The sequence below is a fragment of the Microbispora sitophila genome, assembly GCF_014892245.1.
Lineage (GTDB): Bacteria > Actinomycetota > Actinomycetes > Streptosporangiales > Streptosporangiaceae > Microbispora > Microbispora siamensis.
Genome location: NZ_JADBGC010000006.1, coordinates 178,999 through 293,137 on the forward strand (window position 1 = coordinate 178,999; position 114,139 = coordinate 293,137).

The 114,139-nt window shown below is 71.5% G+C and carries 103 protein-coding genes (1 of these 103 cut by a window edge); 44 read left to right on the top strand and 59 right to left on the bottom strand.

Annotation, left to right across the window (positions count from 1 at the left end):
• Positions 1-110: 110 nt before the first annotated feature.
• From IL992_RS12960 to IL992_RS13000, 9 genes are all read right to left on the bottom strand, one after another.
• Positions 111-1,073, bottom strand: coding sequence for an ABC transporter substrate-binding protein (locus tag IL992_RS12960; protein ID WP_193203588.1), 963 nt, complete (start codon positions 1,071-1,073; stop codon positions 111-113).
• Positions 1,070-3,007, bottom strand: a complete 1,938-nt coding sequence (locus IL992_RS12965) for an ABC transporter permease (RefSeq protein WP_193203589.1) — start codon at positions 3,005-3,007, stop codon at positions 1,070-1,072. Before IL992_RS12965 ends, IL992_RS12960 begins: the two co-directional genes overlap by 4 nt.
• Positions 3,008-4,066 carry a quaternary amine ABC transporter ATP-binding protein gene (locus IL992_RS12970; RefSeq protein WP_319018522.1) on the bottom strand — a complete coding sequence of 353 codons (1,059 nt, stop codon included), beginning with the start codon at positions 4,064-4,066 and terminating at the stop codon, positions 3,008-3,010.
• A 349-nt stretch (positions 4,067-4,415) separates the two neighbouring features.
• Positions 4,416-5,177: an SDR family NAD(P)-dependent oxidoreductase gene (locus IL992_RS12975; RefSeq protein ID WP_319018523.1), complete on the bottom strand. Its 762-nt coding sequence runs from the start codon at positions 5,175-5,177 to the stop codon at positions 4,416-4,418.
• A 69-nt stretch (positions 5,178-5,246) separates the two neighbouring features.
• Positions 5,247-7,529, bottom strand: a complete 2,283-nt coding sequence (locus IL992_RS12980) for a tetratricopeptide repeat protein (protein ID WP_193203590.1) — start codon at positions 7,527-7,529, stop codon at positions 5,247-5,249.
• Positions 7,530-7,595: 66 nt separating this feature from the next.
• Positions 7,596-8,363: an SCO6745 family protein gene (locus tag IL992_RS12985; RefSeq protein WP_193203591.1), complete on the bottom strand. Its 768-nt coding sequence runs from the start codon at positions 8,361-8,363 to the stop codon at positions 7,596-7,598.
• A gap of 72 nt (positions 8,364-8,435) precedes the next feature.
• Complete coding sequence (dapF, locus tag IL992_RS12990) at positions 8,436-9,248, bottom strand: diaminopimelate epimerase (protein WP_193203592.1); 813 nt, start codon at positions 9,246-9,248, stop codon at positions 8,436-8,438.
• Positions 9,249-9,257: 9 nt separating this feature from the next.
• Complete coding sequence (gene miaA, locus IL992_RS12995; RefSeq protein WP_193203593.1) at positions 9,258-10,169, bottom strand: tRNA (adenosine(37)-N6)-dimethylallyltransferase MiaA; 912 nt, start codon at positions 10,167-10,169, stop codon at positions 9,258-9,260.
• 28 nt (positions 10,170-10,197) lie between these two features.
• Positions 10,198-10,731: a methylated-DNA--[protein]-cysteine S-methyltransferase gene (locus IL992_RS13000; RefSeq protein WP_193203594.1), complete on the bottom strand. Its 534-nt coding sequence runs from the start codon at positions 10,729-10,731 to the stop codon at positions 10,198-10,200.
• A 41-nt stretch (positions 10,732-10,772) separates the two neighbouring features.
• Between IL992_RS13000 and IL992_RS13005 the strand changes: the two genes are divergently transcribed.
• Entirely contained in the window at positions 10,773-11,477 is a 705-nt protein-coding gene (locus IL992_RS13005) for a class III extradiol dioxygenase subunit B-like domain-containing protein (protein ID WP_193203595.1), read from the top strand.
• Here IL992_RS13005 and IL992_RS13010 read toward each other — a convergent pair.
• Positions 11,450-12,400, bottom strand: coding sequence for a ribonuclease Z (locus IL992_RS13010; RefSeq protein WP_193203596.1), 951 nt, complete (start codon positions 12,398-12,400; stop codon positions 11,450-11,452). The two genes, IL992_RS13005 and IL992_RS13010, sit on opposite strands and share 28 nt — an antisense overlap.
• A 51-nt stretch (positions 12,401-12,451) precedes the next feature.
• On the bottom strand, positions 12,452-12,784 hold the full coding sequence (locus IL992_RS13015; RefSeq protein ID WP_193203791.1) for a MarR family winged helix-turn-helix transcriptional regulator: 333 nt from the start codon (positions 12,782-12,784) through the stop codon (positions 12,452-12,454).
• On the opposite strand from IL992_RS13015, the gene IL992_RS13020 reads away from it, so the two are divergent.
• Together IL992_RS13020 and IL992_RS13025 are read left to right on the top strand one after the other, a co-directional pair.
• Positions 12,699-13,445 carry a Rossmann-fold NAD(P)-binding domain-containing protein gene (locus tag IL992_RS13020; protein WP_226872854.1) on the top strand — a complete coding sequence of 249 codons (747 nt, stop codon included), beginning with the start codon at positions 12,699-12,701 and terminating at the stop codon, positions 13,443-13,445. The genes IL992_RS13015 and IL992_RS13020 overlap by 86 nt on opposite strands.
• A gap of 41 nt (positions 13,446-13,486) precedes the next feature.
• Positions 13,487-14,374, top strand: coding sequence for a hypothetical protein (locus IL992_RS13025; protein WP_193203597.1), 888 nt, complete (start codon positions 13,487-13,489; stop codon positions 14,372-14,374).
• Between the two features lie 25 nt (positions 14,375-14,399).
• Here the strand turns inward: IL992_RS13025 and miaB are convergent, their stop codons facing one another.
• Positions 14,400-15,923, bottom strand: coding sequence for a tRNA (N6-isopentenyl adenosine(37)-C2)-methylthiotransferase MiaB (gene miaB / locus IL992_RS13030; protein ID WP_193203598.1), 1,524 nt, complete (start codon positions 15,921-15,923; stop codon positions 14,400-14,402).
• A gap of 281 nt (positions 15,924-16,204) precedes the next feature.
• Between miaB and IL992_RS13035 the strand changes: the two genes are divergently transcribed.
• The 3 genes from IL992_RS13035 (at position 16,205) to IL992_RS13045 (ending at position 20,541) form a co-directional block, all read left to right on the top strand.
• On the top strand, positions 16,205-17,620 hold the full coding sequence (locus IL992_RS13035; RefSeq protein ID WP_193203599.1) for a sensor histidine kinase: 1,416 nt from the start codon (positions 16,205-16,207) through the stop codon (positions 17,618-17,620).
• 124 nt (positions 17,621-17,744) lie between these two features.
• The gene (locus IL992_RS48320; protein ID WP_193203600.1) at positions 17,745-19,931 is read left to right on the top strand and encodes a sensor histidine kinase; all 2,187 of its coding nucleotides are present in this window, start codon (positions 17,745-17,747) and stop codon (positions 19,929-19,931) included.
• Positions 19,903-20,541 carry a response regulator transcription factor gene (locus tag IL992_RS13045; protein ID WP_193203601.1) on the top strand — a complete coding sequence of 213 codons (639 nt, stop codon included), beginning with the start codon at positions 19,903-19,905 and terminating at the stop codon, positions 20,539-20,541. Before IL992_RS48320 ends, IL992_RS13045 begins: the two co-directional genes overlap by 29 nt.
• 24 nt (positions 20,542-20,565) lie before the next feature.
• Here the strand turns inward: IL992_RS13045 and IL992_RS13050 are convergent, their stop codons facing one another.
• Positions 20,566-21,162 carry a hypothetical protein gene (locus tag IL992_RS13050; protein WP_193203602.1) on the bottom strand — a complete coding sequence of 199 codons (597 nt, stop codon included), beginning with the start codon at positions 21,160-21,162 and terminating at the stop codon, positions 20,566-20,568.
• A gap of 221 nt (positions 21,163-21,383) precedes the next feature.
• Here IL992_RS13050 and IL992_RS13055 point away from each other — a divergent pair, with 221 nt between their 5' ends.
• From IL992_RS13055 to IL992_RS13080, 6 genes are all read left to right on the top strand, one after another.
• Positions 21,384-22,139, top strand: a complete 756-nt coding sequence (locus IL992_RS13055) for an amino acid ABC transporter ATP-binding protein (protein ID WP_193203603.1) — start codon at positions 21,384-21,386, stop codon at positions 22,137-22,139.
• A 44-nt stretch (positions 22,140-22,183) separates the two neighbouring features.
• The gene (locus IL992_RS13060; RefSeq protein ID WP_193203604.1) at positions 22,184-23,017 is read left to right on the top strand and encodes a glutamate ABC transporter substrate-binding protein; all 834 of its coding nucleotides are present in this window, start codon (positions 22,184-22,186) and stop codon (positions 23,015-23,017) included.
• Positions 23,018-23,050: 33 nt separating this feature from the next.
• Positions 23,051-23,722, top strand: coding sequence for an amino acid ABC transporter permease (locus IL992_RS13065; RefSeq protein WP_079312030.1), 672 nt, complete (start codon positions 23,051-23,053; stop codon positions 23,720-23,722).
• The gene (locus IL992_RS13070) at positions 23,719-24,597 is read left to right on the top strand and encodes an amino acid ABC transporter permease (RefSeq protein WP_193203605.1); all 879 of its coding nucleotides are present in this window, start codon (positions 23,719-23,721) and stop codon (positions 24,595-24,597) included. Before IL992_RS13065 ends, IL992_RS13070 begins: the two co-directional genes overlap by 4 nt.
• 79 nt (positions 24,598-24,676) lie before the next feature.
• Positions 24,677-25,414, top strand: coding sequence for a transporter substrate-binding domain-containing protein (locus tag IL992_RS13075; RefSeq protein WP_193203606.1), 738 nt, complete (start codon positions 24,677-24,679; stop codon positions 25,412-25,414).
• 53 nt (positions 25,415-25,467) lie between these two features.
• Positions 25,468-27,456 (top strand): S9 family peptidase, encoded by a 1,989-nt coding sequence (locus tag IL992_RS13080; protein WP_193203607.1) that lies wholly within the window; start codon positions 25,468-25,470, stop codon positions 27,454-27,456.
• Positions 27,457-27,466: 10 nt separating this feature from the next.
• On the opposite strand, the gene IL992_RS13085 is transcribed toward IL992_RS13080, so the two are convergent.
• Positions 27,467-28,126, bottom strand: a complete 660-nt coding sequence (locus IL992_RS13085) for a DUF305 domain-containing protein (RefSeq protein ID WP_193203608.1) — start codon at positions 28,124-28,126, stop codon at positions 27,467-27,469.
• A 289-nt stretch (positions 28,127-28,415) separates the two neighbouring features.
• On the opposite strand from IL992_RS13085, the gene IL992_RS13090 reads away from it, so the two are divergent.
• Complete coding sequence (locus IL992_RS13090; protein ID WP_193203609.1) at positions 28,416-30,131, top strand: LVIVD repeat-containing protein; 1,716 nt, start codon at positions 28,416-28,418, stop codon at positions 30,129-30,131.
• 90 nt (positions 30,132-30,221) lie between these two features.
• On the opposite strand, the gene rny is transcribed toward IL992_RS13090, so the two are convergent.
• The 3 genes from rny to recA form a co-directional block, all read right to left on the bottom strand.
• Positions 30,222-31,844, bottom strand: a complete 1,623-nt coding sequence (gene rny, locus IL992_RS13095) for a ribonuclease Y (RefSeq protein WP_193203610.1) — start codon at positions 31,842-31,844, stop codon at positions 30,222-30,224.
• A gap of 280 nt (positions 31,845-32,124) precedes the next feature.
• Positions 32,125-33,120, bottom strand: coding sequence for a regulatory protein RecX (locus IL992_RS48915; protein WP_193203611.1), 996 nt, complete (start codon positions 33,118-33,120; stop codon positions 32,125-32,127).
• A gap of 8 nt (positions 33,121-33,128) precedes the next feature.
• Positions 33,129-34,229, bottom strand: a complete 1,101-nt coding sequence (gene recA / locus IL992_RS13105) for a recombinase RecA (RefSeq protein ID WP_193203612.1) — start codon at positions 34,227-34,229, stop codon at positions 33,129-33,131.
• Between the two features lie 330 nt (positions 34,230-34,559).
• On the opposite strand from recA, the gene IL992_RS13110 reads away from it, so the two are divergent.
• Positions 34,560-34,835 (top strand): hypothetical protein, encoded by a 276-nt coding sequence (locus IL992_RS13110; protein ID WP_193203613.1) that lies wholly within the window; start codon positions 34,560-34,562, stop codon positions 34,833-34,835.
• 23 nt (positions 34,836-34,858) lie between these two features.
• Here IL992_RS13110 and IL992_RS13115 read toward each other — a convergent pair whose 3' ends face one another.
• The 6 genes from IL992_RS13115 to IL992_RS13140 all read right to left on the bottom strand — a co-directional run bounded on the left by IL992_RS13115 (position 34,859) and on the right by IL992_RS13140 (position 38,516).
• Complete coding sequence (locus IL992_RS13115) at positions 34,859-35,944, bottom strand: ABC transporter permease (protein WP_193203614.1); 1,086 nt, start codon at positions 35,942-35,944, stop codon at positions 34,859-34,861.
• Positions 35,941-36,819 (bottom strand): ABC transporter ATP-binding protein, encoded by an 879-nt coding sequence (locus IL992_RS13120; RefSeq protein WP_193203615.1) that lies wholly within the window; start codon positions 36,817-36,819, stop codon positions 35,941-35,943. Before IL992_RS13120 ends, IL992_RS13115 begins: the two co-directional genes overlap by 4 nt.
• On the bottom strand, positions 36,812-37,120 hold the full coding sequence (locus tag IL992_RS13125) for a winged helix-turn-helix domain-containing protein (protein ID WP_193203616.1): 309 nt from the start codon (positions 37,118-37,120) through the stop codon (positions 36,812-36,814). Before IL992_RS13125 ends, IL992_RS13120 begins: the two co-directional genes overlap by 8 nt.
• Positions 37,117-37,548, bottom strand: coding sequence for a hypothetical protein (locus tag IL992_RS13130; protein ID WP_193203617.1), 432 nt, complete (start codon positions 37,546-37,548; stop codon positions 37,117-37,119). The genes IL992_RS13125 and IL992_RS13130 overlap by 4 nt, the downstream gene beginning before the upstream one ends.
• A 203-nt stretch (positions 37,549-37,751) precedes the next feature.
• Positions 37,752-37,946 (bottom strand): DUF3046 domain-containing protein, encoded by a 195-nt coding sequence (locus IL992_RS13135; RefSeq protein ID WP_193203618.1) that lies wholly within the window; start codon positions 37,944-37,946, stop codon positions 37,752-37,754.
• An 81-nt stretch (positions 37,947-38,027) separates the two neighbouring features.
• Positions 38,028-38,516 (bottom strand): VOC family protein, encoded by a 489-nt coding sequence (locus IL992_RS13140; protein WP_193203619.1) that lies wholly within the window; start codon positions 38,514-38,516, stop codon positions 38,028-38,030.
• A 184-nt stretch (positions 38,517-38,700) separates the two neighbouring features.
• Here IL992_RS13140 and IL992_RS13145 point away from each other — a divergent pair, with 184 nt between their 5' ends.
• The gene (locus IL992_RS13145) at positions 38,701-43,905 is read left to right on the top strand and encodes an Lhr family helicase (protein WP_404804750.1); all 5,205 of its coding nucleotides are present in this window, start codon (positions 38,701-38,703) and stop codon (positions 43,903-43,905) included.
• On the opposite strand, the gene IL992_RS13150 is transcribed toward IL992_RS13145, so the two are convergent.
• Positions 43,834-45,150, bottom strand: coding sequence for an MFS transporter (locus tag IL992_RS13150; RefSeq protein ID WP_193203621.1), 1,317 nt, complete (start codon positions 45,148-45,150; stop codon positions 43,834-43,836). The genes IL992_RS13145 and IL992_RS13150 overlap by 72 nt on opposite strands.
• 85 nt (positions 45,151-45,235) lie before the next feature.
• Here IL992_RS13150 and IL992_RS13155 point away from each other — a divergent pair, with 85 nt between their 5' ends.
• Complete coding sequence (locus IL992_RS13155) at positions 45,236-46,282, top strand: helix-turn-helix domain-containing protein (protein ID WP_193203622.1); 1,047 nt, start codon at positions 45,236-45,238, stop codon at positions 46,280-46,282.
• Positions 46,283-46,286: 4 nt separating this feature from the next.
• Here IL992_RS13155 and IL992_RS13160 read toward each other — a convergent pair whose 3' ends face one another.
• Together IL992_RS13160 and IL992_RS13165 are read right to left on the bottom strand one after the other, a co-directional pair.
• Positions 46,287-46,970 carry a M15 family metallopeptidase gene (locus IL992_RS13160; protein WP_193203623.1) on the bottom strand — a complete coding sequence of 228 codons (684 nt, stop codon included), beginning with the start codon at positions 46,968-46,970 and terminating at the stop codon, positions 46,287-46,289.
• A 16-nt stretch (positions 46,971-46,986) separates the two neighbouring features.
• A complete protein-coding gene (locus IL992_RS13165; protein ID WP_193203624.1) occupies positions 46,987-48,162 on the bottom strand; it encodes an ROK family transcriptional regulator in 1,176 nt (391 codons plus the stop codon).
• A 213-nt stretch (positions 48,163-48,375) separates the two neighbouring features.
• Between IL992_RS13165 and IL992_RS13170 the strand changes: the two genes are divergently transcribed.
• From IL992_RS13170 to IL992_RS13185, 4 genes are all read left to right on the top strand, one after another.
• Positions 48,376-49,713 (top strand): sugar ABC transporter substrate-binding protein, encoded by a 1,338-nt coding sequence (locus IL992_RS13170; RefSeq protein ID WP_193203625.1) that lies wholly within the window; start codon positions 48,376-48,378, stop codon positions 49,711-49,713.
• Positions 49,714-49,716: 3 nt separating this feature from the next.
• Positions 49,717-50,733 (top strand): carbohydrate ABC transporter permease, encoded by a 1,017-nt coding sequence (locus IL992_RS13175; RefSeq protein WP_193203626.1) that lies wholly within the window; start codon positions 49,717-49,719, stop codon positions 50,731-50,733.
• Positions 50,730-51,581 (top strand): carbohydrate ABC transporter permease, encoded by an 852-nt coding sequence (locus IL992_RS13180; protein ID WP_193203627.1) that lies wholly within the window; start codon positions 50,730-50,732, stop codon positions 51,579-51,581. The genes IL992_RS13175 and IL992_RS13180 overlap by 4 nt, the downstream gene beginning before the upstream one ends.
• 115 nt (positions 51,582-51,696) lie before the next feature.
• Positions 51,697-53,181 carry a glycoside hydrolase family 3 protein gene (locus IL992_RS13185; RefSeq protein WP_193203628.1) on the top strand — a complete coding sequence of 495 codons (1,485 nt, stop codon included), beginning with the start codon at positions 51,697-51,699 and terminating at the stop codon, positions 53,179-53,181.
• On the opposite strand, the gene IL992_RS13190 is transcribed toward IL992_RS13185, so the two are convergent.
• Positions 53,171-54,367 carry an MFS transporter gene (locus IL992_RS13190; RefSeq protein ID WP_193203629.1) on the bottom strand — a complete coding sequence of 399 codons (1,197 nt, stop codon included), beginning with the start codon at positions 54,365-54,367 and terminating at the stop codon, positions 53,171-53,173. The two genes, IL992_RS13185 and IL992_RS13190, sit on opposite strands and share 11 nt — an antisense overlap.
• A gap of 109 nt (positions 54,368-54,476) precedes the next feature.
• Here IL992_RS13190 and IL992_RS13195 point away from each other — a divergent pair, with 109 nt between their 5' ends.
• Positions 54,477-54,980, top strand: a complete 504-nt coding sequence (locus IL992_RS13195; RefSeq protein ID WP_404804751.1) for a CGNR zinc finger domain-containing protein — start codon at positions 54,477-54,479, stop codon at positions 54,978-54,980.
• Positions 54,981-54,993: 13 nt separating this feature from the next.
• Here IL992_RS13195 and IL992_RS13200 read toward each other — a convergent pair whose 3' ends face one another.
• Positions 54,994-56,172, bottom strand: coding sequence for an ROK family transcriptional regulator (locus IL992_RS13200; RefSeq protein ID WP_079311986.1), 1,179 nt, complete (start codon positions 56,170-56,172; stop codon positions 54,994-54,996).
• A gap of 232 nt (positions 56,173-56,404) precedes the next feature.
• Between IL992_RS13200 and IL992_RS13205 the strand changes: the two genes are divergently transcribed.
• From IL992_RS13205 to IL992_RS13215, 3 genes are all read left to right on the top strand, one after another.
• Complete coding sequence (locus tag IL992_RS13205; protein WP_193203630.1) at positions 56,405-58,279, top strand: endonuclease/exonuclease/phosphatase family protein; 1,875 nt, start codon at positions 56,405-56,407, stop codon at positions 58,277-58,279.
• Between the two features lie 66 nt (positions 58,280-58,345).
• Complete coding sequence (locus IL992_RS13210; RefSeq protein ID WP_079311982.1) at positions 58,346-58,810, top strand: RrF2 family transcriptional regulator; 465 nt, start codon at positions 58,346-58,348, stop codon at positions 58,808-58,810.
• A gap of 34 nt (positions 58,811-58,844) precedes the next feature.
• Entirely contained in the window at positions 58,845-59,630 is a 786-nt protein-coding gene (locus tag IL992_RS13215) for an Fpg/Nei family DNA glycosylase (protein ID WP_193203631.1), read from the top strand.
• Positions 59,631-59,981: 351 nt separating this feature from the next.
• Here IL992_RS13215 and IL992_RS13220 read toward each other — a convergent pair whose 3' ends face one another.
• The 6 genes from IL992_RS13220 to IL992_RS13245 form a co-directional block, all read right to left on the bottom strand.
• Complete coding sequence (locus tag IL992_RS13220; protein ID WP_079311978.1) at positions 59,982-60,338, bottom strand: helix-turn-helix domain-containing protein; 357 nt, start codon at positions 60,336-60,338, stop codon at positions 59,982-59,984.
• A 253-nt stretch (positions 60,339-60,591) separates the two neighbouring features.
• The gene (locus IL992_RS13225) at positions 60,592-61,086 is read right to left on the bottom strand and encodes a CinA family protein (RefSeq protein WP_193203632.1); all 495 of its coding nucleotides are present in this window, start codon (positions 61,084-61,086) and stop codon (positions 60,592-60,594) included.
• The gene (gene pgsA, locus IL992_RS48325) at positions 61,083-61,943 is read right to left on the bottom strand and encodes a CDP-diacylglycerol--glycerol-3-phosphate 3-phosphatidyltransferase (RefSeq protein ID WP_319018525.1); all 861 of its coding nucleotides are present in this window, start codon (positions 61,941-61,943) and stop codon (positions 61,083-61,085) included. Before pgsA ends, IL992_RS13225 begins: the two co-directional genes overlap by 4 nt.
• Positions 61,940-63,352, bottom strand: coding sequence for a 30S ribosomal protein S12 methylthiotransferase RimO (rimO, locus tag IL992_RS13235; protein WP_193203633.1), 1,413 nt, complete (start codon positions 63,350-63,352; stop codon positions 61,940-61,942). Before rimO ends, pgsA begins: the two co-directional genes overlap by 4 nt.
• 30 nt (positions 63,353-63,382) lie before the next feature.
• Positions 63,383-64,120, bottom strand: a complete 738-nt coding sequence (locus IL992_RS13240) for a helix-turn-helix domain-containing protein (protein ID WP_193203634.1) — start codon at positions 64,118-64,120, stop codon at positions 63,383-63,385.
• A 171-nt stretch (positions 64,121-64,291) separates the two neighbouring features.
• Positions 64,292-64,663 carry a nuclear transport factor 2 family protein gene (locus tag IL992_RS13245; RefSeq protein ID WP_193203635.1) on the bottom strand — a complete coding sequence of 124 codons (372 nt, stop codon included), beginning with the start codon at positions 64,661-64,663 and terminating at the stop codon, positions 64,292-64,294.
• Positions 64,664-64,877: 214 nt separating this feature from the next.
• Between IL992_RS13245 and IL992_RS13250 the strand changes: the two genes are divergently transcribed.
• Positions 64,878-65,429 carry a winged helix-turn-helix transcriptional regulator gene (locus tag IL992_RS13250; RefSeq protein WP_193203636.1) on the top strand — a complete coding sequence of 184 codons (552 nt, stop codon included), beginning with the start codon at positions 64,878-64,880 and terminating at the stop codon, positions 65,427-65,429.
• A 34-nt stretch (positions 65,430-65,463) separates the two neighbouring features.
• Here IL992_RS13250 and IL992_RS13255 read toward each other — a convergent pair whose 3' ends face one another.
• Positions 65,464-68,001: an FtsK/SpoIIIE family DNA translocase gene (locus IL992_RS13255; RefSeq protein WP_193203637.1), complete on the bottom strand. Its 2,538-nt coding sequence runs from the start codon at positions 67,999-68,001 to the stop codon at positions 65,464-65,466.
• Between the two features lie 73 nt (positions 68,002-68,074).
• On the bottom strand, positions 68,075-69,031 hold the full coding sequence (locus tag IL992_RS48330; RefSeq protein WP_193203638.1) for a helix-turn-helix transcriptional regulator: 957 nt from the start codon (positions 69,029-69,031) through the stop codon (positions 68,075-68,077).
• Positions 69,032-69,060: 29 nt separating this feature from the next.
• Here IL992_RS48330 and IL992_RS13265 point away from each other — a divergent pair, with 29 nt between their 5' ends.
• A complete protein-coding gene (locus IL992_RS13265; protein ID WP_193203639.1) occupies positions 69,061-69,936 on the top strand; it encodes an NmrA/HSCARG family protein in 876 nt (291 codons plus the stop codon).
• Between the two features lie 52 nt (positions 69,937-69,988).
• Here IL992_RS13265 and IL992_RS13270 read toward each other — a convergent pair whose 3' ends face one another.
• The 5 genes from IL992_RS13270 to IL992_RS13290 form a co-directional block, all read right to left on the bottom strand.
• On the bottom strand, positions 69,989-70,762 hold the full coding sequence (locus IL992_RS13270) for an IclR family transcriptional regulator (protein WP_193203640.1): 774 nt from the start codon (positions 70,760-70,762) through the stop codon (positions 69,989-69,991).
• A gap of 29 nt (positions 70,763-70,791) precedes the next feature.
• Positions 70,792-71,955, bottom strand: a complete 1,164-nt coding sequence (locus tag IL992_RS13275; RefSeq protein ID WP_193203641.1) for an enolase C-terminal domain-like protein — start codon at positions 71,953-71,955, stop codon at positions 70,792-70,794.
• Positions 71,956-72,047: 92 nt separating this feature from the next.
• A complete protein-coding gene (locus IL992_RS13280) occupies positions 72,048-73,337 on the bottom strand; it encodes an ABC transporter substrate-binding protein (RefSeq protein WP_193203642.1) in 1,290 nt (429 codons plus the stop codon).
• A 33-nt stretch (positions 73,338-73,370) separates the two neighbouring features.
• Positions 73,371-74,249, bottom strand: a complete 879-nt coding sequence (locus IL992_RS13285) for a carbohydrate ABC transporter permease (RefSeq protein ID WP_193203643.1) — start codon at positions 74,247-74,249, stop codon at positions 73,371-73,373.
• Between the two features lie 19 nt (positions 74,250-74,268).
• Positions 74,269-75,126 (bottom strand): carbohydrate ABC transporter permease, encoded by an 858-nt coding sequence (locus IL992_RS13290; protein ID WP_193203794.1) that lies wholly within the window; start codon positions 75,124-75,126, stop codon positions 74,269-74,271.
• 247 nt (positions 75,127-75,373) lie between these two features.
• Between IL992_RS13290 and IL992_RS13295 the strand changes: the two genes are divergently transcribed.
• Both IL992_RS13295 and IL992_RS13300 read left to right on the top strand, forming a co-directional pair.
• The gene (locus IL992_RS13295; RefSeq protein WP_193203644.1) at positions 75,374-76,291 is read left to right on the top strand and encodes a 5-dehydro-4-deoxyglucarate dehydratase; all 918 of its coding nucleotides are present in this window, start codon (positions 75,374-75,376) and stop codon (positions 76,289-76,291) included.
• 57 nt (positions 76,292-76,348) lie between these two features.
• Positions 76,349-77,650: a pectate lyase family protein gene (locus IL992_RS13300; protein WP_193203645.1), complete on the top strand. Its 1,302-nt coding sequence runs from the start codon at positions 76,349-76,351 to the stop codon at positions 77,648-77,650.
• A 60-nt stretch (positions 77,651-77,710) separates the two neighbouring features.
• Here IL992_RS13300 and IL992_RS13305 read toward each other — a convergent pair whose 3' ends face one another.
• The 3 genes from IL992_RS13305 to IL992_RS13315 form a co-directional block, all read right to left on the bottom strand.
• Entirely contained in the window at positions 77,711-78,148 is a 438-nt protein-coding gene (locus tag IL992_RS13305; protein ID WP_193203646.1) for a nuclear transport factor 2 family protein, read from the bottom strand.
• 87 nt (positions 78,149-78,235) lie between these two features.
• Positions 78,236-79,651, bottom strand: a complete 1,416-nt coding sequence (locus IL992_RS13310) for an aldehyde dehydrogenase (NADP(+)) (RefSeq protein ID WP_193203647.1) — start codon at positions 79,649-79,651, stop codon at positions 78,236-78,238.
• A gap of 2 nt (positions 79,652-79,653) precedes the next feature.
• On the bottom strand, positions 79,654-80,457 hold the full coding sequence (locus tag IL992_RS13315; protein WP_193203648.1) for an NAD-dependent epimerase/dehydratase family protein: 804 nt from the start codon (positions 80,455-80,457) through the stop codon (positions 79,654-79,656).
• A 419-nt stretch (positions 80,458-80,876) separates the two neighbouring features.
• On the opposite strand from IL992_RS13315, the gene IL992_RS13320 reads away from it, so the two are divergent.
• From IL992_RS13320 to IL992_RS13355, 8 genes are all read left to right on the top strand, one after another.
• Positions 80,877-81,779 carry a 5-dehydro-4-deoxyglucarate dehydratase gene (locus IL992_RS13320; protein WP_193203649.1) on the top strand — a complete coding sequence of 301 codons (903 nt, stop codon included), beginning with the start codon at positions 80,877-80,879 and terminating at the stop codon, positions 81,777-81,779.
• A gap of 8 nt (positions 81,780-81,787) precedes the next feature.
• Positions 81,788-83,062 (top strand): glucarate dehydratase family protein, encoded by a 1,275-nt coding sequence (locus tag IL992_RS13325; protein WP_193203650.1) that lies wholly within the window; start codon positions 81,788-81,790, stop codon positions 83,060-83,062.
• Positions 83,059-84,180: a hypothetical protein gene (locus IL992_RS13330; protein WP_193203651.1), complete on the top strand. Its 1,122-nt coding sequence runs from the start codon at positions 83,059-83,061 to the stop codon at positions 84,178-84,180. The genes IL992_RS13325 and IL992_RS13330 overlap by 4 nt, the downstream gene beginning before the upstream one ends.
• Positions 84,181-84,403: 223 nt before the next feature.
• A complete protein-coding gene (locus tag IL992_RS13335) occupies positions 84,404-86,401 on the top strand; it encodes a GMC family oxidoreductase (protein ID WP_193203652.1) in 1,998 nt (665 codons plus the stop codon).
• An 89-nt stretch (positions 86,402-86,490) separates the two neighbouring features.
• Positions 86,491-88,344: a peroxidase family protein gene (locus tag IL992_RS13340; protein ID WP_226872859.1), complete on the top strand. Its 1,854-nt coding sequence runs from the start codon at positions 86,491-86,493 to the stop codon at positions 88,342-88,344.
• Positions 88,345-88,382: 38 nt separating this feature from the next.
• Positions 88,383-91,142 carry a patatin-like protein gene (locus IL992_RS13345; RefSeq protein WP_193203654.1) on the top strand — a complete coding sequence of 920 codons (2,760 nt, stop codon included), beginning with the start codon at positions 88,383-88,385 and terminating at the stop codon, positions 91,140-91,142.
• An 83-nt stretch (positions 91,143-91,225) separates the two neighbouring features.
• A complete protein-coding gene (locus IL992_RS13350) occupies positions 91,226-94,456 on the top strand; it encodes a BTAD domain-containing putative transcriptional regulator (protein ID WP_193203655.1) in 3,231 nt (1,076 codons plus the stop codon).
• A 31-nt stretch (positions 94,457-94,487) separates the two neighbouring features.
• Entirely contained in the window at positions 94,488-96,020 is a 1,533-nt protein-coding gene (locus tag IL992_RS13355; protein WP_193203656.1) for a DHA2 family efflux MFS transporter permease subunit, read from the top strand.
• Positions 96,021-96,027: 7 nt separating this feature from the next.
• Here the strand turns inward: IL992_RS13355 and IL992_RS13360 are convergent, their stop codons facing one another.
• From IL992_RS13360 to IL992_RS13375, 4 genes are all read right to left on the bottom strand, one after another.
• The gene (locus IL992_RS13360; RefSeq protein WP_193203657.1) at positions 96,028-96,525 is read right to left on the bottom strand and encodes a DUF402 domain-containing protein; all 498 of its coding nucleotides are present in this window, start codon (positions 96,523-96,525) and stop codon (positions 96,028-96,030) included.
• Positions 96,526-96,574: 49 nt separating this feature from the next.
• Positions 96,575-98,260 carry a ribonuclease J gene (locus tag IL992_RS13365; RefSeq protein ID WP_193203658.1) on the bottom strand — a complete coding sequence of 562 codons (1,686 nt, stop codon included), beginning with the start codon at positions 98,258-98,260 and terminating at the stop codon, positions 96,575-96,577.
• Positions 98,261-98,373: 113 nt separating this feature from the next.
• On the bottom strand, positions 98,374-99,288 hold the full coding sequence (gene dapA / locus IL992_RS13370) for a 4-hydroxy-tetrahydrodipicolinate synthase (protein ID WP_193203659.1): 915 nt from the start codon (positions 99,286-99,288) through the stop codon (positions 98,374-98,376).
• A gap of 278 nt (positions 99,289-99,566) precedes the next feature.
• On the bottom strand, positions 99,567-99,779 hold the full coding sequence (locus tag IL992_RS13375) for a hypothetical protein (protein ID WP_226872860.1): 213 nt from the start codon (positions 99,777-99,779) through the stop codon (positions 99,567-99,569).
• Positions 99,780-100,000: 221 nt separating this feature from the next.
• On the opposite strand from IL992_RS13375, the gene IL992_RS13380 reads away from it, so the two are divergent.
• The 5 genes from IL992_RS13380 to IL992_RS13400 all read left to right on the top strand — a co-directional run bounded on the left by IL992_RS13380 (position 100,001) and on the right by IL992_RS13400 (position 103,506).
• Positions 100,001-100,738, top strand: a complete 738-nt coding sequence (locus IL992_RS13380) for a GntR family transcriptional regulator (protein WP_079315738.1) — start codon at positions 100,001-100,003, stop codon at positions 100,736-100,738.
• Between the two features lie 52 nt (positions 100,739-100,790).
• The gene (locus tag IL992_RS13385; RefSeq protein ID WP_193203660.1) at positions 100,791-101,468 is read left to right on the top strand and encodes a JAB domain-containing protein; all 678 of its coding nucleotides are present in this window, start codon (positions 100,791-100,793) and stop codon (positions 101,466-101,468) included.
• Between the two features lie 94 nt (positions 101,469-101,562).
• Complete coding sequence (locus IL992_RS13390; RefSeq protein ID WP_193203661.1) at positions 101,563-102,045, top strand: GntR family transcriptional regulator; 483 nt, start codon at positions 101,563-101,565, stop codon at positions 102,043-102,045.
• Positions 102,046-102,201: 156 nt separating this feature from the next.
• Positions 102,202-102,621, top strand: a complete 420-nt coding sequence (locus IL992_RS13395; protein ID WP_193203662.1) for a hypothetical protein — start codon at positions 102,202-102,204, stop codon at positions 102,619-102,621.
• A 240-nt stretch (positions 102,622-102,861) separates the two neighbouring features.
• Positions 102,862-103,506: a DUF2306 domain-containing protein gene (locus tag IL992_RS13400; RefSeq protein WP_193203663.1), complete on the top strand. Its 645-nt coding sequence runs from the start codon at positions 102,862-102,864 to the stop codon at positions 103,504-103,506.
• Between the two features lie 7 nt (positions 103,507-103,513).
• On the opposite strand, the gene IL992_RS13405 is transcribed toward IL992_RS13400, so the two are convergent.
• Together IL992_RS13405 and IL992_RS13410 are read right to left on the bottom strand one after the other, a co-directional pair.
• Positions 103,514-104,134 (bottom strand): DJ-1/PfpI family protein, encoded by a 621-nt coding sequence (locus tag IL992_RS13405; protein WP_193203664.1) that lies wholly within the window; start codon positions 104,132-104,134, stop codon positions 103,514-103,516.
• Positions 104,131-105,105, bottom strand: coding sequence for a GlxA family transcriptional regulator (locus IL992_RS13410; protein ID WP_193203665.1), 975 nt, complete (start codon positions 105,103-105,105; stop codon positions 104,131-104,133). Before IL992_RS13410 ends, IL992_RS13405 begins: the two co-directional genes overlap by 4 nt.
• A gap of 169 nt (positions 105,106-105,274) precedes the next feature.
• Between IL992_RS13410 and IL992_RS13415 the strand changes: the two genes are divergently transcribed.
• Complete coding sequence (locus tag IL992_RS13415; RefSeq protein ID WP_319018526.1) at positions 105,275-105,721, top strand: ester cyclase; 447 nt, start codon at positions 105,275-105,277, stop codon at positions 105,719-105,721.
• Positions 105,722-105,756: 35 nt separating this feature from the next.
• Here the strand turns inward: IL992_RS13415 and IL992_RS13420 are convergent, their stop codons facing one another.
• The 7 genes from IL992_RS13420 to IL992_RS13450 form a co-directional block, all read right to left on the bottom strand.
• On the bottom strand, positions 105,757-106,164 hold the full coding sequence (locus tag IL992_RS13420) for a VOC family protein (protein ID WP_193203666.1): 408 nt from the start codon (positions 106,162-106,164) through the stop codon (positions 105,757-105,759).
• 61 nt (positions 106,165-106,225) lie between these two features.
• Positions 106,226-106,888, bottom strand: coding sequence for a DUF6461 domain-containing protein (locus tag IL992_RS13425; protein ID WP_193203667.1), 663 nt, complete (start codon positions 106,886-106,888; stop codon positions 106,226-106,228).
• Between the two features lie 45 nt (positions 106,889-106,933).
• Positions 106,934-107,299, bottom strand: a complete 366-nt coding sequence (locus tag IL992_RS48920; protein WP_193203668.1) for a ClpX C4-type zinc finger protein — start codon at positions 107,297-107,299, stop codon at positions 106,934-106,936.
• Between the two features lie 124 nt (positions 107,300-107,423).
• Positions 107,424-107,708: a hypothetical protein gene (locus tag IL992_RS13435; RefSeq protein WP_193203669.1), complete on the bottom strand. Its 285-nt coding sequence runs from the start codon at positions 107,706-107,708 to the stop codon at positions 107,424-107,426.
• Positions 107,709-107,913: 205 nt separating this feature from the next.
• Positions 107,914-109,344, bottom strand: a complete 1,431-nt coding sequence (locus tag IL992_RS13440) for an MFS transporter (RefSeq protein ID WP_193203670.1) — start codon at positions 109,342-109,344, stop codon at positions 107,914-107,916.
• A 76-nt stretch (positions 109,345-109,420) separates the two neighbouring features.
• Entirely contained in the window at positions 109,421-109,906 is a 486-nt protein-coding gene (locus IL992_RS13445) for a MarR family winged helix-turn-helix transcriptional regulator (RefSeq protein WP_193203671.1), read from the bottom strand.
• Between the two features lie 45 nt (positions 109,907-109,951).
• Positions 109,952-110,818, bottom strand: coding sequence for a 4-hydroxy-tetrahydrodipicolinate synthase family protein (locus IL992_RS13450; protein WP_193203672.1), 867 nt, complete (start codon positions 110,816-110,818; stop codon positions 109,952-109,954).
• Between the two features lie 120 nt (positions 110,819-110,938).
• Between IL992_RS13450 and IL992_RS13455 the strand changes: the two genes are divergently transcribed.
• Positions 110,939-111,847 (top strand): LysR family transcriptional regulator, encoded by a 909-nt coding sequence (locus IL992_RS13455; RefSeq protein WP_193203673.1) that lies wholly within the window; start codon positions 110,939-110,941, stop codon positions 111,845-111,847.
• 245 nt (positions 111,848-112,092) lie between these two features.
• On the opposite strand, the gene IL992_RS13460 is transcribed toward IL992_RS13455, so the two are convergent.
• A complete protein-coding gene (locus IL992_RS13460) occupies positions 112,093-112,965 on the bottom strand; it encodes a class I SAM-dependent methyltransferase (protein ID WP_193203674.1) in 873 nt (290 codons plus the stop codon).
• Positions 112,966-113,098: 133 nt separating this feature from the next.
• Positions 113,099-113,704, bottom strand: a complete 606-nt coding sequence (locus IL992_RS13465; RefSeq protein ID WP_193203675.1) for an XRE family transcriptional regulator — start codon at positions 113,702-113,704, stop codon at positions 113,099-113,101.
• Positions 113,705-113,794: 90 nt separating this feature from the next.
• On the opposite strand from IL992_RS13465, the gene IL992_RS13470 reads away from it, so the two are divergent.
• Positions 113,795-114,139, top strand: partial view of a hypothetical protein gene (locus IL992_RS13470; protein WP_226872861.1) — the 5' portion only. It continues 42 nt past the right edge of the window; 345 of the gene's 387 nt are visible here — the first part of the coding sequence; it begins with the start codon at positions 113,795-113,797; its stop codon lies beyond the right edge, outside the window.

A 114,139-nucleotide genomic window follows, 5' to 3' on the forward strand; every position in this document is an offset into this window, starting at 1 on the left:
GCCTTCCGGGTGTTTGATACGCCGGGGGGGGGGGGGCCCGCCTGCAGGGGCGCTCCCCGCCCCCGGCGGTGCCCGCGCCCGGACGGGCGGGCGGAGTCGTGAGGCTCACATCACCTGGGCATCCAGGCCTGCCACTTGGCCGTGTTGGCCTCCACCCACTTCTTGGCGGCGTCCTCGGCCGACATGCCGTTGTTGGTGATGTCGTCGGCGACCGCGTTCTGATCGTCGTTCGTCCACTGGAAGTTCTTGACCAGCTCGTACGCCTTGCCGCCGGTGTCGGCGAACTTCTTGCTCACGATCTTGTCGAGGTCGTACGGCGGGTAGTCGCAGGCGACCTTCTTGGGGTCGCTGTCGCAGCCCTCCTCCCACACCGGGAGGTTGACCTTCACCAGCTTGACCTGGGTGAAGAGCCACTGCGGCTCGTAGAAGTACATGAGCAGCGGCTTCTTCTGCTCGCTCGCCTGCTTGGCGGCCTTGATCAGCGCGGCCTCGCTGCCCGCGTACACCACCTTGTAGTCGAGCTTGAGGTTCCTGACCAGCGCCTCGTCGTGGGTGACGAAGGACGGATCGCCGTCGAGAAGCTGGCCCTTGCCGTCCGACTCGGAGGTCTTGAACAGGTCGGCGTACTTGTTCAGGTTCTTGTAGTCGGTGATGTCGGGGTACTTCTGCACCATCCACTCGGGCACGTACCAGCCGATGACGCCCTTGTTGCCGGTGCTGCCCGCCTCGACGGCGACGTTCTTCTCCTCGATGTACTTCTTCTTGAGGTCCTTGTGGCCCCAGTTCTCGATGACGACGTCGACGGCGCCCGACTCCATGCCCTGCCAGGACGGCTCCTCGGCGAGCGTCACCTTCTCGACCCTGTAGCCGAGCTCGTGCTGCAAGAGGTAGGACACGACGGCGGCGCTGGCCTCGTAGCCCACCCAGCCGTTGATCGCCATCTTGACCGTGCCCGCCGCGGACGCGCCCGCGCTCGGCGCAGCCGCGGAGTCGTCCTCGACCTTGGCCCCTCCGCAGGCGGCCGCGCTGAGCCCGAGAACGAGAACTCCTGCGATCAGGCGTAACTTCTTCATGCGTTCCTCTTCTTGTCGGGAGAGCGGCGCCCGTTGGCGCCTTGCGTGATCCGGTCGAGCATGACTCCGAGGAGGACAAGGGCGACGCCGGCGGCGAGGCCCTTGCCGTAGTCCTCCTGCTGCGCGAACCCGGCCACGACGTCGTATCCGAGGGCCCCCGCGCCGACCAGCGCGCCGATCACCACCATCGCCAGCGTCATGACGATGCCCTGGTTCGCCGCCAGGAGCAGCGAGCCGCGGGCCATCGGAAGCTGCACCTTCCACAGCATCTGCCGGTCGGTGGAGCCCGCCGACCTCGCCGCCTCCATGACGGTGCCGGGGACGGCCCGCAGGCCGTCCTCGACCACCCGCGCGACCACCGGCACCGCGTAGATGAACGCGGCCATGATCGCGGTGAAGCGGCCGTTGCCGAACAGGGCCACGGCGGGCAGCAGATAGGAGAACGACGGCATCGTCTGCGCGGCGTCCAGGAGCGGCCGCAGCACGGCGGAGAACCACCGGGACCCGGCCGCCGCCACGCCGAGCGCGAGCCCGGCGGCGATCGTGATCACCGCACCGACCAGCACCATCGTCAGCGTCTGCATGCCGTGCTCCCACAGGCCGAGCGCGGCGACGCCCAGGAGGCAGGCGGCGGCGACCAGACCGGCCACCATTCCGCTCACCCGCCAGGCGAACACCAGCACCGCCGCCGTGACCAGCCACCAGGGAGCGCTGGTCAGCACGTCCTGCAGCGGGTTGAGCAGGCCGTACGCGACGGTGTCGTTGAGGAAGCCGGTGAAGGTGTACCAGTGCGCCTCGATCCAGTCGGCCACGTCGTTGATCGGCCGGATGATCTGCACCTGCCACTGCTCGGGGAACTCCTGCGCCAGCACGGGGGTCAGGGCGAGCCCGGCGGCCGTGAGGAGGGCGAAGCCGCCCCAGCGGATGGCCCTCGCCCGGGTCCCGCCCTCGCGCCGCTGCGCCGCCGCCCGCGTCACGCGGTCGAGCACGATGGCGATCAGCACGATCGCGACGCCGGGCACCAGCGCGGCGCCCACGTTGACCCGGGCGAGCGCCCGGATCAGGTCCTCGCCGAGGCCCGGCGCCGCGATCAGCGCCGTCAACGGCACCATCGACAGAGCCGCGGCGATCGTCTGGTTGACGCCCAGCATGATCGTGTTCAGCGCCAGCGGCAGGCGGACCTTGCGCAGCGTCTGCCAACGGGTGGCGCCCAACGACTCGGACGCCTCCACCGTCACACCGGAGACCCGCTCGATGGCCAGCGCGGTGATCCTGACGGCGGGCGGCATCGCGTAGATCGTCGTCGCGATCGTCGACGACGCCGGCCCGATGAGGAACAGCAGCACCATCGGCGACAGGTACGAGAACGTCGGCATGATCTGCATGACGTCGAGCACCGGCGTCACGATCCGCCGGACGCGGGGCGAGCGGCCGGCCCAGATCCCCAGCGGGATACCGAACAGCAGCGACAGGACCACCGCGGACAACGTCAGCGCGAGCGTTTCGACGCTCGCCTCCCAGAACCCGAGCACGCCGAGGCCGGCGAAGCCCGCGAGCGACACGAGCCCGATCCGCCAGCCACCCGCGAGCCAGCCGAGACCGGCGGCCAATCCGACGAGCCCGGGCCACCCCAGCGCGACCAGGGCGCCCTGGATCAGCGCGAAGACCTCCGCCGCGCCCAGGCGGAGGTAGTTGACGACGTACAGGAAGATGGGGTTGCTGTTGCGGTTGGCGTCCACCCAGTCGCGGGCGTCGTTGAGCCAGTGGAACAGGGTGGCGTCGTCGTCGTGCGGCAGCACGGCCTTGCCGCTGAAGGCCACGTAGAGGGCCACCCCCGCGACCACTCCGGCGACCGGCGCGACCCATCGCGGCAGGCGCCGGGCCGGCCCCGGGGTCTGAACGGGCGGCGCCACCTGAACAGGCCCGCTCACCATCTACGCCTCCCCGGGCGCGCCGGCGACGACCACGGGCCCGGGCTCGGGCCGCACCGCGCCGAGGAGATCGACGCGGCTGACCACGCCGACCAGTTCGCCGCCCGCGACGACCCGGATGGGCCGGTCGGAGGCCATCGCGGCCGGGACCGCGTCGTGGATCACGGTGTCGGCGGGGAGTTCGGGACCGTCGAGCGGCTCGTCCGGCTCGGGAGCGCGGGAGATCCAGCGCAGCGACAGCACCTGCGCCCTGGGAACGTCCCGCACGAAGTCGGCCACGTAGTCGTCGGCGGGCGCCCCGACCAGTTCCTCGGGGGTGCCCACCTGCACGATCGCGCCCGCCCGCATGATCGCGATGCGCTCGCCGAGCTTGAGCGCCTCGGACAGGTCGTGGGTGATGAAGACCATGGTCTTGCCGACCTCGCGGTGCAGCCGGATGACCTCGGCCTGCATGTCGCGGCGGATCAGCGGGTCGAGCGCGCTGAACGGCTCGTCGAACAGCAGCACCTCGGGGTCGACGGCGAGGGCTCGGGCCAGCCCGACCCGCTGCTGCATGCCGCCCGACAACTGCTCGGGATAGGAGTCCTCGTGGCCCTCCAGCCCGACCAGCGACAGGATGCTCCGGGCCTTCTCGTGCCGCTCGGCCTTCCCGACGCCCTGGATCTCCAGGCCGTAGCCGACGTTGTCCACGACCTTGCGGTGCGGCAGCAGCCCGAAGTGCTGGAAGACCATGCTCACCCGGTGGCGGCGAAGCTCCCGCAGTTGCTTGGCCGACATCGCGCGCACGTCCTGACCGTCGATGCGCAGTTCGCCCGCCGTCGGCTCGATCAGCCGGGTGAGACACCGCACCAGCGTCGACTTGCCGCTGCCCGACAGGCCCATGACGACGAAGACCTCGCCGGGCCGTACCTCGAAGCTGACGTCCCTGACGGCGGCGGTGCACCCCGTCTTCGCCCGCAGTTGCGCGGGCTCGAGGTCGGCGTCGGGGCTGCCGATGATCCGGTCGGCCTTGGGACCGAAGATCTTCCAGAGCCCGCGAACGTCGATCGCGGCTGTGCCCACTCTGATTCCCCTCACTTGGCGCTCGCCCGCGAGGCGGCGTGGACGCCCGGAAACGCCAAAGCACGGCGCGAGGCTGCCGCTCGCACGCCGTGAACGAAGAGCGGGGGGCCAACGACTCCTCAGGGCACATACACAGGCGTTGCGCTATGCGCAACACGCATCCTGTTTTGACAACAGGTCCGACGCTAGAGCTCCGCCGCCCTCAGATGGTGGGATATGTCACATAATCTTCATATCGTGATCGTCCGGTGATCTTTTCCCCTTAGGGCCCACCGGGGCAGTGAGGGCGCGGCGGCGAGGCGTGAGGAACGACCCCCGGAGAGGCGAGGCGGCGCCGGGAGGGCCGGGATCAGGTGGCGAGAATGCCTCCGTCGACCGGGAGCACCGCCCCGGTGACGTACGAACCGGCGTCGGAGGCGAGGAAGACGGCGGCGGCGACGAGTTCCTCCGGGTCGCCCGAGCGCTTCATCAGGACCCGCTGCTCCCGCATGCGGTCGAGGTAGCCGTCGGGATACTGCGCCGTCATCTCGGAGTCGAAGAAGCCCGGCTCCAGGCAGTTGACCCGGATGCCCCGGCGCGAGGTCCACTGCTGGGCGAGGTCGCGGGTGAGCCCGACGACTGCGGCCTTCGACGCGCTGTAGGCCGCCTGCGGCAGCCCGGCCGTGGTCTCGCCGAGCACGCTGCCGATGTTGACGATCGACGACCCCGGCCGCATGACCCGGGCGCAGGCCTGCGCCATCCAGTAGGTGCCGTTCAGATTGACGTCGAGCACGCGGCGGAACTCGCCGGGCGTCTCCCGCAGGGCGGGCACGGCCGTGCCGACGCCCGCGTTGTTGACCAGCACGTCGACGTGGCCGAACTCGCCCATGGCCGCGTCGACGAGGGCCTGGCACTCCTCGGGGACCGACACGTCGGTCGGGACCGCGAGGCAGCGGCGGCCGGTCTCCTCGACCAGCCGCCGGGTCCGCTCCAGGCCCTCGGGACGGCGGGCCCCGATCGCCACGTCGGCGCCCGCCTCCGCCAGCCCCCTGGCGAAGGCGACGCCGAGCCCCGACGAGGCCCCCGTCACGATGGCCACCTTGCCGTCAAGACGGAACCGGTCCAGGATCACGCCGCCTCCTCACTCAAGAATCGAACCCGACTCTAGAGGAAGGTTTCGCCAGGGCGACGGGCGGGCGGATCAGAGGCCGTACTCCTTGGAGATCCGCTCGTGCCGCTCGGCCTCGATGCCGACCTCGCGGGCGAGGTCGAGCCACGCCAGCGGGTGGGACCACTGCTCGGTGACGTCGTCGAGAACGGCGTCCAGCTCCGCCGGCCGCACGGTGGGCGGGATCGCGATCCAGCCGAACACGCCGGGAAGCTGCTCACCGGTGGCCGGGTGGGTGACGCGGTAGTTCTCGTCGCTGTAGACCCACATCGGCCAGCCGCGCTCGGCGAGGACCTCGTTGAACTCGGCCCACTCGTCCTCCGACGGCGCCGCGCCGTCGAAGAACCAGCTCGTGTAACCGCCCGGGCGCAGCATCGTCACCCCGGCGAACGGGATGACGAAGCTCTCCCGCTCCTGCTCGTTCTCCGGGATCGGCTCCAGCGGCCGGGGGTCGATCACGACGACGTCGCCCGCGTTGTACTCCATGCCGCGCGGCTGCGGGATCGCCAGGCGCGCGGTGGCCGGGCCGGTCCGTACGGCGAGCACCTCCCGCTGGCTGCCGTCGGGGGCGGGGAGGATCACCCGGACCAGGTGCCACTCCTCCTCGATCGGGCCCTCCCCCGGCTCGATCGGCATGCCGAGCTTGGTGCCCGCGGCGCGCACGGTCGCCCAGTCCTCCACCGCGGTGGACAGGACGATGAGCCGCCAGACGTCCTCCTCCTCGCCCTCTTCGGAGTCGAGCAGCGGCTTGAGGATCTCGGCCGCCTTGGCGTTGTCACCGAGCTGCTGGAGGGCGCCCGACCACAGGCGGCGCGCCTCCAGCCCGCCCTCGTGGGCGACCGCCTGCTCGGCCTCGGCCGCCGTCTCCTCCCAGCGCTCACGCGCGCGGTGGAGCCGTGCGAGCGCGAGGTGCGAACGGGTTTCCGGCAGCCGGCCCGCCAGGGTCTCCACCCGCTCGTCCTGCCGGGCCTCGATGAGCAGGCCGGTGAGATAGGAGATGTCCTCGTCGCCGGCGGCGGCGGGGTCGCCGTCCTCGACGATCGTCTTCCAGTAGATGTCGGCGCCCACCGGGGCGTAGCCGAGGAACCCGAGCGTCGTGGTGTGGCGCCGGGTGGCCTCGAGATCGGTGCCGGACAGCGGCCACAGCCAGCCCACCCACCGCTCGGGGTCGGCCGTGCGGCCGTCGGCGGCGTCGAAGTAGGCCACCAGCTCGTCGCGGGGGCCGGGCAACGGCAGCTCCTTGGCGGCGTCGGCCGCGGCGCGCAGCTCGGCCACCCGCTCGGCCAGTCCCTCGCTGACGCGGAGGTCGGCGATCACGGCCTCGGCGTAGTCGGCCAGCAGGCGGGCCTGCCACAGGCCCTGCCGGGCGACGGCCAGGTGCCCGGCCGTCAGTGCGAGCTCGAACCTGGCGCGGTGGCCGCCCACACTCTCGAAGTAGGCGATCCACTGGCGCAGGATGCGGCCGAGCTGCCAGGTGTTGGCGATCGAGCCGCCCGCGGTGAGCATGCGGACGGTGCGCGCCCACTCCACCCATTCACGCGCGTGGTCGCCCACCACGTCGAGGTCGGGCAGCGCGTCGACGGCCTCCTCCAGACGGCCGAGCGTGGCCAGCACCTGCGACCTGAGCAGGGCCTCGCGGCGGCCCTTCGCGACCGGGTCGTCCGGCTTGAAGCCGGTCGAGGCGTCGAGCGCGGCCAGGGCGTCGTCCGGGCGTCCGGCGGCGAGCAGGGCCCGCGCGGAGGCGGCGCCCAGCTCCCAGCTCGCCTCGCGTCCCTCGCCGCGCAGGCGCTCGACCGCCGCCTCGGCGTACGCGACGGCCTCGGCCGCCTGGCCCGCGTCGATCAGGGCCGCGACGTACTGCGTGGCCAGGCCGGAGAAGGCGAGGGAGTCCGGGCCGACGCCGTCGAGGGCCGCGCCGAGGGCGGCCAGCCGGGTCTCGGCGTAGCCGGGGCCGTCGGTGTTGGCCTGGGCCATCGCCAGGACCTCCACGGCGCCGGGGGCGGCGGGACAGTCGCGGACGTCGTCACGCTCGGCGAAGTCCGCCAGCGCGACGGCGTCGTCGAGCGCGGCCGCGCCGATCGCGCGGTCGCCCACCCGCCCCAGCAGGTGCCAGTAGCGCGCGAAGAACTCCAGCCACGGCTTCTCCAGCGTCTCGGCGTGCTGCGCGATCGCCGGCGCCACGACGTCGAGCTGGGCGAAACGGCCCTCCAGCGCCTGCGCGGGCACGTCACCCAGCGCCATGGCCAGCCCCGTGTTGCCCGCCTCGTGCAGTTCGCGCTGGGTGCCACCGACCCAGGCCCAGATGTCCACGTCCATGAGCAGTCAGTCTGCCAGGTCGCCGACCATGACCCAAACGAACGCGGCCTTCGGCTCACCGGCGCGTCAGCGCGCCCGGGCCGCCTGGGACGCCTCCTTGAGCAGAGTGCAGAGTTCGGCGAGCTCCGCCGGGCCGAGCGCCGCGTACGCGCGGGCGACGAGGTCGTCGGTCAGTTCCTCCGCCTCGGCCCTGCGCCGCGCCGCCTCCGCCGACGGCTCCGGGTAGGGCTCGGGCCAGGCGAGGAAACGGGCGACGTCGGAGGTGCGGTCGTACGGGACCGGGGTCCCGGTGTCGTCCGCGCCCACGAGGGTGGCCTGCAGCGGGTCGAGGCCGTGCGCCACCACGGCCGTCGCGTGCCGGGCGCCGCGCAGTTCCCGTACGACGTGGAGCAGGTGGGCCGCCAGGGCGGGTCCGCCGCCGGGCCGCGGCAAGGCCCGCCATCCGGCGAACAGCGGCGCGCAGAACGGGTCCGCGCCGTCGGCGACGGCGGCGAGCAACTCCGCCAGCCGGTCGGCGTTCCCGAGCCCGGCGAGCCTGCGCCGTCCCCAGTCGTGGCAGGCGCCGGCGTAGAGCGCCGCGGCCTCCTCGGCCGGGAGCTTGCGCCCGCCCTCCCACGACTCGCGGACGTGCCCGGCCGGGAAGAAGACGACCGCCGCGAGCACGACGTCGGCGTCCACCTCGCCGAGGACGCCGCACCTGCCCCGGAAGTACATCTCCCGCGGACCGAGGCCGTGGCGCTCGCACAGCGCCTTGACCTCCCGGGAGATCATGAAGCCCCCGCCGAGGGCCCCGATGGCCGCCTTCGTCTCCACCACCGCGTCACGCGGGTCCATGCGCCCTCCTAGGTCTACTCTCCAGACCCAGGGTGGCGGATCAGAATAAGGTTCTGCAAGTCTCCGAAACGATCAGAGGACGGCGGGCCACTCCCCCGAGGCGACGAGGACGGCGGGCCCGGCCAGGTAGCTCGTGTCCTCCTCCAGCGTGACGGTGACCGTGCCGCCGAGGACCCGGACCTCCCAGGTGCCGGTGGTCTCCCCGGCGGCGTGGGCGGCGGCGACGGCCGTCGCGACGGCCCCGGTGCCGCACGAGCGCGTCTCGCCGGAGCCCCGCTCGTGCACCCGCATGGTCACCTTGTGGTCGCCCACGGCGTTGAAGATCTCGACATTGACGCCCTCGGGGTAGTCCGCGCGGTCGAAGTCCGGCTCGCGGCCGAGGTCGAACCCGGCCACCGGCTCCTCCACGACGCACGCCAGGTGGGGGTTGCCCATGTTCACGTTCACGCCGCGGCACTCGCGCCCGTCGACGACCGCGCGGCTCTCCCCCAGCACCCGCGGCCTGCCCATGTCCACGGTCACGTCGCCCGTCGCGCCGAGCCGTACGCGCTTGAGTCCTCCGCGGGTGGCGACGGCGAACTCGCCGGGCGCCGCGAGGCCCGCGTCCACGAGGTAGCGGGCGAAGACCCGGACGCCGTTGCCGCACATCTCCGGAATGCCGCCGTCCGCGTTGCGGTAGTCCATGAACCACTCGGCCTCGCCGGCCTGCCCGGCCACCTCGGGGCAGAGCTTGGTTCGCACGACGCGCAGCACCCCGTCGGCGCCGATGCCCGCGCGCCGGTCGCAGAGCGCGACGACGTCCGCCGCGGACAGATCCAGCGTGGCGTCGGCGTCCGGCAGGATGACGAAGTCGTTCTCGGTGCCGTGGCCCTTCACAAACCGCATGGCAGAAGTCTAGGAGGCGCCGGTGATCACAGCGATCGCGCGGTCGGCCAGGTCGGGCGCGTCGAACGGCAGCCACACCACGCGAGGGTCGCGGCGGAACCACGACTCCTGCCGCCGGGCGAACCTGCGGGTGGCCCGCACCGTCTCCTCCCGGGCCTGCTCCTCGGTCCACTCCCCGGAGAGGAAGCGCAGCACCTGCGCGTACCCGAGCGCCCGGCTGGCGGTCCTGCCCTCGGCCAGGCCGCGCGCGGCGAGCGCGCGCACCTCGTCCACCAGCCCGGCCTCCCACATGAGGGCGACCCGGCGCTCGATCCGCTCGTCGAGGACCGGCCGCGGCACCTCGACGCCGATCTGCACGCTTTCGTAGACCGCGTCGTACGACGGCATCGTGGCGGAGAACGGCCGCCCGGACAGCTCGATGACCTCCAGCGCGCGGACGATCCTGCGGCCGTTGCTCGGCAGGATGTTCTCCGCTGCCACCGGGTCGAGGCCCTTGAGCCGCTCGTACAGGGGCGCCGGGCCGGTCTCGGCGAGCTCCTTCTCCAGCCGGGCCCGCGCGTCCGGGTCGGTCCCCGGGAACTCCAGGTCGTCGATCGCGGCGCGCACGTAGAGCCCGGAGCCGCCCGCCAGCACGGGCACCCGGTCGCGGGCGCGCAGGTCCTCGATCAGGGGGCGGACGAGCCGCTGATACTCGGCCACGCTGGCGGTCCGCGTCACCGGCCAGATGTCCAGCAGGTGGTGGGGAACCCCGCGCCGCTCCTCCTGGGTCAGCTTGGCTGTGCCGATGTCCATGCCCTCGTAGAGCTGCATGGAGTCGGTGTTGATCACCTCGCCGCCCAGCCGGAGCGCGAGCTCGACGGCCAGGTCGGACTTGCCCGCCGCGGTCGCGCCCACGACGGCGATCACAGGTAGCTGCCCCACACCCTCCAGTGTCCCAGCGGCGGGGAGGTCACAGGTCCCAGTCGAGGGTGGGCGGCAGGTGGCCTTCGAGGGTGAGCAGCCACCGCTTGGACTCCACTCCCTCGCCGCCGCTGAAGCCGCCGAGCCCGTTGCTCGCGACGACCCGGTGGCACGGCACGATGATCGGGATCGGGTTGGCGCCCATGACCGAGCCGATGGCCCGCGCCGGGACCCCCGTGCCGCTCCGCGCCGCCAGCTCCCCGTACGTCACCACCTCGCCGTACGGGACGGTGGCGAACAACGTGCCGAGGACCTGCCGCTGCAGCGGCGACATGAGCCGCCAGTCCACCGGGACGCGGAACTCCTTCAGCTCGCCCCGGAAGTACGCCGCCAGCTCCTCCCGGGCTGCGGCCGTACGGGCCGGGTCGTCGGCGACGGCCATCCCGAGGCGATCGGCGATGCGCTCCCTGAGCAGGGGGTCGTCCCGGAAGTGCGTCGCGGCGACCCCGTCCTCGGTGACGGCGGCGAGCACGTCGCCCAGCCTGGTCGGTACGGTCGCGAACGCCACCGTGCTGCTGTCCATGCGTCCATTCTGCGCGTCACCGGGCGGGGTAGGGTGATCGGGTGCTGGTCGCCGCTGCCGTCTGCCCGCATCCTCCGCTGCTCGTCCCGCAGGTCGCCGGGGCCGCCGCACCCGAGCTCGACGACCTGCGCGCGGCGTGCGCCGCGGCGGTCGGCTCGCTCCTGGACGCCCGCCCCGACGTGCTGGCCGTGGCCGGCGGCGCGGACGTCGCCGCGTCGTTCCCCGGGGACGCCGCGGGAACGCTGCGCCCGTGGGGCCCCGACGTCCGGGTCGGCCCGGGGGACCCCGTCCTGCCCCTGTCGCTGACGATCGGCCGCTGGCTGGTGGAGCGGGCGCACGCGTCCGGCTGCGACCTGCCCGCGCTGCGGTTCGAGGCGGCCGGATTCGACGAGCCGCCTGCCGAGTGCGCGGCGCTGGGCCGCCGCCTGGCGGAATCGGCGCGGCGGGTGGCGCTGCTGGTCATGGGCGACGGCTCCGCCCGGCGCACCGAGAAGGCGCCGGGTTACATCCATCCCGACGCCGTGCCGTACGACGAGATGCTCGCCGCCGCGCTCGCCTCGGGCGACACGGGTCGTCTGCTCGGCCTCGACCCGGACGAGGCGCGGGAGCTGTGGGCGGCGGGCCGGGCGGCCTTCCAGGTGCTCGGCGGCGCGGCGCGGGAGGCCCCCTCACCGGCCGCCTCCGAGCTGCTGTACGACGACGCGCCGTACGGCGTGGGCTACTTCGTCGCCCGCTGGGCCTGGTAGTCCCCGCGCTTCGGCACGGGGACGCGCATGAGGTCGCGCGCGGTCACGACGTCCCCCGCGTAGGACTTGCGCACCTCGTCCACGAAGCGTGGCTCGTCCGCCGTCGTGTACCGCTCGGAGAAGTGCGTGAGCACCAGCCGCCGCACCCCGCAGGCCGCCGCGATCTGACCCGCCTGGGCCGCCGTCAGGTGCCCGTACTGCGCGGCCATCGCGCTCTCGTCCGACAGGAACGTCGACTCGATCACCAGCAGGTCGACGCCGTCGGCGAGGGCGAACGCTCCGTCGCACAACCGGGTGTCCATCACGAAGGCCGCGCTCTGTCCCGGCCTGGGGGCGCTGCACTCGTCCAGCGTGACCGTCGTGCCGTCCGGCATCGTCAGCGAGCCGTTCCGCTGGAGCTCTCCGATCATCGGACCGCGCACGCCCCGCCTGGCCAGTTCCTCGGGCAGCATGCGGCGCCCGCCCGGCTCGTCCACGCGATAGCCGTACGACTGCACGGGGTGCGACAGCGGCCGCGCGGTCAGCGTCACGGGGCCCGACGGCCAGCGGACCACCTCGCCGGAGACCGGGCGGGGCGTGATCACGTCGGTGTCGGCGAAGGCCGACGCGTTGCGCAGCCTGCGCCAGTAGATCTCGCCGCTCGCGGGGTAGGCCGCCCGCACCTCGTGGTTCACCTTGTCCCTGGCGATCCGCTGGACCACGCCGGGCACCCCCAGGCAGTGGTCGCCGTGGAAGTGGGTGACGCAGATCCAGGTGACGTCATGGGCGCTCACCCCGGCGTGCAGCATCTGCCGCTGCGTGCCCTCCCCCGGATCGAACAGGAACCCCTCGCCGTCCCAGCGCAGCAGGTAGCCGTTGTGGTTGCGGTGACGCGTGGGCACCGCGCTCGAAGTGCCGAGGACGACAAGTTCACGAACGGACACACCGCCGATGCTAGGCGTTCACCCCGCCGCCCCGTCTCCGGCGCGGGGCTGTCAGGCGGGCCGGTCGGACGTGAGACGTCCGAGTAGTTCGATGAGGCGGGCGAGGTCGTCTTCGGACCAGTCCTGGGTGTGGGCGTAGAACTCCTTGCCCCGTTCCTCCAGGGTCGCCGCGACCCGCCGCCGGCCCTGCTCGCTGAGCCCGGCGACGATACTGCGCCGATCGTCAGGGGCGGGTGAGCTGTCCAGCAGGCCGAGCGATCGCATCTTGCCGATCGGGGTGCTGGTGGAGCTGCGGTCCATGCCGACGGCTTCGGCGATGACGCTGGGCCGTGCGGGCCCGAAGGCGTACAGCCAGCGCGCGATGGGGAACGCGGCCGGTTGCAGGTCGGTGTGGAAGTGCGCGGCGCTGCGCTCTCTCGCCCCCCTGGCTCCTCACCCGCGCACTCCTGCCCGCCTTGCGCCGGGCCCCGGCCGCCAGGATCGTCAACGTCGCTTCCCAGGCCTCCCGCCGGCAGGCACCCTCCGGCTCCCGCAGGACCTGACCGAGACGGTCCCGTTCACCACACGCGGATCAGCGCAGCACTACGGCAAGACCAAGCTGCTCGACATCATGTTCACCCTCGAACTCGCCCGCTGCCTGGCCGGCACCACCATCACCGCCAACTGCTTGGACCCCGTCAACACCACCGGCCTGGGCCGCGAGCTCCGCTTCGCCGCCACCCTTGAGAAGATCCTCACCCGGCTGTCGATCGGCGACCCCGCCCGCGGCGCCGGCCTGATCGTCACCCTCGCCACCGACCCCGCCTTCGCAGGCCGCACCGGCGGCTACTACACCGTCCGCAAAACCCGGCAGATCCAGCCCGCCTCACCCGGCGACGACCCCGGAACTTCAGGCCCGGCTGTGGCGCGAAACCGAACAACTCCTCAACAGGTGACTCCGATACATATCCCGGGAATTCCACCGAATTCCACTGGGATGGCATATCTGGAGTTCCCGGCAATTGACGGAACCACCGCTGGAATTCGCACGCGGCGGGCAGACTGAGAAATCGGAAACAACCGACCGCCGCACGGAAGAACACCACCTTGCCGGATTTCTCCCCCACTCCACGGCACCGGCGCGAGGGCCATCCCGTCCTCGCCCTCACGGGCGTGATCGGCGTGACCGCGATCGCCGGGCTCGGCGTCGTCCTGGCCGTCCTGCCCGCGCGGGACCCGGTGCCCTCCGCCGCCCGGCCGGTGGCCGCCGATCTGGGCGCTCCGGCCACACCGGCACGTCCGGCGCCGGGATTTCCCGCGGCCGGCCCCTTCTTCTCCCCCGCGACCGCCCCGCGACAACCCGCCTCCGAGCGGACGGAAACGGAACCGGAACGCGCGGCGGAGCACCGGGAGGAGACGGTAGAAACGGCGATGCGAGACGGCCCGGAAAGCGGGCAACCGGAGAGGGAACCGGAGCGAGAGCGGCCGGCGAGTCGACGCGGCGCGCTGCCCGGTCACGAGACCGAAGCGTCGCGGTCGTCCGGCCGCCACGCTCGGACGGCGAACCCCTCCACCGGGTCCCGGCCGCCCTCACCGGTCTCGTCGGCGCGGCGCGGCGGAAGCGACTCCATCGGTACGGCGAGCCGCACCGGGACGAGGGGGGCGCACGGGCCCCGACCCGCCCGGATCGCTTCCCCGGACACCTCGAAGCCGGCCGTACGGGGCCCTGCGACCGGCGACTCGGCGGCCGAGAACACAGCCACCAAGAACGCGGCGAACACGGCGGCCAAGGACACCGCACCCAAGGACACGGCGGCCCGGAACTCCACGACCACGAGCTCGGCTGCCCGGGACTCGGGCACGCGCAGCACGGCCGTGCCCCGCACCGGGGTGGACGGCGCGGCGCGCACCCGGATCCAGGACCCCTGCCTGCGGTTCGACGACGACCTGCGGCGCGCCTACTGCTACGAGGTCCTGCGCCGCCTCGCCCAGTGACCCGGCCGTCTCGGGGCTTCGTGCGTCAGACGGCCGAGCAGGCGGACGGCTCCGCGGGGAGCGGAGCGGGACGGCCGATGGTGGGCATCCCCAGGTTGACCGCGCTGCCCCGCTGCGGGGCGGCCTGCCGTGCCTCCCACGCGTCGCCCGCGCGGGTCCGCCGTACGGACAGGACCTTGTCGGCCACCAGGTGGTGCGGCGCGGCGTAGGTCACCTCGACCGTGACCATGTCACCCGGACGGGCGTCGGCGGCGGCATCGGCGGCGGCGAGGTGGACGAGGCGGTTGTCGGCCGCGCGGCCGGACAGGCGGTGGGTGGCGTCGTCCTTGCGGCCCTCGCCCTCGGCGATCAGCACTTCCAGGGTGCGCCCGACCTGCTTCTTGTTCTCCTCCCAGGAGATCTCCTCCTGGAGGGCGACCAGGCGCTCGTACCGCTCCTGGACGACCGCCTTGGGCACCTGGTCGTTCATGGTCGCGGCAGGGGTGCCGGGGCGGATGGAGTACTGGAACGTGAACGCGTTGGCGAAGCGCGACTGCCGCACGACGTCGAGGGTCTGCTGGAAGTCCTCCTCGGTCTCGCCGGGGAAGCCCACGATGATGTCGGTCGAGATCGCGGCGTCGGGCATCGCGGCCCGGACCCGCTCGATGATCCCCAGGTAGCGCTCGGACCGGTACGACCGGCGCATGGCCTTGAGGATGCGGTCGGAGCCGGACTGCAGCGGCATGTGCAACTGGTGCATCACGTTCGGCGTCTCGGCCATGGCGGCGATCACATCGTCGGTGAAGGCGGCCGGGTGGGGCGAGGTGAAGCGGACCCGCTCCAGGCCCTCGACGTCTCCGCAGGCCCGCAGCAGCTTGCCGAACGCCAGCCGGTCGCCGAACTCCACGCCGTAGGTGTTGACGTTCTGGCCCAGCAGGGTGATCTCCAGGACGCCCTGGTCGACCAGGGTGCGCACCTCGCTGAGGATGTCGCCGGGACGGCGGTCCTTCTCCTTGCCGCGCAGTGACGGCACGATGCAGAACGTGCAGGTGTTGTTGCACCCGACCGAGATCGCCACCCAGGCCGCGTAGGCCGACTCGCGGCGGCTCGGCAGCGTGGAGGGGAAGGTCTCCAGGGACTCCTTGATCTCGACCTGGGCCTCTTCGGCGATCCGGGCCCGCTCGAGCAGCACCGGCAACGACCCGATGTTGTGGGTGCCGAAGACGACGTCCACCCAGGGGGCCCGGCGGACGATCTCACCCTGGTCCTTCTGCGCCAGGCACCCGCCGACCGCGATCTGCATGCCCTCGCGGGCCATCTTGATCGGCCGCAGGTGGCCCAGGTTGCCGTAGAGCCGGTTGTCGGCGTTCTCGCGTACGGCGCAGGTGTTGAACACGACGACGTCCGGCGTCTCCCCTTCGGCCGCGCGGACGTATCCCGCGTCCTCCAGCAGCCCGGACAGCCGCTCCGAGTCGTGCACGTTCATCTGGCAGCCGTAGGTCCGCACCTCGTAAGTCCGGGTCGCGCCCTCGGCGCCCTGTGTCGTCACAGTCTGTGTGGTCGCAGTCATCGCACTACAAGGGTAGGCGCTTCCCCACCCCTGCCCGTACCGCGGACAGTGCGCACTCGATCGCGTACAGGGGCGACGACAGGCGGCGTCGTCACCGTGCGCCGAGCGCCCGGCCGGGTGCGGACGATCGCGGGTGCGGATCCGCTGTCATGACCCGGGCTCGCATCTGCCATTACCCAGGCTTGTGAAAAGCGAAAAGCTCGTTTTATTGAAGCGTTCATGTCTATGTGGTGCCCTTGTGAAGGCATCAGACCACGCTCCCCACGGATTGGCCTGTACCGATGTTGAACTGGAACCGATCATCCGTTCTCGTCCGCAGGACGGTTGGTTACTCCGCTGTCGCGGCACTGGTGTGCACCGGGGTCAGCCTGCTCTTCCTCGTCGTCGTGGGCAGCAAGGACGCCGACGCGGCCCGGGCTCGGGTCACCGGGGCGTGGGACCGAACCGTGCCCCTCATCAGGCAGGGATACCTCCCCCCTGTGCTGCCGGCCGGCCAGGACATCGCGATCCAGGTCCTGGACACACAGCAGCAGGTCGTCGCGTCCACGCCACAACTCGCCCGCAAGCCCCCGATGGCCACCTTCCACGCGACCAGCACGAACGTGCATGCCGAACGGGTGCTGTGCCCTCCGGCCGGGCTGAAGGGCTGCATGACCGTCTTCTCGTACAAGGTCTACCAGCCGGACGGGCCTTGGCTCCTCTACGTGGCGGTGCCCACGGTCCCCTGGTACGGGAACACCGCGGCGCTGACTTTCGCGATCGGCATGTCCCTGCTGACGACCGCGATGACGGCAGCGGGGACTTTCCATGTGGTCAAAAGGGATATGACCGCGGTGGACGCCATCCGCACGGAACTGGCGGAGATCACCGCCACCCATCTCCACCGCCGGGTCCCTGTGGCGCACAACAACCAGGAAGAGATCAAGCTCTTGGCCGGGACGGTGAACGACACCCTGGACCGGCTCGAAGGCGCGTACAAGCAACTGCGGCAGTTCACCTCGGACGCCTCCCACGACCTGCGCAGTCCCCTGACCGCCATGCGGGCTCAACTCGAAGAGGCCCTCATGCATCCGCACGACACCGACTGGCCGAAGACGACCGCGGCGGTGCTCGCCGGGGTGGACCGGCTTCAGGCGATCGTGACCGACCTGCTGACCCTGGCCAGGCTGGACGCCCGCGCCCCCCTCGACCTCAGTGCGACCGACCTCGGCCGGCTGGTCCGCGGCGAGCTCGACCGCCGCACCTACCGAATGGAGATCGTGAGGGATCTCCAGCAGAACGTCTTCGTCGACTGCGACCGGCTGCGGATCACCAGGCTCCTGGTGAACCTGCTCGACAACGCCGAGCGGCACGCCACCGCTCGGATCACCGTCAGCGTGCGGGCCGACGGGCCGACGGCGACGCTGGAGGTCCTCGACGACGGCGCCGGAATCGCCCCGGAACACCGGGAAACGGTCTTCGACCGCTTCACCCGGCTGGACGCCTCGCGCGACCGGGACTCAGGGGGGACCGGGTTGGGGCTGGCGATCGCGCGGGAGATCGCGGAAGCACATCAGGGCACCTTGACCATCCAGGACAGCGAACGGGGAGCACGGTTCGTCCTGCGCCTCCCCGTCCGCGAAGCGCCTCAGATCGCCGGCCGAAGCGAGCCTCGTGCCGGTCACGCCGGCCTTTTCAGTTTCCCTGTCCCACGATGAACAGGCTTCGGCGCCGCGACGACCCGGACGTCTCTGGGACATTGTCCTGTCGGTCTGGGCATTTCGGTCGCTAGCCTGAGCCCGACTCGGCGGTCGCGCCGGAGGCGCGCGAAGGAGGCGGGCAGTGCGGCGTACGGCGTGGGCGGTCTGCGTGCTCAGCCTGCTCCTGGTCGCCGCGGCCCTGGTGTTCGGCCACCGCAACGGCGCCGGGCTGTTCGCCCAGAGCCATCTCCTCTTCGTCACCGCCTGCGCGCTGGTCGGCGGCCTGATCGCCGCCGAACGTCCGGGCAACGCCGTCGGGTGGCTGATGGCGGCCTGCGGCCTGTGTTTCGCGCTGCTCGACGCGACCGGGCATTACGCGCTCGCCGGACTGCCGTTCGCGACCCCGATGGCCTGGCCGCAGACGTGGCTATGGGTCCCCGCCAACCTGTCGGTCGCCGCCGTGCCGGCCTTCTTCCCGTCAGGACGGCCGTCGTCGCCCGGCTGGCGCGCGGCCCTGTGGGCGCTCGCCGCGGTCGCCGCCGCGACGACCGCGCTGAGCGCCCTGCTGCCCGGCCCGAGCCACCAGCTCGGATGGGGCACACCGCTGCCGAATCCCCTCGGAGTGCCCGCGCTCGCCGCCGTCTCCCCGTTCGTCGAGCCGCTGACGACCGGACTCATGGGTGCCCTGTTCCTGACGGGCGCGGCTGGTCTCGTACACCGAGCCGGGCGCGGCGACGCCGGCGAACGGGCTCAGCTCAAGTGGCTCGGGTACGCCGCGGGGCTCGCCGGGCTGATCGTCGCGGGGCGGCTGGCCGCGGGGTTGTCGGACGGCGACCCGCGCTCCATCTGGCCCATCACCAGCCCGTTCTGGGAGCTTCTTGGGACGTTCGCGGCCTGCCTGCTTCCGGCCGCCGCCGCGGTGGCGGTGCTGCGGCACGGCCTTTTCGACATCGACCTCGTCATCAACCGCACGCTCGTCTACGTGCTGCTGTCGGCGTGCGTGTTCGGCGGTTACGTGCTCGTGGTCACCTATCTCGGCGCCGTGTTCCGCGCGGCGGACGGGCTGCCGGTGTCGGTGGCCGCCGCCGGGGTGGTCGCGCTCGTCTTCGCGCCGCTGCGCGAGCGGCTGCAACGCGCCGTCAACCTGGTGATGTACGGCAGACGCGACGATCCGTACGCGGCGCTGGCCCTGCTGGGCAGGCGCCTCGAAGAGGCGGCGGAGCCGGGCGCGGTGCTGGCCGCGGCAGCCCGGTCGGTGGCGGAGGCGCTGCGCCTGCCGCACGTCGCGGTCGAGGTCGCCGGAGGGCCGACCCACGCGTACGGCGTGCCCTCCCCCGGCGCCGTACGGCTGCCGCTCGTGCACCGGGGCGAGCCGGTGGGCGACCTGGTCCTGTCTCCGCGCCCGGGCGAGGGCGGGCTCGGCGCGAGAGACCGCCGGGTTCTCGCCGACCTCGCCCGGCAGACGGGGATCGCCGTGCACGCCGTACGGCTGTCGGCGGACCTGCAGCGCTCACGTGAACGGCTGGTGGCGGCCCGCGAGGAGGAGCGGCGGCGGCTGCGGCGCGACCTGCACGACGGCCTCGGGCCGACCCTGGCCGCGTTGACCATGCGGGCGGAGGCCGTGCAGGACATGGTGCGCGACCTGGACGCCCTGGCGATGCTCGAGGAGATCATGACGGACGCCCGCACGGCGATGGCCGACGTACGGACGCTGGTGGAGGGCCTGCGGCCACCGGCCCTCGACACGCTGGGCCTGGCCGGGGCGATCAGGTCACACGCGGCCCGGCTGCCCGGCGTCGAGGTCGACGTCGAGATCGGCGAACCCCTCCCGGCGCTGCCCGCGGCCGTCGAGGTGGCGGCCTACCGGATCGCGGCCGAGGCGCTGGCGAACGCACGCCGCCACGCCGGGGCCGGGCGGGTGCGCGTACGGCTCGGCATGACCGGCGGCGGCGTGCTCGAAGTGGAGGTCGCCGACGAAGGCGGCGAGCCGCGCGCGGACGGCGGTGGGAGCGGGGTCGGCACGGCGTCGATGCGCGAGCGGGCTGCCGAACTCGGCGGCACCTGCGAGATCGGCCCGCGGCCCGGTGGCGGGACGCGGGTGCTGGCCCGCCTTCCGGTGCCGAACACGGCGCAACACACGGCGCCGAACACAGCGCAACACACGGCGCCGAACACAGCGCAGCACACGGCAGAGAACGCGGCCGGTAACACGGCGCGGAACACGGCCTCGAACACGGCACAGGGCACCGCGCAGGACACGGCCGGTGCCACGGCATGGGAAACGGGACGGGAGGCGGCCGATGGAGCCGATCCGCGTGCTGCTGGTTGACGACCACGCGGCCTTCCGGGCGGGGCTGCGCGCGCTCCTGCGGCCGGTGGAGGAGATGGAGGTCGCCGACGAGGCGGCCAGCGGCGAGCAGGCCCTCGCCCTCCTCCCCCGCGTGCAGCCCGACGTGGTGCTGATGGACCTCGCCATGCCCGGCATGGGCGGGGTGGCCGCGACCGAGCGGATCACGAGGGACAATCCGCACGTGCGGGTCCTGGTGCTCAGCATGGCGGACGACGACGACGCGGTCTTCGCGGCAGTGCGCGCGGGGGCGCGCGGATACGTGCTCAAGGGCGCGCGGCGGGCCGAGCTCGTGCGTGCGATCCGGGCCGTGGCCGAGGGCGAGGCGATCTTCGGCCCCGCCCTCGCCGGACGGCTGATGGGCTACTTCTCCGATCTCGCCCGGAAGCCGGAGCCGCGCTTTCCCGAACTCACCCCGCGTGAGCGGGAGATCCTGGGCCTGGTCGCCGGCCATCTGACGAACGTCCAGATCGCGGCCCGGCTCGGGCTGAGCCAGAAGACCGTGCGCAACCACGTGTCCAGCATCTTCGCGAAGCTGCGCGTGGCCGACCGGGCCGAGGCGATCATGCGGGCCAGGGAATCGGGCCTGTAGCGGGCGGGCGCCGGCGACGGGTGCTCAGGCGGCCCGCCAGTCGTCCACCGGCATGCGCAGGACCCTCAGCGCGACGGCGCCGTACGCGGCGAGGTGGAACAGCGACCCGATGGCCTGGACGGCCGGCGGCTGCCCCATCGTGATGAACGGCCCGCAGGTCCCCGCGAGCGCCGCCACCGGGACCCACCACGGAGCCCGCCGCACCGCCGCCAGGCCCGTGAGGAGCACCAGCAGGCCCACATGGGTGAGGAAGCCCGGCAGGAGGACGCCGTACACGAACCCGCCGAGCGCGCCGGCCACCTCGGTCACCCGCGCGGCCGGGGCGTCCGGAAGGGTGAGCGCCAGCGCCAGGTCGTAGAAGTCGGTCATGAACAGGCAGGTGGCGGTGACCGCGCCGGTCAGTCCGACGGCCGCGCCGATGTTGCCCGTACGCGGCGCCCGCGTGCGGAGCAGATGGGCGAGGCCGAGGATCACCGGGACCAGGCAGACGGTCGCCCACTGGAACAGCAGCGCGCTGGCCTGCACCTGCACAGGACTGGCGCGGAACACCGCGGGATCGTGCTCGGTGCCCGGCGGCGAGGTCACGAAGGCCAGGCCGAGCAGGACGGGCCACGCCAGCATGGCCGCTCCCGCAACGGTCTTCCGAAACAGATCCGGATTTTTCAGCATCTGCGCTCCTACACGATGAGAGGTCGGCAGGAGCAAACCGGGACCGCGTCCCGGGCCGCATGGGGCGGGCCGTACGGACAAACCGGAGTGATGTCCTGAGCAGCCGGGATGTGATCTATTCGGTACCGGCCCGTTAGTGACTCGGCAGCCTTGACCCCCCTACGTTGTTGACCATGACGGAGATCAGTGGTTCCGACCCGCTTGTCAGGCTGGAGGGAGTCAACAAGCATTTCGGTCCCCTGCATGTGCTCAGGGACATCGACCTGAGCGTGGGCCGGGGCGAGGTGGTCGTCGTCATCGGCCCGTCCGGCAGCGGCAAGTCCACGCTGTGCCGAGTGATCAACCGCCTGGAGACGATCGACACCGGGACCATCGTCTTCGACGGCCGGGAACTGCCCGCGGAGGGCAGGGCTCTGGCCCGCCTGCGGTCCGAGGTCGGGATGGTGTTCCAGTCCTTCAACCTCTTCTCCCACAAGACGATCCTGGAGAACGTCACGCTCGGCCCGACCAGGGTGCGGAAGATTTCCCGGCAGCAGGCCGAGCAGCGGGGCATGGAGCTGCTCGAACGGGTCGGCATCGCCTCGCAGGCGGGCAAGTATCCCGCCCAGTTGTCCGGCGGCCAGCAACAGCGCGCGGCCATCGCCCGCGCGCTGGCCATGGACCCCAAGATGATCCTTTTCGACGAGCCCACCTCGGCCCTCGACCCCGAGATGGTCCAGGAGGTGCTCGACGTGATGACCGGCCTGGCCAAGGACGGCATGACGATGATGGTGGTCACCCACGAGATGGGCTTCGCCCGCCGGGCGGCCAACCGGATCGTGTTCATGGCCGACGGCCAGATCGTCGAGGAGGGGGCGCCCTCGGAGTTCTTCACCCAGCCGAGCACCGAGCGCGCCCGCGACTTCCTCTCCAAGATCCTCACTCACTGATCCCAGCTCACGACAAGCTCCACAAGAAGCGAAAGGTGACGCGGATGCGATTCGGAGCCGGCCTGCTCGCGCTGGCCGCCCTGGCCACCGGCCTCACGGCCTGCGGCAACTCCGGTGCGGACTCGATCGTCGACAAGGCCAAGAACGACAAGAAGCTCGTGATCGGCATCAAGATCGACCAGCCGGGCTGGGGGCTGAAGAAGCCCGACGGCAGCTACGGCGGGTTCGACGTCGACGTGGCGAGGTACGTCGCCAAGGAACTCGGCGTGCCGGAGAGCGGGATCACGTTCAAGGAGGCCCAGTCGGCCAACCGTGAGCCGTTCATCCAGCAGGGCCAGGTGGACATGGTCGTGGCGACCTACTCCATCACCGACGAGCGCAAGAAGAAGATCTCCTTCGCCGGGCCCTACCTGGTGACCGGTCAGGACATCCTCGTCCGCGCCGACGACACCTCGATCACCGGGGTCGACTCCCTCAAGGACAAGAAGGTCTGCGGCGCGCAGGGGTCGTCGTCGCCGAAGCGGCTCGCCGAGAAGTTCGGTGCGGAGTGGGAGTCCAAGAACCTCACCCAGCAGCAGGGGTACGGCGCGTGCCTGCCGCTGCTGGAGAACAAGCAGGTCGACGCGATCTCCACGGACGCGACGATCCTCGCCGGGTTCGCCGCCCAGTTCCCCGGCAAGTTCAAGCTGATCGGCCAGCCGTTCAGCGAGGAGAAGTACGGCATCGGCATCAAGATGGACGACAAGGCCGGCCGCGACGCGATCAACAACGCGATCGAGAAGTTCTTCAAGGACGGCAGCTGGCGCAAGGCCCTCGACGCCAACCTCGGCGAGTTCGGCAAGTACTTCACCTCGCCGCCGTCCGTCGAGAGGTACTAGAGCTCCGATAGCGGCACTGGAAGGAGGCCGGCGGTGGAGGCCGTCGTCGACGAGCTTCCCGTCATCCTCGGCGCGTTCTGGCTGACGGTGAAGCTCACGGTGGTCAGCGGGGTGATCTCGCTGGTCTGGGGGATCGTGCTGGCGGCCATGCGCGTCAGTCCGCTGCCGGTGCTGCGAGGGGCGGGCGCGCTGTACGTCAACGTGCTGCGCAACACGCCCCTCACACTGATCATCGTGTTCTGTGGTCTCGGCCTGGGCACGGTGATGAACGTCCAGTTCTCCCGGGACGACCTGTCGCTCAACAGCTTCTGGCTGTCGATCATCGGGTTGTCCGCCTACACCTCCGCCTTCGTGTGCGAGGTCGTCAGGTCCGGGATCAACACCGTGCCGCTCGGGCAGGCGGAGGCGGCCCGGGCGATCGGGCTGACGTTCCTGCAGACGCTCCGCCTGGTGATCCTCCCCCAGGCGGTGCGCACGGTCATCGCGCCGCTCGGGAGCCTGCTGAACGCGCTGGTCAAGAACACGACGGTCGCGGCCGCGATCGGCGTCATGGAGGCGGCGCTGCGGATGAAGAACCTGTTCGACGCCCACGGAGACGCGATCATTCCCATCTTCCTCGGCTTCGCCGCCGGGTTCGTCGTGCTGACCCTTCCCATGAACCTGCTGTCCGGCCGGCTGGCCCGGCGCCTGGCGGTGGTCCGATGACCGGGCGCGGCGCCAGCGTCCTCTACGACGTCCCGGGCCCCCGCGCCCGACTGCGCAACAACGCGCTGACCCTCGCGTTCGGCGTCGTCCTGCTGCTGGTCGCGTACTTCGTCTGGACGAAGTTCGACGAGAAGGGCCAGTGGGACGGCAAGCTGTGGCAGCCGTTCCTGCGGGCCGACACCTGGACCGAGCTGATCCTGCCCGGCCTGCTCAATACGCTGGCCGCCGCCGCGGTCGCCGCGGTGCTCGCGCTGCTGTTCGGGGCCGTGTTCGGCATCGCCCGCCTGTCGGATCACCGCTGGGTGCGGATCCCGGCCGCGGTGGTCGTCGAGGCCTTCCGCGCGGTCCCGGTGCTCATGCTGATCTTCTTCGCCCAGTACGGCGGGAGCCTGGCCGGGCTGGTCGTGACCGAGTTCGCGGCCGTGGTCTTCGGACTCACGGTCTACAACGGGTCGGTCCTGGCCGAGATCGTGCGCGCGGGCATCCTCGCCGTGCCGCGCGGCCAGGCCGAGGCGGGATCCGCCATCGGCCTGCGCAAGAACCAGGTGATGCGGCTGATCCTGCTGCCGCAGGCGGTCACCGCGATGATGCCCGCGATCGTCAGCCAGCTCGTGGTGCTGCTCAAGGACACCGCGCTCGGGTTCGTCGTGGCGTACGCCGACCTGCTGAACGCGGGCGCCCGCGTGGTGCCGGCCAACTACGCCAACCTGATCCCCTCGGTCATCGTCATCGCGGCGGTCTACATCGCGATCAACCTGGCGCTGGGCTATCTCGCCACGTGGCTGGAACGGCGCAGCAGGCGTAGCCGCAAGGTCGCGGCCGACCCGGCCGCCGCCGAGGCGGCCGCGGGCGGCGAGGTCGCGCTGACGCGCTGACCTGCAGAGCTCGCGGGTAAAGGCAGCTTTGCCGTGTCGCTGCTGGCCAGGGGACGCACGCGACCTCGATATTGAGCGCGTGTGGCGTGGCGTTGCCGTGGTCGGCGTCCTGGCGGCCGCGTTCCTGACCGGCGGGTGCGGGAACGACGGCACGCTGGTGATCGGCGTGCGTCCCGGGCAGCCGGGCCTGGTCACCCGGCTCCCCGACGGGCGCTACAGCGGCTTCGACATCGAGGTCGCGCAGTACGTCGCCCGGGCGCTCGGCTACCGCGACGACCAGGTCGTCTACACGCTCGACACCGCGCGGGCCGATCTCGTCGTCGGCGCCACCGGCCCGCCGGGCTCCCGGTATGTCGCCGGCCCCTACCTCGTCACCAGCACCGACGTGCTCGTCCGGGCCGGCGACCTGTCCATCCGCCGCCCGCGCGACCTCGCCCGCAAGCGCGTCTGCGCCACCCGGGAGTCCGCCGAGCCGCTCGTGAAGAGGTTCGGCACCCGGTGGCGGCAGTTCTTCCTCGCCGAGGCGAACCTGCCCGCGGCCTGTGCGCCGCTGCTGGCCTCCGGCCGGACCGACGCGATCGTGGCCGACGCCCCCGTGCTCGCCGGGCTGTCGGCGCAGTATCCCGGCAAGTTCCGCTTCAGCGGCAGGTCTCTGGCCACCGAGAAGTACGGCATCGCCACCGGGACGGCCGCCCTGCGCGACCAGGTCGAGGAGGCGCTGCGCCGGATGTTCGAGGACGGCACCTGGAAGCGCACGGTCATCGACCAGCTCGGGGCGCTCGCCACCCGCTACACCACTCCCCCGTCCCTCGACTGATGCGTTGCCGCATTCCCACCCCCGGGGGCGGGCCCTTCCGGCAGGATGCGGTCATGCCCCCCACGCCTGGCCCGAGGCCGTTCTCGCCACGGCCGTCGCCCATCTCCACCACCGACGTGGCACGCGCCGGTCTGCGGCTCGGCTTCCCGAGCGTGCTGGGCGCGGAGACGTGGTGGGAGGAGGACCGCCCCGCCGAGGGCGGCCGCCGTACCGTCGTCCACCGGGCCGCCGACGGCGCCCTCACCGACCTGCTTCCCGCGCCCTGGGACGCCCGCACACGCGTCCACGAGTACGGCGGGCGGTCCTATGTCGTCGTCCCCGGCCACGGGATCGTCTTCGCGCACCATCCCGACCAGCGGCTCTATCTGGCCCGGCCCCGCGCCGGCGGCGAGCCGGGCTTGGGCGCCGCGGAGCCGCCCCGCCCGGTCACGCCGGAGCCCGACGAGCCGGGCGCGCTGCGCTACGCCGACCTGCGCATCCAGGACGGTCCGGGCGGCCCGCGGGTGTGGTGCGTACGGGAACGCCATCACGAGGACGCCAAGGTCACCCGTTCGATCGTGGCCGTGGACCCGACCGGGGACGGCGAGGTCGCCGAGCTGGTCACCGGCAGCGACTTCTACGCCTCGCCCACGCCGTCCCCAGACGGCCGGCACCTCGCCTACGTCTGCTGGAACCACCCGCACATGCCCTGGACCGGCACCGAACTGCGGGTCACCCGGCTGTCCGACGGCGCCACGTGGACGGTGATGGGCGGGCCGGCCGAGTCGGTCCTCGCGCCGCTGTGGTGCGACGAGCGGCGCCTGTACGCGGTCTCCGATCGATCCGGCTGGTACAACCTCTACCGGGCCGACATCTCCGGGTCGTCGTTCGAAGCCCCCTGCCCGGCGGAGGAGGAGTTCGCCGGGCCGCTGTGGCAGCTCGGCGGCCTGCCGTACGCCGTGCTGGGCGACGGGCGGCTCGCCGTGCTGCACGGGCGCGGCGACCTGCGCCTGGGCGTCCTCGACCCGGAGACGGGCACGCTGACCGACCTCGACGTCCCCTTCCAGGGGTGGGCGCCCGCGCTGGACGCGGACGGCGACGTGCTCATCGGCCTCGGCTACCGGGCGGGCGCGCCGCGTTCGGTCGTCCGGATCGACGCCGCCGACGCCGCCGATGACGCCGATGACGCCGGTCGCGCCGGTCGCGCCGGTCGCGCCGAGGAACTGCGACGGGAGATCGACGACATCCCCGCCGGCGTCCTCCCGGCGCCCCGTGCCGTGGAGTTCGCGACCGCGGAGTTCGGGACCGCGGGGGTCAGGACCGCGGAGTTCGAGGCCGGGGCCGGCATGCGCGTCCACGCGTACCTGTATCCGCCGGAGCAGGCGGACGAAGGCGGCGCGCCGTACGTCGTCTTCGTGCACGGCGGGCCGACCGGGCACGCGACGAGCGAGCTCAGCCTGGAGAAGGCGTTCTTCACCAGCCGCGGCATCGGCGTGATCGACGTGAACTACGGCGGATCCAGCGGATACGGGCGGGCCTATCGGGAGCGCCTGCGCGGCCGGTGGGGCGTGACCGACGTGGAGGACGTGGTCGCCGCGGCGAGGTGGCTGGTCGCCGAGGGCCTCGCCGACCCCGCCCGGATCGCCGTACGCGGGGCGAGCGCGGGCGGGTGGACGGTCATGGCCGCCTGCGCCGCGTCGGACGTCTTCGCGGGCGGCGTCTCGGTGGCGGGCGTCAGCGCGCTCGGGCCCCTCGTCGCGGCCACCCACGACTTCGAGTCGCGCTATGTGGAGTGGCTGGTCGGTCCCGAGAACCGGTACGGCGAGCGTGAACCGCTGGCCCGAGCCGACCAGGTGAACTGCCCCATGCTGCTCATGCAGGGGCTCGCCGACCCGGTCGTGCCGCCGGCCCAGTCGCAGGCGTTCGCCGAGCGCCTGATGGCGCGCGGCGTGCCCTGCACCTTTCTGACGTTCGAAGGCGAGGCCCACGGGTTCCGGCGGCTGGAGACCAAGGCGGCGGCCCTCGCCGCCGAGCTGTCGTTCTACCTGCAGATCTTCCGGTGAGCGGGACCGGTCACGCCTCGGCGAGAAGCGTGCGCATCCGGTCGATCTCGATGCGCTGGTCGGCGTCGACATGGGTGACGAACTGGTTGATCTCTGACTCCTCGCCTCCCCCGTCGCCGAAGAGCCGCTCCACCATGGTCAGCGCCCCCAGATGGTGCTGGATCATGTATTGGTAGAAGAGCCGGTCGAACGGCGCCCCCTTGGCCTGCTCCAGTTCGGCGAACTGCTCCTCGCTGAGCATGCCGGGCATGAGCTCTCCGCCGCCGTGGTCGTGCCCCGCGCCGGAGCCCACGCTCGGCACCTGCTGGAGCCGGGCCCTGAGCCAGCGCACCATCTGGTCGATCTCGTCCTGCTGGGAGATCTCGATCCGCTTGGCGAAACGCGGGAGATCCTTGCTCTCGCTGCGCCCGGCGACGAGCGCGGTCATGCGCAGGGCCTGGGAGTGGTGCCGGATCATCCCCTGCATGAACCGCACGTCGGCGTCGGTGTACTTCCGGCCGTCGGAGCTCGGCACCTCGCCGGCCGGCAGGACCTTGCTGCCCTGTCCCGGCGCGCCCGGCTGCACGACGTTCACCGTGGCCTGTTCGGGAGTCTCTGCCGTACAGGCGCTGATCGCGGCGGCGGCGAGCACGAGCGCGAGAAGCTGCCGGAACGAGGTCGGGGAGATCATGGCCTGCACTCGCTTCTTTGGCTGTTGGGGGGATATCGGCCAAACCGGAGGATGTGTAGGGGTATAGCACATTCGCCCCATATTCAGTTAGTGTCCCCCAAACGCCGCGTAGATCTTTTGGGAGCTGGGCCGGGCCCCGGGATCTGTCGCACGCGCAATGGGTCACGCCGGCAAGACCAGAAAAGGAGGGGTGCGACCCTTGAGAATCAGCCGTGCGGCAGCACGTTGGGGGCGTGCTGGATTAAGGAAGATCGGAGTCGTCGCCGCAGGGGCGGTCCTGGCGGGCCTCATGCCCGCCACGGCCATGGCGGACGACGCCGATCCACGAGCCGGCCTGGGGGCCGGATGGCTGGACGCCCAGCAGGCGAGCCAGGGGCTGGAGCTCCTGGCCCACCGGGACAAGCCGGAGGGCTTCTACCAGGCCTCGAGCCCGGGCAACTCGTCGTACGCGAACTCGGACATGGCGTTCAGCGGCAAGTACGCGTTCGTCGGCAACTACACCGGTTTCAACATCTACGACGTCTCCACGCCCTCGAACCCGGTCCTGACCACCTCCGTGGTGTGCCCGGGCGGCCAGGGCGACCTGTCGGTGTACGGCAACCTGCTGTTCATGTCGGTGGAGGAGACCCGGGGCCGGATCGACTGCGGCACGCAGGGCGCGAGCGGCACCGTGAATCCGGACCGCTTCCGCGGCGTCCGGGTATTCGACATCAGCGACATCAGCAAGCCGGTCCAGGTGGCGGCCGTCCAGACCTGCCGCGGCTCGCACACGCACACCCTGGTCACCGGCAAGAACGACCCGGGCAACGTGTACGTCTACGTGCAGGGCACGGCGAGCATCCGCTCGGGTTCCGAGCTCGCGGGCTGCGCCAACACCGCGGCGACCGACCCGAACACGGCCCAGTGGCGCATCGAGGTCATCAAGGTGCCGGTGGCCACGCCGCAGAACGCGGCGATCGTCTCCACGCCGCGACTGTTCACCGACCCGGAGACCGGGGCGATCAACGGTCTGCAGAACACCCCGCAGACCCCGCGGCATCCGTCCGGCTCGGCCTGGTCGCCGTCGCCCGTCACCACCCACTGCCACGACATCACGGCCTACCCCCAGATCGGCCTCGCGGCCGGGGCGTGTGCGGGCAACGGGCTCCTGATCGACATCTCCGACCCGGCCAACCCCAAGCGGCTCGACGCGGTGACGGACCCGAACTTCGCGTACTGGCACTCGGCCACGTTCAACAACGACGGGACCAAGGTCGTCTTCACGGACGAGTGGGGCGGCGGCAGCGGGGCGCGTTGCCGGATCACCGACGAGCCGTCGTGGGGCGCGGACGCCATCTTCGACATCGTCGACGGCAAGCTGAAGTTCCGCAGCTACTACAAGCTGCCGGTGCCGCAGACGAACCAGGAGAACTGCGTCGCGCACAACGGGTCGCTCGTTCCCGTGCCCGGCCGGGACATCATGGTCCAGGCCTGGTATCAGGGCGGCGTCTCGGTGTTCGACTTCACCGACTCGGCCAACCCGCACGAGATCGCGTACTTCGACCGAGGTCCGGTCAGCGCGGCCTCTCTGCTCCTCGGTGGTTTCTGGTCCGCGTACTACTACAACGGCCATGTCTACGGCAGCGAGATCGCCCGCGGGTTCGACGCGTTCGCGCTGACCCCGAGCGAGCACCTGGACCAGGCCGAGATCGACGCGGCGGCCACGGCCACCTTCGACCGGTTCAACACCCAGCACCAGCCCCGGGTGACGTGGCCGGCGAGCTTCCCGCTGGTGCGCGCCTACTACGCGCAGGCGCTGCGCACCGACACCATGCCCGCCGACACCGCCGCCAACGTGCGGAAGTTCGTCGACCGGGCCGAGCGGTTCACGAGCGGTCCGCAGAAGAAGGCCGCCGTGGCGCAGCTTCGGGCCGTCTCCCACCAGCTCGACACCTCCGTCGGCGCGCAGGCGGCGCTGGCGAAGGCGCTCAACGACCTCGCCGACGCGCTCAGCCTGAAGGCTTAGGCGCCTGATCAGGGGGCGTCCCACCGGGGGCGTCCCCACACGGCCGGGGCCCCCGCCCAGCAGTGGGCGGGGGCCCTTGGGGACGTTTCACTAGCGGGCGAATTCCGTGGCGCGGGACTCGCGGACCACGGTGATCCGGATCTGGCCGGGGTAGGTCAGCTCCTCCTCGACCTGCTTGGCGACGTCCCTGGCGATGACCTGGGCCTGGATGTCGTCCACGTTCTCGGGCCGGACCATGACCCGGATCTCCCGGCCCGCCTGCATGGCGAAGACCTTGTCCACACCGTCGTACGACTGGGCGATCTCCTCCAGGCGCTCCAGCCGCTTGACGTACGCCTCCAGGGACTCGCGCCGGGCACCGGGGCGGCTGCCGCTGATCGCGTCCGCGGCCTGGGTGAGAACCGCCTCGACGGTCCTGACCTCCACCTCGTTGTGGTGCGCCTCGATGGCGTGGACGACGTCCTCGTGCTCGCCGTACCGCCGGGCGATCTCCGCGCCGATCATCGCGTGGCTGCCCTCGACCTCGTGGGTGAGCGCCTTGCCGATGTCGTGCAGAAGCGCGCAGCGCTTGACGAGGTCACGGTCGAGTCGCAGCTCGGAGGCCATGATCCCGGCGATGTGCGCCGACTCGATCAGGTGCTTGAGCACGTTCTGGCCGTAGGAGGTGCGATAGCGGAGCTGGCCCAGCAGGGTGACCAGCTCGGGGTGCATCTCGGTGATGCCCAGCTCGACCAGCGCGTCCTCTCCCGCCCGCACGCACAGGTCCCGCACCTCGGCCTTGCTGCGCTCGTACGCCTCCTCGATGCGCTGGGGGTGGATCCGGCCGTCGAGCACGAGCTTCTCCAGCGTCAGCCTGGCCGTCTCCCGCCGGACCGGGTCGAAACACGACAACAGCACCGCCTCCGGCGTGTCGTCGATGATCAGGTTGACCCCGGTGGTGGACTCGAAGGCCCTGATGTTGCGGCCCTCGCGGCCGATGATGCGGCCCTTCATCTCGTCGCCGGGCAGGTGGAGGACGCTCACCACCGATTCGGCCGTCTGCTCGGTGGCGACCCGTTGCACGGCCAGCGTCACGATCTTGCAGGCGCGCTTCTCGCCCTCCTTCCGAGCCTCGCTCTCGATCTCCCGGACGATCAGCGCGGCCTCGCGCTTGGCTTGGTTCTCGATCTCCTTGACCAGCTCCGCCTTGGCCTGCTCGGCCGTCAGGCCGGCGACCCGCTCCAGAATCTCCTGCCGCCGCTCGGCCACCCGCTCCAGCTCCTCGCGGCGGTCGGCCAGCTCGGTCTCGGTCTCGGCCAGCTTGCGGGCCCGCTCGGTCTGCCTGCGCGCCTCCTCGTCGAGCCGCTGCTCCCGCTCGGCCAGCCGGTTCTCGCGCCGTTCGAGGTCGGAACGCAGCTCCTTGAGCTCCGTCTTGAGGATCCGCGCCTCCTCCTCGACCTCCTTGCGCGTCAGCGCGGCGCTCTCGGCGAGTGTCTCCGACTTCTTGAGAATCTCCCCCGCGTCACGCTCCGCCTTCGTGCGGATCTCCTCGGCCTCGCGCCTGGCCCGTTCGAGCTCCTCGTTGACCTCGGCCTTCACCTCGGCGAGCTGCTCGGTCGAGGGGCCGGGCGGTGTGACGACACCGGTGCGGCGCATGACTATGACGAGGGCGGCGATCATCACGAGAGCCAGCAGCACCACCGCAACCGCAAGAACGATCACGATCGTGTCCATGCGCGCTCACCCCTCACGACAACTCTTGGCAGGGGTCACACGCGCAGCACGGCAGCGCCCGGTGGCGTCACCAGGACAAATATCGTCGCAATGCCCGGACGCCCCGAGGGGCGACCGATATGGCCCGAAGGCCGGTCAATGTCTCTCGTCCGTCGTGGTACACCGTTATGGCAATCCGCGCTGCGCGGAGTAACTCCTCACTGCGGTCGAGATTAAGCGTCAGAGAGGTAACGAGCAAGCAAAGATGCCCTGTCAAGTGACTTTTGTGTGGTGCTATGGCTCACTCGAAGGTATCCGGAAGCCCATCTGACGGACTGCCTTCGGCCTCGATCGCCTCTCGGACCACACGGAAGGCGAGTCCCGGCGAGTAGCCCTTGCGGGCCAGCATGCCGACCAATCTTCGCATCCGTGCCTGCGGTTCCACCCCGCGGGTGGCGGCCAGCTTCCGATCCACCAGCCTGCGCGCGGTCTCGGCCTCCTCGTCCGGATCGAGCCGCCCGACGGCGTCCTTGACCGTCTCCTCGGCCACGCCGCGCTGTCGCAGCTCCTGGGCGAGCGCACGGCGGGCGAGCCCGCGACCGCTGTGCCGGGAGCTCACCCACGCGGCGGCGAACGCCTCGTCGTCGATGAGCCCGACCTCGGAGAACCGCTCCAGCACGGCGTTCGCCGCCTCCTCGGGCACGTCCCGCTTGCGCAGGGCGTCCGCGAGCTGGGCCCGGGTCTTGGGCGCCATCGTCAGTAGCCGCAGGCAGATCGCTCTCGCCACCGCCTCGGGATCGGCCGGCGGTCCCTCGCCCGCCGCGGTGCCCTCCTGCGGCCCGTCGGGAAGCCACCCGCCGGACCGCTTACGCTCTCGCCGGCCTCTCCGGGCTTCCTGGTCTGTCCGCGTTTCCCGCTCTCCCAGCCCCGCCCGGTCTCCCAGCGCTTCCCAGTCCGTCAGCGCATCCCGGTTTCCCAGCGCATCCTGGTCTCCCAGCGCTTCCCGGTCTCTCAGGCCTGCCCGGTCTCCCCGCCGACGGCCACGTCCCCGGCGGCGCCGTCCGGCCACATCGGCCTCCGAACCCGCTTCCGCCCGCACGGTCTCCGCGCGCCCCGTCTCCGCCCGCACGGTCTCCACCCGCCCGGCCTCCGCACGCCGAATCTCCGCGCGCAGGGCGGCGATCGTCGCGGACGCGTCCTCAATCGGCCCGTGCGGCTCTTCCGGCCCCCAGGGTCCCGAGTTCCAGTGCCCCGGCCCGATCTCGTCGTCCGGGCCGGGGGCCTCCGCGCGCCTCATGCCTGCGCTCAGACGTCACCCGGCTTGGGCGCGCTGGCCGCCTTGCTGCCCCGGCCGGACGTGGGGGCGGGCGGCGCCGCCGGAGCGGCGGGGGGCTCGCTCGGCGAGTCGAGCCGCGGCCCGACACCGAGCTTCTCCTTGATCTTCTTCTCGATCTCGTTGGCGATGTCGGGGTTGTTCTTCAGGAAGTTGCGGGCGTTCTCCTTGCCCTGCCCGAGCTGGTCGCCCTCGTACGTGTACCAGGCGCCGGCCTTGCGCACGAACCCGTGCTCGACGCCCATGTCGATCAGCCCGCCCTCGCGGGAGATGCCCATGCCGTACAGGATGTCGAAGTCGGCCTGGCGGAAGGGCGGGGCCATCTTGTTCTTGACGACCTTCACCCGGGTCCGGTTGCCGACCGGCTCGGTGCCGTCCTTGAGCGTCTCGATCCTGCGCACGTCGAGCCGCACCGACGCGTAGAACTTCAGCGCCTTACCACCCGTGGTGGTCTCGGGGCTTCCGAACATGACGCCGATCTTCTCGCGGAGCTGGTTGATGAAGATGGCGGTCGTGCGGGTCTGGTTCAGGGCGCCGGCGACCTTGCGCAGGGCCTGCGACATGAGGCGGGCCTGGAGGCCGACGTGGCTGTCGCCCATCTCGCCCTCGATCTCGGCCTTCGGCACGAGGGCCGCCACCGAGTCGATCACGATGATGTCGACGGCGCCGGAGCGGATCAGCATGTCCGCGATCTCCAGCGCCTGCTCACCGGTGTCCGGCTGGGAGACGAGCAACGCGTCGACGTCGACGCCCAGCTTCTTGGCGTACTCGGGGTCGAGGGCGTGCTCGGCGTCGATGAACGCGGCGATGCCGCCGCCCCTCTGGGCGTTGGCCACGGCGTGCAGGGCGACGGTCGTCTTACCGGAGGACTCGGGGCCGTACACCTCGACGATCCTGCCGCGGGGGAAGCCGCCGATGCCGAGGGCGACGTCGAGAGCGATGGAACCGGTGGGGATGACCTCGATCGGGGCACGCGCGTCGTCTCCGAGACGCATGACGCTGCCCTTGCCGAACTGCCGCTCGATTTGCGCGAGGGCGGTCTCAAGGGCCTTCTCGCGGTCGTTGATTGCCATTGGGTGCCCCCTGAAGGGTGGTCGTCTGCTCGGTCACCGAAAAGCTACGGGGTGCCACCGACATTTTCCGGAGCTTCCCGCAGCCCGCCCCGGAAGGCGGGCCGGGAGCCTGTCGCGCCCCGGCGACCTGACGGCGCGCACCCCGGCGGCGACCAGTCCAATATAGCCGAACGACTGTTCGATCACATGCCGAACCGCCGCCGAGCCCGCCGCCAAACGGCGTCCCGACCGCGCCGTTACATTCCCGGGCGTTACTCTGCCATGGTTGCCAGCGCGCTGACCTGGGACGATCCTTGTAGCAAAGCTGGATCTCCCCGCTGGAGGGGCCACGTGACGGGCACCGGCGACTACAGCGGACAGCGCCTGGCCCGCCTTGAGGCGCTCGCGGCGCGGCTCCCCGAGCACGGTCTCTCCGCGCGACTGCTCGGCACGGACGATCCGGTTTTGTCCGTATGGCACCCGGGCACCGGCAGGCAGACGATCGTCTTCGCGACGCCCGCCAAGGAAGGCTGGATGTTCCTGTGGGCACCGGGCGGCCAGGAGAGCGCCGACGACCCCGGCCGTGCGGCCGAACTGATCCGTCGGACGCTTTCCCGGCACCCCTGATCCTCGCGGCGGCGCCCCGCCCGTCAGCGAACGACTTCGCCCAGCTTGACTCGCGCGCCGGTGCGGAGCACCGCCCTCCGGTAGACGCGGGCCGCGCCCAGCAGGACGGCCACCACGGCCACGACCATGAGCGCTCCGGCGATGAGGATCTCCCCCAGCGGCACGTCGACGGCCGCCGTACGTACGGGCATGACCATCGAGGAGAACGGCGGCACGAACGACAGCACGCGCGCGACCGTGCCCGTCGGCTCGACGGCGGCGAAGTAGGCCGTCAGATAGGTGAGCATCATGAGCATGGTCATCGGCGTCAGGACGGTGTTGAGCTCCTCCTGCCGCGACACCAGGGAGCCGAAGGCGGCGGCGAGCGCCGAGAAGAAGGCGTAGCCCAGCACGAACCAGACGACCGCGCTGACCACGATGCCTCCCATCCCGGGCGGCAGGTCGGCCGTGAAGCCGGTCGCGAAGGACGCCGCCAGACCGGCGGCGATGACCACGACGAGGTTGACCAGGCCCAGCGAGCCCAGCCCCACGATCTTGCCGCCCAGGAGCTGCCAGGGGCGCACCGAGGTGAGCAGGATCTCCACGATGCGGCTGCCCTTCTCCTCCACCACGCCCATGGCGACGAACATCGAGGAGTAGATGAGCAGGAAGAACAGCACCATCACGATCAGCGTGGCGATGCCGGTGCGCACGCCCTGGTAGCGGGCGTCCGCGCCGACCGACTCCACCGTCAGCGGCGAGATCGTGAGGCCGGCCGCCTTGATCTGGGCGTCGCGGTGGGCGCTCTCCAGGACCAGCCCGAGCCGCTGGTCGAGTTCGCCGTTCGCGAGGACCTTGTCCCCGTTGATCAGGGCTGCGTCGAGGTCGCCGTCGATCACGGCCTTCCGCGCGGCCGCCTCGTCCGGCCACCGGGAGTACGCGAGCTGGGCCGCGGCCGGGGGCGCGTCGCCCACGACGCCCACGTCGTAGGTGTCGTCGCCGCCGAGGACCTTGGGCAGGAACGCCAGCGCGGCCACCAGGACGGCGCTGACCGCCAGACTGATCAGGTACGACTTCGTCCTGACGCGCGTGCGGATCTCCCGCTGGGCCACCAGCCACAGGCCGTTCATGCCACCGCCTCCCTGAAGATCTCGGCCAGCGTCGGCTGCCTGCGACCGAAGTGCTCCACCCTGCCCGCCCCGATCGCCGTACGCAGGATGTCCTGGTCGTCGCCCTCCTCGCACAGCAGGACGTCGCGGTCGCCCTCGCGGGTCAGCTCGCCGGGCAGGCCGTCGGCCCAGCCGGGCGCGGCGTCCCTGACCACGACCCGCAGCACCCCGCGGCCCTCCCGCTCGCGCAGCTCGCCGACCGGCCCGTACGCCACCATGCGGCCCGCCGAGATGATGCCCACCGAGTCGCAGAGCTGTTCGACCAGGTCGAGCTGGTGGCTGGAGAAGATCACCGGCACGCCCGCGGCGGCGCGGTCCTTGAGCACCTCCGCGAGCGCGTCGACCGCCAGCGGGTCGAGGCCCGAGAACGGCTCGTCGAGGATCAGCACCGCCGGCTCGTGGACGAGCGCGACGGCGAGCTGCACCCGCTGCTGGTTGCCGAGCGACAGCGCCTCCACGGCGTCGTCGCGCCGCTCGACCAGGCCGAGCCGTTCGACCAGGGCGGCGGTGGCCGAGCGCGCGGCGGCCGGGGCGAGCCCGTGGAGCCTGCCGAAGTATTCGATCTGCTCGGCGACCTTCATCTTCTGGTAGAGGCCGCGCTCCTCCGGCATGTAGCCGAACGTGCGGCGGTCGTCGTACGTCACCGGGCGGCCGTCGAGGCGCACCTCGCCGGCGTCGCCGTCGAGCACGCCCATGACGATCCGCATCGTCGTCGTCTTGCCCGCGCCGTTGGCGCCGACGAACCCGAACATCTCGCCCGGCCGTACGGTGAAGCCCACCCCGTCGAGGGCGGTCTTGTCTCCATAGCGTTTGCGTAGACCGTCGATCTCAAGCACGGGGGGCTGCCTCCACAATTCGTCGCAGAACGTCCATGTATGTCTCGAAGGCCACACGTCCCCTATCGGTCAGCGAGAGCCAGGTGCGCGCGCGCTTGCCGACGAAGGTCTTCTCGACCCGGACGTAACCGGCCTGTTCGAGCGTGAGGATGTGCTTGCTGAGCAGCGAGTCGCTGACCTCGATGGTGTCGCGGAGGAAGCGGAAATCGGCCTTGTCCGCCGCGGCCAGGGCCGCCATGATCGACAGCCGCACCGGCGCGTGGATGATCTCGTCGAGCTCGTGGCGCGGGTGGGCCGTCATCGGTTCCTCATCACGCGGAGCCCGCCGTACACCAGGGGCAGCCCGGCGAGCACCGACAGCGCGGCGAACGCCGCCGTCCAGCCCGCCGTGGGCCGCTCGGGCAGCAGCCAGACGCCGACGACGAACGGCACCGTCATCGTCATCACGTACGCGGCCGAGACCGGTCCGTTGATCCGCTTCATCAGCCGATCATGGACCCGCAGCCGAGCCCAGTACACGCACAGGGCGACCGTCAGGACGATCCATCCGAGCCCGGCGATCAACGGCAAGGGGTGGCCGCCAAGGAAAATCGCCGGCCAGTAGACCATCGTGGCCAGTCCCACGAACAGGTACGCCCGTCCGGGCCCGCGCGAGGAATGCCGGACCCGCCGCCCCACACGCCCGATCTCCTGGAGAGCCTCATCGGGAGTGAAGTGATCTCCGCTCATGCGCTTCCTCCGTGTTCATCTGCTGAACACGCTAGCAAGCACTCAACCGGCGTTCAAGTCGTAGCCGTAGACAACGAAAGGCATGGGTAACGGACGGAGCGGCACGTGACGGGATCACACCGCCGCGGTCACGGAGTGGAGTCGTCGGGAACCGCCACCGAGCGGTGGCCGCGGGCGCGGTCTGCCGGTAGGCGGGAGAGGGGTCAGCGCAGCCTGGGGTCCACATCGACCTCCTGGCAGACGGCCTGCCAGACCTGCTTGGCCGCCACGCCCTCGGAGAGGGCCTGCTCGACCGTGCGCCCGCCGAGCCCGGCGATCACGTAGTCCTTCGCCCACGACTCCGCGTACGCCTCGCCGAAGTGGCGGCGCATCCTGTTCCAGAAGTCTGTGAGGCGCATGCGTTCAGTATGACGCCGCGGCCCGGATGACCCGTCCCGGCCGCGGCGCGGCCATCGCTTCCCCACCGGCAGGAGATGGCGTCACATGACGCGGGTGCCGTACATCTCGCCGAGCGGGTCCGCGAGCAGTTCCAGGCGGGCGCCGTCCGGGTCCTGGAAGTAGATCGAGCTGCCGCTCTCCATCTGGTAGGGCACACCGGCGGCGTCGAGCTTGCCGCGCAGGCGCTCCCAGGTCGCCCGCTCCACGGAGATCGCGATGTGGTGGAGCCCGCCGAGGACCTCCTTGTACGGCTCCAGGTCGAGGCCGGGGAGGTCGAAGAACGCCAGCAGGTTGCCGTTGCCGATGTCGAAGAAGAAGTGGTTGGACCCGCGGTAGTCGCGGTTCTCGAATATCTCGGTCAGCGGGAACTCGAGGAGCTCGTGGTAGAAGCGGATCGTCCGCTCGACGTCGGACGAGATCAGCGCGAAGTGGTGCAGGCCCCTCGCGCTGCTGGCGGCACGGCGCTCGCTCAGGTAGCGCTCGCGGATCCGCGCGCGCTCCGCCTCGATGGCCGCGTAGTCGATTTCCATACTGAGGAAGATTGTCCCGATGGCGGCATCTCATGCCATCCGGGGTCAGGCGAGCAGCCGTCTTCGCCGGCTGACCCGCTCCACGAGTTCCGCCCGCAGCGCCTCGTGCCGCGACTCGCGGGCCTGGCGGGCCTGGGGAGCCTGGTGACGGGATGGCGGCGCGGCGTTTTCTGTCGGTGGGGCGATGCATGATGGGCAGGTGGGTGCGCTCGACGGCTTCAGTCCGGTGACCAGGGAGTGGTTCACCGGCGCCTTCGCGACGCCGACCACCGCGCAGGAGGGCGCGTGGTCGTCGATCGCGCGGGGCGAGAACACGCTCGTGGTCGCTCCCACCGGGTCCGGCAAGACGCTCGCGGCCTTCCTGTGGGCCATCGACCGCCTCGCCGTCGAGCACACGGCGGGCCCGGCCTCCCCGGGCACCGTGGCGGCGCTGGAGGAGCGGGACGGCGGGCCCGGGGCGGGACGGCACAGCGAACGGCTCAGCGGTTCTGTGGCGGGGCGGCATGGCGAGCGGCCCGGCGGCCGCCGCGGCACGCGACGCGGCCGGAAGGACGACGGGGAGCCGCCCCGGCCCTGCCGGGTCGTGTACGTCTCCCCCCTGAAGGCCCTCGCGGTGGACGTCGAGCGGAACCTGCGGGCCCCGCTCACGGGCATCCGGCAGACGGCGCTGCGGATGGGCCTGCCCGCCCCCGATATCTCGGTGGCGATCCGCTCCGGAGACACCGCGGCCGAGGATCGGCGCCGTTTCGCCGCCCGGCCCTCCGACATCCTGATCACTACGCCCGAGTCCCTGTTCCTGATCCTCACCTCGCAGGCGCGCGAGGCGCTGCGCGGCGTCGAGACCGTGATCGTGGACGAGGTGCACGCCGTCGCGGGAACCAAGCGCGGCGCGCATCTCGCGCTGACGCTGGAGCGGCTCGACGCCCTCCTGCCCGCTCCGGCCCAGCGCATCGGGCTGTCGGCGACCGTACGGCCGGTCGAGGAGGTGGCGACGTTCCTCGGCGGGTCCCGCCTGGCCACGGTCGTGCAGCCGCCCTCCGAGAAGGTCATTGAGGTCGACGTCGTGGTGCCGGTGGAGGACATGACCGAGCTGGCGCCGCCTCCGCCCGGCGCTGACGGCGAGTCGCCGGAGCACCGGAGGAGCATCTGGCCGCATGTCGAGGAGCACCTTCTCGACCTGATCGAGGCCCATCGGTCCACGATCGTCTTCGCCAACTCACGGCGTCTGTCGGAGCGCCTGTGCACCCGGCTCAACGAGCTCGCCTGGGAACGGCGGACCGCTCCCGCGCTGGGCGAGGATCCGAGCCCGGGCCTGGGAGATCCGGCCCACTGGTCGGATGCCTTCGAGGAGTTGCACGCGCAATGGTCGGACCGGCGCGAAGGACCTGACGCCCAGGGCGGGGATGCCCGGCGGACCGGACCGGCGGCCATGCCGTCCGAGATGATGGCCCAGGCGGGGGCCTCTGGCGGCGCGATCCCCGAGGTGGTGCGGGCGCATCACGGCTCCGTCTCCAAGGAGGAGCGGTCCCAGATCGAGGAGGCGCTGAAGTCGGGCCGCCTGCCCGCGGTTGTCGCCACCTCCAGCCTGGAGCTGGGCATCGACATGGGGTCGGTGGACCTGGTGGCCTGTGTCGAGGCGCCGCCCAGCGTGGCGAGCGGCCTGCAGCGCATCGGCCGCGCCGGGCACCAGGTCGGGGCCGTGTCCCGAGGCGTGATCTTTCCCAAGTATCGGGGCGACCTGGTCCAGACGGCCGTCGTGGCCGAACGCATGCGAACGGGCCAGATCGAGGAGATCCGCTATCCGCGCAACCCCCTCGACGTGCTGGCCCAGCAGATCGTCGCGATGACCGCGCTCGACGAGTGGACGGTCGACTCGCTGGAGGCGGTGGTTCGCCGGGCCGCACCCTACGCCACGCTGCCGCGCAGCGCGCTGGAGGCGACGCTCGACATGCTCGCCGGGCGCTACCCGAGCGAGGAGTTCGGCGAACTGCGTCCGCGCGTCGTGTGGGACCGGGTCACGGGCACCCTTCAGGGCCGTCCCGGGGCCCAGCGCCTGGCGGTGACGAACGGGGGCACCATCCCCGACCGCGGGCTGTTCGGCGTGTTCCTGGTGGGCGATAAGGCGTCGCGCGTGGGCGAGCTGGACGAGGAGATGGTCTACGAGTCCCGCGTCGGCGACGTGTTCGTGCTGGGCGCGACCTCGTGGCGGATCGAGGACATCACCGCCGACCGGGTCCTGGTCTCCCCCGCCCCCGGGCAGCCGGGCAAGCTGCCGTTCTGGCACGGAGACGCGCCGGGGCGGCCCGCCGAGCTGGGCCGGGCGATCGGCGCGTTCCTCCGCGAGCTGTCGGCCGCCGGGGCGGGCGGCCGGGGTGACCCGGCGTCGGCGCGTGAGCGGATCCGCGCGGCGGGGCTCGACGACTACGCCGTCGGCAACCTGCTCGCCTACCTGACCGAGCAGCGGGAGGCGACGGGCTATGTGCCCGACGACCGCACGCTCGTGGTCGAGCGGTTCCGCGACGAGCTGGGCGACTGGCGCGTGGTGATCCACTCCCCCTTCGGCGCGCGGGTCCACGCTCCCTGGGCGCTCGCCATCGGGCGCCGGCTGCGCGAGCGGTACGGCGTCGACGTCCAGGCCGTCCACTCCGACGACGGCATCGTGCTGCGCGTGCCCGACACCTTCGAGGAGGCGCCGACCGACGTCGCGGTGTTCGACGCCGAGGAGATCGAGCAGGTCGTCGTCGAGGAGCTGGGGGGCTCCGCCCTGTTCGCCGCCCGGTTCCGGGAATGTGCCGGACGCGCCCTCCTGCTGCCGCGTCGCTCGCCCGGCAGGCGCAGCCCCCTGTGGCAGCAGCGCCAGCGGGCGGCCCACCTGCTCGGCGTCGCGAGCAAGTACGCCGGGTTCCCGGTGGTGCTGGAGACGATGCGCGAGTGCCTGCAGGACGTCTTCGACGTGCCGGGCCTGGTGGAGCTCATGCGGGACGTCGCCGCCCGCCGGGTGCGGGTGGTCGAGGTGGAGACCTCCCAGGCGTCCCCGTTCGCGGCGTCGCTGCTGTTCAACTACATCGGCGCGTTCATGTACGAGGGTGACGCGCCGCTGGCCGAGCGGCGGGCGCAGGCGCTCGCCCTCGACACCGCGCTCCTCGCCGAGCTCATGGGGCAGGCCGACCTGCGGGAGCTGCTCGACCCGGATGTCGTCGCCGAGACCGAGCGGGAGCTGGCGCGGCTGGACAGGCCGTTGCGTGACGCCGAGGACCTCGCCGACCTGCTGCGCTCGCACGGTCCGCTGCTCGCCCAGGACGTCTCGATCCGCGAGGGAGATCCCGCGTGGCTCGCCGACCTGGAACGGGCGCGCCGGGCCATCCGGGTACGCGTGGCGGGCCACGAGCAATGGGCCGCGGTGGAGGACGCCTGGCGCCTGCGCGACGCGCTCGGGGTGCCGTTGCCGGTGGGCGTCCCGCACGAGTTCCTCGAAGCGCCCCTCGCCGGTGGGCCCGGCGGCCCGGGCCGGGCCGCCGCCCCCGATCCGCTCGGCGACCTGGTCGCGCGTCACGCCCGCACCCGCGGGCCGTTCTCCTCCGGAACGGCCGCGGGGCGCTTCGGCGTAGGCGTCGCGGTGGTGGACGAGGCGCTGCGCCGTCTCGCGGCGGCGGGCAGGGTGGTCGCCGGAGAGTTCCGCCCCGGAGGCCGGGGCGAGGAGTGGTGCGACGCCGGGGTGCTGCGGCTGCTGCGGCGCCGGTCGCTGGCGCGGCTCCGCAAGGAGGTCGAACCGGTCCCCCCGGAGACGCTGGCGGCGTTCCTGCCCGCCTGGCACGGCATCGTCCCACAGAGCCTCACGCCGACCGGCGGCGGACCGGGCGGCAACGGCGGCCGAACCGGACTCGCAGGGCCCGGCGTCCAGAACGACTTCCGTGCACAGAGCGGCGGCTTCGGCACAGGGCCGGGCCTGGAGACACCCAGCGGCCGGGGCGGGCAGCGCCCGGCGTGGCAGGAGGATCCCGCGCGGCACGAGGGGTGGCACGCGGGTCCGGTGCGGCAGGAGGGCCAGGGCTCGGCGCGGGCCATGGACGCTCTGATCACGGCGATCGAACGATTGCAGGGAGCGGCCATCCCTGCTTCCGCGTTGGAGTCGCTGGTGCTCCCCGCGCGAGTGCCCGGATACTCCCCCGCCCTGCTCGACGAGCTGACCTCGTCCGGGGAGGTCGTCTGGGTGGGCCAGGGTTCCCTGCCCGGAGGCGACGGGTGGGTCGGTCTCTACTTCGCCGACACCGCACCCCTGCTGCTCCCCGCGCCGTCGGAGATCACCATGACTCCGCTGCACGAGCAGATCCTGGAGATCCTGAGCGGGGGCGGCGCGTTGTTCTTCCGCGAGCTGTCCAACCGGATCGCGGCGGCGGCGCTCGGCGACCAGGTGCCGCCCCTGTCCGGCCCGGACGCCGCCTCGGCCCGCCGGGCCAGAATCCTCGGCCGCGTCGAGATGGAGCCGGATGGGATGGGCGGTGTCGCGCGTGCGAGCGCGGTGCCGGACGACACGACGCTCGCGGCGGCCCTGTGGGACCTCGTCTGGGCGGGCCGGGTCACCGGCGACACGCTCGCCCCGCTTCGCTCGACGCTGGGCACCGGGCGACCCGCCCACCGGCCGTCGGCGACCAGGCGCCGCCGGGCGGTGCTGCCGACGAGAAGCGGGCCGCCGACCGTGAGCGGCCGATGGTGGCTGCTGCCCCCGCCGTCGGCCGACGCCACCCAGCGGGCCCACGCGCAGGCCGAAGTCCTGCTGGAGCGGCACGGCGTGCTGACGCGGGGCGGCATCACGGCCGAGCGCCTGCCCGGCGGGTTCTCCGGCGTCTACCAGGTGCTGCGCGCGTTCGAGGAGAGCGGCCGGTGCCGCCGGGGCTACTTCGTCGAAGGTCTGGGCGGCGCCCAGTTCGCCCTGCCGGGCGCGGTCGACCGCATGCGCGCCATGTCCTCCACGCGTCCCGCTCCGGCCGAGGACCTGTGGTCGATCCCCGCCCCGCCGCCGCCCCGCCGTGCGGTCGTGCTCGCGGCGACCGACCCGGCCAACCCGTACGGCGCGGCCCTGCCCTGGCCGGAGCGCACAGACGACGTGACCCACAAGCCGGGCCGCAAGGCCGGCGCACTGGTGGTGCTGGTGGAGGGCGCGCTGATCCTCTATGTGGAGCGCGGCGGGAAGACCCTGCTCTCGTCCGGGCCCGAGGAGGACCTGCGGCCGGCCGTGCAGGCCCTGGCGGTCGCCGTCAAGCGGGGAGCCCTGGGGAAGCTGACGGTCGAGCGGGCCGACGGCACCGCCATCACCGACTCACCCCTGGCGGAGGCCCTGGAAGCCGCCGGGTTCCACCCCACTCCCCGTGGCCTGCGGATCCGCAGTTGACCGAAGGCCGGCCGACGTGGTCACGCCCGCGGCCCGCTTCATGGCACGGTGCCGCGCCACGGCCAGCGGCAGGGTGCCGACGGAGACGACGACGATGCCCGCGCCGAAGATCTGGAATGTCGCCGCCGCTCCCAGCCGGTGCACGACGAACCCCGCGGCGACGGCGGGCAGCGAGATCGCGCCGTAGGCGACGATGTAGAAGGCGGCCATGACCTGAGCCCGGCCGCCCGGCGGCGCGGCGGCGCCGACGGTGCGCAGTGAGCCGAACATCGCGAAGCCGACGCCGATACCGATCACCACGCTGGCCGCGACGAACAACACAGCGCTGTCGGCGGACAGCGACCACGCCATCGACGCGATGCCGCCGATGAGCGCGAGCGTCCCGCAGGCAATCTGGACGGCCGGGGGCAGCGCCCGCGCGACCAGGGGCGGCACCGCCGACGCGCCCCCCAGCGCCAGGATGGCCAGTCCGGCCGCGAGCGGGCTCGTGGTGTGGAGAAGAGCGGGGGCCAGCGTCCCGGCGAGTCCCAGGTAGATGCCGATGATCGACCAGGCGCAGGTGATCGCGAGGCCCGCGAGGACGAACGGCGCGCGGATCTGCCGTGGCACGCCCGGGGCCGCGACCCGGAACCCGGGGCGTGATTCCCGTGACACGGTCTCGGGGACCGCCGTCATGCCCAGGAGCAGGACGACGACCAGCACGGCGAGCACGACGAACGGGGTGACCAGCGGTCCCGGCGCGAACTGCAGGAGCACCGCGCCGAGCAGGCCGCCGGCCCCGACGCCCAGGGCGCTGGCGACGACGTTGTAGAGACTGGCCGTGGCCGGATCCCGGCCCTGGCGCAACTCGAGCAGGGCCGCGCCGGACGCGCTGATCGCGATGCCGGTGGCCAGCCCCTGAACCGCGCGGGCGGCGAACAGCCAGGCCGCGCCGGACGCGTACACGAACAGGCCCATCGAGGCGAGCAGGCCGGCCAGGCCCGTCACGATGACCGGCCGGCGGCCCCAGGTGTCGGAGATCCGGCCGAAGGCCAGCAGCGAGGCCAGCACCCCGAGGCAGTACGTCGCGTAGATCAGGGTCACGGTGGAGGCCGGCAGGTGCCACCGGACCGCGTACAGCCTGTACAGCGGAGACGGCACGGCCGACGCGGCGAGGCAGAGCCCGATGACCCCCGCCGTCAGAGCGAACGCCTGCCCGGACGTCGGCCGTCTCGTGGCCGGAGCAGTGGAAGTCGCGTTGTTCACACTCATCAGCCTGACCGGGGCGCCGCGCGCGCACGAGTGGCAGAACTGCCGCTGTCCGTCAAAATCCTGCCGCTATGGTGAGCGTATGAGAGCCGTTCCCGGCATCGTGGCCCTCGCCGTCACCGCGGGCATGCCGATGTTCGAGCTGTCCATCGCCTGTGAGATCTTCGGAACCGACCGCAGCGAACTCGCCGATCCCTGGTACGAGCTGCGGCTGTGCGCCGCCCACCCCGGGACGACACGTACGCAGAACGGGTTCGCGCTGCACACACCCTACGATTTCCACACCCTCGCCACCGCCGACACCGTGGTGGTCCCCGCGATCCCGGCCGACGCCGTGCTCGCGGGCGACACGGCCCGCATGGACGACTCGGGGCTGCCGGAAGCGCTGCGGGCGGCGCACGCGAACGGCGCCCGGATCGTCTCGCTGTGCACGGGCGCCTTCGTCCTGGCCGCGGCGGGCCTCCTGGACGAGCGGCGGGCCACCACGCACTGGATGTACACCGGCATTCTCAGCGCGCGTCATCCCCGGGTGCAGGTCGACCCCGCCGTCCTCTACGTGGACGAGGGCGACGTGCTCACCAGCGCAGGACGCAGCGCGGGAATCGACCTGTGCCTGCACCTCGTCCGGACCGACCTCGGCGCCGAGATCGCCAACCAGGTCGCCCGGCGCATGGTCGTACCCGCTCATCGGCCCGGCGGGCAGGCGCAGTACATCGAGGCTCCGGTGCCCCGTTCCGGCGAGGACGGGCTGGCCCCCGTCCTCCAGTGGGCGCTCGAGCACCTGCACCAGCAGCTCACCGTCGCGCAGATGGCCGCGTGGGCGTCGGTCAGCACGCGCACGCTGGTCCGGCGGTTCCACGCGGCCACCGGCACCACCCCGCTGCGATGGCTGCACGCCCAGCGCCTCGCGCGGGCCCGGCACCTCCTGGAGACGACCGATCTGCCGATCGAGCGGGTCAGCCGGTTGTGCGGCATGGGCACGGCCGGGAATCTGCGGCACCACTTCACCAGGTCGGTCGGCGTGACCCCGGTGGAATACCGCCGGACGTTTCACAGCCGGCCCGGGCGCACCGTGCCCACGGGCGCGCTCGCTTCGCCGGGACGCCCCGAAGCACCGGTGGGTGCGTGAATTCCTACAGCTCGACGGGGCCGTAGATGGCGGCGGGGGCGCGGCGGGTCATGGCCCAGTAGCGGTCGCCGTACGACCAGTGCCACCACTCGGTCGGGTAGTTGACCAGCCCGGCCGCCTCCAGGGCGGCGCGCAGGACGTCGCGGTTGCGCCGCGCCTCGGCTCCCACCGGGGCGGCGGTGTAGCACGCGCCGCCGCTCTGCTCGGGGGTGGCGTTGACCGCAGTCCCCATGTCGAGCTCCACCCCGTCGTCGCCGCACAGCGTGAGGTCGACGGCCGCGCCCGCCGTATGCGGGGCCACCTCGATCGGCGAGACGTACCGGCTCGCGGCGACGTGCAGCTCCGCGCCCGACATGTGGGGGAACGCCGCACGCAACTCGTCCTTGTACTCCTCGAAATACCTCGTCTGCAGCGCCGGCGGGCGGTAGCCCTCGACCACGACCAGGTTGCACCCGGCGGGCAGGCGCTCCTGGGCCTCCTCCAAGCGGGCGAGCAGGCCCTCACGCAGGTGGGCGTAGGCCCCGGCGGGATCGGCGAGCCGCCCGTCCACCCGCAGCCGCCCCCGTACGTCGCTCAGCTTCTCCCCGCACTCGTTCACGCCGATCGAGGTCACGCGGGGATCGGAGATGAGCACCGGGCCCTCGGCGAGGCCGGGTAGGGCGGAGCGATCATGCGAAGAGTCGGGCATGAGGATCAACCTATCGTCAGACGGTGTCCGAGAAGACCTCTTCACGCGCTCGGTCCAAAGCCGCGACGATCGCACCCATGAGAACGGGATTGCCCTCCACTCCGGTCGCCACCACCGTGGGGCGGCTCGGGCACACCCGGGCCACCGCCTCCTCGACGCGCTCCGCGAGGTGGACGCCGCCGGCCCTGCCCACGTCACCGCCGAGCACGACGAGTCCCGGGTCGAGGACCACGGAGACCGCCGCGACCCCGACCGCGAGCCGCCCGGCCAGGTCCTCGACGAAGGCCTCGTTGCCGGCGTCCATGGCCGTACGGACGAGGTCGGCCACCTTGGCGTCCCGCATGTCCGGAGCGGCGAGGCCGTGCGCGCGGGCCAGGTTCCACAGCGCCTCTCCTCCGACGAGGCGCTGGAAGGAACCGGTCTGCGGCGCGGTGACCGCGCTCGGCAGCGGTTCCCCGGGGACGGGCAGCCAGCCGATCTCGCCCGCGCCGCCGGTGATGCCGCGGTGCAGCCGGCCGCCGAGCATGACACCGAGGCCCTGGCCGACGCCGGTCCACAGGATCACGAAGTCGTCGGCGCCCCGCGCGGCGCCGTACGTCTGCTCGGCGAGGGCCGCCAGGTTGACGTCGTTCTCGATGATCACGCACTCACCCAGGAGGGTGCGCAGCCCGGCCAGGATGCCGACGTGCCAGGTGGGCAGGTCGACGGAGTAGCGGACGTCGCCGGTGAGCGGATCGACCACTCCGCGCGTGCCGATGACGAAGCAGCGCAGCCGGGTGAGCTCTATCCCGGCGGTTCCGCAGGCGCGCTGGACGGCCTCGTGGACGATGCCCACGGGGTCGCGGGCCTCGGTCGGGTCCACGGCCACTTGGGCGACGACCGTGCCGGTGATGTCGGCGACGGCGGCCGTGACGCTGTCCGGCAGCACCTCCAGCCCCGCGACGTACGCACTGGAGGGGTTGACCCCGTACAGCGCGGCGTTGGGGCCGCGTCCGCCGGGGCGCTCCCCCGCGGCCGCGACCAGCCCTCGCGTCTCCAGCCGGGCCAGGAGCTGGCCGGATGTGACCTTGGACAGCCCGGTAAGCTCTCCCAACTCGGCCCTGGTCAGCGGGCCTCTGGAGATGAGGAGTTCCAATGCCGCGCGGTCGTTGATCTGCCGAAGCAGCCGAGGCGTACCCGGTCGTTGAGGCACCGGCTGGTTCCCCTCTCGTCACGATCCGCTAACGCGGTCTTTTTTATAAGAAAGTTTCTTGTTAGTTTATCGCCAGCCAGCCCGGAGGCAACCGATCAGCCTCGGGACGCCAGCGCCGACCGAAAGGAGAGCGCCTTCCAGCAGGTGAGCGGCCCGCCGACACCCCCCACGAGGCGCACCCCCGACGCGAAGCCGGGAAGGGAGAGACCCATCGTGAAGATCGTGAAGATCGCCGTCGCGACCACCGCGACCGCTGCCCTGGCCCTGGGACTCGCCGCTTGCGGAAGCGACGACTCCGGAAGCACGACAGCCCCGTCGTCCTCCGCCGCCGCCGCCGCGAGCGGTCCGAAGTTCGCCGGCCAGACTCTTACCGTGTGGCGACTCGGTGCCCCCACCGACGTCTTCACCAAATACATGGACGACCTGAACGCCAAGTTCAAGGAGAAGACGGGCGCCGAGGCGAAGGTCCAGTGGATCCCCTGGCCCGACGCCCAGAAGAAGTGGACCACCGCGCTCGCCGGCGGCGAGGGCCCGGACGTCACCGAGTTCGGCAACGACCAGGTCGCCGCCTGGGTGGCGCAGGACGCGCTCGCCGACATCACCGACGCCGCGAAGAGCGACCCCGAGCTCCAGCAGATCCCGCAGAACCTGTGGAGCTACGAGACGATCGACGGCAAGATCTACGCCGTGCCGTGGGGCGGCGGCACCCGCGCCGTGCTCTACCGCAAGGACTGGTTCGACAAGCTCGGCATCGAGATCCCCAAGACCTGGGACGACCTTGTCGCGGCGGCCAAGAAGATCGTGGACAAGCAGGGCAAGGACGTCGACGGCTTCGCCTTCAACGGCGGCTCCGACGCGAACATGTCGCTGTCGCCGTTCGTCTGGTCGGCGGGCGGTGACTTCGCCAAGTTCGAGGGCGGCAAGTGGGTGGGCCAGCTCACCCAGCCGGCCTTCAAGGAGGGCTTCCAGTTCTACACGGACCTGGTCGCCAAGGACGGCGTGTCCGGCAAGGGCCGCCTGACGCAGAACTCCGTCGACATCGCCCAGCGCTTCGCCGCCGGCAAGGTCGGCATGTACGTCACCGGCGGCTGGGACATCGCCGCCATCAAGGAGCAGAGCAAGGGCAAGGTCGACGAGTCGAAGATGGCCTTCTTCTCGCTGCCCGCCAAGGACGGCTCCGGCCCGGCCCCGGCCTTCCAGGGCGGCAACGACATCGCCGTCTGGAAGGACGCCAAGAACCCCGAGCTCGCCCTCGAGTACGTCAAGCTCGCCGCGGGCAAGGAGTTCGGCGTCCGGTACGCCAAGGAGGGCGGCCTGCTCCCGCTCTACCCCGACGCGCTCGCGGAGCTGGGCAGCGACCCCGCCCAGAAGCCGTTCACGGACACCTTCAAGGTCGCCAAGGGCTTCCCGGCCAGCCCCAACTGGGCGGAGGCCAACGACACCAAGGCCGTGCTGCAGAACGCGGCGCGTGAGGTGATCGAGGGCAAGAAGAACGTCGACCAGGCTCTGGCGGACGCGAACACCGAGCTTGAGACGATCCTCAACCAGTAGATCATGACTCACTCGTCAACCCTCGCCCGGGGCGGAGCCGACACCTCCGCCCCGTCGCGGCGCAGTCGCAAGCGGACGCGCAGGTCGGGGCTCTCCCCGAAGGCCGTTCCGTACGTCCTGCTCCTGCCCGGCTTCCTGGTCATCGCGGTGCTGCTGCTCTACCCGCTGTACCAGATGGTCGAGATGTCCTTCCACAAGGTCGGGCTCCGGCAGATCAAGGCCGTCAACCCCGCGCCCGCCGAGTTCGTCGGCTGGGACAACTACTCGCAGATCCTCGACTCGGACCTGTTCTGGTCGTCGCTGCGCAACACGGTGCTCTTCGCCGTCGTCACCGTCGCGCTGACGCTCGTCCTCGGGACCCTCGTCGGCCTGCTGCTCAACAAGCTCGGCCCGAAGATGTCGACCTTCGTGATCGTCGGCATCATGGCCGCGTGGGCCACCCCGCCCACGGCTCAGGCGGTCGTGTGGAAGTGGCTGTTCGACTCCGACTCGGGCATCGTCAACTGGACGCTGAACCTCCTGCCCGACTGGCTGTCGAACCTGCTGTTCGGCCGCGCCGACTGGAGCGGGCACCCGTGGTTCAACGACACGCTCACGCTCTACTTCGTGCTGATCGTGGCCGTGGTGTGGGCGTCGTTCCCGTTCATCGCGGTGTCGGTTCTCGCGGGGCTCAAGAGCATCCCCTCGGAGCTGTACGAGGCGGCGAAGATGGACGGCTCGGGCCCGGTCCTCACGTTCAGGAGGATCACGCTTCCGCTGCTCAAGCCGGTGTTCTCGGTGCTGGTCGTGCTGTCGATCATCTGGGACTTCAAGGTCTTCACGCAGCTCTACCTCCTGGCCGGCGGCACGGTGAACCGCGACGCGTTCAACCTGTCGCTGTGGAGCTATGCCGAGGCGTTCAGCAGCCCGCCGAAGATGGGCCTGGGCGCCGCAATCGCGGTCGTGCTGACCGTGATCCTGCTGCTGATCACCTTCGTGTACGTACGTCAGATCGTGAAGACGGAGGACGACATCCGATGAGCCCGCTCGCCCGCAGGAGGCTCGGACGGGCCGCGCTGAACGCGGCCGGGATCGTGGTGTTCCTCTTCGCGGTCTTCCCGGTCTACTGGATGGTCACCACGGCCTTCAAGCCGAATGACCAGATCTTCACCACGAGCTTCATCCCGTTCCCCAGCCCGCCCTCGATGGACCACATCTCTCGGGTCTTCACCAAGGGCGTCGCCGGCCACTCCATCTGGCAGTACCTGTTCAACAGCACGCTCGTGGCGCTCAGCGCCGTCGTGCTCGGCGCGGTGTTCGCGCTGCTCGCGGCGACGGCTGTGGCCAGGTTCCGCTTCCGGTTCCGCACCTCGTTCCTGATCCTGCTGCTGATCGTGCAGATGGTGCCGGCCGAGGCGCTGCTGATCCCGCTGTTCACCATGGTCAAGCGGCTCGGGCTGTACGACCAGCTGCTCGGCCTGATCATCATCAACGTCGGCCTGACACTGCCGTTCTCCGTCTGGATGCTGCGCACATTCGTCGCGGCCGTGCCCAAGGAGCTGGAGGAGGCGTCCTGGATCGACGGCGCGGGCCGGTTCACCACCTTCTGGCGGGTGCTGTTCCCGCTCGTCGCGCCCGGCCTCGTCGCGACCAGCATCTTCGCGTTCATCACCACCTGGAACGAGTTCGTCTACGCCCTGACCCTCATCGGCGACCAGGGCAAGTACACGATGCCGGTCGCGCTGCAGTTCTTCGTCGGCCAGCGTTCGACCGACTGGGGCGGCATCATGGCCGCCTCCACCCTGATGACCATCCCGGTCCTCATCTTCTTCCTGCTGGTCCAGCGGCGGATGGTCTCCGGCCTCGTCGCGGGCGCGGTCAAGGGATAACCACACCGCCACCGGCACTCTCGTACGGCCGCTTGTACGGCCACCGCACCCGGTGGCCGTACGGGCCCTGCCCGCGCGCCCTCACTCCCACTGTCACCTAAGGAGCCGAGACACCATGTCCGCCACCCGCGACCCCCTGGCGGGGGCCGCCGACCCGTCCACGCGTACCGGCGACCCGGGCCTGCACCGGCTCGCGGCGGGCGCACTGCTGATCTCGTTCCGGGGCACGACCGCGCCGGACTGGGTCCTGCGCGGTCTGGAGGACGGTCTGGGGGGCGTCTGCCTCTTCGGGTTCAACGTCGCGGACGGCGAGCAGGTCGCCGCGCTCAGCGCCCGCCTGCACGAGGCGGGACGCCCGGTCGTCTCCCTGGACGAGGAGGGCGGGGACGTCACCCGGCTGGCCTACCACACCGGGAGCGCCTACCCGGGCAACGCGGCCCTCGGCGCGGTGGACGACGTGGCCCTGACCGAGCGGGTCTACCACGCGATGGCCGCGGACCTGGTGCGGTGCGGGGTGAACCTCGACATGGGCCCGGTCGCCGACGTCAACACGGCCGACGACAACCCGATCATCGGCACCCGGTCGTTCGGCTCCTCGCCGGAGCTCGTGGCACGGCACACGGTCGCCGCCGTACGCGGCCTGCAGTCGGCGGGGATCGCCGCCTGCGTCAAGCACTTCCCCGGCCACGGCGCCACCCATCAGGACTCCCACCTGGAGATCCCGCTGGTGGACGCCTCGCTCGACCTGCTGAGGGAGCGCGAGCTGGTCCCCTTCCGCGCGGCGATCGAGGCCGGCGCGAAGTCCATCATGTCGGCGCACGTGGCGGTCCCCAGCCTGACCGGGACGCTGCCCGCCACGCTGAGCCGGGAGACGCTGACCCGGCTGCTGCGGCGCGAGCTGGGCTACGACGGCGTCGTGATCACCGACGCGCTCGACATGCACGCGATCAGCAGGAGCGTGGGGCTCGCGGAGGGTGCGGTGATGGCCCTGGCCGCGGGCGCCGACCTGCTGTGCCTCGGGCCGCTGCCCACTCCGGAGGACGTCCGGGGCATGGTGGACCACATCGTGGACGCCGTCGCCGAGGGCAGGCTCACGGCCGAGCGGCTGGAGGAGGCCGCCGCGCGGGTGGAGCGGCTGCGCGACTGGTTCGGCGCGACACGCGCCGAGGTCGCGGAGGGCGATGTCATCGGCCTGGACGCGGCCCGCCGCGCCGTGTCGCTGACGGGCTCGGCGGGGCCGCTGGTCGACCCGTTCGTGGTCGAGATCGACACGCCGCCCACGATCGCGGTGGGCGAGGTGCCCTGGGGGGTCGCGCCGTGGCTGCCGCAGGCCGAGATCGTCCGGGTCAAGCCGGAGGAGGCCGACGCCGGGGCGCTGCTCGGGCGGGCGCGGGACCGCTCGCTGATCGTCGTCGTCAAGGACGCCCACCGCCACCCGGACAGCCGCGAGCTGATCTCGGAGCTGCTCGCCGCCCGCCCGGACGCCGTCGTGGTGGAGATGGGCCTGCCGATCTGGCGGCCCGGCGCGGGGGCCTACATCGCGACGTACGGCGCCGCCCGCGCCAACGCCCGGGCGGCCGTCGAGCTGCTCACGGCGTGAACGCCTCGGGCACCGCCGCCGTGCCCCGCGTACGAGGAGAGCGGACGACCGCGTAGAGGACCGCGGCGGCGGCCTGGACGACAGCGATCCCGAGCAGCACGAGCGGCGCGGGCAGCCCGGCGCACAGACCGGCCACAGCGGACCCGCAGGACGCCGCCGTGATCTTCAGGCCCGCCCCGAGCGTGAACACCTGGGGCCGCAGCCGGGGCGGCGCGTGGTCCGCCCGGATGCGCAGCGTGGCGCTCAGCAGCGGCCCGTCGAACAGTCCGGCGAGGGCGAACAGCGGCGCCGCCCAGGTCACCGAAGGCGCGAGCGCGGCGACCGCCAGGGCCAGCCCCAAGCCGAGCATGGCGAGCCCGGCCAGGCGTGGGGCCGGAACGGGCCGCCGCGCCACGGCCAGCGAGCCGATCAGGGCTCCCACCGCGAACGCCGTCACCAGTGCGCCCCCTGCGCCCGGACTGCCGTGCGCGTCCGCGAAGAGCACGGTGGCGGCGGTGAGGCCGCCGATTCCGAGGAAGGCCAGGCAGGTGGCCGCGGTGATCGCCCGGAGTTCCCGGGTGCGCCACACGACGGCGAGTCCCGCCATGAGGTCGGCCCGCAGCGTCGGACGCTCCTCCGTGTCCTGCTGGCGGCGGTGCGGCAGCAGGGCGACGAGCACGGCCGCGCACGCCGCGGCCGCGCCCACGACCGCCATGGCCGGCGCGGGCGAGGCCAGGCCGGTCACCACGGTCACCACGAGAGGGCCGGTCACGGACGCCGCGTTGAACACGGCGGCGTCCAGGGCGTAGGCGCGGTCCCGCGCCGTGCCCGCCGGGACCAGTACGGCCAGCAGGCCGGACAGCCCGCCGGAGACCACCGGCCCGCAGCAGCCGCCGGCCAGGGCGACCGCGAGCGTCACGGGCAACGGCGCACGCCCGACGAGGAGCACCAGGGCCTCGACCGCCAGCGCGAACCCGGCCAGCGCCCCCGTGTAGAAGACGCGCGGGCTGCGCACCCGTCCGGCGAGGGCGCCCGCGAGGGGCGCGGCGAACACGTGCGGCGCCATCAGGGCGGTGAGCACGAACGCGCCCTCGGCCGCGCTGCCTGCCCGGTCGAGGGCGAGCAGGACGGCCGCGACCGCCACGCCCTCCTCGGCCAGCCGGGCGAGCAACGCGGTGACCAGATAGAGCCTCACTCCGGCGAGCACGCGCGACCTCCAACGTAACGGCTTTGCGAGTAAAGACGTTACATTGAGACGTGTGAGCGAGACGTCGATTAAGCAAGGGTTCCAACCAGCCCGGCGACTGATCGACTTTGTGAACACGGTCCGCCGGTCCCCGGACCTGCCGCGCGCCGCGATGGCCGACCTGCTCGCCCGGCACGGTGAGAGCGCCGGGAGCCTGACGGAGCGGGGATTTTCGGAGTCGGACGCGGAGGCCCTGCGTGCCGCCGCCGTCCGCATGGCGGACGTGCTGGCCGAGACCGACACAGACAAGGCCGCCCAGGCCCTCAACGTCCTGCTGGCCGAGCATTGCGCGCCGCCGTACCTGTCCCGGCACGACGGTCACCCCTGGCATCTGCACGTGGACCGGGGCGAGAAGGCGGGCTGGGACGAGTGGTTCCTCGCGTCGAGCGCGCTGGCCCTGGCGCGGATCCTCAGTGAGTACGGCCGCGTCACCTGGGGCGAATGCGCCGCCGCGAACTGCTCGACCTTCTACCTCGGCACCGGCCCGGGCAGCGCCCGCCGCTACTGCTCGGCCGCCTGCGCCTCACGGGAGCGGGTGGCTGCCCACCGCCGCCGCGCCCGCGGGCGGTCCTGACGGCGCATTGTCCTCAGGAGGTGAAGATCTCTTCCCGGGCCTGGTCGAGCGCGGCGAGGACCGCCCCGCGCAGCACCGGATTGCCCTCCACCTGGCTCGTGACGACCTGCGGCGGGACGGGGCAGATGCGCGCGACCGCCTCTTCCACGCGGGCGGTCAGCGCCGCCCCACCGGCCCGGCAGACCTCTCCGGCCAGCACCACGAGGCCGGGGTCGAGCACCACGCACACCGACGCCACGCCGAGGGCGAGCCGCGAGGCGACCTCGTCGAGCAAGGGCTCGCCCGCGGCCCCGGCCGCGACGGCCGCGGTCACGCAGTCGGCGGCGGTGTCCCCGGCGAACCCGTGCCCGCGTGCCAGTTCGGTGACGGCCTCGGAGCTGACCAGCGACTGCAGGCCGCCCCCGAGCGACGGCAGGCGCCCGGGGACCGCCCTGACGTCGTCGGCGAGCGGCACCCCGGGCACCGGGAGATAGCCGATCTCCCCCGCGCTGCCCGAACGGCCGCGGTGCAGCCGCCCGCCCAGCACGACTGCCAGGCCGATGCCACGGCCCACCCACACGAGCACGAAGTCGTCCACCTCCTGGGCGGAGCCCTTCGCGCGTTCGGCGATCGCGGCGAGGTTGACGTCGTTTTCGATCGTGACGTCCCGGCGCAGGTCGCGTGCGAGCGCCTCGTGGATGCCCTCGTGCCACTGCGGCAGGTCGAAGGAGAACCGCACATCGCCGGTGCGGGGGTCGACGACGCCGGGCGTGCCGATCACCACGCCGCGCAGCCGCGACAGCGCCACCTTCGCGCTCCTGCAGGCCTTCACCACGGCCGCGTGCACCAGCGACACCGGGTCGTCCTGCCCCTCGGGGGAGGCCGTCACCTCGGCCACCACATCGCCGTTGATGTCGGCGATCGCCGCCGACACCCGGTCGGGGCCGACCTCGAGCCCCGCGACGTACGCACAGGAGGCGATCACGCCGTACAACGCGGCGTTTGGCCCCCGGTTGCCCGCCTGCTCCCCGACGACCTCCACCAGGCCGCGCTCCTCCAGACGCGCCAGCGTCTGGGACGCGGTGACCTTGGAAAGGCCGGTGAGCTCCCCGATCTGGCCGCGGGTCAGGGGACCCGAGGCGAGCAGCAGTTCCAGGGCGGCCCGGTCGTTGATCTCCCGGAGCAGCCGGGGCACGCCAGGACGTCGCTCCATGCTCCTGCTTCCCATCGTCTGAGTCTCCGGCTCGCCGTCGGTGCGCCCACCCACGCCCCTCCGGTTCGCTCGGCCCCCGGTGGCGCTTCGGTCATGCACGCCCGTGAATGAATAACAAGGTTTAAAGCAAGCTTAGCGAGCGGACAAGTGCGAGGGATCGCGCCAGGTCGACGTTGTTGGTAACGCTCCCATGTTTCATGAGGATGGCTCATATGAGCCCGAAGGGAGCGCCATGACCGAGACGGCCAGGCAACCGCACACCACACCGACCCGCCGACGTCCCGCTTCCCCGTGGCCGCTGATCATGCTCGTGACGGGCGTCGCGCTCCTGTTCGACGTGGTGCGGGTGTTCCTGCCGTCCCTCATCACCCTGTACGGCAGGGCGGGCGAGACCGATCCCGCGAGCATGGGAATGTACGCCGCGCTGTGGTTCGTCCTGCCGTTCGCCGCCGTTCCCGCGGCGCGGCTCACCTCGCCCAGGGTCGTCACGACGGCGGGCGCGGTGGCGCTCGTCGCGTCCCGGCTCGGCCTGCAGGCCGCGGACGGGGGCACGCCCCAGCTTCTGCTCGCCTCCGCCGGGGTCACGGCGGGCCTGGTCTTCCTCTACGGCTGCGCGCGGACGGCGGCGGGCACATGGGCGCCGGCCGGGCTGATCGGCGGCCTGGCCGCCTCGTCGATCGTCCATCTGGCCCTCGACCGGGTGGACCTCGTCTGGCGGGGAGGGCCGCTCCCCTGGCTCGCCGCCGTCGCGCTCTGCCTCGCCTTCCTGTGGTCCGTACGGCTCTCGCCCGCGTCGCCCGTCCCCGCCCCGGCGGCCGTGTGGTTCGCCTTCGGCCCGATGCTCATGCTCGCGGGCATGTACTGCGGCGGCCCGGCCATACTCGCGCAGGACACCGAACAGCACAGTGCGCCCTTCACGGCCCTGGCGGTCGCACTCCAGGTCGTGGCGCTGTGCGCGGCCGTCGTCTACGCCTGGACCACGTCGTGGGGCTGGACGGCCGGGCTCTTCCTGGTCGCCGGGGTGGCGGCGGCGGAGACCGGCGTGCAGGGCCTGCCGGCTCTCGTGACGACGGTCGCCCTCGGGGCCTGCGCCGGCGCCGCCGGACGGCAGGCGGATACCACCGTGGGCGGGCGCGGGGGCGTCGCGGTGCTAGGCGGGATGCTCGTGTTCCTGGCCGGGGCATTCCTCTACTACGCGGCCTTCGACGCCGACCTGGGGTTCCCCAACGCGCTGGTCCCGGTGGCGGTCGCCGTTCTGGTCGCCGCCGTCGCCGTACGCGGGGGCCGGCGGCACCGGGCCGCCCCTGTACGGCGGGCGCCTCGCCGATGGGGGTCGATCGCGGTATCGCTGGCCCTGCTGACCGGCCTCCTCACCTGGCAGTCGCCGCCCGCCACGAGGACGATCACAGGTGACGAGTTCACGCTCGTGGCGTACAACATCCGGATGGGCTTCGGGCTCGGCGGGCGGCTCGACCTCGACCGCGTCGCCGCCTGGGCCGCGACGCGGCGTCCCGACGTGGTGCTGCTCAGCGAGGTGGATCGGGGCTGGCTGCTCAACGGCGGGCACGACGACCTGGCGAGGATCGCCCGCGGCCTGGGCATGCGCTACTACTTCGCCCCCGCCGCCGACCGCCTCTGGGGCGACGCGCTGCTCACGAACCTGCCCGTCGCCGAGATCGGCTCGACCCGGCTGGGACGGCACGGATACCCGACCGGCGCCCAGGCCCAGTCGATCGTGCTTGAGGTCGGCGACCACAAGGTGGGGATCGTGAACACCCACCTGCAGGAGCCGCGCGGGCAGGCGCCCGAGGTGGCGGCGATGGTCCGGCCGCTCACCGGCAAGGGCGTGGCCAAGCCGCGACCGGTGATCGTGGCGGGAGACCTCAACACGACGCCGTCGGACCCCCAGATGCGCGTGCTGGAGGCCGCGGGGCTGTCCGACCCCCTGCGGGCACTCGGCGACCCGCCGACCTCGCCCGCCGACGCTCCGGTGCGGCGTATCGACCACGTACTGATCTCCAAGGGGCTCACGGCGGTGGCGGCCGGCGCGCCCCGGGTGCCGTTCTCCGACCACCTCCCGCTCGTCGTACGGCTGCGGCTGGATTAGGCCCGGCCGGGCCATGTTGGCGGGCGGGCGTCCTACCGATGCCAACCAGGCGGGATAATCGACTACATGCGACTTTCTGCCCGTGTCGACTACGCCCTCCGTGCCGCCGCCGAACTCGCCGCGGCGGGTGAGGGACCCACCACGGTGGGCGAGCTGGCCAAGGAGCAGGAGATGCCCCCCAAATACCTGGAGAACATCCTGCTGCAGATGCGCCGCGCCGGACTGGTGCGCGGGCAGCGGGGCCCAGAGGGGGGCTATGTCCTGGCACGGCCGGCCAGTCAGATCTCGCTCGCCGACGTGATCCGCGCGGTGGACGGGCCGCTGGCCAACGTGCGGGGCGAGCGGCCCGAGCACGTCGGCTACCAGGGCGCCGCCCAGGCGCTGCAGCAGGTGTGGATCGCGCTGCGGGCGAGTGAGCGGGCCATCCTCGAGGAGGTCACCCTGGAGCAGATCGCCAAGGGCGAGCTGCCGCCCCGGGTGACCGAGCTCGCCGCCGACCCGGCGGCATGGGACTCACACATGCCGGTGTGAGCCGCCTGTACCCGATCCTCCCGGGAGGAGAGCCGTGCCGGAGGGTGACGCCGTCTACCGGACCGCCAAGCGGCTCAGGCAGGCCCTCGACGGCCGGCGGCTGACCCGCAGCGACTTCCGGGTGCCCAGGTACGCCACCGCCGATCTGCGCGGCCGGACCGTGCTGACGACGATCTCGCGTGGCAAGCACCTCCTGACCCGGGTGGAGGGCGGGCTCACGGTCCACACCCACCTGCGCATGGAGGGAAGCTGGCGGGTGGGCCCGGCGGGCCGCCCGGCCCCGAGGGGCGATGTGGTCCGGCTGATCCTCGCCAACCCCCAGTGGCAGGCGGTCGGCACGCGGCTGGGGATGGTCGATCTCGTGCCGACCGACCGTGAGGAGCGGGTCGTGGGCCATCTCGGCCCGGACCTGCTCGGGCCGGACTGGGATGCCGTCCTGGCCGTACGGAACCTGCTGCGTGCCCCGCAGCGGTCGATCGGCGAGGCGCTGCTCGACCAGCGCGACCTGGCGGGCATCGGCACGATCTGGCGGGCCGAGACGCTGTACGCCGCGCGGGTGTCCCCGTGGCGTCCAGTGGGGTCCATTCCGCCGGACGACCTGGAGGCGCTGGTCTCGATCGCTCACCGTCTGATGGACGCGAGCAAGGACGCGCCGCTCCCGGTGACGACGGGCGATCCACGGCCCGGGCGGTCGCTGCTCGTGTACGGCAGGGCACGCCGCCCGTGCCGCCGCTGCGGCAGCCCGATCAGCGGCGGGGAGATGGGACCACAGCCGGCCGAACGACTGATCTACTGGTGTCCCGCCTGCCAGCGGGATTGATCGGCCGCACGTCAGGCCGCGCGCTGGGAGCGAGGGCGGTCCCGGGACGGAAGCCGGGGATGGGGCCGGGAGACCGCAGGGGGACGAGAGGCCCGACGAACGCGACGAAGCGGGAACGGGGCCCGAACGGGCACGTCGGGAACGGGAAACGGGCCTGCGGGGGCCAGGCGCCCGCCCGTGGGATCGGGACAGGGCACCCGGGTCCGGGTCGACCCGGACTGCGAGCGCGGGCCACGCCTGACATTCTTGCCGGGCGTGTCTTATGGGGCCGTGTCTTATGAAGCCTCGGGGACGGTCAGGCGAGGTCGCGGAGACGCCGTCCGCCGGCACGGCGGGGCGTCGAGACGCCGCCTAGGCGGCGACCATGTCCTTGACCTCGGGGAAGCCCTCGAACTCCGGCCCTGACGGGACGGTCTCGGGGATGGGCAGGCGCTCGTGCTCGGGCAGCTCTGCCAGCACGGGGGCGGCCTGCAGTTCGGCCAGCGCGAACTGATCGGACACCTCGCGCAACACCTGGGACAGCGGGACCCCGAGCGCGCCACAGATCGAGGCGAGCAGCTCGGAAGAGGCTTCCTTCTGACCGCGCTCGACCTCGGACAGATAGCCGAGTGAGACACGCGCCAGAGTGGAGACCTCGCGAAGGGTGCGATTCTGCCGCACCCTCAGCCGCCGCAGTACGTCACCGAGCAGCTGACGCAGCAGGATCATCTGTCGCTCCCTCCCCAAGGGGGGCGCCTTCACGACGCCTCTCGCGGTGGGCTCATGTCGCCCCTTCTTCATCTGCCCTTCGTACATACGCCTCGCCGTCATCATGGGTTCGCTCGGCCCCTTCGCCGGGCGTGCGCCTGTCTTGCTCCTCGCCGATGGCTCACGGACCTCACTCACAGCTCCACCGTACCTGTAGAGGGCGACACCGCGGCAGACCGAGGCGAGCATGTTCGCTGGGGACGTAACGCGGTAATCACCCCGAATGTTCCCCCAAATTTGCCTTCAGCACACCTTCCAGCAGGGTCAACGCCTCCTGACAGGTGGCAGTCCTGATCGTGTCCCTGTCTCCGGTCAAGCGCAGGTCGCGATGCCAGAGGCGCTCTCCCGGTCCGGCCAGGGCGACGTGGACCGTGCCGACCGGCTTGCCGTCCTGGGGATCGGGGCCGGCGACCCCGGTCACCGCCAGGCCGTAGTCGGAGTCTGCGAGCTTGCGCACTCCGGAGGCCATGGCCGCGGCCACATCGGGGTGCACCGCCCCCTCCCTGGCGAGGAGATCGGACGGGACGCCGAGGAGGCTCGCCTTGAGGTCCGTGGCGTAGGCGATCACCCCGCCCCGGAAGGCGGCCGAGGCCCCCATCGGACCGGTCATCGCGGCCCCGATCAGGCCGCCCGTGAGCGACTCCGCCACGGCGACCGTCGCGCCCTGACGGACCAGCAGGGACAGCACCTCGCTCGCCACACCCATCATCCGCTTCGCGCGCTCCTCGCCACCTGCCGCAGCCGCACCGCCCGCACCACGTAGTCGGCCCCGGTCCCCACCGTGACCACCAGGGCGAGGCCCATGGCCGCCCACCTGGCCAGGTCGGGCACACCCGGCACGATGTAGAGGGCGATGGCCACGATCTGCAACACGGTCTTCACCTTGCCCCCGTAACTGGCCGGGATAACCCCGTGCCGGATCACGAGGAAGCGCAGCAGCGTCACCCCCGCCTCGCGGGCGATGATCACCACGGTGACCCACCACGGGATCTCACCGAGGTACGACAGGCTGAGCAGCGCGGCACCGATCAGCGCCTTGTCCGCGATCGGGTCGGCGATCTTCCCGAAGTCGGTGATCAGCGCGTACTTCCTGGCGAGCCAGCCGTCGAGCTGGTCGGTGAGAGACGCGAGCAGGAAGACGCCGAGGGCCGCCAGGCGCCAGCCCTCCCCCTCGACGAACAGGAAGACGGTGAAGACGGGGACGATCGCCAGCCGGGCGATGGTCAGGGCGTTCGCGATGTTCCAGGTGCTGACGCGCCGCACCGTGCCTTCTCCGGCGCCTTCTCCCGCGCCCTCTCCGGCCACACCGGCGGACGGCGGCTCGGGCGCCGTGAGGCCGTCGGCCTGCGGGCCGCTCCGCGGCGCTCCCGGCTCCTCCGCGGTGCGCGGCGCCGGGCCGGCGGACCCGATGTCCGGCTGCCCGGAGACGCCTGACGCCGCCTGCGGAGCGGGCGCCGGGGCCGCCACCGGCGCGGCGGGCACGGCGGCGACCGGCGGCGCCGCGGGCTCCGGTGTCATCTCGCCCGGCCCCGCCACGTCCACCGGCGGCTCACCGCGCTCCGTCATGTGCCTGCCTTGATCCGGGCGATGAGGTCGACCCCCTCGGAGTCGACGGCGACCGCTTGGACGATCTGGCCGGGGACCAGGCCGATCCCCTGGACCGTGACCGCCCCGTCCACCTCGGGCCCCTGGTGCGCCGCCCGGCCCTCGTATCCGCCGTCGCCGAGGTCCTCCTCGATCAGGACCTCCAGCTCGGTGCCGATGCGTTCCTCGGCCCGCTGGGCGGTCAGCTCCTCGGCGAGCTCGGTCAGGATCGCGACCCGCTCGTCGATCACGTCCTGGTCGAGCTTGCCCTCGAAGCCGTACGCCTCGGTGCCCTCCTCGTCGGAGTAGCCGAAGACGCCGATGACGTCCAGCCTGGCCTCCTCGAGGAAGCCCACCAGCTCGTCGAACTCCTCCTGGGTCTCGCCCGGGAACCCCACGATGAAGTTGGACCTGATGCCCGCCTCGGGCGCGCGGTCGCGGATCTGCGCGAGCAGGTCGAGGAACCGCTTGGGGTCGCCGAAGCGCCGCATCCGCCGCAGCACGGTCCCGCTGGCGTGCTGGAAGGACAGGTCGAAGTAGGGCGCGACCCCCTCGGTGGAGGCGATCACGTCGAGCAGCCCGGGCCGCAGCTCGGCGGGCTGCAGGTAGCTGACCCGCACCCGCTCGATGCCCTCGGTCGCGGCCAGCGGAGGCAGCAGCTTCTCCAGCGCCCGCAGGTCGCCCAGGTCCTTGCCGTACGACGTGGAGTTCTCGCTGACCAGCACGAGCTCCTTGACGCCCTGACCGGCCAGCCAGGCGGCCTCGGCGAGCAGGTCCTCCGGCCGGCGCGAGACGTACGAGCCGCGGAAGGCCGGGATCGCGCAGAACGTGCAGCGCCGGTCGCAGCCCGACGCGAGCTTCAGCGAGGCCACCGGCCCGGAGCCGAGCCGCTTGCGCAGCATGCGCGGGCCGCTGGCGGGGGCGACGCCCTCCGGCAGCGGGTCCTCCTGGGCGTGACCGGGAATGTGGGCACGGGCGGCCGAGCGCTCCACCGGCGTGATCGGCAGGAGCGTGCGGCGGTCCCGCGGCGAGTGCGGGACCAGCGGTTTGCCCGCGAGGACGTCGTCGAGACGCTCCCCGATCTCGGCGTAGTCGTCGAAGGAGATCACAGTCGCCTCGGGCAGGGCGTCGGCGAGCTGCGCGCCGTATCGTTCGGCCATGCAGCCCGCCGCGACCACCTTCGCGCCCGAGTCGGCCGCGGCGAGCAGGGTGTCGATCGAGTCCTTCTTCGCCGAATCGATGAAGCCGCACGTGTTGACGACGACGATGTCGGGATCGTCGTCATCGGTGTGCCAGCCGGCGGCCTCCAGCCGCGCGGCCAGCTCCTCGGAGTCGACCTCGTTGCGGGCGCAGCCCAGCGTGATCAGCGATACGGTTCGGCGAGAAGACATGATGCGAACTACGGTATCGGCAGTCGGCGATTAACGGGGACTCGGGCCGCCCGCGTCGAAGGTCCGCCGGATCATCTGGCCGTCCCTGCCCGGCGTGCCGAGGTCCCTTCCGTTGACCTCCAGCCGGACCGCCCCCGCGTCTCCGATGGTCACCCGCATCCGGTCCTTGGCCGAATAGGTCGTGGTCTTCCCCTCGGGCAGCGTCCCCTGGAAGATCTCGTGGCCCTCGGCGTCCCGCAGGTTGAGGTAGGCCGGCTTGCGCGCGGTGACCTTCACGACCACGAGGCCGGGCGCGACGGCCTCCTCGAGGGTCTTCCTCTCGTGGCCCTTCTCGTGACGCGAGTGCGCGTGCGGCGCGGTCACCGGGAGCTGGGCGGCCGTCGGGCCCGCCTTCCCTCCGGATCCCCCGAGGATCCGCGCGACGACGACGACCGCGACGATGGCCAGGGCGACCGCGACGGCCTTCGTCCAACCCGGGGCCCTGCGGGCCCGCTCGCCCACGTCGCCCCTGAACACCGCCGACGCCTTGACCGGTGACGCGTTGTCGGCGTTCTCCTGCTCGTACTGCCGCAGGATCTCGTCCGGGTCGAGGCCGAGGTCGGAGGCGATGGTCCGGATGTGCCCGCGCGCGTAGAAGTGGCCCACCGAGAAGTCGTCCCGCTCGAAGCGTTCGATGACGGTCTCGCGGATCCGCGTCCGCTCGCTGAGCTGACGCACGGTCAACCCGGCGCGCTCACGGGCTTCGGCCAAAACAGCACCAACGCTCATCGTTCCGCCCCCCTGTCTTCAACCGCACCGTCTTCCAGCTCGCCCCACGATGCGTAGTTAGTCACATTCAATCAGCAACTGACTACGGAGGGTACCCACGTGTGGACTCCGAGCAACTCCCCTGTCACCCTCGCGACGCGGTTTCAGGGCGAGACGACAGGAACGCGGCTCTCATCCGCCCGCGTGCGGGTCGTGGGCGACGATCTCCAGCCGGGCGATCCGCTCCGCGTCGCCGAGGTCGAAGCGGTAGTCGAGGTCGACGGGGCTGCCGGGGAACGTTCCCTCCAACCGGCAGGTCACGATCGTCCACCCGGCCACGCCGCCGGCGCGGGCGGACAGCGGCGTCACGGTGTAGGTGTACTCACCCGCGACGCGATCGAGCCACCTCGCGATCTCGCCTGTTCCTCGGTAGTCGCGTCCGTCGTCGGTGACGTGCGCGGACTCGGCGAAGCACACGATCGCGGCGGCGCGGTCGCCGCCGGTGGTCAGGCTCATGTAGGCGCGCACGGCGTCCGGGCAACCGGCGAGCGGCGAGTTCGTCATGGCGGGTCCTTCCGATGGTCGCGAGTTGAGCGGTCGCCTCTTTCGCAAGGCGGGGTGATCAGATGGTGGGGATGGCGCCGCCGGCGACGACCTCATGGCGGTCTTCCAGCGAGAAAGCGTCCAGATGGGGCATGATTCTCCCGATCGGAGTTACTTCGATCTTAGCAGTGACAGGTGACTGCTACCATAGCAGTAACTCGACTCAAGGATGGACATGGTCAGCAAGATCAGGCTGGAAGATCGCGAATGTCCGCTGTCCGCGACGTTGGGCGTCGTCGGCGAGTGGTGGACGGTGCTGATCCTGCACGACTGCTTCGACGGCTACACCCGGTTCGACGAGTTCCAGGCCAACATCGGCCTGTCGTCGAGCATGCTCACGGCCCGGCTGAAGAGCCTCGTCGATCGCGGCATCCTGGAGCGCAGGCCCTACCAGGAGCGGCCGGTCCGGTACGAGTACGTGCTCACCGACCTCGGGCGGTCGTTGCGGCCGGTGCTCGTCGCGCTGGCCGCGTGGCGCAACGCGCAACTGGCCCCGGAAGAGCGGTCGATGATCCTCGTCGACGCGCGGACCGGCCGGGAGGCCGAGCCGGTGGTCGTCGACGCCCACACCGGCGAGCGGGTCGACGGCCCCGGCTACGTCTTCGCGGCCGGACCCGCGGCGGGACCGGTCATGCGGCAGCGGTACGAAGGCGTGGCGCACCGGCCCGCACCCGAGGCCGCCTTCCAGGCGGGTGCGACGGAGAGCCCGGCGCCAGAACCGGCCTGATCACGGACGGCACGTCCGTGGTCAGAGCCGGCGTTCAGCCGGTCTCCCCGCGCAGCTCGGCGAGCAGGCCGGGCAGGTCGTCGGGCTTGACCAGCACCTCGCGGGCCTTGGACCCCTCGCTGGGGCCGACCACGTTGCGGCTCTCCAGCAGGTCCATCAGCCGCCCGGCCTTGGCGAAGCCGACGCGCAGCTTGCGCTGGAGCATGGACGTGGAGCCGAACTGGGTCGACACGATCAGCTCTGCGGCCTGGATCAGCAGGTCGAGGTCGTCGCCGATCTCCTCGTCGATCTCCCGCTTCGCGGCGGCGGGCGCGGCGACGTCCTCCCGATACTCGGCCTGCATCTGGGCCTTGCAGTGGGCGACGACCTCCGCGATCTCCTTCTCGGAGATGAACGCGTTCTGCAGCCGCATCGGCTTGCTCGCGCCCATCGGCAGGAACAGCGCATCGCCCTGCCCGACGAGCTTCTCGGCTCCCGGCTGGTCGAGGATGACCCGCGAGTCGGCGAGCGAGGAGGTGGCGAACGCCAGCCGCGAGGGCACGTTCGCCTTGATCAGGCCGGTGACGACGTCCACGGACGGCCGCTGCGTGGCGATGACCAGGTGGATGCCGGCGGCCCTGGCGAGCTGCGTGATGCGGACGATCGAGTCCTCCACGTCGCGCGGCGCGACCATCATGAGGTCGGCCAGCTCGTCCACGATCACCAGCAGGTAGGGGTACGGCTGGTAGACCCGCTCGCTGCCCGGCGGCGGCACCAGCTTGCCCGCGCGCACGGCCTTGTTGAAGTCGTCCACGTGCCGGAAGCCGCTGGCCGCGAGGTCGTCGTAGCGCCGGTCCATCTCGCCCACCACCCATTCGAGGGCCTCGGCGGCCTTCTTCGGGTTCGTGATGATGGGCGTGATGAGGTGCGGGATGCCCTCGTACGAGCTGAGCTCGACCCGCTTGGGGTCGACCAGCACCATGCGGACCTCGTCGGGCGTGGCTCGCAGGAGGATCGAGGAGATCAGCCCGTTGATGCAGGTCGACTTGCCCGCGCCGGTGGCGCCCGCGATGAGGATGTGCGGCATCTTGGCCAGGTTGGCCACGATGGTGCGGCCCTCGACGTCCTTGCCGAGCCCCACGATCATCGGGTGGTGGTCGGCCTGGGCCACGGACGAGCGCAGCACGTCGCCCAGCGAGACGAGGTCCTTGTCCGTGTTCGGGATCTCCACGCCGATCGCCGACTTGCCCGGGATCGGGGACAGGATCCGCACGTCGGCCGACTTCACCGCGTACGCGATGTTCTTGGTGAGCGCGGTGACCTTCTCGACCTTGACGGCCGGGCCCAGCTCGATCTCATACCGGGTCACCGTCGGGCCCCGGGTGAAGCCGACCACCTGCGCGTCGATGGCGAACTGCTCCAGCACGCTGCTCAGCGCGTCCACGACGACCTTGTTGGCCTTGGTCTGCGGCTTGGGCGCGCTGCCCGGCCGCAGCAGCGCGAGGTCCGGCAGCGTGTACGGCCCCTCCTGGCTGGACAGGACGAGCTGCTCCACCTTGCGCGGCGCGGGGGTCGGCAGCGGAGGCTGCGGCGCCGGCTTGGGTATCTCCGGCTCGGTCGGCTCGGCCGACTCCACGACGTCGTCCACCAGGCCGGGGACGATCTCCGGCGAGTGCTCCTTCTCCGACAGCACGGGCGTGTCGTACGGCTTGACGCCGTCGCCGCCCGCGGTTTCGCGCCCGTCGCCCTGCTGCTTGCGCGTGCGCTTCTTGGCCGGGGCGGGGGCCTTGCGGGGCTCCCCGGTCTGCTCCGGCCGCTGGAAGAGCATGTGCTGGATCTCGGCGAGGCGCTCGGGGATGCGGTGGACCGGGGTCGCGGTGATCACCAGCAGGCCGAAGCCGGACAGCATCACCAGCAGCGGGATCGTGATGAACGCCGGCAGGATGCTCGACGGCGGAGCCGAGACGATGAAGCCGATCATGCCGCCCGCCGCCGACACGTTGTCCATGCCGTCGTTGGGCCCTCCGGAGGGGTACGGCGTGCCGTGGGCGACGTGCACGATCCCGAGTATCCCGGCCAGCAGCGCGGTCCAGCCGATGCCCATCCTGCCGGTCTCGGCGTTCTGGTCGGGGTGGCGCAGCAGCCGCCAGGCGAGCACCGCGAGCAGCACGGGCACCGCCCAGGCGAGCGATCCCACCGTCCCGCGCACCACGGCGTCGACGAACGCGGCGAAGCCCGTCTTGGTGTCCCGCCAGGTCAGGGCGGCGAGCACGATGGCGCCCGCGAGCACCGACAGACCCTGCCCGTCGCGGCGGTGCACGGGGTCGAGATCGCGGGCGCCCTGCCCGAGTGCCCGCGCCGCCGCGCCCACGCCGTTCGCCACCAGCATCCACATGCCGATGACGAGCTTGCCGATCACGAGGAAGAACCAGCTGATCGGGTCCTGGCCGGTGGCGACCGGCCGCTTGGGCGCGGGCCTGGGCGCCGCCCTGCCTCGGGAACCCGCCGGGGATCGCTTCGGGGAAGCCGTACGGGAACCGGAGCGCGACGCGGGGCGCTTGCCGGACCCCTGTCCGGACGTACGGGTGGCCATGATGCCGAAGTTACCCCGGATGCGGGCGATTACCGGGGCGGCGCGCCGGGAGGCCGCCCCATGGGTCGCTGCTCTATGGGGCGCTGCCCTTTTGGGTGCTGCCGGAGTCCCGCCGTCCGTCGAGGAGCGAGATCACCCGCCTGCGACCGTCTTCGCCCGCCGGCACTTCCAGCACCAGCAGGAGATCGGGGTGCTCCGCCGGACGCAGCTGGAACATCTCCAGGTCCAGCCGCCCGACCTCTGGGTGGTCGATCGCGACCGTCGCGGGCCTGAAGCGGCGGACCGGGTAGTCCGCCCACCACTCGCGGAATTCCGGGCTGACCTCGGTCAGCTCCGCCACCAGCGCCGTCAGGGCGGGGTCACCCGGCCGGCGTCCCATCGCGGCGCGGAACTGGCTGATCAGGGCGCGGGCGGCGGGTTCCCAATGGACCATCCGGGCGCGGTTGCCGGCGTCGGTGAACATCATCCACAGCAGGTTCCGCCTGCCCGGCGGGAGCGTCAGCGGATCGTGGCGGAGCAGGGCGTAGGGGGTGTTCCAGGCCAGATAGTCGAAGCACGCGTCGTACACGGAGGCGGCGTTCGGGGTGGCGGCGTCCACCAGGCGCCGCAGCCGGTCCCGTGGCCGCTCCCCCTCGCCGGACGGCGTGTCCGGCGGGGCCAGGCCGGCCAGTTCGCGCAGGTGGCGGTGTTCGTCGGGGTCGAGCAGCAGCGCACGGGCCAGCGCGTCGATCACCTGCGCCGACGCCGAGATGTCCCGTCCCTGTTCCAGGTAGGTGTACCAGGTGACACCGACGCCCGAGAGCTGGGCGATCTCCTCGCGGCGCAGGCCGGGGGTGCGGCGCAGGGCCGGATCGCCTTCCGGCAGGCCGACGTCGGCCGGACGCAGGCGGGCCCGCCGGGCGCGGAGGAACGCGCCGAGCTCGGCCCTGCGGTCCGACGCCCTGGCGCGGCGGCCGGGCGCGTGACTGGCAGCACGAGTGCCAGGACCGCCGGACGCCGTCTCGTTATCGTGGCGTCCATGATCCTTCACACCGCGAGTCTGCCACGGAGGTAGGCGTCATGAGCGATCCCGTACTGGTGGTCGGCGCCACGGGCCGGCAGGGTGGCGCCACCGCGCGGCAACTGCTCGCCCGGGGCCGGAGCGTACGCGCCCTGGTGCGCGACCCGGGCTGTTCCGCCGCGAAGACCCTGGAAGAGTCGGGGGCGGAACTCGTCGTGGGCGACCTCGACGACGAGGCGGCGCTGCGCCGAGCGATGCGGGGCGTGGACGGGGTCTTCCTGGCGCTGACCATGATGCAGGGCCCGAGGATCACCGTCGAGGGCGCCGCCGCCGAGGAGGGGCGGGGCCTGACGGTGGCCCGGCTGGCCGCGGAGATCGGCACGGGACACCTCGTGTACAGCTCGGTCCCCGGCACGGACGCCCCCTCCGGAATCCCCCACTTCGAGAGCAAGGCACGGATCGAGCGCGAGATCCACGCGCTCGGGATCCCGGCGACGATCCTGCGCCCGGTCTCCTTCATGGAGAACTTCGCCACCTACAACCGGCCGGTCCTGGAGGACGGCACACTGGTCGTGAGGCTCCCCGCGCAGCCCGGCAAGCCGATGCAGCTGATCGGCGTCGAGGACATCGGCGTGTTCGCCGCCCTCGCCTTCGAGCGCCCCGGCCGGTTCCTCGGCCGCACCGTCGACCTGGGCGCCGACGAGCTCACCCCGTCCGAGATCGCCGCGACGTTCGGCCGGGTGTGCGGCCTGCCGGCCCGCTTCGAACGGACGCCGATCGAGCAGGTGCGCGCGTTCGACGAGTGGGTGGCCCGGATGTACGAGTTCTTCGACGAGCGCCCGTCCGCACAGGTCGATCTGCGGGCCCTGCGAGCCGAGCACCCAGGCCTGATGACCTTGGAGACGTGGCTGCGCGCCACCGGCTGGAGAGCGTGAGGCCGACACTCCGCCGCCCCGTCCCCGGCTCCGCCGCCGGGGGCGGAGCCCGTCAGTAGGCGCGGCGCTGACGCATGGCGGAGCGCTCGATGCGCTCGCGCGCCTCCAGCAGGCAGGAGGCGATCTCCTTCTCCCGCTGGGGCGTGAGGCGCGGGATCGGCACCGAGCAGCTGATGGCGTCGCGCGGCGGGTCACTGATGTGCAGCGCGACGCCGAAACACCGCAGCCCCTCGGTGTTCTCCTCCCGGTCCACCGCGTAGCCCTGCTTGCGCACCCGGCGCAGGTCGACCAGCAGTTCCTCGGCGTCCACGATCGTGTGGGCCGTCAGCGAGGGCAGCTCGGCGGGCAGCATCGCGCGCACCTCGTCGTCGTCCCTGCTCGCCAGGATCGCCTTACCGAGCGACGTGGTGCTCGCCGGCAGGCGGCGGCCCACCCGGGAGAACGGCCGCAGGTAGTGCCGCGAGGCCCGCGTGGCGAGATACACGATGTCGAAGTGGTCGAGACGGGCGAGGTGCACCGTCTCCCCCGTGACCTCGGCCAGCCAGTCCAGGGCGTCGTGCGCGAGCTGGACCACCGGGTCCCCGTCGATGTACGTCGCCCCGACCAGCAGAGCCCGCATGCCGATCCGGTAGAGCGTGCCGGTGACGTCGGTCTCGATCCAGCCGAGGTCGACCAGCGTGCGCAGCAGGGCGTGCAGGCTGCTCTTCGGATAGCCCAGCTTGCCCTGAAGGTCGGTGAGGCTGTGCAGTCCGGGATACTGCGCGAAGAAGTCGAGCAGCTCGACCGTCCGGAGTGCCGACTTCACGTGCGGCACGGGTTCCGCCATGTGTACCTCCCTGACCCGCTGTACGCCTCCTATTGTGAGCCGGTTCCCCAGGAGGCGACCGTCCGGGAGGCGATGTAGTCCATATCCAGATCATCCCCCAGTCCGGGAGTGTCCGGCATCCGCACCTTTCCGTCGGCGAGCGGGTCGACGATCGACCGCAGGTGCGGGGCGGGCGTGTCGTAGTCCGAGTGCGGGTGCAGCAGCCCCCGCTCGTACCACTGCCCGCACAACGTGGCGCCGATCACGGCCAGGGCGCCGGAGCCGTTGCCGTGGATCTCGCAGTCCATGCCGAACGACTCGGCCAGGTGGACCGCCTTGATCGCCGGGATGATCCCGCCGGAGCCGACCACCCCGACCCTGAGGATGTCACAGGCCCCCGCGGCCACCCACTCCGCCCGCGCCATGTGCTTGCCCCAGGAGGTCTCCGGCCCGAGGATCGGCGTCCTGAGCTGGTCGGCGAGCCATCGGTACGACTGCACCGACGCCTCCTCCATGGGCTCCTCGTACCACGCGAAGTTCAGCTCGTCGAGGGCCCTGCCGAGGGCCAGGGCCTCGGAACGGGAGTACCAGTGGTTGCTGTCGAGCATGAGCGCGACGTCCGGGCCGACCGCCTCCCGGACCGCGGCGCACGCCTCGATGTCGCGGTCCACGCCGTACGCCATGGGCGGCATCCAGGTGTGCAGCTTGATCCCGCGGTAACCGCGGGAGACGAGTTCCTTGGCGAAGGCGGCGTAGTCCTCGGGGGTGGCCAGGCCGCCGGGGATGTCGTCGCCGCACATCGTGCTCGCGTAGGCGGGCACCTCGGAACGGGCGCCGCCGAGGAGCTTCCAGACCGGCAGCCCGAGCTTGCGCCCGGCGAGGTCCCACAGGGCCTGGTCGACGGCGCTGAGCGCCCGGTCGGACAGGTTGCCCTGGGCGCCCCGCTGCCGGCGGGCGACGCGGTGCCACAGCCGCTCCCGGTCGAGGCTGTCCTGGCCGATCAGCGCCGGTCCGATGTGACCGGTGATCACCGCCTCCCTGACGGTGTCCGGCGCCGCCAGGCAGTATCCGGTCGTGCCGTCGCTGTCGGTGACGGCCAGCAGCGCCTCCCGCACCTCCCGGGGCGGGCCGGGGTGCCGGTGGCCGTGCCCGTCCACCACGGACTTGGTGACCGTGGTGAAGACCGTGACGATGACGCGTTCGACGACCGCCATGGACTCTTCCTCTCTCTCGCTGCTGGAGGGGCCGGAGGGCCGGTGCGCGGTCAGGGACGCACCGGCCCGGTCCCGGGATCCGGCGGCGGTTGTCAGCCGCCGGTCGCCTTCTTCCATTCGGCCTGGGCGTCGGTCAGCTTCTGCGCCAGGGTGTCGAGGAACTCCTGGGGCTTCATCTGGCCGAGCAGCACCTTCTGGAAGAGGGGCTCGGTGTCGGCCTTGGTGATGGAGGAGAACTGGGGCAGGTAGTAGGGCGGGGACACGACCTGGGTGTTCGGGTCGTTCAGCGTGTCGACGGCCGTCTTCAGGTGCTCCAGGCCCTGCAGCCAGGAGTCGCCCTGCGCCTCGGTGTTGGCCGGGATCTGACCCGTCTGCTGGTTCCAGTAGCTGTTGCTGTCGTGGGAGACCAGGAACTCCACGAACTTCCAGGCGGCGTCCTTGTGCTCGCTGTTCTTGAAGACCGCGAAGCCGTCCACCGGGTTGGCGACGATGGTCCGCTTGCCGCCGGGGCCGGTCGGCAGCGCGAAGGCGCCGATCTTGTCCTTCCCGTGCGCCTTGACGTGGTCGTTGTAGGAGCCCAGGTTGTGGTGCATCATCGCGATCTTCCCGGTGCCGAACGCGGCGACCATCTTCGGGAAGTCGTTGGTGACGTCGGCCTCCGGGGTGTCCTTCTTGTACAGCCCGGCCATCTTGGTGAGGAACTCGACGTTCTTCGGGTCGTTGACCGTGCTCTTGCCGGAGGCGTCGAAGAACTGGGCGACGCCCGAGTAGGAGTACATCTCGGCGAGGATCTGGAAGATCGAGCCGGCGCCGCCGCGGATGGTGTAGCCGTACTCGTCGGGCTTCTTGGTCAGGTCGTCGGCGTCCTTGAAGAACTCGTCCCAGGTGTTCGGCGCCTGCTGGAGCTTGTCCTTCAGATACCACACCACGTCCATGTTGGAGGTGTTGGGCACCAGGTAGAGCTTGCCGTCGGGCACGGTCTTGCGGACCGAGTCGAGCATCGGCGTGGCCAGCTTGCCGTTCACCGAGCTCTTGGCCAGCCACTCGTCCGCCGGCTCCAGCGCCTGCTGGCCGGTCAGGTTGGCCAGGTACGACGTGGTGACGCCGCCGACGTCGGGGGTGTCCCCGCCCGCGACGGCGGTGTCGTACTTCTGCTGGACGGAGGCGATGGGGACGCCGACGTACTCGACGTGGATCGAGGGGTTGGCCGCCTCGAACCGCTTGATGAGCTCCTGGTAGATCGGGGTGCGGGCACCCCCGTTGTTGTCCCAGAACGTGATGGTCGTCTTGCCGGAGCCCTCGTCGGAACCCGAGTCCGATCCACATCCGGTAGCGGTGACGGCGAGGACGGCGAGCGCCGCCCCGGCCACTTTCATCTTCATGGTTCCTCCTGCATACGACAGGCTGGGGGGTCGCTATCCCTTGACCGCGCCGGCGCTGATGCCGTGCACGAGATAGCGCTGGACCACTGCGAACACGCAGACCACCGGCAGGGCGGCGACGACGCCCCCGGCCGCGAGAGCCCCGAAGTCGGCGCTGTACTCCCCGATCGTGTAGCTGAGCCCGACGGGGATCGTGAAGCTGTCCTGCTTGCTGACGAACATCAGCGCGAACAGGAAGTTGTTCCACGTGTGGATGAAGGCGAACGACCCCACGGCGATCAGGCCGGGCCGCAGCTGCGGCAGCACGATCGCGAGGAAGCCGCGGAAGCGGGTGCAGCCGTCGACCATCGCGGCCTCCTCGACCGTGAACGGCACGGCCGAGATGAACCCGCTCATCAGGATGATCGACAGGGGCAGGTTGAAGACGGTGTCGGCGACGATGAGGCTGGCCAGGCTGTTGATCAGGCCGAGCGACTTGAAGATCGAAAACAACGGGATCAGCATCATCGCGCCGGGGATGAACTGGGTGCACAGCAGCACGACCATGAACAGGCCCCGGCCGCGGAACCGGTAGCGCGACAGCGCGTACCCGCCCATGACCGCGATGACCGTGGTGAACAGCAGCGACCAGACCCCGACGATCACGCTGTTCTTGAAGAACACCGCGTAGCCGATGTCGTTCCAGACGGTCTCGAAGTGCTCGAACGTGATCGGCCAGGGCACCGGGTCGGTCGATCCGGCCGGCCGCAGGGCGAACACGAGCATCCAGTAGAACGGCACGAGGGTGAAGACCAGGTACATCCCGAGGGGGACGTAGAGCCGCAGCACCCGGCCGGGATCGCGCCTCTTCCGTCGGCGGGCCCCCGCGGGCACCGCTCGGGTGCGCGGGCGGGTCATCACGTCGGCGCTCATTGCGAAACCCCTCGCCTCTTCATCGTTCCTCGCCGAACCGGCTGAGCCGGAGGTAGAGGATGGAGCAGAACAGCAGGATCACGAAGCCCGCCATCGTCAGCGCCGAGCCGTACCCGAAGTCCTTGGAGTCGACGGCCCGCTGCGCGACGTACAGCGGCAGCGTGGTCGTGACCTGCGCCGGGCCGCCGCCGGTGAGCGTGTAGAGCAGGTCGACGTTGTTGAACTCCCAGACCCCGCGCAGCAGCGTGGCCAGCACGATCGCGTCCCGCAGGTGCGGCAGCGTGACGTGGAGGAAGCGCCTGATCCGCCCGGCGCCGTCCACCGCCGCCGCCTCGTAGAGCTCGCCCGGGATGCCCTGCAGGCCGGCGAGCAGGAGGATCGCGAAGAACGGCACGCCACGCCACAACTCGGTCACCACCACGGCGGGGAAGACCGTGTCGGGGTTGCCGAGGACCGCCGCCTCGGGCTGCCCGAGGAAGCGAAGCACCCCGGTGCTCGGCGTGTAGAGCAGGATCCAGATGCCCGTCGTCAGCACCCCGGAGACGGCCCAGGGCGAGAAGACGAGCGACCGGGCGAGCCCCCTGCCGATGAAACTTTCATTGACGATCAGGGCCAGGGCCAGCCCGAGGATCAGCTGGAGGCCGATCTCGGCGACCACCCATTTGGCGGTGAAGCCCAGGCTGTGCCAGAAGACCTCGTCCTCGAACAGCATCCGCCGGAAGTTGTCGAGACCGGCGAAGCCGTCCGCCCATGGCCGGGTGAGGTTGCGGTGCTGCAGGCTGTAGTACGCGACGCTGGCGATCGGGTAGACGAGAAACGCGGCGATGAGCGCGACCGTCGGTGAGATCAGCAGGTACGGCACGGCCCTGCGGCGCATCGTCGTCACCGGCGCATCTCCTCTGCGACTTTTCCCGAACTACGTTCAAGACATATTCCTGAACGCGGTTCACAAACGTGGACGGATCAACGGTGATGTTCGGGCCTCGGTCCTGTCAAGAACCCGTGTCCTATTCGAAACATTCACCCTCTCGGGGCCGCGCGTCTTGACCACGCGCCGCCGCACACCGTACGGTCCGGGTGTTCACAAGCATGAATCTGGTTCAGAAGGATGACGGAGGAAGCCGGTGACATTCGACGGCCTGCTGTTCTTCCCGGTCACGCCGTGCGACGGGGGGGAGCGGCTCGACCTCGAGGTGTTCCGCCGGCATGTGCGGCAGGGCGTCGAGGCGGGGTGCGGCGCGGTGTTCGCCTGCTGCGGCACCGGCGAGTTCCCCTCGCTCAGCCTGCGCGACTACGCCGCCTGCGTGGCCGCCGCGGTGGAGGAGGCGGCCGGGCGCGTCCCGGTGGTCGCCGGGACCGGCTACGGCACCGCGATGGCCCTGGAGTTCGCCAGGGCGGCCGAGGACGGCGGGGCCTCGGCCCTGCTCGCGCTGCCGCCCTACCTCGTGCAGGCGGGCCAGGACGGCCTGCGCCGCCACTACGAGGCGATCGCGGACGGCACCCGGCTGCCGGTCATCCTCTACCAGCGGGACAACGCCGTCTTCGAACCGGAGACGGTCGCGGCGCTCGCGCAGCACCCGGGCGTCATCGGGCTCAAGGACGGCCACGGCGACCTCGGCCTCATGCGCCGGATCATCGAGGCCGCCCCGCCCGGCATGCTCTACTTCAATGGCCTGCCGACGGCGGAGCTGTCCCAGCTCGGCTACCGGGACCTCGGAGTGGTCCGCTACTCCTCCGCCGTCTTCTGCTTTCTCCCCGACCTCGCCCTCGCCTGCTACCGGGCGCTGCGGGACGGCCGCGACGACATCGCCAACCGTCTGATCGAGGGGTTCTACCGGCCCCTGGTCGACCTGCGGCGCGAGGGCCCGGGGTATGCCGTCTCGCTCATCAAGGCGGGTGTGCGCCTGCGTGGTCTGGACGTGGGACCCGTCCGCCGGCCGCTGTCCGATCCCAGCCCCGAGCACCTCGACAGGCTCGCCGCGCTGATCGACCGCGGTCTCGCCCTTCTCGAAGAACTGGAGCGGTCGCCCAACCCGGCCTGAGCGCCGGTGACGCGTACGGACTCGTCTCGGGGGAGCGACCGCGGAACGGAGACAGTCATGCCCGGAAGATCCTTATTCGTGTCGGCCGCCCTCGCGGTGACGGCCGCCGTCCCCCTGCTGGGCGCGGGCCCCGCCGGGGCGGCCACCCCGCCGGCCGGGAAGCCGGTCGATCTCGGGCGGCAGACGCTGCCCGCGGGCGACGGCTGGGCCTCGGCCGGCACCGGCACCACCGGCGGCGCGGCGGCCCCCGTGTCGAACATCCACGTGGTCACCGACCGCGCGGGCCTGGCCGCGGCCCTCGCCTCCCCCGGGCCCCGCATCATCTACGTCAAGGGCGCCATCGACGTCGACAAGACCTGCGCGGACTTCGCCACCGGCGGCTACACGCTGGCCGGCTACCTCGCGGCGTACGACCCGGCGGTGTGGGGCCGCGACACCGAGCCGTCCGGGCCCATGGAGGACGCGCGGGCGGCCTCGGCCGCGGCGCAGACGAAGTACATCAAGCTCAAGGTGCCGTCCGACACCACGATCGTGGGCCTGCCGGGAGCGACCATCCGGCACATCAACCTGCACGTGGACAAGGCCGACAACGTCATCATCCGCAACATCCGGTTCGAGGACGCGGCCGACTGCTTCCCCCAGTGGGATCCCACCGACGGCGCCGAGGGCAACTGGAACTCCCTCTACGACAACATCTCGGTCACCGGCTCGACCCACGTCTGGATCGACCACAACACGTTCACCGACGGGGACAACCCCGACTCGAACCAGCCGGTCTACTTCGGCCGGCCCTACCAGGTGCACGACGGGCAGTCGGACATCACCAGCGCGTCCGACTTCGTCACCGTGTCGTGGAACAAGTTCTCCGACCACGACAAGACGATGCTGATCGGCTCGACCAACAACCCCGCCAACGACCGGGGCAAGCTCAGCGTCACCGTGCACCACAACGAGTTCTTCGGCAACCTCCAGCGGCTGCCGCGCGTGCGGTTCGGCAAGGTGCACGTCTACAACAACTACTACCAGGTGCCCGACGCCGAGCCCTTCGAGTACGCGCTGGGCGTGGGCGTGGAGTCCCAGATCTACGCGGAGAACAACTACTTCCGGCTGAGCCGGAGCGTGGACCCGGCCGACCTGCTCTACAACTGGGGCGGCACGGCGCTGACGGCCAAGGGCAACCTGCTGCGGGTCGGCGGCAAGGAGCAGCCCATCGACCTGGTCGCCGCCTACAACGCGAAGTACGACCCCGACCTCGGCGCCGACGCGGGCTGGACGCCGACCCTGCACACGGGGGTCGACCCCGCGGAAACCGTGCCCAGGGAGGTCTCCCGGCACGCCGGGGCCGGCGAGATCCACTGACGGCCGGCGGCGCGCGGCCCCTGTGGACCCGGAGGGGCCGCGCGGTCTCCGCGGCACGCCTCATGCGAGCAGGCGGAGCCCGAGCTGGACGCACAGCTCGAGCTGGTCGTAGAAGACCTCGCTGCAGTCGATCAGACCGCCCGCGATGTCGAACAACCAGCAGGAGCGCACGCTGACTCGCCGCCCGGTGGCCTCGACGACCTCGCCCGTGGTGAGCGGGAACGGGCCGGCGTGCGTGCCTGTTCCCACGGCGGCCGCGGCCACGGCGGCGTCTGTGACGATCTTCTGCCACACCGTGAGGCGCACGTCGGGGAACGCCTGCCAGATCAGCACGTGATAGGACGCGACCTCCGAGTGGCCGTCGAAGGGGCCGCCGGGCCCCACCGCCCGCGGGACCGAGCTGTAGCAGCCCATGACCGCGTCCAGATCGTGGGTGTTGTACGCGCTGAAATATCGGTCCACCACGTCGACCACGGCGAGACCCCCCGACTCTCGCACCTGGGAGTCCAGGTTATCGAGACGCCGTTCTCTTCCTCCTCGTCCGGGTCCCGGCTCCGGAGCCGGGACCCGGACGAGGAGGACCCGTCAGACGCGGAAGCGGCCGTCCACACGCTGCGGCACGCCGAGGGGGTTGTCGTCACGCAGCTCAGGCGGCAGCAGATCGTGCGGCCAGTCCTGGTACGCCACGGGGGTCGTCCACCGCCTGATCGAGGCCGCGCCGACGGAGGTGTGCGCCGGGGTCGTGGAGGCGGGCCAGGGGCCGCCGTGGTGCATCGCCCAGCAGACGGCGACGCCCGTGGGCCAGCCGTTCCAGATGAGCCGCCCGGCCAGCCGGCGCAGGACCGGCACGAGATCGCGGGCCTCCTGCGGCCCGGCCGCGTGGACGGTCGCGGTCAGCGACCCCGGCAGCCGCCGCAGCACGGCGGGCAGGTCGGCGGGGTCGCGGTAGCGGACGACGATCGCCGACGGGCCGAAGCACTCCTCCCCCAGCTCGGGCAGCCCGTCCGCGAACGCCTCCAGGTCGGCGGCGAAGACCTGCGGGGTGATGCCGTCCACCGCGACCCCGCCGGCCAGCACGGTGAGCCGCTCGGCCAGCCGGCCGGACGCCCGCAGGTAGCCCTCGCGGATCTTCTCGGTCAGCATGGGCCCGCCGCTGGTGGCGGCGACCGCCTCGGCGACGGCCTGCTCGAACCCTCCCTCCGCCGGGACGAACATCAGGCCGGGGTTGGTGCAGAACTGTCCCACCCCCAGCGTCAGCGAGGCCGCGAACCCGGAGGCCACCGCGGCGGGGTCGGCCGAGGACAGCACGACGACCGGGTTGACGCTGCCGAGCTCGCCGTAGAACGGGATGGGGTCGGGCCGCTCGTCGATCAGCCTCTGGATCGCCTTCCCGCCCGCGAGCGAGCCGGTGAAGCCGACCGCCGTGACGAGCGGGTGCTTCACCAGCGGGGCCCCCGCCTCGAACCCGTGCACGAGCCCGAGCAGGTCGGGGTCGGGCAATGCCTGCCGTACGACGGAGGCGGTCAGGTCGGAGGTGCGGGGATGGCCCTCGTGGGCCTTGACCACGACCGGGCAGCCGGCCGCGAGCGCCGACACCGTGTCGCCGCCCGCCACCGAGAACGCGAAGGGGAAGTTGCTGGCCGCGAAGACGGCCACGACGCCGAGCGGGTGGTTCATCCGGCGCACGTCGGGACGCGGCGGGGTGGCGCCGGGGTCGGGGTGGTCGATCACCGCCTCGACCCATCCGCCGTCCCGCAGGACGTCGGCGAACAGCCGGAACTGCGCGGCCGTACGGGCGATCTCGCCGCGCAGCCGCGCCTCCGGCAGCCGGGTCTCCTCCGCGGCGGCCGGCCACAGCTCCTCGGCGTGCTTGAGCAGCGCGTCGGCGACGCCTTCGAGCACGGTGGCGCGCTCGGCCGGGGGCGTCGCCCGCCATCCCTCGCCCGCCGCGGCGGCCCGCTCGACCGCCGACCGGACGGCGTCGTTCACGTGGTCGGTCATCCTCATCCCCCCGCCGAAAGGTTCTCGACGTCGTAGCGGGGGCCACAGAAGGCCCCGCCGACCAGCGAGTGCGGCAGCTGGCCGAGATCGGGCTCGCCGTGCTCGGCGATCAGCTTCTCGGCGTAGACCTCCGAGTCGTCCTTGGGCTCGTAGCCGATGGCCCGGCCCTCCTCCAGCGACCACCAGCGGCGCGTGTTGGCCGACACGCCCCACACCACGTGGAAACCGTCCGCCGCCAGCGACGCCTCGGCCAGCCGGGCGCAGTCGTCCGGGGACAGCCAGGTCGACAGCATGCGCACGTCCCTCGGCTGCTCGAAACACGAGCCGATGCGCAGGCAGGTCACCTGGATGCCGTACCGGTCGTGGTAGAGCGAGCCGAGCGCCTCCTTGGTCACCTTGCTCACGCCGTAGAAGGTGTCCGGGCGCGGGAACAGGTAGTCGGGGGCCTCGCCGGCGCTGCGCGGGAAGAACCCGACCGCGTGGTTGCTGCTGGCCAGCACGACGTGGCGCACTCCGGCCCGCCTCGCGGCCTCCAGCACCACGTAGGTGCCGTTGATGTTGACCTGCAGGATGTCCGCCCAGGGCTGTTCGAGGCTGTGGCCGCCCAGGTGCAGCACCGCGTCCACGCCGTCCATCGCCGCGTCCATCGCCTCGGGGTCGGTGATGTCGGCGGTCACCGCCTCCTCGCCCGGCCCCGCCTCCAGCGGGACGACGTCGAGCAGGCGCAGCACGCGCCCCTCCCTGGCCAGCCGGGGTCGCAGCAGGGTGCCGACGCCGCCCGCCGCGCCGGTCATGAGAATTCGCATGTGCCTCCTGTCGGATCGGCCCTGCAATAAGGCGCGGCCCCGGTGACGGGGATCCGGTGCCCGCGCCGGTGCGCGGCGCTCCGTGATCGTCCGCGCGACGTACGGACCGTGTCAATGCCGAACGGCGCCAGTCTCGCAGCAATCCCCAACTGTTCACAACTACGGGCATGATTCACATATCTGACCCGACATCGCTTCTTGACCCAACTGTTGCCAATTTCTACGGTCTTGCTAGCAAGAGAACGCAATTGCAGAGTCGATCATCGCGCTTCCGGCCTTCCGGCGGCAGTTCACGCGCGGGCTGACCAGCGGCGCGGCCGAAGGCCGACCAGGTTGACTTTCGTGAGATCACCCGGCTAGCTTCGTGGACATATTGAAGAACTTTGTCCATGTATGTGGACACCCTAGGGAGTGGGCGGATGCAGCTCGACGGCGTTCTCTTCTTTCCGGTCACACCGTTCGGCGCGGACGGTGAGCTGGCCGAGGACGTGCTGGCCAAGCACGTGACGCGCGGCGTCGCCGAAGGAGCCGGCGGGGTGTTCGCCGCCTGCGGCACGGGCGAGTTCAACGCGCTGGGCATCGACGAGTACGCGCGGGTGGTGCGGATCGCCGTCGAGTCGGCGGGCGGGCGGGTGCCCGTCCTGTCCGGCGCCGGCGGCCCGCTCCCGTTCGCCCGAGAGTGCGCGCGCAGGGCCGCGGAGGTGGGCGCGGACGGCCTGCTGCTGCTGCCGCCCTACCTGGTCAGCGCGCCCGCCGACGGGCTGGTGCGCTACGTCCGCGAGGTCGCGGCCTCCACCGACCTGCCGATCATCGTCTACCAGCGGGCCAACGCCCGCTTCACGGCCGCCGCCGCGGCGGCGCTGACCGAGATCCCCAACGTCGTCGGGTTCAAGGACGGGCTCGGCGACATCGACGCCATGCAGCGGATCGTGCTCGCCGTACGGGAGGCGACCGACCGCGACTTCACCTTCTTCAACGGGCTGCCGACGGCCGAGATGACGGTACCCGCCTACCGGGGGATCGGCGTGAGCCTGTACTCCTCCGCCGTGTTCTGCTTCCTCCCCGAGGTGGCCCTGGCCTTCCACAAGGCCGTGACCGCCGGGGACGACGACCTCGTCCGGCGCCTGCTCGCCGGTTTCTACCGCCCCCTGGTCGAGCTGCGCGACCTCGTGCCCGGCTACGCCGTCTCGCTCGTCAAGGCGGGCGTCGCCCTGCGCGGCCTCGACGTGGGCCGGGTGCGGCCGCCGCTGGTCGACGCGGCCCCCGAGCACGTCGCCCGGCTGGAGAAGCTGATCGCGACCGGACTGGACATCGTCGGATGAGGAGCCGGATGAGGATTCGCGAGATCAACGTCACGCCGGTCGCCTTCCGCGACCCGCCGCTGCTCAACGCCGCCGGCGTCCACGAGCCGTGGGCGCTGCGCACGGTCGTCGAGGTCGTCACCGACGAGGGGCTGACCGGCCTCGGGGAGACCTACGGCGACCTCGACCACCTCGTGCGGGTGCGGGCCGCCGCAGAGGCGTTGATCGGCCACGACGTCTACGGCCACAACGCGATGTACGCCACCGTGGCCGGTCTCGTCGGGGCCGACGTCGTCACCGACCTGCACGGCCTGACCGGCACCTCCTCGCGGGCCAAGACCGTCGACCGGATCTTCTCCCCCTTCGAGGTCGCCTGCCTGGACATCCGCGGCAAGGCCGTGGGCCGGCCCGTCGTGGACCTGCTCGGCGGCCGGGTGCGCGACGCCGTGCCGTACAGCGCCTATCTGTTCTACAAGTGGGCGGGTCATCCGGGCGCGCCGGAGGACGGCTTCGGCGCCGCACTCGACCCCGAGGGGGTGGTCGAGCAGGCCCGCCTGCTGATCGGCCGGTACGGCTTCCGCTCGATCAAGCTCAAGGGCGGCGTGTTCCCGCCCGAGCAGGAGGTCGAGGCGATCCGCGCGCTGCGTGAGGCGTTCCCGGAGCACCCGCTGCGCCTCGACCCCAACGCCGTCTGGAGCGTGGAGACCTCGATCCGGGTGGGCCGCGAGCTCGACGGCGTACTCGAATACCTGGAGGACCCGACCGAGGGCATCGAGAACATGGCGCGGGTCGCCGCCGAGGTGCCGATGCCGCTCGCCACGAACATGTGCGTCGTCACCCCCGAGCACATCCCGCCGGCCGTACGCCAGGCAGCCATCGGCGTGCTGCTCACCGACCACCACTACTGGGGCGGTCTGGTGCGCTCTGCGCACATCGCCACGCTGTGCGAGACCTTCGGCATCGAGCTGTCCATGCACTCCAACTCCCACCTCGGCATCAGCCTGGCCGCGATGACCCACCTGGCCGCCGCCACCCCGGCGGTCACCCACGCCTGCGACACCCACACCCCCTGGCAGGACGGCCAGGACGTGGTCGCCCCATCTTCGGGCGGTAAAGGCGCGCTGCGGTTCGCAGACGGCGCGGTCCCGGTGCCGGACGGCCCGGGACTCGGCGTGGAACTCGACCGCGACGCCCTCGCAATCATGAACGAGCAGTATGAGAAGTGCGGGGTCCGCTCCCGCGACGACACGACGTACATGAGGTCCGTCGACCCGTCCTTCTCCGCACGGAGGCCACGCTGGTGAACGTCATCTACGCCTATCCCTGGGACATCGTCGGCGACCCCGGCGCCGCCGCACGCCTCAAGGCCCTCGGCGTCGACGCCGTGGCGCTCGCGGCGTCCTACCACACCACCCGCGCCGCGACCCCCGCCCATCCGGCCCACCGGCTGGTCGAGGCGCGGCACGCGGCCTGCTACGTGCCCGTACGCGAGGAGGCGTGGAAGGGCCACCGGCTGGTGCCAGGAACGCCGTCGTGGATGGACTCCCCCGACCCGTTCGGGGAGGCCAGGGACGCCCTGCGCGCCGCCGGATTGCCGGTGCAGGCGTGGACCGTGCTGACCCACAACACGCTGCTCGGCTCGGCCAACCCCGACCTGGTCGTCACCAACGCCTTCGGCGAGCCCTACCCGTACGCGCTGTGCCCGGCGGCGGCCGACGTGCGCGACTACTGCCGCACGCTGGTCCACGAGGTCGTCGAGGTGGGCGACCCCGACGCGCTGATCCTGGAGGCGTGCGGCGCCCTCGGGTTCCGCCACGGCGGCCACCACGAGAAGACCGACGGCGCGGACTGGTCGCCCGCGCAGATCGCGCTGCTGTCGCTGTGCTTCTGCGCGGCCTGCGTACGCCGTTACGAGGCGGCCGGGCTGGACGTCGCCGAGGTCCGCGCGCGGGTGCGGGCGGGCGTCGACGGCGCGCCGGGCTCGGTCGAGGACGCGCTCGGCGACCTGGCCGGCGCGATGCGCGACCTGCGCACCGGTCTCGCGGGCGAACTGCGCGACCTGCTGCTGGCCGAGGCCAGGGCCGTGCGGCCGGACCTGAAGATCGCCCTGCACGCCAACGCCGACCCGTGGGCGACCGGCCCGTTCGCGACCGTCCCCGAGGGGGTGGACGTCGACCTGCTCGTCGGCAACTGCTGGAACGCGCCCGAGGTGGACGAGGCCGGGCTGCGCGCCCTGGGCCGGCTCGGCCCCCGGGTGGGCGCGTACGTGCTGGCCCTGCCTCCACGCCCGGCGGACGGCGCGGCGCTGTCGTTCCTGGCCGAGGCCTACACGGCGGCCGGCGCCGCCGAGATCCACTGGTATCACGGCGGCCTCGCCTCCACGGCCCGGCTGAAGGCGATCGCCGAAGCCGTCCGCCGCTGACGACGCGACTGGCGCGGCCCGGCGGCCCAGGCTTCTTTGTCGTGATTTGTAGCTATGAAAGACGTACCCGGCCATGTGCCTGGGCACGGTGGGGAGGACCGGTAGCAGAGGCATCAATGACAGGTTGTCGGCCGTAGGGTTCCGGTGGGACTCCGGCGTAAGCCCGTGACGGGCGAGATCGCATCGGAGCGCTCGGACTCCCGGCAGCCCGGGGGTCCGAGCGATGAACGAACGTTCAGACACCACCCCGTCGTTCTTATCCGTCGCACCCGTCCGAGGGCGGCCACCCGTCGAGGACACGGACCGGGAAGAGTTCGACTACGTCATCGTGGGGTCGGGCGCCGGCGGCGGGCCCGTCGCCGCGAACCTCGCCGAGGCCGGCCACACCGTCCTCCTGCTGGAGGCCGGTGGCCGGGAGGAGAGACTGTCGTGCGAGGTGCCCGCCTTCCACGCGCTGGCCACCGAGGACGAGTCACTGCGATGGGATCTCTTCGTCCGGCACTACGACGACGACGTGCGGCAGAGACGGGACACCAAGTATGTCGCGGAGCACGACGGCATCTGGTATCCGAGGGCCGGGACGCTGGGCGGCTGCGCCACTCACAATGCCATGATCACGGTCTGCCCGCACGCCTCCGACTGGGACACGATCGCCCGGTTGACGGGAGATGAGACCTGGCGGGACGACCGCATGCGCCGGTGGTTCCAGCGGCTGGAGCACTGCACCTACGTCAGGCGCCCGTTGCTGTCTCCGCGCAATCCCAGACTGGCCGCGGCGCTGGAACAACTGCCGCTGGTGCCGAAGACGATCGTGAACAGGGGCCGGCACGGGTTCGACGGCTGGCTGAGCACCTCGCTGGCCGACCCGCGGCTGGTGCTCCGGGACGAGCGGCTCCTCCAGATCATAATTGAGGCCGCCGGACACGTGCTCGCCGAGACGCTCGGACGCCCCCTGACGATCTTCGAAGGCCTCGACACGTACTTCGACCCGAACGACTGGCGGGTGCAGGGCGGAGCGCCACAGGGGCTGTGGATGGTGCCGATGTCCACCAGTGGCGGCAGGCGCGCCGGCGTACGGGAGCGCCTCGGCGAGGTGCGGGCCCGGCACCCGGATCGGCTCGTCGTACGATCCGCCGCTCTGGTCACGCGCGTTCTCATCGACGAGACGGGCACCGCGAGGGGGGTCGAGTTCCTCGACGCGCGGCACGCGTACCGAGCGGATCCGCAGGCGGACGCGGGCGGGCCTCCGCCCGCGGCCCGTCAGGTCCTGGCCCGCCGGGAGATCGTCCTGTCGGCCGGGGCGTTCAACACGCCGCAACTGCTGATGCTGTCCGGCATCGGACCGCGGGAAGAGCTCGAACGGCACGGCATACCCGTTCGCATCGACCTTCCGGGCGTGGGCGCCAACCTCCAGGACCGATACGAGGCCGGGGTCGTGTTCGAGATGGACGAGGACTTCGCCCTCATCGAGAACTGCGGCTTCGAACCGCCGGGGCCCGGCGTCCCGGAGGACAGATGCCTGGCCGAGTGGCGGAACGGAAAAGGGGTGTACACCTCGAACGGAGCGGTGATCGGGGTGACGGCCAAATCGCGGCCCGGCCTCCCGGTTTCCGACCTCTTCCTGTTCGGCCTCCCGGCGTTCTTCCGCGGTTACTATCCCGGCTATTCCCGAGATCTCCAGCGGAACCGGCGATTCTTCACCTGGGCCGTGCTCAAGGCACACACCCGCAATGCCGCGGGACGGGTGACCCTCCGCGGCGACGACCCACGTGATCCGCCCCGGATCTCCTTCCGGTACTTCGACGAGGGCGACGACCGCGACGGGTCGGACCTGGACGCCGTCGTCCACGGGATCGAGCTGGCCCGCCGCATCATGGAGCGGACCGGGACCGGCGTGCGTGGGGAGGTGCTTCCCGGGAAAGCCGTGCGCGGCGCCGAGGAACTGCGGCGCTTCGTCCGCGACGAGGCATGGGGCCACCACGCCTCCTGCACCGCACGGATCGGGCCACCCGGCGACCCCATGGCGGTGGTGGACAGCCGCTTCCGCGTTCGCGGCATCCGGGGACTGCGCGTCGTCGACGCATCCGTCTTCCCCCGCATCCCGGGGTTCTTCATCGTCACCGCCGTCTACATGATCGCAGAGAAGGCGAGCGCGGCCATCCTCGCCGACGCCGCCGACGCGCTCCGCACCCGTGCGGGGTTCCGCGCCCACGGCGGCTGACCGAATTCGGCGGGATGTTCCGAAAGAACGAGGCAGAAAGGGTTCCTGCGATGACCGACGTCCGAGAAGCCCGGGAACACCGAGAGACTTTGCGACGCCCGCCGCTCCGGAAGCGACGGCCGGCCGGGAGGGGCCCGGAGGCGGCCCCCCACGCGCCTTCGTTCCAGCGGCTGTTCGACCGGCTGGCCCTGGCCGTGGACCGCCGCTTCGGCTGGTACAGCCTGCCGAAGCCGCTCGGCCTGGCGACCCTGCTCGGCCTGCGGAACATCCTGCGTCGCGAAAATCTCTACGACACCAGCGGCTTTCCGGCGCGCAACCAGCCGCCCGTCCAACCGCCGCAGGCGCGGCACACCACGGAACGCACCGAGGACGGCACCTACAACGACCTCGGCGACCCGCGCATGGGCATGGCGTGGTCCCGGTTCGGCCGCAACGTGCCCGATGAGCACACCTTTCCGGAGAGAGAGCCCGCGATCCTGTCACCGAGCCCACGGGAGGTGAGCAGGGCACTGCTGACCAGGACCGAGTTCGTCCCCGCCGTCACGGTCAACTCCCTGGTCGCCTCCTGGATCCAGTTCATGATCCGGGACTGGTTCAGCCATGGGAAGGGCAGGATCGACGATCCCTGGCGGATCGAGGTGCTCGACGGCGACCCCTGGCCCGGGGACCGTCCCATGCTCATCCCGCGCACCGCCTCGGACCCCACCCGGCCCGAGGGCGACGGCGAACATCCGCCTACCTACATCAACGAGAACTCCCACTGGTGGGACGCGTCCCAGTTGTACGGCAACGACGCCCGGGCCCAGCACGCGCTGCGCACGGGTGAGGGCGGGAAACTGCGGGAGCCCGCTCAGGGGCAGCCGATCCCGGGGGAGTTCCAGGACGATCCCGGCAACAGGACTGGCTTCTGGCTGGGCCTGGCGATGATGCACATCCTCTTCATCAAGGAGCACAACGCCATCTGCGACCGGCTCAGCAGCGAGTATCCCCACTGGACGGACGAGCAGCTGTTCCAGCGGGCCCGGATCGTCAACGCCGCGCTGATCGCGAAAATCCACACGGTCGAGTGGACCCCGGCCGTCATCAGCCATCCGACCACCGTGGCGGCGCTCCGGGCGAACTGGTACGGCGTGCTCGGCGAGCGCGTGCGCAGGCTGTTCGGCCGGGTGAGCCGCAGTGAGGTGCTCAGCGGCATCGTGGGCGGCGCCACCGATCATTTCGGCGTTCCCTATTCGCTCACCGAGGAGTTCGTAGCCGTCTACCGGATGCACCCGCTCATCGCCGACGACTGGAGCTTCCGCTCGGCCGCGGACGACACACTGCTCCAGACCGCCACCTTCCGCGAGCTGGCACATCGTCACACCTTCGAATTCCTGAGCAGGCACTCGCTGGCCGACCTGTTCTACTCGTTCGGCACGTCGCATCCCGGCCTCGTCACCCTCCACAACTTCCCGAGGTTCCTGCAGGAGTACGAACGGCCGGACGGCAAGATCGTGGATCTCGCGGCGATCGACATCATGCGGACCAGGGAACTCGGCGTGCCCCGGTACAACGAGTTCCGCCGACTGCTCCACCTCAGGCCGGCCAAGGACTTCGAGTCGCTGACGCGCGATCCGACCTGGGCGAAGGAACTGCGCCGGATCTACGAGGACGACGTCGAACGGGTGGATCTCATAACCGGCATGTACGCCGAACCCCTCCCGAGAGGCTTCGCCTTCAGCGACACCGCGTTCCGGATCTTCATCCTCATGGCGTCGCGTCGTCTCAACAGCGACAGGTTCCTCACCCGGGACTACACCCCGCAGGTGTACACCCAGGCGGGGCTGGACTGGGTCGAGAACAACAGCATGGCCACCGTTCTGCTGCGTCACTTCCCGCAGCTTCGGCCGTCGATGAGATCGGTCGGCAACGCCTTCGCCCCGTGGACGCGGACGTCCGGCTGACGGAAACGAGAAGAACCGCCCTGGCGGGAGGAACGACCATGAGCGATCGGAGCGGCCGCATCGAAATCCCTCCCGATGACCGGGAGGACATTCGCATCGCGGTGGTGCTCAACGGGGGCGTCAGCCTCGCGGTGTGGATAGGCGGCGTGACCAACGAGATCAATCGGCTGGCGCAGGATTCGCTGGACCCGTCCGGGGTTTACACGGGACTGCTGGAGCTGACCGGCTCGACCGTCCGCGTGGATGTGATCGCGGGCACGTCGGCCGGCGGGATCAACGGGGCGCTCCTGGGATATGCGCAGGTGTACGGCGCCGAGCTGGACGCACTGAGCCGGCTGTGGACCGACCTGGGCTCGTTCACCGAGCTGCTGCGCGCCTCGTCACCCAACAATCCACCATCCCTGCTCCGGGGTGACGACTACGCCCTGCCCCAGTTGGCCTCGGCGTTCGACAACCTGGTGCCGATGGAGCAGCGCGGCGCGCGATACGTGCCACCACGGCTACGGCCTGTCGATCTCATCATCACCACCACCCTGATGAAGGGGCAGCACGACCGGTTCGCGGACGATTTCGGCAACGAGATCATCGATGTCGTTCACGCCGAGCGGTTCCGCTTCGTGCGCGGCGTCGACACGCCGCCGGAGCGGGACCCGTTCCACTTCTCGAGGGAGATCACCCGCCGCCTGGCCCTGGCCGGACGGTGCACCTCGTCCTTTCCCATCGCATTCGAGCCGAGCTTCGTGCCGATCGGAGAGCGAGGGCCGGACGAGCTGCATCCCGACATGCGGGACGGCGGCGCTGAGACGCCGATCGCCTCATTCGCGGAGAGCCGCTTCGTGCTCGACGGCGGCGTCCTGCTGAACATGCCGGTGAAACCGGCACTCGCCTCGATTTACGCCCAGCCGGCCCAGCGTCAGGTACGCCGGCTGTTGACGTACGTCAACCCCAACCCGATCGTCCGAGGTGACGAACCGGCCGAGAAGTACGATGACCCGCCGACGGTCACAAATGTGCTCGGCACCCTGGCCAGGCTCCCCCTGGCGCAGTCGGTGGCCGAGGAGCTCAGGGAGGTCGCGGCCACCAATGCGCGCGTGCACGCACGGCGAACCACACGGGCGGACCTCATCCATGTGATGAACGAGGAGCTCGCCTCCACGCTGATGGCGGGGTACGTGCGCGTCCAGGCCGACCGTGAGGGCGGCCGCATCTGCGCCCGGCTGGTCGCGGCAGCCGGAGAACAACAGCGAAGCTGGCGAAGAGAGGACTTCGAAGAGGCACTGCGCGAGTCCGCTCGGGACGAGCACGTCGTCCACTACGTGCCCGCCCGCCTGCCGGGCGGCGGCCTCACCCCTTCGGCCTGGGACTGGGGCATCGAGCCGGTCGAGCACATCGGCGCCATGGCCCTGGACGTCCTCAAACGCGCCATGTGGCTGGCTCCCCTGCCCGACCAGGGCCTGCGCAGGAGACTCCGTGACCGACGGGGACGACTGCACGGCAAGCTGGGCGAGCTTCAAGCAGCCCGGCTGGCGGAAACGGAGTTCTGGACCGGGCACGCCGCCTCGCTTCCGGTGCCGCCGGCCAGTCCTGAGGAGCGCAGGCAGGTGCTGTGCTCCTGGCTGGACGGCGTGCTGAGCCGCGCGGCCCCGGACGGCGCGCCCGGCCCCGCGGTGCACCTGGCGGAAAGCTGGGGCCGCATCGCATTGGGCATCGCAAACCTGCTCGTGGAGGCTCGTGACGATCTGTGGCAGGTCGTTGATCCCGCCCGGCGGCCGGATGACGCGCCGGTCACGGTCCCGGACGCGGCCGGCGAGACCCGGCGGCTCGAATCACTCCTGAAGGAACTGCTGCCCCGTGACGCGGCCCGGTCGCCGGACTCCCTCCTGCGGCGCATGCTCGCCGTCGACGTGTGCGAAGTCACGCTCGCCGGGAGGCGGCCCGAGGTGGAGCAGCAGGTCATCCTGCAACTGATCAGCGGCTACACGCCGAACTCCTTCGGCGGCCCCACCGACCCGAGCAAGATCGGCGGGGTCAAGCTGGGTGATTTCGGCTCGTTCTACAAGAAGTCCTGGCGGGTCAACGACTGGATCTGGGGCCGGTTGGACGGAGCGACCCGGATGGTCCAAGCCGTGCTCGATCCGGCACGGCTGCGGCAGATCGGGCTTCCCGCGCAGGAGGCGTACGACCGGCTCCGCGAGATCGCCGTCGGAGGCTCGTTCGCCGACGAGCTCGCCGCCCGCTTCGACGCCGACCGTGAGCGGATCGAACGGGAACTCGCCTTCCTCGACACCCCGGCGCAGGCCCTGCCCGCGGCCACGGACCTGACGACCACGACCTTGGCGGTCGCCCGGCGGCTGCACGCGGACATCCTCGCGGAGGAACTGCCCGGCCTGGCCCAGGCCGTACAGGATGATCTCACCAGTGGCGCCGCCCCCCGCTCCAACGGGGCACGCTTCCTCGCCGCCTGGCGGTGCGGACCCGGTCGCCCCGATCGACACGGCCGGCTCACCGCGGAGGAGCTCTTCACCGCCTTCGCCCATGCCGGCATCGGACACGAGTCCTTCGCCGACGAAGTGGACAGTCGGCTGTTCCTCCGCACCACCCGCAAAGCGACCGCGGCCGTGGTCTCGGTGCTGAGGCCATCCGCTTTCGGTCTGCCCGACATCGTGGAGGTGGCCGAAGCCATCGTGCGCGACGAGATCAGAATGGTGAGAAGGCTCCTCGGCGTGGTCCCGCGCGTGGTCTTCCGTCGGTCGAACCATCCCGTCTCCGCAGGGAGCCGGTCGGCGGATCGCCGCTGAGGACGGTCTGCCTCTCCGGCTCGTGCCGTCGATGCGTGGCCGGCGTCGCCGGCCGGGACATGATCTGCGACACAATCGAAGGCATGCGGTTCGGCATCCTCGGCCCGACGGAGGCCCGGCCCGACGGTGAGCGCCCGGCCCCGGTCGGCGGGCCGGGGCTGCGGGCGCTGCTCGGCCTGCTGCTCCTCAACGCGGGGCGGGTCGTCACCACCGACCGCCTGATCGACGGCCTGTACGGCGCCGAGCCTCCGTCGGGGGCGGACAACGCGCTGCAGGCCCAGGTGTCGCGGCTGCGCCGGCATCTCGGCGACCTGGTCGTCCGGGAACCGGCGGGCTACCGGCTGGCGGTGGACCCGGACGACGTGGACGCGTCGCGCTTCGAACGGCTGGCGGCCGAGGGGCGGCGGGCGCTCGACGCGGGCGACCCCGCCCGGGCCGCCAATCTCCTCGGCACCGCGCTCGCGCTGTGGCGCGGGCCGGCGCTCGCGGACGTGCCCGACGCGCCGTTCGCGCCCGCCCAGGCGGCCCGGCTGGAGGAGCTGCGCCTGTCGGCGGCCGAGGACCTCGCCGAGGCGGGCCTGGCCCTCGGACGGCACCGCGACCTGCTCCCTGACCTCCAGGAACGGGTCGCCGCGCACCCGCTGCGGGAGCGCTCGCGCGGGCAGCTCATGCGCGCGCTGTACGCCGCGGGCCGCCCGGCGGAGGCGCTGGCCGCCTACAACAACGCCCGGCGGGTCCTCGCCGACGAGCTGGGCGCCGACCCGTCGGCCGAGCTGTCCGCGATCCACCTCGCGGTGCTGCGCTCCGATCCGGCCCTCGCTCCCGCCTCCGCCGCGCCCGGCGGGCGGCCGGTCCCGCTCACCTCGCTCGTGGGCCGCGCCGACGAGCTGGAGCGCATCGGCGCGCTGCTCGCCGAGGCGCGGCTGGTGACGCTCACCGGCCCGGGCGGCACCGGGAAGACCCGGCTGGCGGTCGAGGCGGCCACCCGGTGGCCGGGCGAGGTCTGCCTCGTGGAACTGGCCCCGCTCACCGACGGCGCCGACGTGCCGCAGGCCGTGCTCGGCGCGCTCGGGCTGCGCGAGACCGCCGTGGCCATCCCCACTCCCGGGACTCGGCAGGGCACCGCCGATCCCGTCGCCCGCCTGGTGGCCGCCCTGACCCTGCGGCCGATGCTGCTGGTGCTCGACAACTGCGAGCACGTCGTGGAGGAGGCGGCCTGGCTCGCCGACCGGCTGCTCGCGGCGTGCCCCGCCCTGCGCGTGCTGGCCACCGGCCGGGAGGCGCTCGGCATCACCGGCGAGCGCCTGTGCCCGGTTCCCCCACTGCGGGTCCCCCCGCCCGGCAGCTTGCCCGCCGTCGAGGACGCGCTCGCCTATCCGGCCGTGCGGCTGTTCGTCGAGCGGGCGGCCGCCGTACGGCCCGGCTTCGTCCTCGCGCCCGGCGACGTCGAGCACGTGCTGCGGATCTGCCGGGCGCTGGACGGGCTGCCGCTGGCCGTCGAGCTGGCCGCGGCGCGGCTGCGCTCGCTGCCCCTGGCCCGGATCGCCGCCCGTCTCGGGACCGGCGATTCCGAGTCGGAGGGCGACGCGCCCCGTTTCGCGCTGCTGTCGCGCGGCAGCCGTACGGCGCAGCCGCGCCACCGGACGCTGCGCGCGGTCGTCGAGTGGAGCTGGGACCTGCTCGACGAGCCGGAACGCGCACTCGCCCGGCGCCTGACGGTCTTCGCGGGCGGCGCGACGCTGGAGGCGGCCGAGCGGGTGTGCGGCCTGCCCGACACCGACGGCGTGCTCGCCTCCCTGGTGGACAAGTCCCTCGTCGAGGTGGTGGACGACCGCTACCGGATGCTGGAGACGATCCGGGCGTTCTGCGCGGAACGGCTGGCCGAGGCCGGCGAGAGCGAACCCCTGCGGAAGGCCCACCTCGCGTACGTCCTGGACCTGGCCGCCACGGCCGACCCGCACCTGCGCGGGCCGGACCAGATCGAGTGGCTGCGCCGACTGGACGGCGAGCACGAGAATCTCACCGCCGCGCTGCGCCGGGCCGCCCGCGCGGGCGACGCGGAGGGCGGGCTGCGGCTGCTGTCGGCCACGACCGGCTACTGGATTCTGCGCGGCCTGCGCGGGGAGGCGGCCCGGCTGGCCGCCGAACTGCTCGGCAGGATCGGCTCCGCGCCGCCCGAGGGGCTGGAAGAGGAGTACATCGTGTGCGCCTGCCTCGTGGGCTGGGGCGGAATGAGCGGCCCCGGCCTGGACACCCGCGTGGCCGAGGCCGTCCGGCGGACCTACACCCTGCCCATGCCGCCCCGGCAGCCGTTCCTCCTCGTTCTGCACGCCTTGATCAACGGCCCGCCCCCGCGGGAGGAGTTTCACGACATGGGGGGCCTGTTCGACGCGCTCAAGCGCGACCCGTGGACGCGAACGCTCAGCCGCTTCAGCCTCTCGTATCTGAAGATGTTCGACGGTCGGCTCGCGGAGGCGGAGCAGGAGCTCGCAGAAGCGCTCCGAGAGGCCCGTTCCATCGGCGACCTGTGGGTCCTGGTGATCATCCTGTCCGCGGTGGCGGACGTCGCCGACCGGCGGGGAGACCACGAACAGGTCGAGGCGCTGGTGAACGAGGCGCTTGAGCTGGCCGAGCGGCTCGGCGCGACCTCGGACGTCGCGGAGACCCTCTGCCGGCGCGCCTGGGCACGGATGCGCTCCGGACGCGTGGACGCCGCGAAAGACGACTACGACCGCGCCACCGCGCTGTCCCGCCGCAGGGGCGCCCCGGAGGTGCTCGCCGCAGCGCTCCTCGGGCTCGGCGAGCTCGCCAGGCTGGACGGCGACATGGCCGGGGCCCGGCGCCGGTACGAGGCGGCCCTGGCGGAGTGCACGACCGCGTGGTTCAACGTCGAGGAGACGCGCTCGCGCGTCTACCTCGCGCTCGGCTGGGCCGCGCAGAACTCCGAGTCGGCCGCCGAGGCGCTGGCGTGGCACCGCCGCGCCCTCACCACCGTGCCCGGCACCCGCCGCAGCTTCGGGATGACCGCCGCGGTCGCGGAGGGAGTCGCGGGCGTCGCGCTGCTGGAGGGGGATCCTGGGCGGTCCGCGTGGCTGCTGGGCGTGGGCGCCGCCCTGCGCGGGGCTCCGGCCGCGGGCGACCCGGACGTCGCCCGGGTCGAGGCGCGTTCCCGGGCCGCCCTCGGCGGCGACGCGTTCGACCGGGCGTACGGCCAGGGCAGGGCGTACGCGCGCGAGCGGATGGCGATCTCAGCGGACACGGATGCGGCGGCGCTGACCATCGTCGAAGGGAACCTGTCAGCGCTCGGTGGGTGAGCCGTCAGCGTACGCGCGCACGCTGACGGCCATGAACGACACCTCCCGCAAGTGGGGCACGCTGGTCATCGCCTGCCTGGCCATGCTCCTGCTGTCCCTCGACCTCACCGTGCTGCACCTCGCCCTGCCGAAGCTCGGCGAGGACCTGGCGCCCTCGGCCACCCAGTTGCTGTGGATCGCCGACATCTACGGCTTCGCGCTGGCCGCGCTGCTCGTCACCATGGGCAACCTCGGCGACCGGATCGGGCGCAGGCGGCTGCTGCTCGTCGGATTGGCCTCCTTCGGCGCGACCTCGGTGCTGACGGCGTACGCGCCGAGCGCGCCGCTGCTGATCGCCGCCCGCGCCCTGCTCGGCGTGGCCGGCGCGACGATCATGCCCTCGACGCTGTCGCTGATCCGCAACGTGTTCCCCGACGCGAAGGAGCGGACCACCGCGGTCGGCATCTGGAGCAGCGTGGGCGCGGTCGGGTTCGCCCTCGGGCCGATCGTCGGCGGCCTGCTGCTCGACCGCTTCTGGTGGGGCTCGGTCTTCCTGATCAACGTGCCCGTCGTCGTGGCCGTCCTGATCGCCGGGCTCGTCGTGCTGCCCGAGTCGCGCAACCCCCGTCCCGGACGGCTCGACCTCGTCAGCGTCCCGCTGTCCGCCGTGGGCGTGCTCGGCCTGATCTACGCGATGAAGGAGGCCACGACCGGCGGCGTCGCCCAGGCGCCCGTGATCGTCGCGGCGGTGATCGCGGTCGCCGCGCTGGTCGTGTTCGTCCGCAGGCAGACCCGCCTGGCCGAGCCGCTGATCGACATCGCGCTCTTCCGGCGGCGCGCGTTCGCGGCCACGGTCGGCGCCGAACTGGTCGCGGTCTTCGCGATGCTCGCCATGTCGGTGGTCTTCGCGCAGTACTTCCAGCTCGTCATGGGCTGGTCGCCGCTGACCGCCGGGCTCGCCGGCATGCCTGGCGGCCTCGCCGGGGGCCTCGGCGGCGCGCTGTCCGGAGTGCTCGTGCACCGGTGGGGCCGCGGGCCGGTCGTCAGCCTCGGACTGGTGCTGACCGCGATCGGGTTCATCCTGTTCAGCAGGATCGACATCGAGACGCCCTACCTCTACATGCTCGCCGCCATGATCATCCAGGGCGTCGGGATGGGCTTCACGTTCGCGGTGACCGGCGACACGCTGCTCGCCTCGGTGCCCAAGGAACGGGCGGGCGCGGCGAGCGCGATCTCGGAGACCGCCCACGAGATGGGCGGCGCGCTCGGCATCGCCGTGCTCGGCACCGTGCTGACCAGCGCCTACCGGAACGGCCTGGTGCTTCCGCCCGGCCTGCCCGGGGGCGCGGCGGCCGAGGCCCGCGACACGCTCGCGGGGGCGCTGAAGGCCGCCGCCGCGCTCCCGGGCGACGCCTCGGGGGCCGTCGCCCGGGCGGCGCGGCAGGCGTTCGTCGAAGGCATCCACGTCACCGTGCTGACCGGCGCGGCCATCCTGCTCGTGCTCGCGGTCGCCGTGCCGTTCGCGCTGCGCGGCGTGCCCAAGGTGATCCCCGAGACCGTGGACGAGCCGGTTCCGGTCAAGTGATCCCCGATCACGTGACTTGGGACAGCCAGCGGTCGTGGGCGCCGCCGAAGGGGCCGGTACGCGCGCCCACGGCCTCCATCAGCCAGGCGGCCGACCGCTCCGCCTGGCGGATGATCTCCTGCGGGTAGGCGTACCGCACCTGGTGCTCGGCGAACTCGTCCTCGTCGTCCAGGATCAGCCGTCCGTCGCGCATCCGGAGCACGTCGAGGTCGAGGTCGACCATCGTGATCCGGGCGTCGCCGCGCACCGGGACCGTCGTGATGTCGCAGTAGATCTCCGCCTTGTGCGGCGGCGCGTTGAACGCCGCCGTCCACCACGCGTCGCGGGGAAACAGGATGACGGACGCGAACTCGAAGACCGTCGGAGGCTCGTGCCCCCGCTGGGCGACCATCCCGGAGGGACAGCCGACCCAGACTCCGTGCTCGTCCTCGCCCAGCACGCGCGCGTGGTGGTGCCAATGGAGCGACCCGCCGTACTTGCGGTAGATGATCCTCACCTCGGACACGGGCGGGACGCTACGCCACGCCCGTCTCCGAGTACAACGGGATTGTTCCCTAGACCTCGACGACCACCGGGATGATCATCGGACGGCGGCGGTAGGTGTCGCTCACCCAGCGGCCCACCGTACGCCGGATGGTCCGGCGGATCTGCATCTCGTCGGCCACCCCCGACGCGGCGACCTCCTGCAGCGCGGCCTCGATCTGCGGGATGACCGCGTCGAACGCGTCGGGGTCGATGCCCGAGCCGCGCGCGGTGATCTCCGGTCCGCCGGTGAGCTTCCCGGTGGTGGAGTCCACCACCACGACGATGGAGATGAACCCCTCGTCGCCCAGGATCCGCCGGTCCTTGAGCGCCACGTCGGTGATGTCGCCCACCGAGGTGCCGTCCACGAAGACGTACCCGCACGGGACCGCGCCGGTGATCCTCGCCTGGCCGTCGACGAGGTCCACGACCACGCCGTCCTCGGCGATCACGATGTTCTCCGTGGGCACGCCGGTCAGCTCGGCCAGCCGGGCGTGCGCCCGCAAGTGCCGCCACTCCCCGTGCACCGGCATGAAGTTGGACGGCTTGGTGAGGTTGAGCACGTACAGCAGCTCACCCGCGGCGGCGTGGCCGGAGACGTGCACCCGCGCGTTGCCCTTGTGGACCACCCGCGCGCCCCAGCGGTTGAGGCCGTTGATGACCTTGCTGACCGCCGTCTCGTTGCCCGGCACGAGCGACGAGGCGAGCAGGACGGTGTCGCCCTCGGCGATCCTGATCGGGTGGTCGCGGTTGGCCATGCGCGACAGCGCCGCCATGGGCTCGCCCTGGGAACCGGTGCAGATCAGCACCACGTCCTCCGGCGGCCACTCCTCGATCTCCCGGGAGTCCACGAGCAGGCCCCCGGGCACCTTCAGGTAGCCGAGTTCGCGCGCCACGCCCATGTTGCGGACCATCGACCTGCCGATGAGCGCGACCTTGCGGCCGTGCTTCTCGGCCGCGTCCATGATCTGCTGAACGCGGTGGATGTGCGAGGCGAAGCTCGCCACGATGATCCGCTTGGACGCGCTGCGGAAGACGTCGTCGATGACCGGCGCGATCTCCCGCTCGCTGGTGACGAAGCCCGGCACCTCCGAGTTGGTGGAGTCGGACATCAGCAGGTCGACGCCCTCGGCCCCGAGCCGGGCGAACGCCCCGAGGTCGGTCAGCCGCCCGTCCAGCGGAAGCTGGTCCATCTTGAAGTCGCCGGTGTGCAGGACGAGGCCCGCCGGGGTGCGGATCGCCACGGCCAGCGCGTCGGGGATCGAGTGGTTGACCGAGACGAACTCGCACTCGAACGGCCCGAACGAGCGCCGCTCGCCCTCGATCACCTCGACCTTGACCGGCTGCATCCGGTGCTCGGTCAGCTTGCTCTCGATGAGCCCGAGCGTCAGCCGCGAGCCGACGATCGGGATGTCACGCCGCTCCCGCAGCAGGTACGGCACCGCACCGATGTGGTCCTCGTGCGCGTGCGTGAGCACGAGCGCCTCGATGTCGTCGAGCCGCCCCCGTATGTAGTCGAAGTCGGGCAGGATGAGATCGACGCCCGGCTGGTCGGGCTCGGGGAACAGCACGCCGCAGTCCACCACGAGCAGACGGCCGTCGTACTCGAAGACCGCCATATTGCGGCCGATCTCGCCGAGACCGCCCAGCGCGACGATACGCAGGCCGTTTTCCGGCAGCGCCGGAGGCGGCCCGAGTTCGGGATGCGGATGACTCATTCCGCGCCCTCCGCCCCGCGCTCGTCCTGGGGCCCCTCGCGGTGCGCGCTCACGCGCGGTTCCCTATCTTCGTTTCTTCTGTTCAACTCGCTCATTCGGCTCCATCTGTTGATCTAATCCACAAGCTTGAGGCCCCCCGTGATGAGGTCCTCCCGAAGCGCTGTGATCTGCTCCTCCGTGGCGTCCACGAGCGGCGGCCGGACGTACCCCGCGTCCTGGCCCACCAGCTTCAACGCCGCCTTGACCATGATCGCCCCCTGGGTGCGCGTCATGATCGCCGAGACCACCGGAAGGAGCTGACGGTGGACGGCCAGTGCGTTCTCGACGTCACCGGACCGGTAGGAGTCGGCCATCGAGGCCAGCTCGGCGCCCACCACGTGGCCCACCACGCTGACGTACCCCGCCGCCCCGACCGAGAGCCACGGCAGGTTCAGCAGGTCGTCGCCGGAGTAGAAGACGAGGTCGGTGGAGGCCATCACCTGCGAGCCCGCGAACAGGTCGCCCTTGGCGTCCTTGACGGCGGCGACGCGCGGATGCTCGGCCAGCCGGAACAGGGTCTCGATCGTGATCGGCACCCCGGCGCGGCCGGGAATGTCGTACAGCATCACCGGAAGACCGGTCGCGTCCGCGACGGCGGTGAAGTGCCGGAGCAGACCCTCCTGCGGCGGTTTGTTGTAGTAGGGGGTCACCACCAGGAGACCGTGCGCACCCGCGCGTTCGGCGGCCTTGGCCAGCTCCACGCTGTGCCGCGTGTCGTTGGTGCCGGCGCCGGCCACGACGGTGGCCCGGTCGCCCACGGCCTCGACGACCGCGCGGAGGATGCGGTCCTTCTCCTCGTCGGAGGTGGTGGGGGACTCCCCCGTGGTGCCGCTGACGACCAGGCCGTCGTTGCGCTGCTCGTCCACGAGATAGGCGGCGAGCCGCTGGACGCCCTCGTAGTCGACGGCGCCGTCAGAGGTGAACGGCGTGACCATGGCGGTCAGCGTGCGGCCGAAGGGGGCGTCGGAGGTTCCAGTAGGCGATGCCATAGACCGAACGGTACCCGGATCCGCAGGAGTGATGGACCTCGCCACCCCGTTATGTCCAGTACCGCCCCCGGAGGCGCCGCAGACAGCGGAAGAGGCCGCCGATATGTGCTCGGGGGTACACACATCAGCGACCTCTAACCGGGAATCGCCGCTCCTTACGCGGACGTTACACACCGCTGGCGAAATTTTTCCGGAACGCCGCGAACAGCGGCTTCTGCGCCCCCGAGGTGCGGTCGTGGGGCCGGTGGCAGGTCCTCAGCGGGGAACATCGTGGCGGATCAGTGGACCTCCCCCGAGAGGAGTCTCACCCACAGCTCCTCCATCCGCGCGGCGACGAGCCGCTCGGTCTCGCGGATCTCCACCTTCTTGCCCCGTGTCGTCCGCCGGATGAACCACAACCCGCCCGCCGCGCACAGTTCGTAGATCGTCGCCTTGCACTCACACGTGTGGCGGCGCACCCGCACGCGATCGCTGCGATTGGTGGGCTTCATCCAGTTGATCCTCCTGTGCCCGTCCCTGGGAGGGCCGGCATGGATGCCGTGATAGGGCGGCGGGAGGGGAATATCGGCACCTGGCCGCTTAGCGGCACAATCACCCATTAGCAGCCCTTTCACCAGGCAAAGTTGGAGTCACAGGCCATCTCCGTCACTCTCGGTCGCCCGGCGAATACGCCAAGATTTGGAGGACCCGTCACCCCCTCAGGGATGGATTGATGGCAAACTCTGATCCGGTCTACCTGCGCGTAGTCGAGGACATTCGCCGCCAGATCGTCGACGGCACGCTCCCTCCGGGCGCACCGATCCCCTCGCGGCACCAGATCACCCGGAAGTACAGCGTCGGAGAGACGGCCGCCCGCCACGCGCTGCGCGTGCTCGCCCAGGAGGGCCTCATCATCGGCCGGGTGGGCTCCGGACACCGGGTGCGGGAGAAACCGATCCTGCTCCCGCTCCATCGCAGCCGCCTCCCCGAACCGCACGCCGCCTTCGCCAGCGACATGCAGGCGGGCGGGCGGCAACCCAGCTGGAGCTGGCGCAGCGAGCTCGCCGACGCCCCTCCCGACATCGCTCACCGGTTGCGCGTCGGCGAGTGCAGCCCGGTGATCAGGACTCGTTACGTCTTCCGCGGGGACGGCCGCCCGGTGCAGTTGCTCACCTCGTACGAACCGGTCGAGCCCGGGCAGAGCCAGGCACCCGAGGAGGGCACGTACGAACGCAGGAGCGCGGCCTTCCGGCTCGCGGCGAGCGGCCTGCCGCTCACCGAGATCAGCGAGACCGTGCTCATCCGTGTCCCCCAGCCGACCGAGAGCGACCTGCTTGAGCTGCCCGCCGGCGTCCAGGTGCTCCAGATCGAGCGCACGTACTGGGCCGGGGAGCGCCCGGTCGAGACCAGCGACGCCGTGGTGCCCGGCGACAGATTCCGCCTGGTCTACGGCATTCCCAGCCCCCTCTGACTGTCGGTGCCCACTGATACAACCGATCCGGATCCCCCATCCGGAGGTGCCGATGCGCGTCAAGGACATGCCCCTGGCCGACCAGCCGCGTGAGCGGCTGCTGGCGTCGGGAGCCGCGGCGCTCGCCGACAGGGAGTTGCTCGCCCTGCTGCTCGGCTCGGGCAGCAGGGGCGTGAGCGCCGTCGAGCTCGCCTCCCAGCTCATCGCCCACTGCGGCGACCTCGGCGAGCTGGCCCGCTCCGAGGCCCATCGGCTGCTCGCCGTCCCCGGTGTGGGCCCCGCCAAGGCCGCCCGCGTGGCGGCCGCGTTCCATCTCGTACGGCGGGCCCAGGCGGAGCCGGAGCGAAGCCGGATCACCTGCTCGGCCGACATCGCTTCGGCTGCCGCTCCCCTGCTGCACGGACAGCCGCGCGAGCGACTGGTCGTGGTCGTGTGCGACGGCCGCGGCGCCGTGCTGCGCCGGACCGTGATCACCGAGGGCGGCAGCGACCACACCCCCGCGCCCGTCCGCGACATCGTCACGACCGTCCTCCTCTCCGGCGGGGCCGCCTTCGGCCTCGCCCACAACCACCCGAGCGGATCGCTCGACCCCAGCCCGGCCGACGTCGAGGTCACGGCCCGCCTCCACGAGGCCGCCGACACCGTCGGCCTCCGCTTCCTCGACCACGTGATCGTCACCGACACCGCCTGGCGCCGGATCGCGGGTGACGATCAGCTTGACAAGCTGTAGACCATCTTAGCTATAGCGGTCTACTACTCATCTACATCTCTCTGGTAGTTGTCTGCTTTGTAGGTAGACGTCCGGTTTCGTCTATCATTCCTTCATGATTGATCGCGACGGTCCGGTGCCGATCTACAAGCAGATCGCCGAGATCATCCGTGAGCAGATCGATCACGGCGACCTGGAGCCGGGTGACGCCGTTCCAAGCGAGACGGAACTGGAAGCCGAATTCGGCATCGCCCGCCTCACGGCACGACGCGTCACCCGAGAGCTTCGCGAGCAGGGGCTCGTCTACACCGTTCAAGGCGAAGGAACGTTCGTCGGACAGCCGGGCACTCCACGGTCAGCCGAACGGACGCCGGTCTACCAGCGCATAGCGGCTGAGATCGTGGAACAGATCCGCAGCGGAGACCTCGTTCCCAATCGGCGCATCCCTCCAGAGAAGGCGCTGATGAAGCAGTACGGTGTGGCCAAGGCCACCGCCCGCAACGCCGTGGACTTCCTTCGCAAGCAGGGATGGGTGTTCACCGTCCCCCATCGCGGCACCTACGTGTCCCCGCCGGAGAACTGGCCGACAGAGGACTGACCACCGCCCGCGAACTCAGGCAGAGACGCTTTGTGACAGCGACCCCATCCCAACCCGTGCCCGACCACATCGACAGAGCCGAGCGACAGGATCTGGACGCAGAGAGATCGCGATTTCACCGTGCGTGATCGTCCCGGCGTCCCTATCCTGTCGGGCATGCCACAGACCGAGGAACGCATCGACGCCGTAGAGCAGGAAATCACCGGCATCAGGAGCGATGTCCGGCTGCAGAACGCCATGCTGATCAAGTGCGGTGAGCAGATGAGCGATCTGCGCACGGGTCAGCACGAGCTGCAGAAGGGACAGGAAGAGCTCCGCACCATCACAGCCGAACTGCGTACCGGCCAGGACGAGCTCCGCAAGGGACAGGACGAGCTGCTCGCAATCACGGACGAGCTCCGCAAGGGACAGGACGAGCTGCGCGCCGACACAGCCGCAATCCGCCAGACGTTGGAGGAGTTCCGCAGCGCCTTCGCCGTCGTGCTGGACGAAATCCGGATCCAGAAGGCGTGGCGGGAGGAGTTCTCCGACAAGGTCGCTCGTGTGATCGCCAAGAGTGAGGGCCTCGAAGCGTAGCCGCGAACGTCGGGCGACTCCTCAATCCCCCTCCGCGCTTCCTCGGGTACAGGGCAGTCGCCCGACGAGACTCGTATCCCTCCAGCTGTCGCCTCCGGGTTGTAGCTGATCACGAGTCGCACGGCGGCAACCCCCGAGTCGTCCGGCGTGAGACGACGGAATGCGTACGCCGATTCGCGTACGTGCACTGCCATCCGGAGGTGGATGCCGAGGCAGGCCGCGCCTGCGAGGCTCCCGGCTATGCACAGGCGAACGGCATGGGTGATCTTCATCGTCGCGGTCATCGCGACTTCGGTGCTCGTCTATCCGTACTTGGGCCTCGATATCGGCAGCAGCCGCCTCGATGTGCGCGACAGCCTCCACTACTACGTTCTGGTCGGTCATATCGGGACCGCCGCGGTCGCGCTCGTGCTCGGCTCTCTGCAGTTCATGCCCAAGGTGCGGGCGCGCAGGCGGATTCACCGGACGCTCGGCCGGGTCTATCTCCTCGCCGGGGTGCTGCCGTCCGCGGTGGCCACGATCCCGGTCGCGCTGTGGTCGGGCCGCCTCATGACGCAGGTCGGCCTCACGACCGCCGCCGCCCTGTGGCTGATCACCGCTGGTCTCGCGTACCGTGCCGCCCGTCGGGGCGACTTCGACAGTCACCGCAACTGGATGATGCGCAACTACGCGCTGACGTTCCTCGCGGTCACCGCGCGCATCCTCGTTCCCCTGCTCCTGCTGGTCCAGATCCCCTTCCGCGGGGCCGATCCGGGATCGATGGGAGAACTCGCGACCTCGATGATTCCGATCGGTCAGGCGCTGGGCTGGGTCGTCAACCTGATCGTGGTCGAGAGCATCATCAGGCGGCGCCGGTCCGAAGCCCGTCTCGCGCCTGGACAGTGAGAGCCGGTCAGATGAGGGCCATCGCCTTGCCGCTCAGGCCCGCCGGGGCGGTCTTCGGGTTGCCGGCCTCGAAGGGCGGCCGCGGGTCGTACTCGATCGCGAGCTGCACGGCCTGCGCCGTCTCCTCGTCGCGCATCTCGGCCAGCAGGGTCAGGGCCATGTCGATGCCTGAGGAAACACCCGCCGCTGTCACGATCTTGCCGTCGATCACCACGCGCTCGCTGACCGGCTCGGCGCCGAATCCGGCGAGCTGGTCGAGCCATCCCCAGTGGGTCGTCGCCCTGCGGCCCTTCAGCAGCCCCGCCGCGCCCAGCAGGAACGAGCCGCTGCACACCGAGGTCGTCCACCGGGTGCGCTCGTGGGCCCGCGCGATCCAGCCCAGCAGTTCCGCGTCGGACAGCGCCTCGATCGTCCCTGGTCCTCCGGGCACGACGACCACGTCCGGCACGGGCAGGTCCGCGTACGACGCGGTGGCGGCGAGGCTGAGGCTCCCCCGGTCGTCGAGCACCGGCCCGGGCTCGGCCGCGACGAACGTGACCGTGCAGCCCGGCGCGAAGGCGAGCACCGTGTACGGCCCGACGGCGTCGAGCGCGGTGAACCGGGGGTAGAGGGGGATGGCGATGTTCATGATCTGCTGCTTTCCTTCGATCGGAACCGGCGACGGTAGTCGCCGGGTGAGACGCGCCAGTGGCGGCGGAAGACCCGGTAGAGGGTCTCGGGCGCACCGAGTCCCGACTCCCTGGCCACCCTGTCCAGGGGGTAACCGGTGGTCTCCAGCAGCCGCCGGGCGGCGTCGGCCCTGCTGCGTTCGACATACCTGCCGGGCGAGACTCCGATCTGCTCGGTGAAGACACGGGAGAAGTGCCGCTCACTCATCCCCGTCCGCTGGGCGAGCGCGGGCACGCTCAGGTCCTCGGCCGGGTTGGCGTCGATGAACGCCTGGATATCGCGCAGCGGCTCGGCGCGGGGAACGGCGGCCCGCATGGGGGCGCTGAATTGGCTCTGTCCGCCCGGACGGTGCAGATACACCACGAGTCCGCGGGCGACATTCCGGGCTACCTTGTGACCGTGGTCGTCGGCCACGAGCGCCAGGGCGAGATCCACTCCGGAGCTGACCCCGGCCGAGGTCCAGACGTTCCCGTCCCGGATGTAGATGGGATCGGCGTCCACCTCGACGTCCGGGTAGCGGTCGGCCATCTCGCCCGCGACCAGCCAGTGGGTGGTCGCTCGCCTGCCACCCAGCAGCCCGGCCTCCGCGAGGAGGAAGCTCCCGTTGCAGACGGAGGCGACGCGCCCGGCCCCGGCCGCCAGCCTGGCGACGCCCCCGACCAGCTCCCGATCGCGCAGGTGCTCGGGCACGGACAGCCCGCCCACGACCAGCAGCGTGTCGATCGGCCCCGCGACCTCGCCCAGCGGAGTCTGCACGAGGGTCGTGATCCCGTTCTGGGCCGGTACGGCCCCGGCGCGCACGGCCGTCACCTCGACCCGGTAGCCGGGCTCGGGCACGAGCAGATTCGCCGTGGTGAAGACGTCGGCCGGCCCGGCGAGGTCGAACATCTGGAAGCCATCGAAGATCACGATGACCACGCGTCGCTGCATGCCCTCAATGCTTCCGAGCAGGGCCTCATGGCGTCAACGACACGGATATTGCACATTACGCCACCAGTGCGTCCATCGTGACGAGACCGACCGAACGCCCGGCAATGAAGCGCTTGTTAGATTTGAACTAGGCCTCTGCGGCGCTGCCGGATGTCGGAGTGCCAAGGAGGTGTCCAGGACGATGCCGAGCGCTCGAGAACTCAAAGACAGACTCTTCGCCGCCATCAACCGTCACGACCTCTACAACGTGCTGGACTGTTACGCGCCCAACGCCGTGTATGTCAGCCCCACGGGCGTCGCGGAGGGCCGTGATCAAATCGCATGGAGCTACGAGGACCTCTGCAAGGTCTTCCCCGACATTTGCTACACCGCCTGGTACAAGGCCCCCTGCGAAGACCCCGCCTTCACCGAGTACACGATGACCGGCACCCATATGGGCCCGCTCCTGCTGCCGGACGGCCGGGTGGCAGCCGCAACGGGCCGTCGTATAACGGTCCGGGGCAGTTGTGCCTGCGCGGTCGAGAACGGAAAGATCATTACCGATCGGGACTACTACGACCAACTGGAGCTCTACTCCCAGCTCGGCATCCGCCTCGAACCGCCGCCGGACTCTTGACGCGTGCGGCAGGGACCGCCGCACGCGGGGATGTGTCAGCGTCCCAGCAACTGGGCCACGACGATGACGTTGCCGTACAGGTCGGCGAAGTGCAGGGAGCGGCTGTCGGGGTCCTCGCGCTCGTCCCAGACCCGTACGCCGTGCTCGCGCAGCCGCTTGGCGACCACGTCGAGGTCAGCGGTGTAGAGGACGAGCAGCGGCTGCCCGCCGGTCTGCCGGCCGATGAGCTCGCGCTGCTGCTCGGAGGTGATCGGCATCAGCCACAGGCCCACCCCCTCCTGTCCGGGCAGCCCGATGTGCAGGAAGCGATAGCCATCCGCCACGTAGTCGTGGAGGACGGCGAAGCCGAGGACGTCGCGGTAGAAGCCCAGCGCCTCGTCGGGGTCGTCGACGAGCACCACCATGCGGCCGATCGCAGAGAAGAGACTCTCATCCGTGGTCATGGCCGAACCCTAGTTCGCGCCACCGACATTTCCGCGTACTGAGATTTCGGCCCCAAGCCCATCACCTTTCCAGGATGGGCCCCACGAGCATCGGGCGCCCGAGCATGTCCCGCGTGAACGGCACCCCGGTGATCTTTGCCGCCAGGGCGAAGCCCCTCGGCACGGCGGTGACGTGGTTGCCCTCCCAGACCGCGTCCCACGCGTCGTCGTCCTCCGGCGTGTCCAGTCCCATGCCCAGCTCGCGCATGAAGCCGTTGAGCCGGTCGGGGTCGGAGCCATGACGCTCGTACGGGTGCCGCAGCCGGTAGCCGGTGACGATCGTGCCGTCGATCGCGTACTCGAAGCTGTGCTCGGCGGCGTAGTCGTGCCGGGTGACCGCCACCACCTCGCAGCCCCGCGACAGCGTGGTCACCACCTCGTGGAGCGTGACCATCCAGCCGAAGGGCTCGACGGCCACGCACCACTCGCCGGCCGGGAAGACGCCCACGTGGCCCCCGCCGTCTCCGCCGTCCGTCTCGTTGAGGAACTCGTACACCTTGTCGTCGAGTCCGGCGAAGTCCGACTCCTGGCCCGAGTCCTCGCCCCGGCTGAAACGCCGCACCACCTCCGCCGGGCCAAGTCCGCGGAAGAAGGCCACGCTGAAAATCTCGCCCAGCGGTCCGCCACCCCCGTACCGAGACCCGTTGAGCCACTGGAACGGGGTCAAGGGATCGGTCGTCGTCATGCGCGCCATGCTGGCAGGTCACACCGACAATCCGCCTGAGCGAGCTCACTCCTCGCCGGAGAACCTCTCCCAGGCGGACTGGCGGGTCATGCCGAGCGCGGCGCCGATCCTGGCCCAGGTGGCGCCCCGGTCGCGCGCCCGCTGCACCCAGACCCGCAGGCTGTCCTCGACCTGCGCGCCCACCTCGGCGACGCGCGGAAGGAGCTCCAGGATCTGCTCGACGGTCATGCTCTCGGTGTAGGAGATCTCCGGAGTCCCGACGGACTCCGCCGCCAGGATCTCGGCGCAGAGCCCGACACACTGGTTGCAGATGTAGACGCCGGGGCCGGCGATCACCTTGGTCACCTCGGTCTTGGACTTCGAGCAGAACGAGCAGCGGATGTCCTGTTCCGCCAGAGAAGGAGCCGGCATGTCGCCTCCAAGGGGATGTTCTGTCAGGCTGTTCCTGACGCTCGACTCAAGACTAGGCCCGTCAGGATCAGCCTGACAATAGATCATCAGGAAAGTGTCGTTTCCCGCGCCCTCGCGCCCTGGCTCAGCTCTTGGGGCCGAAGGCGTGCGGGACCTCTCCCTTGCGTCCGCAGCGCGGGCAGGGCCGGTATCGCCCGGACCACCAGGTGGCCTTGAGCGTGCCGCTCCCCTTGCACTTGGGGCATTTGGACAGGTAGTTGCGTACGTAGTCGGAGACGAGCCAGATGCCGAAGAAGGCTCCGGCGAGGACGAGAACGGTCTGGGAATCCACTGTGGCTCCGTAGTCGGGGGACAGACCGGCGACGAACGCGTCGCCGTACGGAAGCCGGTCGCGCGGGGGCGCGGTCACCGTCACTCACCGGCCGGGCGAGACCGTGCGGGAGGCGGGCGCGGGTCGTCACCCGCACCGAAGGTGCGCGCGTGGCCTGCGAGGGGACGCGCATCACTGCCTCCGTGAACACTGGTCGCACGGGAGAGGACGCCGCACGGCCCTCGGCCGGTGACAGCCGGGGGCCGTTCCGTTGGAGTCACAGGACGCTGGGTCGCGGCGCCCCTCAGACCCGCTCGGGCTGGAGCGCCGCCGCCTGCTCCACACCCGTCCGAGGCCGGCGCAGGACGACGTACGCGGCCACGAGGGCGCTGACCAGCAGGACCAGGGAGACCGTGAAGGCCAGCCGGTAGCCGCCGGTCAGCGCGACCGCCTCACTCGCGCCCCCGGCCAGCAGCCCCTCCGTACGGGAGGCGGCGAGCGTGGACAGCAGCGCTACGCCGGCGGCCATCCCGACCTGCTGGGTCGTGTTGAAGAACCCCGATACGAGGCCCGCGTCGTCGGAGCGGGCGTCGGACATGCCGAGCGTGGTCAGCGCCGGGAGCACCAGGCCGCCGCCCATGACGAGCACCATCACGGGGAGCAGGTCGGTCACGTAGCGGGCGTCGACGGGGACGCGGGTGAGCCAGGCCATCGCGCCGATCAGGAGCGCCAGGCCGCCCAGCAGCACGGCACGCGCGCCGAAGCGGGTGCTCAGCCGCGGCGACACGAACAGCGACACCCCCGCGATGGCCAGCGCCGCGGGAAGCATGGCCAGGCCGGTGTCGAGCGCGCCATACCGGAGCACCTGCTGCATGAACAGCGCCACCATGACCTGGAAGGCGAACATCGCGCCCAGGGTCAGGACCTGCACCAGGTTGGCCCCGGCGACGGCGCGCGAACGGAGGATCCGCAGCGGCATGAGCGGGGTGCGGGCGGTCGCCTGGCGGACGAGGAACGCACCCAGCAGCACGAGCGACACCGCGCCGAACCACAGGGAGCGCAGGCCGTAGCGCTCGATCTGGACCACCGCGTAGATGCCCAGCATGAGACCGGCCGTGACCAGCAGGGCGCCCAAGGCGTCCGCGCCCGCCGAGAGGCCGAGCCCCCGATCGGCGGGCAGTGCCCGGATCGCCAGCGCGATCGTGACCACGCCGATCGGCACGTTGATGAAGAAGATGTAGTTCCAGCCCAGCGTGTCGGTGAGGACCCCGCCGAGCACCTGGCCCAGCGACGCCCCCGCAGCGCCGGTGAAGCTGAAGACGCCGATCGCCTTCGCCCGCTCCCCCGCGTCCGTGAAGGTCGTCACCAGGATGCCGAGCACGACCGCCGAGGCCATGGCGCTGCCGACGCCCTGGAGGAACCGAGCACCGATCAGCATCCCCGGCCCGGTGGCGGCTCCGGCCAGCACGGAGGCGGCGGCGAAGACGGCGTTGCCCGCCAGGAACATGGCCCGGCGGCCGATCAGGTCGCCCAGCCGGCCGGCCAGCAGGAGCAGGCCGCCGTACGCGATGAGGTAGGCGTTCACGGTCCAGCTCAGCTCCGCGGGCGCGAAGCCGAGATCCCGCTGGATGGCGGGCATGGCCACGGTCACGATGCTGCCGTCGAGCACCGTCATCAGCATCGTGGCGGACAGCACGCCCAGCACGAGCCAACGGGATCGGGGTATGCGCGACATGGGTCGCCTCCTGTTCATGAGGAACAGGAAAAACCGTAGCAGATAGTTTTGTTGTAGACGATCCCTTACGGACCCATTATCCGCGGTGGCGTGCTCGCCGAACCGGCTGCGGCGCCTCCACCTGAGTGGCCAGATGCCCGGTGACCAGCCGGTTCAGTGCCCGTACGAGCACCTCCGCCTCCTCCTCCGGCAGCGATCCGATGGCGGCCCGATGGACCCCGTCGACGATCTCCTGGCTCCGCTTCGCGACCTCCGCGCCCTTCTCCGTGACCGCGACGATCCGGGCGCGCCGGTCGGTGCTGGACGGCCGGCGTTCGGCGAGGCCGGCCTTCTCCAGGGCGTCGAGGGTGACCACCATCGTGGTCTTGTCCATGTCGCCCAGCTCGGCGAGCTGGATCTGCGTACGCTCCTCCTGCAGGGCGTGGACGAGCACGCAGTGCATGCGCGCCGTCAGGCCGATCTCGGCGAGGGCCGCCGCCATCTGCGTTCGCAGCACGTGGCTGGTGTGGTCGAGCAGGAAGGACAGGTCAGGCTCGTTACGCGAGGGTGCCATGGCGGTCATACGCCCAGGCTACCAATTCGTCCACTTGCGGATTATCTCCAAAGGTCACAGTGTCCGCAGGGCGGCCTCGATCGACGCCTGGCTCGCCGGGACGAGCGGGAGCCGTACGGCGGCGGTGGGAATGCGGCCCCGCGCGTGCAGGACACCCTTCAGGACGGTCGGGTTGGGCTCGGCGAACATGGCCGCCGACATGAGCGACAGCCGGTGACCGAGGGCACGGGCGTGCTCGACGTCTCCGCCCCGCCAGGCATGGAAGAGCTCGGCGAATTCGCCGGTGCGCAGGTGGGCGGAGGCGAGGATGCCACCGGAGGCGCCCAGGGCGAGCAGCGCGGACAGGAACGGGTCGTCCCCGGCGAGCACCGCGAAATCCTCCGGCGGGTCGGCGAGCAGGGCGACCGTGTCGAGGTCGACGCCGCCGACCGCGTGCTTGACCCCGGCCACCATGGGCAGCTCGCCCAGCCGGCGCAGCGTGGCCGCGCCCACCGACTGCCCGGTCCGGTAGGGGATGTGGTAGACGACCAGCGGCACCGGGGTCTGCTCCGCCAGCGCGGTGAAGTGGGCGAGCACGCCGGCCTCGGACGGGCGGACGAACGCGGGAACCGTCACCAGCGCCGCGTCGGCCTCCCCCTTGAGGGCGCGCAGCGCCTCGGCCGTGCTCCGCGTGTCGGCCGACCCCGCGCCGACGGTGAGCGTGGCGCCCCGTTCACGGCAGACCCGGCCGCAGATCTCGATCACCGCGCGCCGTTCCTCCTCGGCCAGCGTGGCGACCTCCGCGGTGGTGCCGAGCGCGACGAGCCCGGACGCGCCGTCGTCGAGCACGCTGCGAGCCAGGTCTTCGAGCGCGTCGAACGCGATCTCGCCGTCCTGGGCGAACGGGGTGATCAGCGGGACATGGATGCCGGAAAGAGTCATACCGCGATCCTTCCGGCGACCAACCCTGTAGGTCCAGTTCGCCTTTCTGTTGAAACCGTTAAGCTGAACTGATGCTCGATGTCCGCAGACTCCGCCTGCGCCGATCCGAGATGTCCGCACATGCTTGATGTCCGCAGGCTCCGCCTGCTTCGTGAGCTCGCCTACCGGGGCACGATCGCGGCGGTGGCCGAGGCGCTGACGTTCACCCCCTCGGCCGTCTCCCAGCAGCTCGCCGCGCTGGAACGCGAAGCGGGGGTCGCCCTGCTCGAGCGCACCGGACGCCGGGTCGTGCTCACCCCCGCCGGGGCGGCGCTCGTGCGGCACGCGGAGGCCGTGCTCGAACGGCTGGAGCAGGCGGCGGCGGAACTCGCCGCGGCCAGGACCGACATGTCCGGAACCAACCTGGCCGGGACCGTGCGGATCGGCGCCTTCCCCACGGCGACCCGCGCCATCCTCCCCTCGGCCCTGGCGGCGCTCGCCCGCAGCCACCCGGGGCTGGATCCGATGGTGGACGAGGTCGACCCGGCCGAGGTCGCGCCGCGCCTGCGCGCCGGTGAGCTCGACGTGGCCCTGGTGCACGAGTACGACTTCGTCCCGGCCGAGCCCGACCTCGCCCTGGACGCCGTCCCCCTCCTCGACGAACCCATGTACCTCGCCACCGTCCGCCCCGTCAGCGGAGAGGGTGACGCGGCCACGCTCCTCGCCTGCCGCGACGCGCCGTGGATCGCCTCCACTCCCGGCACGCTCTGCCACGCCATGACGGTGCGCGCCTGCCAGGCGGCCGGTTTCTCCCCCCGCGTACGTCACCACATCGACGACTTCGCCACGGTCCTCGCGATGGTCGGCGTCGGGCAGGGCGTGGCGCTCGTGCCGGAACTGGGAGCCGCCGACCCGCCCGGAGGCGTCACGCTGACCGCTCTGTCCATGCGCCGCCGCACCCGCGTCGCCTTCCGCCGGGGCGCCGGCGGTCACCCCGCCGTCGTCGCCCTGATCGCGGCCCTGCGTTCCGCCGTCCGCCAGGACGAGTAGTTCCGAAAGGCGATCTGCGGGGTCGTGTTCCCGTAGGTCTCGGCGGTGAAGATCACCAGGCGCTGCCCGGGCGACTCCTCCAGCACGGCGAGGATTATTCGGTGCCGTGGATGGTCACGACCAGGGATGCGCGGGCCACAGTTGCTCAGCCCAACGGCGCGCACGGCGGCGCGCGGCAAGGGGTTGCGCGTGAGGCCAGTAGTTGGGCGCGGCTGCTGCCCGCAGGCAACCGCGCAGCCCGGGGGTCAGGTGCGGCGGGCGGCCCAGACGGTGCGCTCGGTGCGTACGGCGAGGTCGTCGCGGCGCAGGATGCTGTGCGGGCTGTCGACGTCCAGGAGTTCGTCGAGGGCGGCGAGGTCCTCAGGGCTGAGTGCGGGTGCGGCGGCGCCGCGGAGGCGTTGCAGGCTGCGGCGGGCGTAGCGGCCGATGGCCTCGCTGCGACTGCCCTCGATGTCGACGGTGATGGTGCGCTCGTCCTCGACGGTGAATCCGGCGGCGGCCAGCATCGGCCCCCAGTCGGCGCCGCGGTGCGGGACGTGTTCAGCGTGGAAGCTGTCGGTCGCTCTGTGGGCGCGCTCCTCGAGTCCCGGTCGGCCTTCAGGGGCGTCGGCGGGCAGGAAGCGGGGGATGCCGTCCAGCTCGACGACGGCGAACAACCCGCCCGGCGCGAGAAGTTCGTAGACGCTACGCAGTGCGCGGTCGGGGTGGGCCATGTGGTGCATCGACGCGGAGGCCCACACCAGGTCCGGTGCGCCGAGGTCGGGCCAGTGGCTGGTGTCGAGGTCGGCCTGCACGGTGCGCACCCGGTCCGAGACGCCGCGGGCGCATGCCTTCTCACGCAGGAGCCGCAGGTGGCCGACGGAGGCGTCGACCGCGGTGACGTGCACCTCGGGGAAGCGTTCGAGGAGCGCGAAGGTGCCCGCGCCGGTGCCGCAGCCCAGGTCCACGATCTGGCGCGGCTCGACCTTCAGCGGCAGCCAGGCGGTGATGGATGCGATGTGCTCGGCGAGGACCTCGGCGTCCAGGTCGAGGATCTCCGCCTGGCCGCTGTCGTCGTGCTCCTGGTGGCGGCCGTGCGAGCCGCCGTGGTGCGGGGTGTGCTCGTGCACTGGGGTCATGACATCACCGTAAGTACCCCATGCGCCTGCCGCACCGCCCCTTGCGAGATACGCAAACAGATGGCTTGATGTGCTGCCCGCCGCGCAAGACCACCCCTCGATGTGGCGGCGGAACTCCGTACTGGCGAGGGTGTTACTCGCAGGGGCCCTGCGCGCCGTCGCACTCGCCGGTCTCGCCTGCGTCGCGTCGGTGGCCGCGGCGGGCGTCGCGGTCGAAGATGCCCATGATCTCGCACGGGCCGCCCTCGGCTCCGATCGCGTGCGGCATCATGGTGGGGAACTCGGCGGCTTGGTTGGTCTCGATGCGGAACCGGCGGTGGCCGAGCATGAGGATCGCGGTGCCGGAGAGCACGACGAGCCATTCGCGGCCGGGGTGGGCGCGCATGCGGGCGGGATTGCCGGGCGGAGGTTCGGTCATGCGCTGACGCATGACGCTCACGCCGGGGTCGCCCTTTATGGGCCAGCGCATCAGGCCGTGGGTGCCGTCGATCATCGGGCTGATGACGACGTCGTCGGCGGCGTTCTCCACGAGCTGGTCGAGGGTGGTGTCCAGGGCGCGGGCGAGGGTGACGAGCTGGTCCAGGGCGAGGCGGCGTTGTCCGTTCTCGATCCGGCTCAGCGAGGACTGGCTGAGGTTGGCGCGGGTGGCCAGTTCTTCCAGGGACCAGCCCTGTGCGACGCGCAGTGCGCGGATCCGTTTGCGTACGAGGCTGTCCAGCGCCCCATCTTCTTGCGTCATAGGCAACATGGTATGCCCCGACCGCAATGCGGGCTTAACGTCGAATACAGATGGCCCAGCACGGGGCCAGGTACGACGAAAGGGCGCGACATGTCTGGGCAGACTTCCCGCTACGAGAGCGACACCCTGCCCGCCGAGACCGTGGGCGGTCTGCGCCTGGTGGACGGCACCTTCGTCGCCCGGCGCGTGATCGCGGTGGCCACGCGGTTGCAGGCCCGCACCGAGGGCCTGGACGGGCTGAAGCTGACGATGGAGGACCTGCCCGACAACATGGGCCGCCGCTTCGCCTCCGCCATGGCAGGCACCACCGACGTCCCCGGCGTGTGGGTGGCGGGCAACGCCACCGATCCGACCGCGCGGGTCGATGCGTCTGCCGCGGCCGGCGCCCTGGCCGGATCCCACATCGACGCTCTGCCGGCCACCGCCGACACCGAC

Excerpts from the sequence above, each read along its gene's own strand:
- IL992_RS13410 (WP_193203665.1), bottom strand. The coding sequence starts at position 105,105 with ATGCAGCGACGCGTGGTCATCGTGATCTTCGATGGCTTCCAGATGTTC.
- IL992_RS13275 (WP_193203641.1), bottom strand. The coding sequence starts at position 71,955 with ATGGCGGTCGTCGAACGCGTCATCGTCACGGTCTTCACCACGGTCACC.
- IL992_RS13455 (WP_193203673.1), top strand. The coding sequence starts at position 110,939 with ATGCTTGATGTCCGCAGGCTCCGCCTGCTTCGTGAGCTCGCCTACCGG.
- IL992_RS13180 (WP_193203627.1), top strand. The coding sequence starts at position 50,730 with ATGAGCCCGCTCGCCCGCAGGAGGCTCGGACGGGCCGCGCTGAACGCG.
- IL992_RS12980 (WP_193203590.1), bottom strand. The coding sequence starts at position 7,529 with ATGGACGTGGACATCTGGGCCTGGGTCGGTGGCACCCAGCGCGAACTG.
- IL992_RS13400 (WP_193203663.1), top strand. The coding sequence starts at position 102,862 with ATGCACAGGCGAACGGCATGGGTGATCTTCATCGTCGCGGTCATCGCG.
- dapA (WP_193203659.1), bottom strand. The coding sequence starts at position 99,288 with ATGGCATCGCCTACTGGAACCTCCGACGCCCCCTTCGGCCGCACGCTG.
- IL992_RS13450 (WP_193203672.1), bottom strand. The coding sequence starts at position 110,818 with ATGACTCTTTCCGGCATCCATGTCCCGCTGATCACCCCGTTCGCCCAG.
- IL992_RS13090 (WP_193203609.1), top strand. The coding sequence starts at position 28,416 with ATGCCCGCCACGGCCATGGCGGACGACGCCGATCCACGAGCCGGCCTG.
- IL992_RS13240 (WP_193203634.1), bottom strand. The coding sequence starts at position 64,120 with ATGAGCGTTGGTGCTGTTTTGGCCGAAGCCCGTGAGCGCGCCGGGTTG.
- IL992_RS13345 (WP_193203654.1), top strand. The coding sequence starts at position 88,383 with ATGAGCGATCGGAGCGGCCGCATCGAAATCCCTCCCGATGACCGGGAG.
- IL992_RS13380 (WP_079315738.1), top strand. The coding sequence starts at position 100,001 with ATGGCAAACTCTGATCCGGTCTACCTGCGCGTAGTCGAGGACATTCGC.
- IL992_RS12960 (WP_193203588.1), bottom strand. The coding sequence starts at position 1,073 with ATGAAGAAGTTACGCCTGATCGCAGGAGTTCTCGTTCTCGGGCTCAGC.
- IL992_RS13020 (WP_226872854.1), top strand. The coding sequence starts at position 12,699 with ATGCCGACGGCTTCGGCGATGACGCTGGGCCGTGCGGGCCCGAAGGCG.
- IL992_RS13290 (WP_193203794.1), bottom strand. The coding sequence starts at position 75,126 with ATGCGCCGCAGGGCCGTGCCGTACCTGCTGATCTCACCGACGGTCGCG.
- IL992_RS13310 (WP_193203647.1), bottom strand. The coding sequence starts at position 79,651 with ATGACCGACCACGTGAACGACGCCGTCCGGTCGGCGGTCGAGCGGGCC.
- IL992_RS13315 (WP_193203648.1), bottom strand. The coding sequence starts at position 80,457 with ATGCGAATTCTCATGACCGGCGCGGCGGGCGGCGTCGGCACCCTGCTG.
- IL992_RS13185 (WP_193203628.1), top strand. The coding sequence starts at position 51,697 with ATGTCCGCCACCCGCGACCCCCTGGCGGGGGCCGCCGACCCGTCCACG.
- IL992_RS13000 (WP_193203594.1), bottom strand. The coding sequence starts at position 10,731 with ATGGACAGCAGCACGGTGGCGTTCGCGACCGTACCGACCAGGCTGGGC.
- rny (WP_193203610.1), bottom strand. The coding sequence starts at position 31,844 with ATGGACACGATCGTGATCGTTCTTGCGGTTGCGGTGGTGCTGCTGGCT.
- IL992_RS13085 (WP_193203608.1), bottom strand. The coding sequence starts at position 28,126 with ATGATCTCCCCGACCTCGTTCCGGCAGCTTCTCGCGCTCGTGCTCGCC.
- recA (WP_193203612.1), bottom strand. The coding sequence starts at position 34,229 with ATGGCAATCAACGACCGCGAGAAGGCCCTTGAGACCGCCCTCGCGCAA.
- IL992_RS13445 (WP_193203671.1), bottom strand. The coding sequence starts at position 109,906 with ATGACCGCCATGGCACCCTCGCGTAACGAGCCTGACCTGTCCTTCCTG.
- IL992_RS13255 (WP_193203637.1), bottom strand. The coding sequence starts at position 68,001 with ATGGCCACCCGTACGTCCGGACAGGGGTCCGGCAAGCGCCCCGCGTCG.
- pgsA (WP_319018525.1), bottom strand. The coding sequence starts at position 61,943 with ATGACGGAGCGCGGTGAGCCGCCGGTGGACGTGGCGGGGCCGGGCGAG.
- IL992_RS13365 (WP_193203658.1), bottom strand. The coding sequence starts at position 98,260 with ATGAGTCATCCGCATCCCGAACTCGGGCCGCCTCCGGCGCTGCCGGAA.
- IL992_RS13130 (WP_193203617.1), bottom strand. The coding sequence starts at position 37,548 with ATGAGCGGAGATCACTTCACTCCCGATGAGGCTCTCCAGGAGATCGGG.
- IL992_RS13225 (WP_193203632.1), bottom strand. The coding sequence starts at position 61,086 with ATGATGGGTGTGGCGAGCGAGGTGCTGTCCCTGCTGGTCCGTCAGGGC.
- miaB (WP_193203598.1), bottom strand. The coding sequence starts at position 15,923 with ATGACTGCGACCACACAGACTGTGACGACACAGGGCGCCGAGGGCGCG.
- IL992_RS13145 (WP_404804750.1), top strand. The coding sequence starts at position 38,701 with ATGCATGATGGGCAGGTGGGTGCGCTCGACGGCTTCAGTCCGGTGACC.
- IL992_RS13080 (WP_193203607.1), top strand. The coding sequence starts at position 25,468 with ATGCCCCCCACGCCTGGCCCGAGGCCGTTCTCGCCACGGCCGTCGCCC.
- IL992_RS13135 (WP_193203618.1), bottom strand. The coding sequence starts at position 37,946 with ATGCGCCTCACAGACTTCTGGAACAGGATGCGCCGCCACTTCGGCGAG.
- IL992_RS13465 (WP_193203675.1), bottom strand. The coding sequence starts at position 113,704 with ATGACGCAAGAAGATGGGGCGCTGGACAGCCTCGTACGCAAACGGATC.
- IL992_RS13270 (WP_193203640.1), bottom strand. The coding sequence starts at position 70,762 with ATGGCGGAACCCGTGCCGCACGTGAAGTCGGCACTCCGGACGGTCGAG.
- IL992_RS13035 (WP_193203599.1), top strand. The coding sequence starts at position 16,205 with ATGTTGAACTGGAACCGATCATCCGTTCTCGTCCGCAGGACGGTTGGT.
- rimO (WP_193203633.1), bottom strand. The coding sequence starts at position 63,352 with ATGTCTTCTCGCCGAACCGTATCGCTGATCACGCTGGGCTGCGCCCGC.
- IL992_RS13420 (WP_193203666.1), bottom strand. The coding sequence starts at position 106,164 with ATGACCACGGATGAGAGTCTCTTCTCTGCGATCGGCCGCATGGTGGTG.
- IL992_RS12965 (WP_193203589.1), bottom strand. The coding sequence starts at position 3,007 with ATGGTGAGCGGGCCTGTTCAGGTGGCGCCGCCCGTTCAGACCCCGGGG.
- IL992_RS48915 (WP_193203611.1), bottom strand. The coding sequence starts at position 33,120 with ATGAGGCGCGCGGAGGCCCCCGGCCCGGACGACGAGATCGGGCCGGGG.
- IL992_RS13050 (WP_193203602.1), bottom strand. The coding sequence starts at position 21,162 with ATGCTGGCGTGGCCCGTCCTGCTCGGCCTGGCCTTCGTGACCTCGCCG.
- IL992_RS13355 (WP_193203656.1), top strand. The coding sequence starts at position 94,488 with ATGAACGACACCTCCCGCAAGTGGGGCACGCTGGTCATCGCCTGCCTG.
- IL992_RS13385 (WP_193203660.1), top strand. The coding sequence starts at position 100,791 with ATGCGCGTCAAGGACATGCCCCTGGCCGACCAGCCGCGTGAGCGGCTG.
- IL992_RS13155 (WP_193203622.1), top strand. The coding sequence starts at position 45,236 with ATGAGAGCCGTTCCCGGCATCGTGGCCCTCGCCGTCACCGCGGGCATG.
- IL992_RS13265 (WP_193203639.1), top strand. The coding sequence starts at position 69,061 with ATGAGCGATCCCGTACTGGTGGTCGGCGCCACGGGCCGGCAGGGTGGC.
- IL992_RS13115 (WP_193203614.1), bottom strand. The coding sequence starts at position 35,944 with ATGAACGGCCTGTGGCTGGTGGCCCAGCGGGAGATCCGCACGCGCGTC.
- IL992_RS13390 (WP_193203661.1), top strand. The coding sequence starts at position 101,563 with ATGATTGATCGCGACGGTCCGGTGCCGATCTACAAGCAGATCGCCGAG.
- IL992_RS13425 (WP_193203667.1), bottom strand. The coding sequence starts at position 106,888 with ATGACGACGACCGATCCCTTGACCCCGTTCCAGTGGCTCAACGGGTCT.
- IL992_RS13300 (WP_193203645.1), top strand. The coding sequence starts at position 76,349 with ATGCCCGGAAGATCCTTATTCGTGTCGGCCGCCCTCGCGGTGACGGCC.
- IL992_RS13350 (WP_193203655.1), top strand. The coding sequence starts at position 91,226 with ATGCGGTTCGGCATCCTCGGCCCGACGGAGGCCCGGCCCGACGGTGAG.
- IL992_RS13245 (WP_193203635.1), bottom strand. The coding sequence starts at position 64,663 with ATGACGAACTCGCCGCTCGCCGGTTGCCCGGACGCCGTGCGCGCCTAC.
- IL992_RS48920 (WP_193203668.1), bottom strand. The coding sequence starts at position 107,299 with ATGCCGGCTCCTTCTCTGGCGGAACAGGACATCCGCTGCTCGTTCTGC.
- IL992_RS13395 (WP_193203662.1), top strand. The coding sequence starts at position 102,202 with ATGCCACAGACCGAGGAACGCATCGACGCCGTAGAGCAGGAAATCACC.
- IL992_RS13440 (WP_193203670.1), bottom strand. The coding sequence starts at position 109,344 with ATGTCGCGCATACCCCGATCCCGTTGGCTCGTGCTGGGCGTGCTGTCC.
- IL992_RS13200 (WP_079311986.1), bottom strand. The coding sequence starts at position 56,172 with ATGGAGCGACGTCCTGGCGTGCCCCGGCTGCTCCGGGAGATCAACGAC.
- IL992_RS13250 (WP_193203636.1), top strand. The coding sequence starts at position 64,878 with ATGGTCAGCAAGATCAGGCTGGAAGATCGCGAATGTCCGCTGTCCGCG.
- IL992_RS13055 (WP_193203603.1), top strand. The coding sequence starts at position 21,384 with ATGACGGAGATCAGTGGTTCCGACCCGCTTGTCAGGCTGGAGGGAGTC.
- IL992_RS13460 (WP_193203674.1), bottom strand. The coding sequence starts at position 112,965 with ATGACCCCAGTGCACGAGCACACCCCGCACCACGGCGGCTCGCACGGC.
- IL992_RS13125 (WP_193203616.1), bottom strand. The coding sequence starts at position 37,120 with ATGACGGCCCACCCGCGCCACGAGCTCGACGAGATCATCCACGCGCCG.
- IL992_RS13060 (WP_193203604.1), top strand. The coding sequence starts at position 22,184 with ATGCGATTCGGAGCCGGCCTGCTCGCGCTGGCCGCCCTGGCCACCGGC.
- IL992_RS13375 (WP_226872860.1), bottom strand. The coding sequence starts at position 99,779 with ATGAAGCCCACCAATCGCAGCGATCGCGTGCGGGTGCGCCGCCACACG.
- IL992_RS13210 (WP_079311982.1), top strand. The coding sequence starts at position 58,346 with ATGCGACTTTCTGCCCGTGTCGACTACGCCCTCCGTGCCGCCGCCGAA.
- IL992_RS13220 (WP_079311978.1), bottom strand. The coding sequence starts at position 60,338 with ATGATCCTGCTGCGTCAGCTGCTCGGTGACGTACTGCGGCGGCTGAGG.
- dapF (WP_193203592.1), bottom strand. The coding sequence starts at position 9,248 with ATGCGGTTTGTGAAGGGCCACGGCACCGAGAACGACTTCGTCATCCTG.
- IL992_RS13280 (WP_193203642.1), bottom strand. The coding sequence starts at position 73,337 with ATGAAGATGAAAGTGGCCGGGGCGGCGCTCGCCGTCCTCGCCGTCACC.
- IL992_RS12985 (WP_193203591.1), bottom strand. The coding sequence starts at position 8,363 with ATGGACCCGCGTGACGCGGTGGTGGAGACGAAGGCGGCCATCGGGGCC.
- IL992_RS13160 (WP_193203623.1), bottom strand. The coding sequence starts at position 46,970 with ATGCCCGACTCTTCGCATGATCGCTCCGCCCTACCCGGCCTCGCCGAG.
- IL992_RS13335 (WP_193203652.1), top strand. The coding sequence starts at position 84,404 with ATGAACGAACGTTCAGACACCACCCCGTCGTTCTTATCCGTCGCACCC.
- IL992_RS13320 (WP_193203649.1), top strand. The coding sequence starts at position 80,877 with ATGCAGCTCGACGGCGTTCTCTTCTTTCCGGTCACACCGTTCGGCGCG.
- IL992_RS13405 (WP_193203664.1), bottom strand. The coding sequence starts at position 104,134 with ATGAACATCGCCATCCCCCTCTACCCCCGGTTCACCGCGCTCGACGCC.
- IL992_RS13045 (WP_193203601.1), top strand. The coding sequence starts at position 19,903 with ATGGAGCCGATCCGCGTGCTGCTGGTTGACGACCACGCGGCCTTCCGG.
- IL992_RS13140 (WP_193203619.1), bottom strand. The coding sequence starts at position 38,516 with ATGGAAATCGACTACGCGGCCATCGAGGCGGAGCGCGCGCGGATCCGC.
- IL992_RS13285 (WP_193203643.1), bottom strand. The coding sequence starts at position 74,249 with ATGAGCGCCGACGTGATGACCCGCCCGCGCACCCGAGCGGTGCCCGCG.
- IL992_RS13070 (WP_193203605.1), top strand. The coding sequence starts at position 23,719 with ATGACCGGGCGCGGCGCCAGCGTCCTCTACGACGTCCCGGGCCCCCGC.
- IL992_RS13175 (WP_193203626.1), top strand. The coding sequence starts at position 49,717 with ATGACTCACTCGTCAACCCTCGCCCGGGGCGGAGCCGACACCTCCGCC.
- IL992_RS13205 (WP_193203630.1), top strand. The coding sequence starts at position 56,405 with ATGACCGAGACGGCCAGGCAACCGCACACCACACCGACCCGCCGACGT.
- IL992_RS13325 (WP_193203650.1), top strand. The coding sequence starts at position 81,788 with ATGAGGATTCGCGAGATCAACGTCACGCCGGTCGCCTTCCGCGACCCG.